84 protein-coding genes, 1 tRNA gene and 1 pseudogene are annotated in these 100893 nt (G+C 64.8%); 41 read left to right on the top strand and 45 right to left on the bottom strand.

Annotated elements, in window-relative coordinates; translation table 11 throughout:
- The coding region (locus tag ACMUOY_RS10120; protein ID WP_413892597.1) for an IS30 family transposase at positions 1-231 on the top strand (231 nt) is incomplete at its 5' end.
- Between the two features lie 76 nt (positions 232-307).
- Here the strand turns inward: ACMUOY_RS10120 and ACMUOY_RS10125 are convergent.
- A complete protein-coding gene (locus tag ACMUOY_RS10125) occupies positions 308-838 on the bottom strand; it encodes a sigma-70 family RNA polymerase sigma factor (protein ID WP_413892598.1) in 531 nt (176 codons plus the stop codon).
- Between the two features lie 97 nt (positions 839-935).
- On the opposite strand from ACMUOY_RS10125, the gene ACMUOY_RS10130 reads away from it, so the two are divergent.
- Positions 936-1592, top strand: a complete 657-nt coding sequence (locus ACMUOY_RS10130) for a c-type cytochrome (protein ID WP_413892599.1) — start codon at positions 936-938, stop codon at positions 1590-1592.
- Positions 1593-1631: 39 nt separating this feature from the next.
- On the opposite strand, the gene ACMUOY_RS10135 is transcribed toward ACMUOY_RS10130, so the two are convergent.
- The 3 genes from ACMUOY_RS10135 to ACMUOY_RS10145 all read right to left on the bottom strand — a co-directional run bounded on the left by ACMUOY_RS10135 (position 1632) and on the right by ACMUOY_RS10145 (position 5738).
- Positions 1632-2267 carry a molecular chaperone gene (locus tag ACMUOY_RS10135; protein ID WP_413892600.1) on the bottom strand — a complete coding sequence of 212 codons (636 nt, stop codon included), beginning with the start codon at positions 2265-2267 and terminating at the stop codon, positions 1632-1634.
- Between the two features lie 64 nt (positions 2268-2331).
- Positions 2332-3147, bottom strand: a complete 816-nt coding sequence (locus ACMUOY_RS10140) for a 4Fe-4S dicluster domain-containing protein (protein ID WP_413892601.1) — start codon at positions 3145-3147, stop codon at positions 2332-2334.
- 32 nt (positions 3148-3179) lie between these two features.
- Positions 3180-5738, bottom strand: a complete 2559-nt coding sequence (locus tag ACMUOY_RS10145) for a molybdopterin-dependent oxidoreductase (protein ID WP_413892602.1) — start codon at positions 5736-5738, stop codon at positions 3180-3182.
- Between the two features lie 169 nt (positions 5739-5907).
- Here ACMUOY_RS10145 and mobB point away from each other — a divergent pair, with 169 nt between their 5' ends.
- Both mobB and ACMUOY_RS10155 read left to right on the top strand, forming a co-directional pair.
- Entirely contained in the window at positions 5908-6432 is a 525-nt protein-coding gene (gene mobB, locus ACMUOY_RS10150) for a molybdopterin-guanine dinucleotide biosynthesis protein B (protein ID WP_413892603.1), read from the top strand.
- 76 nt (positions 6433-6508) lie between these two features.
- Positions 6509-6787, top strand: a pseudogene (locus ACMUOY_RS10155) (DUF2784 domain-containing protein); the annotation flags it as partial.
- A 296-nt stretch (positions 6788-7083) separates the two neighbouring features.
- Here ACMUOY_RS10155 and ACMUOY_RS10160 read toward each other — a convergent pair.
- The 3 genes from ACMUOY_RS10160 to ACMUOY_RS10170 all read right to left on the bottom strand — a co-directional run bounded on the left by ACMUOY_RS10160 (position 7084) and on the right by ACMUOY_RS10170 (position 10671).
- Entirely contained in the window at positions 7084-9015 is a 1932-nt protein-coding gene (locus ACMUOY_RS10160) for a propionate--CoA ligase (RefSeq protein ID WP_413892675.1), read from the bottom strand.
- Between the two features lie 196 nt (positions 9016-9211).
- Positions 9212-9808 carry an isochorismatase family protein gene (locus ACMUOY_RS10165; protein WP_413892604.1) on the bottom strand — a complete coding sequence of 199 codons (597 nt, stop codon included), beginning with the start codon at positions 9806-9808 and terminating at the stop codon, positions 9212-9214.
- Positions 9809-9912: 104 nt separating this feature from the next.
- On the bottom strand, positions 9913-10671 hold the full coding sequence (locus tag ACMUOY_RS10170) for a TetR/AcrR family transcriptional regulator (RefSeq protein ID WP_413892605.1): 759 nt from the start codon (positions 10669-10671) through the stop codon (positions 9913-9915).
- A gap of 164 nt (positions 10672-10835) precedes the next feature.
- Between ACMUOY_RS10170 and ACMUOY_RS10175 the strand changes: the two genes are divergently transcribed.
- Complete coding sequence (locus ACMUOY_RS10175) at positions 10836-12476, top strand: 4-hydroxyphenylacetate 3-hydroxylase family protein (RefSeq protein ID WP_413892606.1); 1641 nt, start codon at positions 10836-10838, stop codon at positions 12474-12476.
- A 154-nt stretch (positions 12477-12630) separates the two neighbouring features.
- On the opposite strand, the gene ACMUOY_RS10180 is transcribed toward ACMUOY_RS10175, so the two are convergent.
- Positions 12631-13530, bottom strand: coding sequence for a cation transporter (locus ACMUOY_RS10180; protein WP_413892607.1), 900 nt, complete (start codon positions 13528-13530; stop codon positions 12631-12633).
- 193 nt (positions 13531-13723) lie between these two features.
- Between ACMUOY_RS10180 and ACMUOY_RS10185 the strand changes: the two genes are divergently transcribed.
- Positions 13724-14542, top strand: coding sequence for a hypothetical protein (locus ACMUOY_RS10185; RefSeq protein ID WP_413892608.1), 819 nt, complete (start codon positions 13724-13726; stop codon positions 14540-14542).
- Positions 14543-14554: 12 nt separating this feature from the next.
- On the opposite strand, the gene ACMUOY_RS10190 is transcribed toward ACMUOY_RS10185, so the two are convergent.
- Together ACMUOY_RS10190 and ACMUOY_RS10195 are read right to left on the bottom strand one after the other, a co-directional pair.
- Positions 14555-15091 (bottom strand): MerR family transcriptional regulator, encoded by a 537-nt coding sequence (locus tag ACMUOY_RS10190; protein ID WP_413892609.1) that lies wholly within the window; start codon positions 15089-15091, stop codon positions 14555-14557.
- Between the two features lie 22 nt (positions 15092-15113).
- On the bottom strand, positions 15114-15410 hold the full coding sequence (locus tag ACMUOY_RS10195; protein WP_413892610.1) for an SCP2 sterol-binding domain-containing protein: 297 nt from the start codon (positions 15408-15410) through the stop codon (positions 15114-15116).
- Positions 15411-15576: 166 nt separating this feature from the next.
- Here ACMUOY_RS10195 and ACMUOY_RS10200 point away from each other — a divergent pair, with 166 nt between their 5' ends.
- The 7 genes from ACMUOY_RS10200 to ACMUOY_RS10230 all read left to right on the top strand — a co-directional run bounded on the left by ACMUOY_RS10200 (position 15577) and on the right by ACMUOY_RS10230 (position 24316).
- Complete coding sequence (locus tag ACMUOY_RS10200; protein ID WP_413892611.1) at positions 15577-17187, top strand: acyl-CoA carboxylase subunit beta; 1611 nt, start codon at positions 15577-15579, stop codon at positions 17185-17187.
- Between the two features lie 59 nt (positions 17188-17246).
- Positions 17247-18401 carry an acyl-CoA dehydrogenase family protein gene (locus ACMUOY_RS10205; RefSeq protein ID WP_413892612.1) on the top strand — a complete coding sequence of 385 codons (1155 nt, stop codon included), beginning with the start codon at positions 17247-17249 and terminating at the stop codon, positions 18399-18401.
- A 16-nt stretch (positions 18402-18417) separates the two neighbouring features.
- Positions 18418-19236, top strand: coding sequence for an enoyl-CoA hydratase/isomerase family protein (locus ACMUOY_RS10210; protein ID WP_413892613.1), 819 nt, complete (start codon positions 18418-18420; stop codon positions 19234-19236).
- A gap of 138 nt (positions 19237-19374) precedes the next feature.
- Positions 19375-21336, top strand: a complete 1962-nt coding sequence (locus ACMUOY_RS10215) for an acetyl/propionyl/methylcrotonyl-CoA carboxylase subunit alpha (protein ID WP_413892614.1) — start codon at positions 19375-19377, stop codon at positions 21334-21336.
- Entirely contained in the window at positions 21333-22211 is an 879-nt protein-coding gene (locus tag ACMUOY_RS10220) for a 3-keto-5-aminohexanoate cleavage protein (protein ID WP_413892615.1), read from the top strand. The genes ACMUOY_RS10215 and ACMUOY_RS10220 overlap by 4 nt, the downstream gene beginning before the upstream one ends.
- Positions 22208-23140 carry an SDR family oxidoreductase gene (locus tag ACMUOY_RS10225; protein WP_413892616.1) on the top strand — a complete coding sequence of 311 codons (933 nt, stop codon included), beginning with the start codon at positions 22208-22210 and terminating at the stop codon, positions 23138-23140. Before ACMUOY_RS10220 ends, ACMUOY_RS10225 begins: the two co-directional genes overlap by 4 nt.
- Before the next feature lie 9 nt (positions 23141-23149).
- Entirely contained in the window at positions 23150-24316 is a 1167-nt protein-coding gene (locus tag ACMUOY_RS10230; RefSeq protein WP_413892617.1) for an acyl-CoA dehydrogenase family protein, read from the top strand.
- 99 nt (positions 24317-24415) lie between these two features.
- Here ACMUOY_RS10230 and ACMUOY_RS10235 read toward each other — a convergent pair whose 3' ends face one another.
- Positions 24416-26098 carry an AMP-binding protein gene (locus ACMUOY_RS10235; RefSeq protein ID WP_413892618.1) on the bottom strand — a complete coding sequence of 561 codons (1683 nt, stop codon included), beginning with the start codon at positions 26096-26098 and terminating at the stop codon, positions 24416-24418.
- Between the two features lie 217 nt (positions 26099-26315).
- Positions 26316-27167: a GNAT family N-acetyltransferase gene (locus tag ACMUOY_RS10240; RefSeq protein ID WP_413892619.1), complete on the bottom strand. Its 852-nt coding sequence runs from the start codon at positions 27165-27167 to the stop codon at positions 26316-26318.
- 180 nt (positions 27168-27347) lie between these two features.
- On the opposite strand from ACMUOY_RS10240, the gene ACMUOY_RS10245 reads away from it, so the two are divergent.
- The 3 genes from ACMUOY_RS10245 (at position 27348) to ACMUOY_RS10255 (ending at position 30240) form a co-directional block, all read left to right on the top strand.
- A complete protein-coding gene (locus ACMUOY_RS10245; protein WP_413892620.1) occupies positions 27348-27566 on the top strand; it encodes a YdcH family protein in 219 nt (72 codons plus the stop codon).
- A gap of 86 nt (positions 27567-27652) precedes the next feature.
- Complete coding sequence (locus ACMUOY_RS10250) at positions 27653-28843, top strand: alpha/beta hydrolase (RefSeq protein WP_413892621.1); 1191 nt, start codon at positions 27653-27655, stop codon at positions 28841-28843.
- Between the two features lie 419 nt (positions 28844-29262).
- Positions 29263-30240 carry an alpha/beta hydrolase family protein gene (locus ACMUOY_RS10255; protein WP_413892622.1) on the top strand — a complete coding sequence of 326 codons (978 nt, stop codon included), beginning with the start codon at positions 29263-29265 and terminating at the stop codon, positions 30238-30240.
- Positions 30241-30371: 131 nt separating this feature from the next.
- Here ACMUOY_RS10255 and ACMUOY_RS10260 read toward each other — a convergent pair whose 3' ends face one another.
- The 18 genes from ACMUOY_RS10260 to ACMUOY_RS10345 all read right to left on the bottom strand — a co-directional run bounded on the left by ACMUOY_RS10260 (position 30372) and on the right by ACMUOY_RS10345 (position 49758).
- The gene (locus ACMUOY_RS10260) at positions 30372-31484 is read right to left on the bottom strand and encodes a PQQ-dependent sugar dehydrogenase (RefSeq protein ID WP_413892623.1); all 1113 of its coding nucleotides are present in this window, start codon (positions 31482-31484) and stop codon (positions 30372-30374) included.
- Between the two features lie 116 nt (positions 31485-31600).
- Positions 31601-31903: a hypothetical protein gene (locus ACMUOY_RS10265; RefSeq protein ID WP_413892624.1), complete on the bottom strand. Its 303-nt coding sequence runs from the start codon at positions 31901-31903 to the stop codon at positions 31601-31603.
- A 69-nt stretch (positions 31904-31972) separates the two neighbouring features.
- Positions 31973-32884, bottom strand: a complete 912-nt coding sequence (locus ACMUOY_RS10270; protein WP_413892625.1) for an SDR family oxidoreductase — start codon at positions 32882-32884, stop codon at positions 31973-31975.
- Positions 32881-33837: a glutathione S-transferase family protein gene (locus ACMUOY_RS10275; RefSeq protein WP_413892626.1), complete on the bottom strand. Its 957-nt coding sequence runs from the start codon at positions 33835-33837 to the stop codon at positions 32881-32883. The genes ACMUOY_RS10270 and ACMUOY_RS10275 overlap by 4 nt, the downstream gene beginning before the upstream one ends.
- Positions 33838-33862: 25 nt before the next feature.
- On the bottom strand, positions 33863-34879 hold the full coding sequence (locus tag ACMUOY_RS10280; RefSeq protein ID WP_413892627.1) for an NADP-dependent oxidoreductase: 1017 nt from the start codon (positions 34877-34879) through the stop codon (positions 33863-33865).
- A gap of 87 nt (positions 34880-34966) precedes the next feature.
- A complete protein-coding gene (locus ACMUOY_RS10285; RefSeq protein ID WP_413892628.1) occupies positions 34967-35416 on the bottom strand; it encodes a PaaI family thioesterase in 450 nt (149 codons plus the stop codon).
- Positions 35413-36207 (bottom strand): SDR family oxidoreductase, encoded by a 795-nt coding sequence (locus ACMUOY_RS10290; protein WP_413892629.1) that lies wholly within the window; start codon positions 36205-36207, stop codon positions 35413-35415. The genes ACMUOY_RS10285 and ACMUOY_RS10290 overlap by 4 nt, the downstream gene beginning before the upstream one ends.
- A 42-nt stretch (positions 36208-36249) precedes the next feature.
- Entirely contained in the window at positions 36250-36552 is a 303-nt protein-coding gene (locus ACMUOY_RS10295; protein ID WP_413892630.1) for a Dabb family protein, read from the bottom strand.
- Entirely contained in the window at positions 36552-38384 is a 1833-nt protein-coding gene (locus tag ACMUOY_RS10300; protein WP_413892631.1) for an acyl-CoA dehydrogenase, read from the bottom strand. The genes ACMUOY_RS10295 and ACMUOY_RS10300 overlap by 1 nt, the downstream gene beginning before the upstream one ends.
- Positions 38385-38477: 93 nt before the next feature.
- Positions 38478-39395 carry a hypothetical protein gene (locus tag ACMUOY_RS10305; RefSeq protein WP_413892632.1) on the bottom strand — a complete coding sequence of 306 codons (918 nt, stop codon included), beginning with the start codon at positions 39393-39395 and terminating at the stop codon, positions 38478-38480.
- Positions 39396-39432: 37 nt separating this feature from the next.
- The gene (locus ACMUOY_RS10310) at positions 39433-40608 is read right to left on the bottom strand and encodes an acetyl-CoA C-acyltransferase (protein ID WP_413892633.1); all 1176 of its coding nucleotides are present in this window, start codon (positions 40606-40608) and stop codon (positions 39433-39435) included.
- 41 nt (positions 40609-40649) lie between these two features.
- Positions 40650-42761, bottom strand: coding sequence for a 3-hydroxyacyl-CoA dehydrogenase NAD-binding domain-containing protein (locus ACMUOY_RS10315; protein WP_413892634.1), 2112 nt, complete (start codon positions 42759-42761; stop codon positions 40650-40652).
- Positions 42762-42885: 124 nt separating this feature from the next.
- Positions 42886-43581 carry an ABC transporter ATP-binding protein gene (locus ACMUOY_RS10320; protein WP_413892635.1) on the bottom strand — a complete coding sequence of 232 codons (696 nt, stop codon included), beginning with the start codon at positions 43579-43581 and terminating at the stop codon, positions 42886-42888.
- Position 43582: 1 nt separating this feature from the next.
- Positions 43583-44362, bottom strand: a complete 780-nt coding sequence (locus tag ACMUOY_RS10325; protein WP_413892636.1) for an ABC transporter ATP-binding protein — start codon at positions 44360-44362, stop codon at positions 43583-43585.
- A complete protein-coding gene (locus tag ACMUOY_RS10330) occupies positions 44362-45651 on the bottom strand; it encodes a branched-chain amino acid ABC transporter permease (RefSeq protein ID WP_413892637.1) in 1290 nt (429 codons plus the stop codon). Before ACMUOY_RS10330 ends, ACMUOY_RS10325 begins: the two co-directional genes overlap by 1 nt.
- 3 nt (positions 45652-45654) lie before the next feature.
- Positions 45655-46689: a branched-chain amino acid ABC transporter permease gene (locus ACMUOY_RS10335; protein ID WP_413892638.1), complete on the bottom strand. Its 1035-nt coding sequence runs from the start codon at positions 46687-46689 to the stop codon at positions 45655-45657.
- A gap of 83 nt (positions 46690-46772) precedes the next feature.
- The gene (locus ACMUOY_RS10340) at positions 46773-48008 is read right to left on the bottom strand and encodes a branched-chain amino acid ABC transporter substrate-binding protein (RefSeq protein WP_413892639.1); all 1236 of its coding nucleotides are present in this window, start codon (positions 48006-48008) and stop codon (positions 46773-46775) included.
- 121 nt (positions 48009-48129) lie between these two features.
- Positions 48130-49758, bottom strand: a complete 1629-nt coding sequence (locus tag ACMUOY_RS10345) for a fatty-acid--CoA ligase (protein WP_413892640.1) — start codon at positions 49756-49758, stop codon at positions 48130-48132.
- 241 nt (positions 49759-49999) lie between these two features.
- Between ACMUOY_RS10345 and ACMUOY_RS10350 the strand changes: the two genes are divergently transcribed.
- The 6 genes from ACMUOY_RS10350 (at position 50000) to ACMUOY_RS10375 (ending at position 54352) form a co-directional block, all read left to right on the top strand.
- Positions 50000-50680 (top strand): Crp/Fnr family transcriptional regulator, encoded by a 681-nt coding sequence (locus ACMUOY_RS10350; protein WP_413892641.1) that lies wholly within the window; start codon positions 50000-50002, stop codon positions 50678-50680.
- Positions 50681-50742: 62 nt separating this feature from the next.
- The gene (locus ACMUOY_RS10355) at positions 50743-52239 is read left to right on the top strand and encodes a protein adenylyltransferase SelO (RefSeq protein ID WP_290733065.1); all 1497 of its coding nucleotides are present in this window, start codon (positions 50743-50745) and stop codon (positions 52237-52239) included.
- On the top strand, positions 52236-52646 hold the full coding sequence (gene msrB, locus ACMUOY_RS10360) for a peptide-methionine (R)-S-oxide reductase MsrB (protein WP_290733067.1): 411 nt from the start codon (positions 52236-52238) through the stop codon (positions 52644-52646). Before ACMUOY_RS10355 ends, msrB begins: the two co-directional genes overlap by 4 nt.
- 12 nt (positions 52647-52658) lie before the next feature.
- A complete protein-coding gene (locus tag ACMUOY_RS10365; protein WP_290733069.1) occupies positions 52659-53210 on the top strand; it encodes a septation protein A in 552 nt (183 codons plus the stop codon).
- Between the two features lie 23 nt (positions 53211-53233).
- Entirely contained in the window at positions 53234-53497 is a 264-nt protein-coding gene (locus ACMUOY_RS10370) for a BolA family protein (RefSeq protein WP_413892642.1), read from the top strand.
- Between the two features lie 72 nt (positions 53498-53569).
- The gene (locus ACMUOY_RS10375) at positions 53570-54352 is read left to right on the top strand and encodes a peptidylprolyl isomerase (RefSeq protein WP_413892643.1); all 783 of its coding nucleotides are present in this window, start codon (positions 53570-53572) and stop codon (positions 54350-54352) included.
- A 75-nt stretch (positions 54353-54427) separates the two neighbouring features.
- On the opposite strand, the gene ACMUOY_RS10380 is transcribed toward ACMUOY_RS10375, so the two are convergent.
- The gene (locus tag ACMUOY_RS10380) at positions 54428-54958 is read right to left on the bottom strand and encodes a GNAT family N-acetyltransferase (protein WP_413892644.1); all 531 of its coding nucleotides are present in this window, start codon (positions 54956-54958) and stop codon (positions 54428-54430) included.
- 129 nt (positions 54959-55087) lie between these two features.
- On the opposite strand from ACMUOY_RS10380, the gene ACMUOY_RS10385 reads away from it, so the two are divergent.
- The 4 genes from ACMUOY_RS10385 (at position 55088) to ACMUOY_RS10400 (ending at position 60847) form a co-directional block, all read left to right on the top strand.
- A complete protein-coding gene (locus ACMUOY_RS10385; RefSeq protein ID WP_413892645.1) occupies positions 55088-57055 on the top strand; it encodes a peptidase U32 family protein in 1968 nt (655 codons plus the stop codon).
- Positions 57056-57085: 30 nt separating this feature from the next.
- A complete protein-coding gene (locus ACMUOY_RS10390) occupies positions 57086-57547 on the top strand; it encodes a universal stress protein (protein WP_413892646.1) in 462 nt (153 codons plus the stop codon).
- A complete protein-coding gene (locus ACMUOY_RS10395; protein ID WP_413892647.1) occupies positions 57544-60186 on the top strand; it encodes a cation-translocating P-type ATPase in 2643 nt (880 codons plus the stop codon). The genes ACMUOY_RS10390 and ACMUOY_RS10395 overlap by 4 nt, the downstream gene beginning before the upstream one ends.
- Before the next feature lie 97 nt (positions 60187-60283).
- The gene (locus ACMUOY_RS10400; RefSeq protein ID WP_413892648.1) at positions 60284-60847 is read left to right on the top strand and encodes a phasin family protein; all 564 of its coding nucleotides are present in this window, start codon (positions 60284-60286) and stop codon (positions 60845-60847) included.
- A 47-nt stretch (positions 60848-60894) separates the two neighbouring features.
- On the opposite strand, the gene ACMUOY_RS10405 is transcribed toward ACMUOY_RS10400, so the two are convergent.
- Both ACMUOY_RS10405 and purL read right to left on the bottom strand, forming a co-directional pair.
- Positions 60895-61884, bottom strand: coding sequence for a DUF808 domain-containing protein (locus ACMUOY_RS10405; protein WP_413892649.1), 990 nt, complete (start codon positions 61882-61884; stop codon positions 60895-60897).
- 49 nt (positions 61885-61933) lie between these two features.
- A complete protein-coding gene (gene purL, locus ACMUOY_RS10410) occupies positions 61934-66043 on the bottom strand; it encodes a phosphoribosylformylglycinamidine synthase (RefSeq protein ID WP_413892650.1) in 4110 nt (1369 codons plus the stop codon).
- 144 nt (positions 66044-66187) lie between these two features.
- On the opposite strand from purL, the gene map reads away from it, so the two are divergent.
- Together map and ACMUOY_RS10420 are read left to right on the top strand one after the other, a co-directional pair.
- Complete coding sequence (map, locus tag ACMUOY_RS10415; RefSeq protein WP_413892651.1) at positions 66188-66991, top strand: type I methionyl aminopeptidase; 804 nt, start codon at positions 66188-66190, stop codon at positions 66989-66991.
- 38 nt (positions 66992-67029) lie between these two features.
- Positions 67030-69645 carry a [protein-PII] uridylyltransferase gene (locus ACMUOY_RS10420; RefSeq protein ID WP_413892652.1) on the top strand — a complete coding sequence of 872 codons (2616 nt, stop codon included), beginning with the start codon at positions 67030-67032 and terminating at the stop codon, positions 69643-69645.
- Positions 69646-69651: 6 nt separating this feature from the next.
- On the opposite strand, the gene ACMUOY_RS10425 is transcribed toward ACMUOY_RS10420, so the two are convergent.
- The 5 genes from ACMUOY_RS10425 to smc are packed head-to-tail and all read right to left on the bottom strand — an operon-like array spanning position 69652 to position 77649.
- Positions 69652-70362, bottom strand: coding sequence for a class I SAM-dependent methyltransferase (locus ACMUOY_RS10425; RefSeq protein WP_413892653.1), 711 nt, complete (start codon positions 70360-70362; stop codon positions 69652-69654).
- Positions 70359-70898 carry a peptide deformylase gene (gene def, locus ACMUOY_RS10430; protein WP_413892654.1) on the bottom strand — a complete coding sequence of 180 codons (540 nt, stop codon included), beginning with the start codon at positions 70896-70898 and terminating at the stop codon, positions 70359-70361. Before def ends, ACMUOY_RS10425 begins: the two co-directional genes overlap by 4 nt.
- Complete coding sequence (ligA, locus tag ACMUOY_RS10435) at positions 70885-73026, bottom strand: NAD-dependent DNA ligase LigA (RefSeq protein WP_413892655.1); 2142 nt, start codon at positions 73024-73026, stop codon at positions 70885-70887. Before ligA ends, def begins: the two co-directional genes overlap by 14 nt.
- A 42-nt stretch (positions 73027-73068) precedes the next feature.
- Entirely contained in the window at positions 73069-74106 is a 1038-nt protein-coding gene (locus tag ACMUOY_RS10440) for a cell division protein FtsZ (RefSeq protein ID WP_413892656.1), read from the bottom strand.
- Positions 74107-74133: 27 nt separating this feature from the next.
- Positions 74134-77649 (bottom strand): chromosome segregation protein SMC, encoded by a 3516-nt coding sequence (smc, locus tag ACMUOY_RS10445; protein WP_413892657.1) that lies wholly within the window; start codon positions 77647-77649, stop codon positions 74134-74136.
- A 253-nt stretch (positions 77650-77902) separates the two neighbouring features.
- Between smc and dapC the strand changes: the two genes are divergently transcribed.
- The 12 genes from dapC (at position 77903) to ACMUOY_RS10505 (ending at position 92753) form a co-directional block, all read left to right on the top strand.
- The gene (dapC, locus tag ACMUOY_RS10450; protein ID WP_413892658.1) at positions 77903-79108 is read left to right on the top strand and encodes a succinyldiaminopimelate transaminase; all 1206 of its coding nucleotides are present in this window, start codon (positions 77903-77905) and stop codon (positions 79106-79108) included.
- Between the two features lie 18 nt (positions 79109-79126).
- On the top strand, positions 79127-79951 hold the full coding sequence (gene dapD / locus ACMUOY_RS10455; RefSeq protein ID WP_413892659.1) for a 2,3,4,5-tetrahydropyridine-2,6-dicarboxylate N-succinyltransferase: 825 nt from the start codon (positions 79127-79129) through the stop codon (positions 79949-79951).
- A 126-nt stretch (positions 79952-80077) separates the two neighbouring features.
- Positions 80078-81247 (top strand): PilT/PilU family type 4a pilus ATPase, encoded by a 1170-nt coding sequence (locus ACMUOY_RS10460; protein WP_413892660.1) that lies wholly within the window; start codon positions 80078-80080, stop codon positions 81245-81247.
- Positions 81248-81280: 33 nt separating this feature from the next.
- Positions 81281-82456 carry a succinyl-diaminopimelate desuccinylase gene (gene dapE, locus ACMUOY_RS10465; RefSeq protein WP_413892661.1) on the top strand — a complete coding sequence of 392 codons (1176 nt, stop codon included), beginning with the start codon at positions 81281-81283 and terminating at the stop codon, positions 82454-82456.
- The gene (gene prmB, locus ACMUOY_RS10470) at positions 82453-83391 is read left to right on the top strand and encodes a 50S ribosomal protein L3 N(5)-glutamine methyltransferase (protein ID WP_413892662.1); all 939 of its coding nucleotides are present in this window, start codon (positions 82453-82455) and stop codon (positions 83389-83391) included. The genes dapE and prmB overlap by 4 nt, the downstream gene beginning before the upstream one ends.
- Positions 83388-85415, top strand: coding sequence for an ABC-F family ATP-binding cassette domain-containing protein (locus tag ACMUOY_RS10475; protein ID WP_413892663.1), 2028 nt, complete (start codon positions 83388-83390; stop codon positions 85413-85415). The genes prmB and ACMUOY_RS10475 overlap by 4 nt, the downstream gene beginning before the upstream one ends.
- Before the next feature lie 82 nt (positions 85416-85497).
- Positions 85498-85752 (top strand): GlsB/YeaQ/YmgE family stress response membrane protein, encoded by a 255-nt coding sequence (locus ACMUOY_RS10480; protein ID WP_413892664.1) that lies wholly within the window; start codon positions 85498-85500, stop codon positions 85750-85752.
- Positions 85753-85764: 12 nt separating this feature from the next.
- Positions 85765-86265 (top strand): hypothetical protein, encoded by a 501-nt coding sequence (locus tag ACMUOY_RS10485; protein ID WP_413892665.1) that lies wholly within the window; start codon positions 85765-85767, stop codon positions 86263-86265.
- A 332-nt stretch (positions 86266-86597) separates the two neighbouring features.
- Positions 86598-87926 (top strand): tyrosine-type recombinase/integrase, encoded by a 1329-nt coding sequence (locus ACMUOY_RS10490; RefSeq protein WP_413892666.1) that lies wholly within the window; start codon positions 86598-86600, stop codon positions 87924-87926.
- 411 nt (positions 87927-88337) lie between these two features.
- A complete protein-coding gene (locus ACMUOY_RS10495; RefSeq protein ID WP_413892667.1) occupies positions 88338-90857 on the top strand; it encodes a DUF3987 domain-containing protein in 2520 nt (839 codons plus the stop codon).
- A gap of 132 nt (positions 90858-90989) precedes the next feature.
- The gene (locus tag ACMUOY_RS10500; protein ID WP_413892668.1) at positions 90990-91502 is read left to right on the top strand and encodes a hypothetical protein; all 513 of its coding nucleotides are present in this window, start codon (positions 90990-90992) and stop codon (positions 91500-91502) included.
- Between the two features lie 255 nt (positions 91503-91757).
- Entirely contained in the window at positions 91758-92753 is a 996-nt protein-coding gene (locus ACMUOY_RS10505) for a hypothetical protein (protein ID WP_413892669.1), read from the top strand.
- A 439-nt stretch (positions 92754-93192) separates the two neighbouring features.
- Here the strand turns inward: ACMUOY_RS10505 and ACMUOY_RS10510 are convergent.
- The 6 genes from ACMUOY_RS10510 to tolB form a co-directional block, all read right to left on the bottom strand.
- A tRNA-Lys gene (locus ACMUOY_RS10510) sits at positions 93193-93268 on the bottom strand.
- A 58-nt stretch (positions 93269-93326) separates the two neighbouring features.
- Complete coding sequence (locus tag ACMUOY_RS10515; RefSeq protein WP_413892670.1) at positions 93327-94109, bottom strand: ThiF family adenylyltransferase; 783 nt, start codon at positions 94107-94109, stop codon at positions 93327-93329.
- Complete coding sequence (locus ACMUOY_RS10520; RefSeq protein WP_413892671.1) at positions 94106-95221, bottom strand: YeeE/YedE family protein; 1116 nt, start codon at positions 95219-95221, stop codon at positions 94106-94108. Before ACMUOY_RS10520 ends, ACMUOY_RS10515 begins: the two co-directional genes overlap by 4 nt.
- Before the next feature lie 54 nt (positions 95222-95275).
- Positions 95276-96061 (bottom strand): tol-pal system protein YbgF, encoded by a 786-nt coding sequence (gene ybgF / locus ACMUOY_RS10525; protein WP_413892676.1) that lies wholly within the window; start codon positions 96059-96061, stop codon positions 95276-95278.
- The gene (gene pal, locus ACMUOY_RS10530; RefSeq protein ID WP_413892672.1) at positions 96052-96582 is read right to left on the bottom strand and encodes a peptidoglycan-associated lipoprotein Pal; all 531 of its coding nucleotides are present in this window, start codon (positions 96580-96582) and stop codon (positions 96052-96054) included. The genes ybgF and pal overlap by 10 nt, the downstream gene beginning before the upstream one ends.
- Before the next feature lie 21 nt (positions 96583-96603).
- Positions 96604-97827, bottom strand: coding sequence for a Tol-Pal system beta propeller repeat protein TolB (tolB, locus tag ACMUOY_RS10535; protein WP_413892677.1), 1224 nt, complete (start codon positions 97825-97827; stop codon positions 96604-96606).
- A gap of 198 nt (positions 97828-98025) precedes the next feature.
- Here tolB and msbA point away from each other — a divergent pair, with 198 nt between their 5' ends.
- Complete coding sequence (gene msbA / locus ACMUOY_RS10540) at positions 98026-99825, top strand: lipid A export permease/ATP-binding protein MsbA (RefSeq protein ID WP_413892673.1); 1800 nt, start codon at positions 98026-98028, stop codon at positions 99823-99825.
- On the opposite strand, the gene ACMUOY_RS10545 is transcribed toward msbA, so the two are convergent.
- Positions 99804-100893: Rne/Rng family ribonuclease (locus ACMUOY_RS10545; protein WP_413892674.1), on the bottom strand; the 1090-nt coding region annotated here is incomplete at its 5' end. The genes msbA and ACMUOY_RS10545 overlap by 22 nt on opposite strands.

The raw sequence follows: 100893 nt of genomic DNA on the forward strand, positions 1-100893 counted from the left end.
TGCGATCCGCACAGTCCCTGGCAACGTGGCACCAACGAGAACACCAACGGACTGGTGCGTCAGTACCTGCCCAAGGGCACCGACCTGTCTGGCTACAGTCAGGAGCAACTCGATGCCATCGCCGACGAGATCAACAACAGGCCTCGTAAAACCCTCGGATGGGCCTCGCCCATTGAGGTCTATCGCGCTTATCTGGGAAAACTGGCCAATGACTCACCGGCTATCCAGTAAGCTCCCACTGTTGCACTTGGATTTGAGACCGCCCAGCGTGGAATGGTCACAGTTTGCTATCAAACAAGAAGTTCCTTCAGACTGCCTCTCGCGGCACAAAGTCGCTCACATGGCCAGCATCGTCAAAGCGCACCTGGCAGGCCAGCGTCATGCGTTGGCGCAGGCGCAACCGGGCACGCTGCACGCGCGACTTGGCTGCGCTCAAGCTCAGGCCCGCGTGGCGGGCGTACTCGGCCTGCGACACGCCTTGCAGGTCGCATTGGGTAATGGCCTCACGATCCTCAGGGCTCAGTTCGGAGAGCACACGCGGAAGGCAGGCTGTCAGCGTTTCAACCGTGTCGGCCTCGTCAACGGGGGCGCACAGGTCGGCGGGCAGTTCCACCGTGTCGCGCGCCACGCGCAGGCGGTCGGCCAGGGTGTTGCGCGCCACCGCAAACAGCCAGGCGCGGGCGTTGTGCACCGAGCAGAAGCGCTCCCCTTGGCGCAGCGCCTTGAGAAACAGGTCCTGCAGCAGGTCATCGACCTCGGCGGCATTGGCCAACCGGTGGCGCGCCCAACCGCGAAGCTCGGGCTCGTGCTGGCTCCAGGCGGTGGTCAGGCAATTCATCGAAAGTCCATTCAGATCCAGGCAGCTTGAAGACTCAGATACATTCTCCGCTCAAATCCGCAACGCCTGACCCCTGAGGAGATCTCGATTGACGACCATGCCCGCACTCCTGATCACAGTCACGCTGACGGGGCTGTTGATGTCAATGGCAAGCGCGCAGACCTCGACAAACCCTGAACCCGACGCACAGTTGCGCGCGCTGCTGGCAACGCCCGGCGACCCGGCGCGTGGCAAGAAGGCATTTGCGACTTGCGAGGGTTGTCACCGGAAGAATGCGTCGGGCCGCAGCGATGGCACCATTCCGCGCCTGACGGGCCAACACGCCAGCGTCGTCGTCAAGCAGGTGCTCGACATCCGCGCGGGCCGGCGCAGCAACCCCTCGATGCAGCCCTTTGTCGTGGACCCGGCGTTCACCATGACCCACCTGGTCGACATTGCGGCCTACCTGCAGGCGCTGCCGTTCGAAGGAAGTATCGGCAAGGGCCCAGGCACCGACCTGGCCCGAGGCAAGGAACTTTATGAGCGGGACTGCGCCGCATGCCATGGGGCCAGCGGCCAAGGCGATGCGGCCAAGTTCTATCCCATGGTCTCGGCGCAGCACTACCGCTACCTGTTGCGCGAGGTGATCGCGATCCGCGACGGCAGCCGGGGCAACTCCAACGCCGAGATGGTCAAGGTGGTCAAGCCCTACACCCCGGCGGAGATTGAGGCCGTGTCGGACTACATGTCCCAGATGGCGCCGCCCAAGCCCTGACAAACGGTCGCCGGAACGACCGCCGGCCGTGATGACGGATCAGTGGGTCGTCAGCGCGCCCGTCTGCAGGCGCACAAAGCGCTCGGTCAGCGTGGCCAGTACCCGGTAGAACGGGGTCTCGGCACCGGCCTGCAGTGCGGCGGCAAAGGGTCCGATCCAGGCACCCAGGTGCTCATCCAGGAAGCGCTGCTGCAGTTGTTCGAAGGTGGCGAGCGTTTCGCTGTCGCCGGCCTGGCGCGCCTGGTTCTGCGTGAACGCCAACAGGTAAAGGAACTCCAGCTCCACTGCGATGTGATCCGGCAGTTCCTGAAACTCGTCATCGATGTCAAAACCACCCTCGCCGTAGATCGCCAGCACCGCCGGGGGCGGGTTGTCCTCAGCCGGCGCTTGGGCGGGTAACCAGCAGGACCCGTAGGGCTTGGCGAGCGCATCGATCGGGCCGAGAAACAGCCGGGTGTAGTCCACCAGCAGAGTCTGCAGATCCTGCGCCTCGAAGGCCCCGCGCAGCCGCCGCGCCGTCGCGGCCAGCTCGGGGTGAAGGCGCGTGGCAGCCGTCACGATGGAGTCAAAGAGCTTTTCCTCGGCAAATTCCGGCGCGGGCTCGTAATAGCAGGCCGACAGGAAGCGGCACAGGTCCTGCCGCGCAGTGGCCTCGTCGGGGTCGTAATCGGACATAGTCATTCCTTAAATGGAAAAGGGGCCGGCTGACCGGCCCCCGAAGTGCCATTCACCGTGTCGTTCAGGCGCGCGGGCTGTATTTGCCAATGTAATGCACGTTGGGCTTGGTGCCCTTGTCTTCCTGTAGCCGGAAAGACTTTTCGTTCTTCAGGAGCATCGAGACCTGGCTGGCCGGGTCTTCCTGGTCACCGAAGATGCGGGCCTGGGCCGGGCAGGCGTCCACGCAGGCGGGTTGCAGGCCGTTCATCACGCGGTGGTAGCAGAAGGTGCATTTTTCAACCACGTCGTCCGATCGCACGGGCTGCAGATCGCCACCTTTCCAGGCGTTGAGCATGGGCGGCATGGCGCCGGCCAGGGCCGCGATTTCGGCGCCCGAGGCGGTGCAGCCGGGGATGGCGGAAGTCTTGTCGGCCCAGCGCGGCTGCGGGTTCTCGTCCGCAGGGTTCAGGCTGATCACGCTGTAAGAGCCGCCGTCCAGGCTGCTCGGGCCGAGCTTCTCCTGGCTGTAGGGGCAGGCCTTCTGGCAGTCGCCGCAACCGACGCACAGCGCCGGGTCGTGCAGGGTGATGCCTTCGGGCGTCTTGTACATCGCCTTCCAGGGCTTTCCATTCGGATCCTTGGTGGGGTTGCCAGCCTTCTCCGGGTTGCCCGGGCAGATCTTGACGCAGGGCGCATCCGAGCAGTGGTTGCACAGCACCGGGATCACACTATGCGTGGTTTTCGGGAAGATGCCCTCGGTCTTCATCAGGAAGTCAGCCCAGTTGAAACTCTGCTCGTGACCGCGGTCACGGGTGTTGTTCTCAGCCTTGCAGGCGAAGGCGCAGGCGCCGCAACCATTGCATTTTGCGAGGTCAATGACCATACCAAGTCTTGTCATGATGTCTTTCTCCTTGAGTGGGTGATGGGCGTTCAGGCCTTCTGGATCCGAACACCGGTGAAGCCGCCGTTGCGGGCGGTCGCACCACTCAGCCGGTCGTAGTCATCGACCAGGATTTCGTTGTTGTTGCCACCCCGGGGAATGGCTTTCGCAAAGTCTTTGGCCGCCACGCGGCCATAGGCCCAATGGCCCTGGCCGTAGCACTTGGCCACGGTGCCGGGGCGCACGCCCTCCCACAGCTTGAGCTCGCACGAAATCGTGCCGCTCACCGAAGTGATCTTGACCGTGTCGCCACTCTTGAGGCCCAGCTTGGCGCCATCGACCGGGTTCATCTTGACCACGTCGGTCCAGGACACATCGCCGGGATCAACCTTCTTGAACTCCTGGTACCAGGGCGTGTTCTGCGAACGGCCCTCACGGTTCAGGCGGGACTTGTAGTCGATGAAGGCGAATGGATAGTCCCCGACGCTGCCGTGGCGCTTGACCGTCTCGTAATGCGGCACAAAGGCCACCTCGCCGCGCGCCACGTAGCCGCTGACCGCCAGGATGTCGTCGGGCGTGGTCTCGTATTTCTTGGCGTGTTCAAGCAGGCCTTTCTTGAGCGTCTCGCTGTAGAACTCGAATCTCTTGGTGACTGTGGCGAACTTGCCGCCCCAGCCCTTTTTCAGCGTGTACTTCGGGCCGCTGAACATGCCCTTCTTCCTGAAGTCAGCCCAGCCATTGATCGGCGCATCGCCCTTGAGCGGTTCCTTCGCCTTCCAGATCGGCGCGCTCGTCATCTTGGCGGCAATCTCGCTGAACTCCAGTGCGGTGGTGGGCGCCTTGCCGGTCTCGGGGTCCTTGAACTCTTTCGAGTAATAGTCGAACAGGTTGGCAAAACCTTTGGCCTTGAGTTTTTCGGCCAGCAGCCACATCACTTCGGTCTCTTCCTGCTTGACGTCCCACAGGCGTTTCACCGCACCTTGCTGGATCGACGCGTAGGCGTAGCCGTTGCCCATGTTGGTGACGATGGACCAGCCTTCGGCCGAGTTGAAAGTCGAGGGCAGCACGATGTCGGCAAACATCGTCATCTCCGAGGCGTTCGGCACCATGTGCACAAAGAACGGCACCTTGGCCAGGGCCTTCTCCCAGCGGTCCGCGCCGGTGCACGAGAAGGCGAAGTTGGACCAGGACGAGATGAACACCTTGCAGGCTCCGGGGTCTTTCAACATGCCGTTTGCCACGTTGTTGGTGACCACGCCGCTGCCAGGACGGGCATTCATCATGGCGGGCATGTCCTTGGCACCGCGACCGTCGAGCTTCTTGCCGGTACTGCCCTTTTTCGCGATGTCGTCCACATAGGCGTCGGCCTTGGGGAAAGCTGCCAAAGGCGGGCCGCTGGGGCTTTGCCACACGCCGCCTTCCACGTCGATCGAGCCGAGCAGACCGTTGAGGGCGTACACCGCCATGGCGGCGTAGGTGCCGCGCGGGGTCATGGCCACGCCGGGGCCCATGTACACCACGGTCTTCGGCGCGGCTTTGCCCATGGCACGGGCCACCCGCACGATCTGCGCGGCGGGGATCAGGGATTCCTTTTCGCCCCAAGCGGGTGTCTGGTCCTTCAGTTCCAGGTTCCACCACTTCACCAAGCCGAAGGTTTCCTTCTCCGCAAAGGCCGCCTCGTCCACGGCCTTGCCGGCCACGAACTGGTTCTTGCCATCCTTGAAATCACCGACAAACTCCTTGTTCCACAGGCCCTCGGTCAGCAGCACATGGGCGATGGCACCCGCCAGCGCGCCATCGGTGCCGGGGCTGATCGGCAGCCATTCGTGCGCCTTGGCGGCCACGTTGGACAGCCGCGGATCGACAGCAATCACAGTGCCGCGCTTCACGATGGCCGGGAACTGGTTCATCACGTTGGGTACCATGCGGTTGGACGCCAGCGGGTCCGTGCCCCAGCACACCAGGCAATCGGCCTTGCTCAGGTCGTAGTCGCGGTAGCCGAAGAAGCCCTGCGTCAGGCCCGGGCCCATTTTTTCGGCCTCGGCGCAGATCGCGCTGTGCGAGAAATACTGACCGGTGCCGAAGATCTTTGGCAATGTGCCGTACAGCAGATCCGTCGAGGTTGGTGAATACCGGCCCCGCATGTAGACGAGTTTTTCGGGTTCACCGGCCTTGCGTAGTTCCATCATCTTGTCGGCCACGATGTTGAGCGCTTCGTCCCAGGTGATGGGCACGAACTTCGGATCGATGCCGCGACCCTTGGCCGGATTGGTCCGCTTCATCGGCACCTTGATGCGGTCCGGGTCGTACATCTGCTGCGGAATCAGGTGACCGCGCGGGCAGCAATAGCCGTGGTTCGTCTTGGACAAGGGGTTGCCGCGCACCCGGGTGGCCCGACCGTTCTGGACGTAGATCTGAACCGCGCACCACTGGGTACAGCCCTGGCAGGTGCTGGCCACCCAATCCCCTGTGGCAGGGCTGCTGGGTTTGGCCTTGCGCGGGATCAACGCGCTGTGCAGCGGCGCCTGCGCCATGCCCGCGCAACCGGTCATCAGCGCCCCGGCGGAAATGCCCGACGCCATGATGAAAGTTCGTCTTGTCAGTCTCATGCCATGCTCCTGGTGGGAATTTGGATTCGTCGCGTTTGCGATGGGCTGAACTTTCCCCCTCTGACAAAATGCGTCATTGATACAAATCAACGGCTTTTTGGTTTTTACCCCCCCCTGTACCGACTCGCTCCCGCATGCATCGTGAGCGGCTTTTCCCTCTCTACGAACCGTGAAAATCTTCGGTATCGCCGGGCATTCCGGCATGGGCAAGACCACGCTGCTGGAGCGGCTGGTGCCCGAAATCACCGGGCACGGCCTGGTGGTGTCGCTGATCAAGCACAGCCACAAGAAGCAGGTCGACATCGACCGGCCGGGCAAGGACTCGTTTCGCCTGCGCGAGGCCGGCTGCATGGAGGTGCTGCTGCTGGGCAACGACCGCTGGGCGCTGATGCATGAATTGCGCGGCGCCGAGGAGCCGCCGCTGGACTACCTGCTGGACCGCCTGCAGGCGTGCGACCTGGTGCTGATCGAAGGTTTCAAGAACGGCGACTTTCCGAAGCTGGAAGTCTGGCGCGCGTCACTTGGCAAGCCCCCGCTGTGGCCCGAGTGGCCGGGCATTGTGGCGGTGGCCAGCGACACACCCTTGCCTGTTGCGCAGCCGATCGCAGCCACGGCGCCGGGCCTGGCGCGTTTCGACCTGTCAGCGACTGCACCGATCGCTGACTTCGTGCTCGCACAGGCCGCCCCGCGCTGAACCGCACGGCCGTTGAAGCAAGAGAATCCAGTTTCTTTGTGTTTCCGGATGCCGATGAGGGTTCGTCCACGCCCGTATGACCACCACACTGCCCTCGCCACCATTGGCTGCACTGCTGGCCGATGCGGTGCTGCTGGCGCACCTGGCCATCGTGTTGTTCAACGTGGGCGGGTTGCTGCTCATTCTGGCCGGCAACCGGCTGGGCTGGCGGTGGGTCAACCGGTGGTGGTTTCGGGCCGCGCACCTGGCCGCCATCGCGGTGGTCGTGGGGCAGGCCTGGCTCGGCATTACCTGCCCGCTGACGACGCTGGAATCGTGGCTGCGCGCGCTGGCAGGCTCGGCGCCCTACCACGATGGATTCATCGCGCACTGGGTGCAGCGCATCCTGTTCTACAGGCTCCCGCGTGGGTCTTTGTCACGGCTTACTCGCTGTTCGGCCTGCTGGTGGCGGGGGTCTGGTGGCGATACCCGCCGGAACGCAGAAAGCCGGGGCCGTGAGGGCTGCGGCGGGTATTTCACCGGATTTTTGAGTTTTTTTGGCCACTTCCCAGCGTCAAATGGTCATAGTTTGCTATCACTATTGACGCAAGAAAAAAGCCCCGCGACCGATAGGTGGCGGGGCTTTTTCATTCAATGGACCGTTGGCGGCGATCAGCCCGTCACAAGGTCCCTGATCTGCTGCAGCGCGGCCGGATCGTCCATGGTGGTCAGGTCGCCGGTGTCGCGGCTTTCGCAGACGGCCTGGATGGCGCGGCGCAGCACCTTGCCGCTGCGCGTCTTGGGCAGCACGGTGACGAAACGCACGCGGGCCGGACGCGCCACGGCGCCGAGGTCGCGGTCCACCAGCTTCATGATCTCGCCTTCGAGCTTCAGCGCGGCGGCCTCATCGGTCAGCTGGCTGGCGTCCTTGACCACGGCAAAGGCCATGGCCACCTGGCCCTTGAGCTGGTCGGCCACGCCCACCACGGCCACTTCGGCAATGTTCGGGTGGCCGGCGATGCTCTCCTCGATCTCGCGGGTGCCCAGGCGGTGGCCGGCGACGTTGATCACGTCGTCGGTGCGGCCCAGGATGAAGTAATAGCCGTCCTTGTCGCGCACGCCCCAGTCGAAGGTGGAGTAGACCCACTTGCCGGACAACTGTTTCCAGTAGGTGCTGACAAAGCGGGCGTCGTCGCGCCAGACGGTCTGCATGCAGCCCGGGGGCAGCGGGCCTTCGACGCAGACCACGCCCTTGACGTCGCCGCCGGCGAGTTCCTCACCGGTCTGGTCGTCGAGCAGCTTGACGTCGTAGCCGTACACCGGCTTGCCCGGCGAGCCGAACTTGCTGGCCGCATCGTCCACACCCTTGCAGATGCTCAGGATGGGCCAACCGGTCTCGGTCTGCCAGTAGTTGTCGATGATGGGCTTGCCCAGGCCGGCGCTGATCCACTGCGCCGTGGGCTCGTCCAGCGGCTCGCCGGCCAGGAACAGCGCGCGCAGCGTGGACAGGTCGTATTTGGAGAGCAGCGCCGGGTCTTGCTTCTTGAGCACGCGGATGGCCGTGGGCGCGCTGAACATCACGGTGACCTTGTACTTCTCGACCAGGCTCCACCAGATGCCGCCGTCCGGTCGGATCGGCAGGCCTTCGTACATGATGGTCGCCATGCCGGCGATCAGCGGGCCGTAGATGATGTAGCTGTGGCCCACCACCCAGCCGATATCGGAGGTGGAGAAGTAGGTTTCGCCCGGGTTGCCGCAGTAGATGTGCTTCATCGACGCGGCCAGCGCCACGGCGTAGCCACCGGTGTCGCGCTGCACGCCCTTGGGCTTGCCCGTCGTGCCCGAGGTGTAGAGCGTGTAGCTGGGGTGCGTGGCATCGACCCACTCACACGGCACAGAGGTGTTCAGGTGTTTCTCGCGCAGCGGCCCCCACAGGCGGTCTCGACCTTCAACCAGGGGCATGGGCGCGACTTGGCGATCGACCAGCAGCACGGATTCCGGCTTGTGCGCCGAGAGGCGGATGGCTTCATCCAGCAGCGGCTTGTATTCCACCGCCTTGCCACCGCGCAGGCCGCCATCGGCGCTGACGATGACGCGGGGCGCCGAATCCTCGATGCGCGAAGCCAGCGCGCCGGAGGCAAAGCCGCCGAACACCACCGAATGGATGGCGCCCAACCGGGTGCAGGCCAGCATCGCAAAGGCGGCTTCGGGGATCATCGGCATGTAGATCAGGACGCGGTCGCCCTTCTGCACGCCCAGATCCTTCAACACGGCAGCCATGCGCTGCACCTCGGTGTGCAGTTCGCGGAAGGTGTAGACCTTTTCCTGGTTGGTTTCGGTGGAGACGAAGATCAGCGCGGCCTGGTCGGCGCGGTCTTTCAGGTGGCGGTCCACCGCGTTGTGGCACAGGTTGGTGGTGCCGCCAACGAACCATTTGGCAAACGGCGGGTTGCTGTAGTCGCAAACCTGCTGCGGCGGCGTCTGCCAGTCCACCAGTTTGGCCTGTTCGGACCAGAAGCCTTCACGGTCTTCAATGGAACGGCGGTGAAAGTCTGCGTAGTTCGTCATGCGTGTCTCCTCGTTACCCGACCAATAAAAGCGGATGGGCCGACCCTACAACGGCACCCCGCCTCGCTTCTGAATTCATAATTATTCATGATGGGCTTGCTGGATTCTGACGCAAAGCACCCTGCCTCCCGCACCGCATCACCGCTCCGATGCGCGCTTGCGCTTGTTGAGAAACTCAGATCCCGCGTTGCGCGTTCGAAGAACCGCGCCAGCCTCGCCGCCGCATCACGCCTTACTTGATCAGCGCCTGCGCCGCCTTGAAGTCGGGGTGCTCGGCCGTGCGAAGCCACTCGAAAGCCACCATCTCGGTGGTCACCAGTTCAGCGCCGGCGCCGGCCAGACGGTCGAACGCGGCATCGCGGTTGCGCTCGGTGCGGGATGTGCAGGCATCGGTCACCACCCACACGTCGAACTCGTCCTCCAGCAGGTCCAGCGCGGTCTGCAGCAGGCACACATGGGCCTCGCAACCGCCGATGACGATCATGGCGCGCTCGGGCTCGGCCGGCTTCTGCAGGTGCTTGGGCAGGCTGCGCGCATTGCCCTGCGGCGCCTTGGCCGGCGGGCGCAACCACTCGCCCAGGCCCTCCTCCACCGCGCTGAAGTGCATCTTGGCCAGCGTGCGATCGCACAAAGCGCGCAGCACCGGCGCGTTTTCGCCCAGCTTGGAGGGATTCTGCTCGGTGCCCCAGACCGGCACGCGCATCAGGCGGGCCAGCTGCGCCAGGCGCAGGGCATTGGCGAGCACCGCTTCGCTTTCGAACAGGGCCGGCATCAGGCGGGCCTGGTAGTCCACCAGCACAAGTTGGGATTCAGCGGCTTCGAGCAACATGGCAATTTCCTCAATAGATCAGCCTGTGAAGGCAACGGCCGCATTGTCGCAGTCTGGACCAGGCACGAGCACTGCCCAGGCGCGCCTTTGCGACCCATCGCCGGTCAGGGGCCGAACAGATCCGGCTGGCTGTCGGGCGCCACCGGCTCGAACGGCCCTTCGACCCGGGCCGCCGCACCCTGCGGATCCAGCCGCAGCAGCAGATGCTGCAGATAGCGCTGGAAAAGGGGTTCGGCATCCTGAGCGAACAGACGGATGCGACCGGTATGCTGCAGCAAGAGCAGACCGATGCCGTGGGCAAACAGTGCGGTGTTCTCAACCTGGGCCATTGCCTCGTCCAGACCCAACGCCAGCAGGGCGTCCTTGCAGGGCTGCAGGGCCGCCAGGAGCCGCTGATTGAGTTCGCGATCGAGCTCGCTGCTCAGGCCGCGCGGCGCCAGCCCCTGGACCAGATAGAAGCCCAGATCGAGGTCGCGCGGATTGCGGGCGTAGAAGTGAAACCAGGCACTGGCCCGGGCCGCAAGCGACCGGTCGGGCCTGGCCCGGCTGACGCGCGCCGCGTCCACCGCCTGCTGGAGCCGCTCCAGCGACTCCCGCAGCAAGGCGGCATAGATCGCCTCCTTGCTGTCGAAATAGGAATAGATGGCCCCAGCCGTGTAGCCGGCGCGCTTGGCAATCACACGAATGCTGGCGCCCTCAAGGCCATGCTCGGCAAACACGGCACGTGCCGCGTCGAGCACGAGCGCCCGGCGCGCATCGGTCAGGGTCTGCTGTCGCTGCTGGCGTTGCTGCAACTGCAAGGCCGCCTCAGCGCGATCAGCGTCGCTGGGCAGCGGAACGATGTCATGCAGGAGGACACTCATGTTGGCCATGATAGCCAACCTCTGGCCGGCATTAATCACATTGAACGTTGCAATGTATTTTGAACACTGTTCAAATCATTGATTCAAAGACATTTCGTTGTCTCGCTTTCAGTCGATTCAGCAAAGGCGAATTTGTGAAACACCCAGTTACAACCCACCCCTTGATGTCCGGCGCGGACTACCGCGAATCGCTGCGCCGCTACAGGCCGCGGGTCTTTGTCGACGGCTGGCGCGTGGACAGCGTGGCCGATGAGCGCGCCTTCCAGCCCGGCCTCAACGCCATCGCCCTGACCTACGACTACGCGCTCAAGCCGGAATACGCCCGGCTGATGACGGCCGTGCAGCACACCAGCGGCAAGGTGGTGAACCGGCTGTCGCACATCAACATGAGCAGCGGCGACCTGCTCAACAAGCTCGAAGCCGTGCGCCTGGTGTGCCAGGAAACCGGCTGCGCCCAGCGCTACCTGACGCACGACGCGCTGAACGCCATCGGCCAGGTCAGCGCCCGCATCGACGACGCGCGCGGCACCACGGAGCACACCGCACGCTTCCTGAACTACCTGCACCGCGTGCAGGACCAGGACCTGACGCTGGGCGTGGCCATGACCGACGCCAAGGGCGACCGCAGCCGCCGCCCCTTCGAGCAAAACAACCCGGACAGCTACGTGCACATCGTCGAGCGCAACGCGATGCACAACGGCCGGCGCGGCATCGTGATCAGCGGCACCAAGGCCATCGTCACCGGTGCGCCCTACATGCATGAGTTGCTGGTCATGCCCTGCCGCAATATGGGCCGTGAAGACGCCGACTTCGCCGTCTGCTGCGCCGTGCCGATTGACGCACCCGGCCTGACCATCGTCGCCCGCCCCGCCGGGCGCCCCGGCGAGACGCTGGAGCACGGCGACGCCCTGTTCAGCCGCAAATACGGCCAGAGCACCGGCGTGTGCCTCTTCGAGCGCGTCTTCGTGCCCATGGACGACGTGTTCTATGCCGGCGAATGGGAGCATTCGGGCCACCTGACCTACAGCTACGCCACGCACCACCGCCACACCTGCATTGGCGCACGCGCCGGTTTTGGCGACCTGCTGATCGGGGCCGGCGCGCTGATGTGCGAGGCCAACGGCTTTGATCCGGGAAAAGAAACCCACCTGCGCGAGCAGATGGTCGAGCTCATCACCATCACCGAGAGCTTCTTTGCCTGCGGCGTGGCCGCCAGCGTCTACGCCAAGCCCGACGAGCACAGCCACAGCTTCATGCCCGACCCGGTGTTCTCCAACATCGGCAAGCTGCTGCTGGCCACCAAGATCTACGACATGCACCGCATCGCGCACTACGTGAGCGGCGGCCTGATCGTCACCCTGCCCGGGCCGGACGAAGACCATAACCCCGAGACGGCTGCGAAGCTCTCGGACGTGTTGCGCGCCAGCCCGGACGTGCCCTACGAGCAGCGCATTCAGACCGCCCGCTTCATCGAAGACCTCACCGCCGGCTACCAGGGCGGCTGGTACAGCGTGATCAGCCTGCACGGCGGCGGCTCACCCGCCGCCATGAAGCAGGAGATTTACCGCAATTACCCCATCGGCTCGAAGGTGGAACTGGTGGAGCGCCTGCTGCAGCGTGGCGTCGCCGCCGACGGCACGCCGGCCGCCGCCCCACACGACCCGGCGCGTGCCATCACACGCAACCGCCAGCCCGGCAAATGCTGCGACACGGGTTGCACCGTGCCCGGCGCGCCCGTCATGGTGGACTTGCCCACTCTGGAGCAAACACTTCCCTCGCGCAGCGAGCCCGGTTCAACCCTTTGATTCGGGGGCCGCACGAGCCGGAGTCACGCACCGCGTGTGCCCGATGGACTTCACCCGCACGTTCGATCTGCTTCCGGCTGATTCACTCAGCGGTGAAGTCCAAGCGTCTTGATGTCTTCACGGTCGATCCTTTCAACTGAATTGGCCTTCAGATTCAGCGCAATCTCAAGATGCGGATGGACCCGATGAGAACCATCGTCCCGATCAGGCCTCCGATGATCCAGTCGGGAAGAGGACTCCCGCTCCAAGTGACCAGCACACCGGCCAGAATCACACCCAGGTTGGCCAACACATCGTTTGCAGAAAAGATGTAACTGGCGCGCATATGGACGCCCTTGTCCCGATGACCGGAAATCAGGGACAGGCACCAGACATTGGCTGCCAGCGCAAGTACGGAGATTCCAATCATCGCCAATTCGTCCGGGGAACTTCCGGTAAGCACCCTTCGCCCCGTTTCAGACAATGCGCCGACAGCAAGAACAAGCTGCAATAACCCGGAGATTCGTGCGGACCGCAGCTTATGCCTGGGGTCCCGCCCCACGGCATACAGCGCAACGCCATACACCGCAGCGTCGGCAAGCATGTCCGCCGCATCGGCGATCAGTGCCGCGGAGTCCGCCCAGAAGCCCGCAACCATTTCGACAAGAAACATCAGCGCATTGATCCCCAGCAACAGCCGAAGCACCCTGGCTTCCGCTGCGGCATCCGTTGGCGGGATCACCGTGTCCGCTGAGAGTGGCTGGGACTCCATCAATGCCGCGCCATAGCCCAGCGGAACCAGTCGCTCGATCACCTGCTTGACGTCACCGGCGTGGCCGACAACCAGGGTTCGGCCCGGAATGTCGAAAACCATGAAACGGACAGGCACGTCGGCCAGGCGCAGACGGATCATCTGCTCTTCTGAAGGGCAGTCCATTCCCGGAATGCGAAAACGGGAACGGAACCACTGTTGCTCGTTGCTCAGCGGGCGTTCTGAGGCCGCTACCGGGTCAAGTCCCTCGACGGGGTTGGCCCCACAACCACGGCTGCAGGAACATTCGTTCTTGTCACTCATTTCGAAATGCCGTCAAAGGAACCCAATCGACATTCATTTTCCCATCCTCTGCAACTGGCCATCTTGACAGGACCCAACGGGTCGATCGCGACCTTCTGCGCGGGACCCCATTCAATGTGACACCGGCGGGACTTGGTGAGAACGGCTCTCGTTATAGTGGACCGACCATCCGTCAATCATCGCCAAGCCCGTGTTGCCAATACCGTCCGCCTCTGTTCCACGGCCACGAAACGTCCTGGCCCACACCTTCGTTCTGGCTGCGGCCCTGTTCGCAACCCAGGCGGTAGCCCTTCAGCCGCTGATTACCGACGACACCAGCACGCAAGGCAGCGGAGGCAACCAGCTGGAGGTGTCGCTGAACCAGTCGCGCATCACGACCCGCGGCGTCAGTGACCGGTCTGGCAGCCTGGCGGCGGTCTATACGCGAGGTGTTGCCGAAACCGTCGATCTCTATGCCGGCGGTGTCTACGTGCATCTGCACACAGGCGGCGGCCAGCATGAGGCTCGTGGCGCGGGCAATCCGACACTCGGCGGTAAATGGCGGTTTCTGGACGCCACCGCCGAAGGAACCAGCGCTGCGGCAAAGCTCGAATTCCTGATGCCGGTCAGCAACAGCGCGGAAACAGCGGGTCTGGGCAGCGCCAGCATGGGGGGAAACCTGACCTTCATCCTGAGCCAGGACCTGCCATTCGGCGCGATCCATGTCAATGCAAGCGCGGGGCGCCTGCGTTATCGCGCTTCCGGCAACAGCCCCGACTCGACCCCGATGCGCCTCTCCGCTGCACCCGTGTGGCAGTTGACCCCCCAGTGGAGGCTGGCGCTGGACCTGGGCGCGCAATGGGTGCGGTCCAGCGAACAGCGCGTGCGCACGGGCTTTGTGGAACTGGGCGCGATCTGGTCGCCCAACGATGATCTGGATCTGGCCTTGGGCGTGATTCAGACCGCGGACAACCAGAACCCGCGAACCCGCGCACTCGCGGCAACCGCCGGCCTGACCTGGCGCTTCCGCTAAGGGCAGACCGCGTCAGTTGACGCCGTCTTCCAGGCGCTTGCCTGCCGTTGCGCGACGCGCTTCCAGATGCCCGCGACAGGTGGCGTTGATCACCCGCAGTTCTGCCAGCGTCTTTTCGATCTCGGCGCGCTTTTGCTCCAGTTCGGCAATGGCGGCATCGGTGCGCGCAATGACGTAGTCGAGCTGCTGCGAGCGGCCTTCGCCCTGATCCCCGTACAGATCGAGGTAGCGCTTGATGTCCGCCAGCGAAGAGCCGATGTTCTTGGCGCGGATGATCAGGGCCAGCCGCGCCCGATCCCGCCGTGTGTAGACGCGCGCGCCATTGACCCGGCGCGGTGCCAGCAGCCCTTTGTCTTCGTAGAAACGCAGGGCTCGCAACGTAATGCCGAATTCCTTGCACAGCTCGGTGATGCCGAACAGCTCCGTCGTGCCCATCTCGCGATGGGAATCGACAAAAGCCTGCGCATCGGTGGCCAGCGCTGCGTTCGCCGCGCGCACGCGGCGGCCGCCGCCGGTGGCCGCAGGGGTGTCTGGCGCTGGCGCGTTCATTCGGTGGGATCGGCGAAGGCGATCAGATGACGCGCTGCAGACGCATGGCCACGCTCATGTCACCACTGACTTTGAGCTTGCCCATCATGAATCCCGTGGCGGGCTCGAGGTCACCCGTCAGCAGGGCGTTCAGGTCTTCCAGCTTGATGCCCACGGTGCAGTCGGCGTCGCGATTCTCATTGCTTACCGAGTTCGGGGTGGACTGGCCGTCGATATAGACGAAACCGTCATCCCCGCAGTCGAACTTCAGGGTGGCGGCCAGGCCGCTGTCGGCTCCGACTTTGGTGCGAATGGCTTCGGTGCAGGCTTCAAGGTTCATGGTTTTCCTCGTGGGTCGTACAGATGGACAGTGCCCGTAACAGGCAGCGCCCGCATGCTACCAGCGCGACCTAACCAACCGCATAGGGAAAATACCTATACGACATTAAGTTGACGTTAACGTCACATCACGGTCTAATGCGGAGCCATTCAGAGGATCCGTTTCCATGCCCGTCATTCGTTCCAAGATCAAGGCCCAGACCGCATCGTTCGCCGCCAACGCACGGCGCATGGAAGAGTTGCTCGGGGAAGTCCAGCGACTTGAGCAGATGGTGATCGCCGAGTCCGCGTCAAAGCGCGACAAATTCGAAAAGCGCGGCCAGTTGCTGCCGCGCGAACGCGTCGCCCGCCTGCTGGACCGGGGCTCGCCCTTCCTGGAACTCAGCCGCTTGGCCGGTCTCAACATGCACGACGACGATGGAAAGAAGTCGGTCATGGGCGGCGGCTCCATCGTCGGCATCGGCGTGGTGGCGGGACGGCGTTGCCTGATATCCGCAAGCGACAGCGCGGTCAAAGGCGGCACCGTGGCGCCCATGGGTTTGCGCAAGGCCCTGCGCGCCCAGGAGATCGCCCGCGAGAACAAGCTGCCGGTGATCTATCTGGTGGAAAGCGGTGGCGCCAACCTGATGTACCAGAGCGAAATCTTTGTAGACGGCGGACGCAGTTTCGCCAACCAGGCCCGCCTGTCGGCGCAAGGCATCCCGCAGATTGCCGTGGTGCACGGCTCGTCCACCGCCGGTGGCGCCTACCTGCCCGGCCTTTCCGACTACGTCATCCTGGTGCGGGGCCGTTCCAGCATCTACCTGGCGGGCCCGCCGCTCGTCAAGGCCGCGATTGGCGAGGAATGCACCGACGAGGAACTCGGCGGCGCGGAAACCCATGCCCAGGTCACCGGGCTGGGCGAGTACCTTTGTGAAGACGACGCCCACGCGATCGCGATGGCGCGTGAAGTGCTGGACAAGCTGCAATGGGACACGGTGCCCGCACCGGGCGCCTGGTCCGAGCCCCTGTACGACGAACAGGAACTGCTGGGCATCGTGCCCGCCGACGAGCGCGAGCCCTACGATGTGCGCGAGGTGATTGCACGCCTGGTGGACGGCTCCGACTTCCTGGAGTTCAAGGCCGAGTACGCCGCTGAGATGATGTGCGGACACGCCCGCCTGCAGGGCCGGCTGGTCGGCATCCTGGGCAACAACGGACCGATCCAGCCCAGCGGCTCCACCAAGGCGGCGCAGTTCATCCAGTTGTGCGACCAGAGTGCCACACCGCTGATCTTTCTGCAGAACACCACGGGCTACATGGTGGGCTCCGTGGCCGAGCGCAGCGGCGCCATCAAGCACGGATCCAAGATGATCCAGGCCGTGGCCAATGCCCGCGTGCCCAAGTTCACCATCGTGCTCGGCGGCTCCTATGGGGCGGGCAACTACGGCATGTGCGGACGCGGCTTCGATCCGCGCTTCATATTCAGCTGGCCCACCGCCCGCACCGCCGTGATGGGCGGCGCCCAGGCCGCCAAGGTGATGGACATCGTCAACCGCGCCAAGATCGAGCGCACCGGCATGACCGCCAACGAAGAAGCCCTGAAGGCCATGTCGGATGGCCTGCGCCTGCGCCTGGACAAGGAGTCCGCCGCGCTGTTCGGCACGGCGCGCCTGTGGGACGACGGGATCATCGATCCGCGCGACACGCGCCGCCTGCTCGGCATGTGCCTGGCCATTGCAGCCGAGGCGCAGGCGCGCCCGCTTCAATCCAATGCCTTTGGCGTGGCCCGCATGTGACGCGTTGGCCAGCCGCCCCCCCTTTTTCCACCTTCTTTCCCGTCGAACGAAAGCCTTTCATGAAATTCACGTCCGAGCACAACCAGATCTCCGATACCGTCCGCAAATTTGTGGCCAACGAGATCAACCCCTTCACCAAGGAATGGGAAAAGGCCGGGCAGTTCCCCGCCCATGAGCTGTTCAAGAAGCTGGGCGACCTGGGCCTGCTGGGCATCAAGTACCCCACCGAATTCGGCGGGATGGGCCTGGACTTCAGCTACTCGATGGTGATGGCCGAGGCGCTGGGCGACTGCAATGTCGGCGGCGTTCCCATGGCCATCGGCGTGCAGACCGACATGTGCACACCGGCGCTGGCGCGCTTTGGATCGGACGCGCTGCGCCAGGAGTTCCTGGCGCCTGCGATCGCCGGCAACATGGTGGGCTGCATCGGGGTCAGCGAAGCCGGGGGCGGATCCGACGTCGCAGCCCTCAAGACCCGTGCCGAGAAGGACGGCGACGACTACATCATCAATGGCTCGAAGATGTGGATCACCAACGGCATGCAGGCCGACTGGTGCTGCCTGCTGGCCAACACCTCGGACGGCGCTGCGCACAAGAACAAGTCGCTCATCATGGTGCCGATGAACAGCCCGGGCATCACGCGCCAGAAGATTGAAAAGATCGGCATGGATTCCAGCGACACCGCCCAGCTGTTCTTCGACAACGTGCGGGTTCCCCGGCGCAACGTCATCGGCCAGGAAGGCATGGGCTTCATGCTGCAGATGCTGCAATTCCAGGAAGAGCGGCTCTACGGTGCGGCCGGTTGCCTGCGCTCGCTGGACAATCTGATCGACCAGACCATCGACTACACCCGCCAGCGCCACACCTTCGGGCGCCCGATCCTGGACAACCAGGTGGTGCATTTCCGCCTGGCGGAGTTGCGCACCGAGGTCGAAGCGCTGCGCGCCCTCACCTACCGCGCCGTCGAGTCCTACGTCTCCGGCAAGGACGTCACCCGTCTAGCCTCCATGGCCAAGCTCAAGGCCGGACGCCTGAGCCGCGAAGTGGCCGACAGCTGCCTGCAGTACTGGGGCGGCATGGGTTTCACTGCCGACAACCCGATCTCGCAGTCCTACCGCGACGGGCGCCTGATTTCGATCGGCGGCGGTGCCGACGAAATCATGCTGGGCATCATCTGCAAGCTCGAAGGCACCCTGCCCGGCAAGCAGGGCTGAGGCGGAGCAGATGGACATGACTTTCGAAACCATCATCGCCCGGCGCCAGGGGCCTGCGCTCGAACTCACGCTGAATCGCCCGGAGTCCCGCAATGCCATGTCTCTGGCCATGGTGGCAGAGTTGCAGCAGGCGCTGGCGCAGGCAGAACAGACCGTCGGGTCGGATGACGCCGTGCGCGTCGTGGTGCTGCGCGGCGCCGCCGGGCACTTCTGCTCCGGCGGCGACCTCAAGGACATGGCAGCTGCGCGCATGCGCGCCATGCAGGGTGGCGCCGACGGCACCGACCCGATCGCCGAGGTCAATGCGCGCTTCGGCCACCTGTGCGCCGCGTTTGCGAACTCCCCGCTGGCCATCGTTGCGTTGCTTGAAGGCACGGTGATGGGCGGCGGTTTCGGCCTGGCCTGTGTGGCTGACGTGGCCATTGCCACGGAGACCGCGAGCTTCCGCCTGCCCGAGACATCCCTTGGTGTCGTGCCCGCCCAGATCGCCCCGTTCCTGGTGGAACGGCTGGGCTATTCGCAGGCCAAACGGTTGGCCGTCACCGGCGGGCGCCTGGACGCTGCCGCCGCCCTGAGGATCGGCCTGGTGCACCAGCAGGTTGACTCCGGACAGCTGCAGGCGGCGCTGGAGGCGGTGCTCGCCGACATCCTGGCCTGCGGCCCCGGCGCACTGGCGGCCACCAAAGCCCTGATGGCCAAGGCCCGACTGCAGGCCCCCGCCTCTCTGATCGACGAAGCCGCCGCCGTCTTTTCCCGCGCCGCCCAGGGTCCGGAGGCCATGGAAGGCATGGGCGCTTTCCTGCAAAAGCGCAAACCGAACTGGGTGCCGGGATGAAAACATCCAACGATCGGATGAACGCCTGGCGGAGTTTGGGTGGCAGGGCGTTTTGCGCAGGTCAAGGAGGAGGCCGCGCAGTGGCCGGGGGACACGGAGCAAAACGCCCTGCCACCCAAACGTATTCAGAGGTACTCGATGTTTGAAAAAATCCTGATCGCCAACCGCGGCGAGATCGCCTGCCGCGTGATCCGCACGGCGCGCAACCTCGGCTACCGGACCGTGGCCGTCTTCAGCGACGCCGACCGCGCCGCACCCCATGTCGCGCTGGCCGACGAATCCGTGTGGATCGGCGCCTCCGCCGCCGCGGACTCCTACCTGCGCATCGACACCCTGCTGGAGGCCGCCCGCAAGACCGGCGCCGACGCCATTCACCCCGGCTACGGCTTCCTGAGTGAAAACGCGGCCTTTGCCCAGGCCTGCGTGGACGCGGGCCTGGTCTTCGTCGGCCCACCGCCTTCGGCCATCGAAGCGATGGGTGACAAGGCCCTGGCCAAGCGCCGCATGATCGCGGCAGGCGTGCCCTGCGCGCCGGGCTATCTGGGCGAGGACCAGGACGACGCACGCCTGACGGCCGAGGCCCTGAAGCTGGGCTTCCCGCTGCTGGTCAAAGCCGTGGCCGGCGGTGGCGGACGCGGCATGCGCCTGGTGCGCGAGCCCGGCGAGATTGCCCAGGCCATTGCCGGTGCGCGCCGCGAGGCCCAAAGCGCCTTTGGCGATGGTACCCTGATGCTGGAGCGGCTGATCGACAACGGCCGCCATATCGAGATCCAGGTCTTTGCCGACGCCCACGGCCACGCGGTCCATCTGGGCGAACGTGACTGCACGGCCCAGCGCCGCCGGCAGAAGGTCATCGAGGAATCCCCTTCGCCCGTCGTCAACCCGGCGATGCGCGAGGCCATGGGCCGCGATGCCGTGGCCGCGGCGCTGGCCGTGGGTTACCGCGGCGCGGGCACGGTCGAATTCATCGTCGATGCCGATCTCAGGCACTATTTCCTGGAAATGAACACACGTCTGCAGGTTGAGCATCCGGTGACCGAAATGGTGACCGGCCTCGACCTGGTGGAATGGCAGTTGCGCGTGGCCGCCGGGCAGACTTTGCCGCTGGCGCAGGCCGAGGTCCGGCTCAGCGGCCATGCGATCGAGGCCCGGCTGTATGCCGAGGATCCGTATGCCGGCTTTGCGCCCCAGACCGGCACAGTGCGGCGATGGCGTCCGCAGCATGCGCGACACGCCGGTGTGCGCATCGACGCCGGCATCGAGGAAGGCAGCGAGGTGTCGCCCTGGTACGACCCCATGGTGGCCAAGGTGATCGCCCACGGCCGTGACCGCGACGACGCCATCCGGCGCCTGCGCGCAGCCCTGCAGAACACGCCCCTGCTGGGTCTGCGCAACAACGGCCGTTTCCTGGCCGATCTCGTGGACCACCCGGCCTTTCGCAACGCGGCGATGACCACCACACTCATCGATCAGTGGCAGGAAGCCGGCGAGCCTCTGTTGCAACGGCCGGTGCCCGGTGACGATCTCTGGTGCCTGGCGGCAGCGACTTTTGCGCTGCAGGACGGCCCAGGCTGGCGCGCCAACAGCGTGGCCGCCTACGGCATACCGTTGCAGTGTGAAGACAGCAGCCACACCTTGCGCGTCCAGCCCGACCGTACCGGCCTGGTGAGGGTCGAGCTGGGCACTCAGCGCCACGAGGTCCGCATCTTCGGATTCGATGACGGAGCGCTGCGCTATGAGATGGACGGCGTGCGGCGTCAGGCGCTGGCCTGCATTCACGAGTCGGAGTTGCACCTCGCGGTGGCGGGTAGCGTGCACGTGTTCCGCGAAGTCTCCGCATTCCCGAACCGCGATGCGGCCCAGGACGCCACCCGCGCAAGGGCACCCGTCGCGGGAAAGGTGACCCAGGTCCAGGTGGCCGTGGGCGACGCGGTGGCACTGGGCCAGGCGCTGGTCTGCGTGGAGGCCATGAAGATGGAGATGTGGCTGTCGGCGCAGGCCGCCGGACGGGTCACCGTCGTGCATGCCCAGGCCGGCGACCAGGTCGAATCAGGCGCCCTGCTGGTCGAGATCGAACTTGAAAACAACCCGGAGACATGATGGAAAAAGCAATCCTGACCTGCGCGCTCACGGGCGTGCTGACCAACCCCAAGCAGCACCCGGTGCCGGTGACGCCCGCCCAGATGGCGGCCGAGGCGCGCGACGCGTTCAACGCGGGCGCGTCGATCATGCATGTGCACCTGCGCATGCAGGAGGAAGGCTTCGGCCACATGCCCTCCTGGGACCCGGACGTGGCCGAGACCATCGTGAACGCGATCCGAGAGGCTTGCCCCGGCGTGATCATCAACCTGACCACCGGTGTAGTGGGCAAAGACATCTCGGGCCCGCTGGCCTGCATCCGCCGTGTCAAGCCCGAAATCGCCGCCTGCAATGCCGGCAGCCTGAACTATCTGAAGATCAAGGAAGACGGCAACTGGGCCTGGCCGCCCATGGTGTTCGACAACCCGGTGTCCAAGGTCCAGCAGTTCCTGGATGTGATGGGCGAATGCGGCACCCATCCCGAGTTCGAGTGCTTCGATGTCGGCATCGTGCGCTGCGTGACGATGTACCTCAAGAACGGCATGCTAAAGCCCGAGATGGGCACGCCCGAATACAACCTGGTCATGGGCGTGGCCTCTGGCATGCCCTGCGACGCGGAACTGCTGCAGTTGCTGCCGCAATGGATGGCACCCGGCAGCGTCTGGCAGACCACGCTCATCGGCCGCGCGGAGATCTGGCCGGTGCACCAGAAGACCGCCGAGCTCGGCGGCATGCTGCGCACGGGCCTGGAAGACACCTTCTACCTGCCTGACGGGTCGCGGGCATCCGGCAACGGGGTGCTGATCGATTCGCTCGCCACTTGCGCCCGCCACGCGGGGCGCACCATTGCCAGCCCCGACGAAGCCCGCGCCCTGCTGGGGCTCGCCAAGCCATGAGCAGCGCCGACGAGGCCAGCCCGACGCAGGGCCGCATGCGCTACCGATCGGTCTTCGCTCCCGGACTGTTCGAAGGCCAGGTGGTCTTGGTCACGGGCGGCGGCTCAGGCATCGGCCGCTGCACAGCCCACGAACTGGCGTCGCTGGGTGCGCACGTCGTGCTGGTGGGACGCAAGCTCGACAAACTTCAGGCTGTGGCGGCGGAAATCGCCGAGGACGGCGGCAACGCCAGCACGCACGTCTGCGACATCCGGCAGGAAGACGCCGTGCGCGCCATGGTGGCGGCTGTCCTGGCTGCGCAGGGTCACATCGACGCGCTGGTCAACAACGCTGGCGGTCAGTTCATGACGCCGCTGGAAGCCATCAGCGCCAAGGGCTGGGAGGCCGTGGTCAACACCAACCTCACCGGCGGCTTCCTCGTGGCGCGGGAGTGCTTCACCCAATGCATGGCCCGCCGCGGCGGCGCCATCGTCAACATCGTGGCCGACATGTGGGGCTCAATGCCGGGCATGGGTCACAGTGGCGCGGCCCGCGCGGGCATGGTCAGCTTCACCGAGACGGCGGCGGTGGAATGGGGGCCGCGGGGCGTGCGCGTCAACGCGGTGGCGCCGGGCTATGTGGCCTCCAGCGGGATGGACAACTACCCCGAGGCCATGGCCCCGATGATTCGCGAGATGGCCAAAACCCTTCCGATCGGCCGCTTCTCGACCGAGGCCGAGGTTTCCGCCGGCATCGTCTACCTGCTGAGCCCGGCGGCCAGCTTTGTCAACGGCACCACGCTGCGCATCGATGCCGGGCGCCCGCAGGTGCGCCTGGGCTGGCCGATGCGCCCGGCCGACGACAAGATCCGCGAACGCGCCGCCATCCGGCCCTTCGAGGGCTTTCACCGCGCTACGGCGCCCAAGCTGTTTGGCGAACCCAAGAACTGAGAAGAACCGATGTCCGACGCCACGATCACCCGCGAAGACCTCCAGATGCTGGCCGAAACGGCCGAGCGCTTTGCAAAGACCGAGATCGCCCCTCACCTCGAAGCCTGGGAAAAGGCCGGCGAACTGCCCAGGGACCTGCACCGCCGCGCCGCCGAACTGGGCCTTCTGGGCCTGGGCTACCCGGAGGCACTGGGCGGCACCCCCGCCCCATGGTCGCTGCGCAATGTGCTGGCGGCCACGCTGGCGCGCCATGGTGCCAGTGGCGGGCTGATGGCCAGCCTGTTCAGCCACAACATCGGCCTGCCGCCGATCCAGCGCCACGGCAGCGCCGAATTGCAGGCCGAGGTCATCCCCGGCGTGTTGCGCGGCGAGAAGATCGCCGCGCTGGCCATCACCGAGCCCGGCGGCGGCACCGATGTCTCGTCCCTGCGCACCACCGCCGTGCGCGACGGCGACGAGTACGTCGTCAACGGCGAGAAGATCTTCATCACCTCGGGCATGCGCGCCGACTGGATCACCGCCGCCGTGCGCACCGACCCGAAGATGAAGGGCCCGATGGGTGTTTCGATGCTGGTGATTCCGGGCCACGCTGCCGGGGTGTCGCGCAGCCGCCTGGACAAGATGGGCTGGCACTGCTCCGACACCGCGCACCTGCGCTTCGACAACGTTCGGGTGCCGGCCCGCTACCTCGTTGGCGAAGAGGGTCAAGGCTTCAAGATGATCATGACCAACTTCAACGGCGAGCGCCTGTCGATGGCCGCCATGTCGCTGGGTTTTTCGGAACGCTGCTACGACGACGCGCTGGACTGGGCGCGCCAGCGCAAGACCTTCGGCATGGCCATCATCGATCACCAGGTGATCCGCCACAAGTTGATGGACATGAAGATGCGCATCGAGTCCACCCGCGCCTGGCTCGATGCGGTGACCGCGCGCGGCGACAGCGGCGACAAGTCGGCCAAGGGCGCCGAATGGGTCGCGCAGGTCTGCCTGCTCAAAAACCATGCCACCCAGACCATGCAGTTCTGCGCCGACGCCGCGGTGCAGATTCTCGGGGGCATGGGCTTCATGCAGGGCACGGCGGCCGAGCGCATCTACCGCGAGGTCAAGGTGATGATGATCGGTGGCGGCACCGAGGAGATCATGAAAGAGCTGGCGTCGCGCCAACTGGGTCTTTGAAGCATCCCGCTCTGGCGCGCCTGAACCGCTCCGGCCGCCGGAGCGACCGCATCGGGCGGTCGCCCGGCTCATCACCAGGGCGCCGGCGCGGCCAGCCCCTCAGATCCAGACCACCTTCTTGCGCGCCGTGGCCCAGCGCTCGTAGTTCTGTGCGAACAGGTCTTCGATCTTGTTGCGCTTGACCTTCATGGTCGGCGTCAGGATGTCGTTTTCGACCGACCAAGGGTCGGCGGTCACCACCAGGCATTCCATCTGCTCGTGCGGGTCGAGCTGCGCGTTCACTGCTTTCAGGTGCTCGGCGAGCGAGGCTTCCAGCGCGCTGCGCCCCGCGGCGTCGCGCGCCTTGGCCGCCGCCTCCGGGTTGAGCATCAGCAGCGCGAGCGGCTGGCCGAGGTTGGCGCCGGTCACGCAGCAGGCCTCGATCGCGGGATGCGTGGCCAGCTTGTTTTCGATCGGCGCCGGGGCGACGTACTTGCCCTTGCCGGTCTTGAACAGATCCTTGACCCGACCGGTGATCCTCAGGTCGCCCGCGGAGTCGATCGCGCCCTTGTCGCCGGTCTTCAGCCAGCCGTCATCGGTGAAGGTGGCCGCGGTGACCTCGGGGTTCTTGTAGTAGCCGAGCATCACGCACTCGCCCTTGACCTGGATCTCGCCGTTGCCGGGATCGATGCGGCACTGCACGCCCTCGTAGGTGGTGCCCACGGTTCCCGGCCGCGGCTTGCCCAGCACCGTGGAATGCGAGAGACCGCAGTTCTCGGTCATGCCGTAGACCTCGACGATGTCCAGGCCCAGGCTGCGGTACCAGTCGAGCACCGAGGGTGGCATCGGCGCCGCGCCGCCCGCCGCCCAGAAAACCTGGTCGAGGCCCAGGCCGGCGAGCACCTTTTTCTTGACGATGCCGCGCAGGATCGGGATCTTCAGCAGCATCGCCATTTTCTCGGGCGGCATCTTGGCCTGCACCCCCTGCTGGAATTTCACCCACAGCCGCGGCACCGCGAAAAACACTGTCGGGCGGGCGCGCTGGATGTCGGACACAAAGGTCTCCAGGCTCTCGGCGAAGAACACATGCATGCCGGTGGCCAGCAGGCCATGCTCGACGACCATGCGCTCGGCCACATGCGCCAGCGGCAGGAAGCTGAGAACACGCCCGTTCTGGTCCAGCGGCACGCGCTTGAGGCCCGAGGTGATCGACCAGGCAAAGGTGCCGAAGGTCTGCATCACCCCCTTGGGCATGCCAGTGGTGCCCGAGGTGTAGATCAATGTGCACAACTCGTCGGCCGGCCTGACCGGGCTGTCGGCCAGCGGCGCGGTGCCGGCGATGAGCGCGTCCCAGCTCTTCGCGGCGTCCACCTTGGGCGCCAGCGGCAAAGTGATCATGGGCAGTCCCTCGGGGACGCCGGCCTTCATGTCGTTCCACACGTCGAGCTTGCCGACGAACAGCAGTTTCGACTCGCTGTGGTCCAGGATCTGGCGCACGGTGTTGGCGGCCAGCGTCGGGTACAGCGGCACCGAGACATGGCCGGCCATCCAGATCGCCCAGTCGGCCATCATCCAGTGCGCGCTGTTCTTCGCCAGCAGCGCAATGCGCGTGCCTGGCTCCAGGTTCAAGCCCTTCAGGTAAGCGGCCATGCGCCGCACCTCTTCCACCGCCTGCTTCCAGGTCCATTCGCGCACCACGCCGCCGCCCATCGGCTGCGTGAAGACGGTCTTGTCGGGCGTTGTCTGTTCCCATTGGTACAGGCGCTGGAGCGCAAGCGTTTCGGGACGGGCGGAAGAGGCCATGGCAGCGGTTCCTGGTTGGGTTTGAAAGGCGGGATCGGGCAAGGTGCCGACTCTAGCGAGGCTTAGCGCCGGCGAACAGCCGTGGTTACCCCGCCCCTGTCGACCATGCGCGGGCCGACACCGGCGGCGTCGCACCATCATGGGACTCTATTTTTGATAGCGGCCCATGACCGTTCGACGCTGGGAAAGCGCCGAAAATCATCCGAAACGGGTTTCTCTAGCCGAGTTCGAAGCTGGTCACGCCGTACAAACGCTCCAGCGGCAGCTGCGGAGCGATGCCGGTGTACATCCGCGCCGTCTCGAAGCCCTTGGTCATGCGGTGGCGCTGCACCAGATCCAGTGCGGCCGCATGGGGCACGGGAATGTCCAGGAACAGCGGCGCACCCTCGGGGGCCTGGGCCTTCAGGGCGACGAACAGGCGCTCCGCCAGCGCCGGGCTGTCGGCAAACAGCGGCCCGATCTTGAAGCCGCTTCGGCACGGGCGCAGCATGCCGTAGCCGGCCAGGCGCCCGTCCTGAAACAGGCCCAGCGCCGAGGCCCCGGGCTGGTCGATCCAGGCCCGCAGGAAGGTGCGCCGGTCATCCGGAAAGAAGGGCCGGTCATACGCCACCACGGCATCAAAAGGCAGGGTGGGCAGCGGCACGATGGCGTCGTCCGGCGGGCGCGGCCCGCCACCGACTCCCTCGAAGCGCGCGTTGTTCCAGGCCAGCACGAAGCCCGACTTGCGGTAGTTGTCCTGCTGCGCCACCACGCCGTCGAGGCCGACCGTGCGGCCCGCCAGGCGCGCCATCGCGGCGTTCCAGATCTGCAGGCCGTAGCCCTGCCCGCGGCTTTCCGGTCGCACGATGTAGAAGCCGATGAAGCCGAAGCCCTGGCCGTAGCGCACTGCCGAGATCATGGCCACCGGCTGGCCGCCGAGCAGGCCGATCAGGAAGCCCTCTGGATCCGCTGCATGGAAGGCTGCCGCATCGTGCAGGCCGGGATTCCAGCCCTCGGCCGCCGCCCAGTCCAGGGCGAGGTCGAATTCGGGGCGGGTCATGGAACGGATGACATACCGGTCTTGCTGCATGGCGGGCCTCGTGGCGGTTGTTCACATCAGGATGGGAAGGTTCGTGGGGCCAGAGCCCGCGCAGGTGCATGGTAACTGCACCATGCCGCATCAGGCCTCGGGAAAACACCCCGCGCCAGCGGTTAAAGTAGGGCCATCAGGGCGTGACACCTGCAGCCCTGGATCAACCCGAGGAGTCCCATGTTTCCTGAATACCGCGACCTGATCACCCAACTGAAAACCACCGACGCGCACTTCGCCCGCCTGTTCGACAAGCACAACGCCCTCGACCAGAAGATCCGCAACATGGAAACCCACGTCGAACACGGCACCCACGAAGAGATCGAGACCCTCAAGAAGGAAAAGCTCCTGCTGAAGGACCAGTGCTATGTCGCACTGAAGAAGGCCTCCGCAGCCTGAACACCCGGCCGCAACAGGCCATGCCCGCCTCCTGAGTGGGTGCGATGGCGCACGGATCGCCGGTTCGCGCCAGTTCAGAATGGGGCATGACCCCGTACCGCACCCTCCCCCTCTGGCCGGCCACCTTGCTGGCGGTCATCGTTCTGACCCTCTCGGCCTGCGGCGGCGGCGACAGCCCGTCGACGCCGGTGCCCATTGTCCCCGGTGTGGCAAATGCCGGCCAGCTGAAAGACGCCACGCCGGTCAACACCGTCACACTGGCCGACCTCACTGCGGCCGTCGGCGCCGCGGGCTCCAAGCTGCCGGGCGCGGTGCCCCGCTACGCCGTCACCTCCTGGCGCCTGACCTACGTGACCTCGGACGGCTTCGGCCGCGAGGTCATCGCCTCCGGCTTGGTCAGCGTGCCGGTCAAGCCCGATGGCGCGCGCAGCCCGGTGCTCAGCTACCAGCACGCCACGATCTACAAGGATGCGCAAGCGCCGTCGAACCAGGTCGCCGCCACCGAGCCGCCCGTCGTGCTGGCCTCGTTGGGCTATATCGTGGTGGCCGCCGACTACGTGGGCTATGGCGCCTCCCGTGGGTCGCAGCACCCCTACCTGCTGGCCACGCCGTCGGCCGCCGCCGTGATGGACCTGCTGACCGCAGCGCGCACGTGGCGCCAGACCCGCAGCCTCATTGACAACGGCCAGCTGTTCCTGCTGGGCTACTCCGAAGGCGGCTACACCACGGTGGCTGCCCACCGCGCCCTGCAGACCTCGGCCAGCCCGCACCTGGCGCAGCTGGTCGCCTCGATTCCCGGTGCCGGGCCGTACCACGTGGGTGTCACGCTGGACGCCCAGCTGCAACGGGTGCGCGACGAAAACGCGGCCCTCGCGGCCCTCGTCAGCCCGGGCCGGCTCAGCGGGCAAAGCACACAGGTGCGCAACGAAGTGCGCCGCCTGATCCTGCGGCTGGTGATTCCGGATGATGCGGACGTCACCTTCCAGTCCACCTTCCTGGACAACTTCCTGGCCGACGATGCCGCCGCCATCGATCGCGACAGCAACGTGCACGACTGGAAACCGGCAGCGCCGATCCGCCTGTTCCATGGCCGCGACGACCAGACCGTGCCTTACCTCGCCTCCTCCCGCACGCTGCAGGCGATGCAGGCGCGCGGCGCCGGCGGCACGGTGACGCTGACGGACTGCAGCGCCACGCCCGCCAGCCACACGGGCTGCGTGGTGCCGTATTTCAACCACGTTCTGGGCCAGCTGGCGCCGCTGGTACGCGATCTGTAGGGCTTCTTTGCCATGTGGCACGGGGCGGAGACTCTCGGGTTTTCGCCAATGCCGGATGTCGGGCCAATGCACGACTGTCCCTGAATACCGCCCCGGAATTGGCACAATAGGGCATGCGATCATGGTTCGATCCCTTCCGTTGGCGCGCGGCGACCCTGGCCGTGTCGGTCGTCCTTCTCCTGCAGGGTTGCGGTGCGGGTGATTCGTCCCCAGCAGAACCGAGCCCTCTCCAGGCGGCGATCGCGCCATCATCAAACACCACGACCACCTCCACCGCCGATTCAACGTCCCGGCGCTTGCTGGAAAAACCCCTTGCCGCTGACAGGGTCATCAGCGGACCGGGCGAACTCGTTTCGGCCACCCTGATCAACACCGTTGCCGCAGCCGACATCACCGCGGCGGTTCAAGGGCATGACAAGATGCCATCCGCCCTCCCGGTCTATGCCGTCACCTCGTACCGCCTGACCTACGTGACCCAGGACGGCTACGGCAACGACATCGTCGCGTCGGGGCTGGTCAGCGTTCCGGTCAAGGAACCGGGCTCCCCAAGTCCGGTGCTCAGCTACCAGCACGCGACCATCTTCAAGGATGCGCAGGCGCCCAGCAACAACGTGGTAGCGGCCGAACCCACGGTGATTCTCGCGTCGCTCGGCTTCATCGTTCTGGCGGCCGACTATGTCGGCTTCGGCGCCTCGAAGGCGGGACAGCACCCGTACCTCCTGTCGGCGCCGACCGCTGCGGCCGTGACCGACCTCCTGACAGCCGCCAGGACCTGGCGCCACAACGCCAGTGTCATCGATAACGGACAGCTCTTCCTGGTCGGCTATTCAGAAGGCGGGTACGCGACGATGGCAGCGCATCGCGCGCTTCAGGCCACCAACAGTTCGCACTTGCGGCAATTGGTCAGTTCGATCCCCGGGGCCGGGCCTTACCACGTGGGCGTGACCCTGGACATGCAACTCCAGCGCGTGCGCGATGAAAACGTGCTGATTGCAGGACTGATCAGCCCGGGGTTCTTGCGCTACCTGGGCTCCACGATTCGAAACGAAGTGCGGCGGCTGATCATGCGACTGGTGATCCCCGACGATGCCGACGTGACTTTCCAGTCCACCTTCCTGGACAACTTCTTGGCCGACAACGACGCCGCCATCGAGCGCGACAGCAATGTGCACGACTGGAAACCCGAGGCGCCGGTGCGGATGTTCCATGGCCGCGACGACCAGACCGTGCCCTACGTCGCCTCCACCCGCACCCTGCAGGCGATGCAGGCGCGCGGCGCTGGCAACACCGTGACGCTGACCGACTGCGTCGCCACCCCTGCCAGCCACCTCGGCTGCGTGGCGCCCTATTTCAGCCATGCGCTGGCGCAGATGGCGCCATGGGTGCGGGATCTGTGAGCGCCGGAACGGTCCTGAATGGATAGCGGCTTGCGGCCGTCCGGCGCTCAGATCGCGGCGGTTTGACGCCGAAAATCGGCCTTGATCGGCCCTGAGCCCTCTGTGCGCCACCCGGGTGGCGCACAGAGGGCTCAGGGCGGCGCCAGCCGCAGCAGCCGGCCCTTGGCGTTGTCGGTGAGCACGTAGAGCCAGCCATCCGGTCCCTGTCGCACGTCCCGGATGCGCTCGCCCAGGCCCGTCAGCAGGCGCTCCTCGCCTACCACCTGGCCGCCGGCCAGTTCGACCCGGTTCAGGAACTGGAACTTCAGCGAGCCGACGAACAGGCTGCCCCTCCAGGCCGGCCCGTAGCGGTCACTGGTCAGAAAGGCCATGCCCGAGGGCGCGATCGACGGGGTCCAGTGGTGCAGCGGCGGCTCCATGCCCGCTTTGGCCGTGATGCCTGCACCGATCGGGCCGCCGCCGTACTGCTCGCCAAAGGTGATGACCGGCCAGCCGTAGTTGCGCCCGGGCTGCGGCAGGTTGATCTCGTCGCCGCCCTGCGGGCCGTGTTCGTGCATCCAAAGCCGCCCGTCCGGGCCCAGCGTGGCGCCCTGGGGATTACGGTGGCCGTAGCTCCAGATCTCGGGCAGCGCGCCGGGCCGGCCGACAAAGGGGTTGTCCTTCGGCACACTGCCGTCCTTGCCGATACGCACGATCTTGCCGTGGTGGTTGTCCAGCGTCTGCGCGTCCTGCATGCGCTGAAAACGCTCGCCCAGCGTCAGGAACAGCGTGCCGTCGGGGCGGCCGTCCTTCATGCCCTCGACGATGCGGCAGCCGAAATGCAGGCTGCTGGCCACCTTGGGGCGCTGGCTGAAGATCACCCGCACATCCTCCAGCCGGGTGCGGTCCTCGGACAGGCGCGCACGGGCCAGTGCGGTGCTGTTGCCCGCCGCACCGACCGGCGCGGGCTCGGAAAAACAAAAGTACAGCGTCCGGTTGCTGGCAAAGCCGCGATCCAGCACCACATCCAGCAGGCCACCCTGCCCGCCCGCGGCCAACGCCGGCAGGCCGGCCACCGGCGGGTTCAGGCGGCCGTTAGCCTCAACCACCCGCAAGCGACCGGGCCGCTCCGTCACCAGGAAGCGGCCCTCCGGCAGGAAGGCCACCGCCCACGGGTTCTCCAGCCCCTGCGCCACCGGGATGGCCCGCACCGGGCCCGCAGCCGGTTGCGCCCAAACGGCCGGTGCAGCGGTTTGCAACAGCACAGACGCTATCAATAAGATTGCTGAAACGGACCATTTGACGCTGGGATGTGGCACTTATTTCTCCAAATCCAGTGATTGCGGCGCCCCTCGGCCTCGCAGCAGGGCTCAACCCGCCGCTAGAGCCTGATTTCGAACCAGGCCTCGTCCAGGTAGCGGTGCGGGCCGAAGGCGGCGGTGATGGCGGCGGATTCGGCCGCCTGCCACAGCTCCAGCACGTCGCGCTCGGGGTCGGTCAGCGCGCTGACGTCCGGGCTGTCGCCGTGGCGCGCGACGATGCCCAGCCAGGCGCGGTAGGTCGGCAGCACCAGGCTGGCGTCGCCCAGGGCGTCATCCAGCACGCGGCGGTAGCGTTGCTCGGCCGCGCGCCGGTCGGCCTCGCTGGCGTCCTCGGCGCCGACCAGGGTCAGGGTGTAGCTCATGGCGCCATTGTGGCCCGGGACACGAAACGGCGCGAGCGCCACTGGGCGGGCTGCCACGGCTCAGGCCGTTCAGGCCGCGCCGGCGCGCAGCGCGGCCCTGAGGCCGATGCCGATCTCCGGGCGCTCGGCAAACGGGTCGGGCGGGTTGTGCTGCCCGACGATCGCGTTCATGCGGTCGCTCACATTGCCCAGCGCCTTGGGATGGCTGTAGATGTAGAACTGGTCGGCGGCGATGGCGTCGAACACCTTTTGCGCGACCTGCGCCGCCGTGACCTTGCCGGAGCCCACCGCCTTGTCACTCATGGCCTGGCCGATGAGCTGGCTTTGCGTGGGTGTCTGATCCGCCAGGTCGGCCGGGCGGTTGCGGTGGCTCTGGCTGATGCCGGTGGGCACGAAGTAGGGGCACAGCACGCTGGCGCTGACCTGGTCGCTGACCAGTTTCAGGTCCTGGTACAGCGTCTCGGTCAGGCTGACGACCGCATGCTTGCTGACGTTGTAGATGCCCATGTTGGGTGGCGTCAGCAGGCCGGCCATGCTGGCGGTGTTGACGATGTGGCCCTCGTAGTTGGGGTCAGCCCCTGCGGCTTCGAGCATCATCGGTGTGAACAGGCGCACGCCATGGATCACGCCCCACAGGTTGACGCCCAGCACCCATTCCCAGTCGCGGATCGAGTTCTCCCACACCAGACCGCCCGCGCCGACGCCGGCGTTGTTGAAGACGAAATGGGGTGCACCGAATTGCGAACGCGTCGCCACGGCCAAGGCCTCCATCTGCTCGGCGCTGGATACATCGACCTTGCGGGCCAACACCTGCGCGCCGGCAGCGCGCATTTCGGCCGCGGCCGCGTCGAGCGCGTCCTGCTGCACGTCGACGAGCACCAGGTTCATGCCCAGCCGGGCGCCAACGCGCGCGCACTCCAGGCCGAAGCCCGAACCAGCGCCGGTGAGAACGGCCGTCTTGCCTTTGAAATCGGAAATCATGGATTTGCTTTCTTGAGGATGTAGCCCACGCGGGGAAAGTGAACGTGCACGGTGCCGGCGCGTTCGTCGGTCCGCCGCAAGGTGTAGTGCATGCGCGTGGCAGCGATCAACTCGCCCTCCGTGGGTTCGGGGCCGAAGCTCTCGGAGGTGATGCTGACCGGGGTGCCCAGCGCAAGGCCGTGCTCGTCCATGAACGGTTCTATTTCGGCGATGGTCGGCGTGGAACGGGCGCAGAGTGCGATGGATTCGGCAGCGCTGAACTTCTCCATCGTGCCGTGCCCGATCGCGGCCATGCGGTCCATCCAGGCCAGCACCGCCGGCGCGGCGTCCAGGATGCCGGCCATCGCGCTGGTCTGTGTGCGGGTGAACCACAGCGGGTGGTACGCGGAAAAGTCGGCAACGCTGGGCGCGGCCCCCAGCAGGAAGGACTGTCCTTCCAGCATGTCGGACAGGCGCCGCAGGTAGCTGCGGTAGGCTGTAGCCGCATCGGGCGCAGGCAGGCGCGCCATGCCCACGCGCATCTTGGCTCGGTCGTCTCCAAACACCTTGGCCTTCAGCCCCCACTGCTCCACCGGGGCGTCCGGTGAGCCCCCGAACATCTGCGCCGCCCCTTTGGGGGAAAAGTTCCAGGCCATCGCGGCCCAGAACAGCTTCTCGTCGGCCCACTGCGCCATGATGCGTGCGAGGCCCTTCTGGTCTTTCGGATAGAGCGTGGGCGTGGGCTGTCGGTGTTCCAGCACATCGCAGATCAGCGCGCTGTCGCAATAGATGTCGGCGCCGATCTGCAGGAACGGCGTCTTGCGGTAACCGCCGGTGAGCGCCACCACATCGGGCTTGGGCATGATCTGCGGAATGATCACCGACTTCCACGCGAGCTGTTTGTAGCCCAGGATCAGCCGAATCTTTTCGGAGAACGGCGACGAGGGGTAGTGATGCAGGATGAGATCGCTCATGGGCATTCTCCAGGCGTCAGGTCAATCAGTTGACCTTGACCAATTGCTTGCCGAAATTCTTGCCCTTGAGCAGGCCGATAAAGGCCTCGGGAGCCGATTCGAGGCCCTGGGCGACGGACTCGCGCGGACGCAGCTTGCCACTGCCCACCAGCATGCCCAGCTCGGCCAGCGCCTCAGGCCAGACCTCCATGTGCTCGCTGACGATGAAGCCTTCGATCTTCAGGCGGTTGACCAGGATCAGCGCCGGGTAGGTCAGCGGCAGAGGCGCGCCGTCGTAGCCCGCGATCATGCCGCACAGCGCGATGCGGCCGAACGCGTTCATGCGCAGCAGCACGGCGTCGAGCACCATGCCGCCGACGTTCTCGAAGTAGCCGTCGATGCCATTGGGGCAGGCGTCCTTGAGCGCCTTGCTCAGCGAGGCGGCATCGGCGTGGACCTTGTAGTCGATGCAGGCGTCGTAGCCCAGCTCATCGACTGCGTAGCGGCACTTGTCGGGGCCGCCCGCAATGCCGACCACCCGGCAGCCGCGCGCCTTGGCCAGCGCCGCGAACGCGCTGCCCACCGCGCCGGTGGCCGCGCTGATGACCACGGTGTCGCCGGCCTTGGGCGCGATGATCTTGACCAGGCCATACCAGGCGGTGACGCCGGGCATGCCCACCGCGCCCAGGTAGTGGCTCAGCGGCACGTGGGTGGTGTCCACCTTGCGCAGCGCGCCGGGCTGGTCGGCGTTCACCACGCTGTACAACTGCCAGCCCCCGAAGCCGACCACCTGGTCACCCGGCTGGTAGCGGGGGTTCTTCGACTCGACCACCTCGCCCACGGTGCCACCCTGCATCACCTCGCCCAGCGGTTGCGGCTGGGCGTAGCTCTTGCCGGCGTTCATGCGCCCGCGCATGTAGGGGTCCAGACTCAGGAAATGGTGGCGCACCAGCACCTGGCCGTCCTGCAGGGGCGGTGTGTCGGTGGTGGCGAGCCGGAAATTGGCGGCGGTGGCCTCGCCTTCGGGGCGGTTGTCGAGCAGGATTTGTTTGTTCTGGGGCATGGAGATTCCTTGGTTGATACGTTTTTGATAGCTGATGATGACCATTCGACGCTGGGATCGTGCCGATTTGATCTCTATTTCCGGGTTTCAGTCGGTTGAAATCTGCGGGTGAACGATTCCGGCCGCGGTGGCCCTGTCGGGCGCGCGGTTCACGTACTTGAAGGTTCCGGTGGCATGCGCGCAGGCCAGGCCGGCTTCGTCATAGATCGTGCCTTCGGTGAAGGCCATCGATTTCGTGCGGTGCATCAGCCGGCCTTTTGCCGTCAGACGACCGCCTGGCGTGACCTTGGCCGGGCGCATGAAACTGGTCTTCATCTCGATCGTGACCACGCCCATGTCCTGATTCACGCTGCGCGCGGCCGTCGCCATGACCACGTCGAGCAGGGTCATGCAGGCGCCGCCGTGGGTCACGTCGAACGAGTTCATGTGCTCGGGTTTGGGCGCGTAGTGGATCTCGGAATGCCCGTCCGCGAACACCTCCAGCGTGAACCTCAGCAGGTTCACGAACGGGATATGGGCACCGAACTTGAAGCTCATCCCCCGGTCACCACGCTCACGCCACCGTCCACGGCCAGCCACTGGCCGGTGATGTGTTTGCCCGCGTCGGAGGCGTACAGCAGGGTCAGGCCCTTGAGGTCTTCGTCGTCGCCCAGGCGGCGCAGCGGTGCGTGGGCCGCGAGCTTTTCCTCGCCCAGTGCCTTGAGCGTGCCGGCGGTCATCTTGCTCGGGAAGAAGCCGGGGCAGATGGCATTGACGGTGATGTTGTAGCGACCCCATTCGGCGGCCAGCGCGCGGGTGAAGTTGATCACCGCACCCTTGGATGTGTTGTACGCGATCGTCTGCATCTCGGGCGGGTTGCCGCCCAGGCCGGCAATGGAGGCGATGTTGATGATGCGGCCCGACTTGCGCGCGATCATGCTGTGCTTGGCGATGTGCTGGCTCAGGATGAAATAGCCGCGCACGTTGAGGTTCATGACCTTGTCCCAGGCCTCCACCGGATAGTCTTCGGCGGGCGCGCCCCAGGCGGCGCCGGCGTTGTTGACCACGATGTCCACCGGACCCATGCGCTCCAGGGTTTCACTCGCCAGGCGGCGGATGTCGGCCTCCACCGCGCAGTCGGCGGCGATCCAGCGGGCGTCGATGCCGGCCGCCTGCAGGTCGGCCACGGCCTCTTCCAGATCGGCGGCCTTGCGCGAACTCAGCATGATGCGCGCGCCTGCCTCGCCCAGCGCGTGCGCCATCTGCAGGCCCAGGCCGCGCGAGCCGCCGGTGACGAGGGCGGTCTTGCCCGTGAGATCGAACAGTTGCTGAACAGTGCGTGCGGTCATGGTGTCTCCGAAGGGTAGGGTTCAGGGCAGGGAAAAAAGGGCTCAGACCAGGTAGTCCATGCATTGGCGCTCGGCGCGCACCGCGGCGATGAACGGCTTGATCGCCACGTGCCGCGGGTGGTGCTGGTAGGCGTCCAGCGCCTCCTGGTCTTCGAATTCACTGTACAGCACGAGGTCGTAGGTGCATTCGAGTCCGGATTGTGCGATGGCGACCTCAAACCTCACTGTCCCCGGGGCGATATCGGCGCAGCCGTCGAGCATCACCTTGGCGCGGCGCAGGTTAGTCGCCTTGTCGGCGCCCTCCGCGTGCTCCTTGAACGTCCACATCACGATGTGCTTGAGCATCAGAAGGCCTCCTCGGGGCAGTCGGCGCAGGTCAGGTCGCGGTTTTCCACGACCTTGAGCCAGGCGCCGATCTTGGGTAGCTCGTAGTGGAAGAAGTAGCGTGCGGCGGCCAGACGGCCGGTGTGCGCCGCGCTGCCGGGGCCCGCCGCATGCGCGCGCGAGACCAGCGCCACGTCCAGCCAGATCCAGGCCAGCACGGTATGCCCGAACGCTTGCATGTAGGGCACGGCATTGGCCAGCGCATCGGTCGGGTTGCCGGTTGCCCACGCCGACCGTGTCGCCGCGCCCACGTGGCGCAGCGCATCGCCCAACGCGCTGGCGTGCGGCGCCAGTTCGGCAATCAGCCCGGCCTGCTCAATGGTGGCCTGCATGCGCGTGGCCAGCAACTGCAGGCCACGGCCCTCCTCCATCAGCACCTTGCGCCCCAGCAGGTCCATGCCCTGGATGCCATGGGTGCCTTCGTGGATCATGTTCAGGCGGTTGTCGCGCCAGTACTGCTCGACCGGAAAGTCGCGCGTGTAGCCGTAGCCACCGTGGATCTGGATCGCCAGGCTGTTGGCCTCCAGGCACCATTCGCTGGGCCAGCTCTTGGCGATCGGCGTGAGCACCTCCAGCAGCAGCCGCGCGTCGTCCGCGGCCCCGGCATCACCGGTGTGTTGCTCGTCCACCAGGCGGGCGCAGTAGAGCTCCAGCGCCAGAGCGCCCTCGCAATAGGCCTTCTGGGCCAGCAGCATGCGCTTGACGTCGGCGTGTTCGATGATGCGGATCTGCGGCTGCGCGGCATCCTTGCCGGCAGGCCCCATGGGCCGGCCCTGGGGCCGGTTCTTCGCGTAGTCCAGGCTGGCCTGGTAGCCGGCCATGCCGAGCATGGTGGCGGCCAGGCCGACGCCGATGCGGGCCTCGTTCATCATGTGAAACATGCAGTGCAAGCCCTTGCCGGGCTGTCCGACGAGGTAGCCCACGGCGCCGGCCTCCCCACGGACCGGATACTTGCCCTCGCCAAAGTTCAGCAGCGTGTTGGTGGTGCCGCGCCAGCCGCACTTGTGGTTCAGCCCGGCCAGCGCCACGTCGTTGCGCTCGCCGGTGAGCTGCCCGTCGGTGTCGACCAGCTTCTTGGGCACGATGAACAGCGAAATGCCGCGCGTGCCCGGCACCAGCTTGCCGTCCGGGCCCGGAATCTTGGCCAGCACCAGGTGGATGATGTTTTCGGTCAGCTCGTGCTCGCCAGCGGAGATCCACATCTTGTTGCCCTTCAGGCGGTATCGGGGCCCGAGCGGATCCGACGCGAAGCCCTCGCCATCCGGCACGGCGCGCGTGGCCACGTCGCTCAGGCTCGACCCGGCCTGGGGTTCGCTCAGGCACATGGTGCCGGAGAAGCGGCCGGAGAACTCATTGAGCGCAAACACCTGTTTCTGCAGCTCGGTGCCGTGCACCATGAGCAGGTTGGCGTTGCCGGTGGTCAGCATGCCGGAGCCGATGCTGACCGAGGCCATCGCAAAGAAACTGTTGGCCGCGGCCTCCACGGTGTAGGGCAGCTGCATGCCGCCGATGTCGTAGTCCTGTGCGGCGCTCAACATGCCCGAGGCCGCGTAGGCCTTTTGCGCTTCATGAGTGGCCTGGGGCAGGATGACCTTCTCGCCGTCGAACTGCGGCTCCTGGGTGTCCACCAGCCGGTTGAACGGTGCGTACTTTTCGCGGGCGATGCGCTCGCAGGTGTCCAGCACGGCGTCGAAGGTCTCGCGCGAGTGGTCGGCAAAGCGGGGCCGCTCGCCCAGCGAGTGCACCTGAATCCAGTCGTACAGCAGAAAGTCCAGGGTGTTGCGCGCGTTCATGGGATGGGTCCGGTCAAAGGGGTGAAAAACAAAGGGATTGCATGGCGAGCCGCGCTGCCAAGGGCCTGGTGCCGCGCCGGGACGGCTTACGCCTTACCACGGCAGCGGCAGCGGTTTCCAGCCGCCGCCCAAGTAGCGTCGCAGCTTGCGCCGCCACTTGGGCAGCGCGTTGAACTCGCGTTTGGGCACGATGCGCAGGCTCGGGTCGATGTCGGCCCAGCCCTGCAGCAGGCGCTCGGTGCCAGCGCCCTGGTAGTGCTCGAAGAAGCGCGCCAGGTCGCCGCGGAATTCCTTGAAGGTGTGGTAGTGCAGCACCTCGGCATCACAGGTGCGCACGGACAGCTGGCGGTCCTGCAGGATCAGCGACAACGCCACCTGCTCGATGGTGTGGATCGGGCAGATCGGAAACAGCGTGTCGATCAGGTCCACTGTGTCGGCGAGGATGTCGCGCTGGCTGGCGCGCAGACCGATCACGCCCGAGTTCCACATCGCCGAATCGCCTGGCACCTGCTTCGCACGGCCCCGGATCATCAGCGCCTGCCGGCGGCAGGTGTCGTCCAGGCGCCGTTGCGACCGCGAATGCGTGCGGTTGCCATGGACCGTGCCCTCCTGTGCATGAAGCACGATGTTGCCCTGCTCCACCGCGTCGAGCCAGCCCTGCGGCGGGCGAGTGAACGCGGTGTCCGAGTCGACAAAAGCCCAGACGCGGTCACCACCGGAGTCGAGCGTGTCGATCGCCCAGGCAAATGCGCAGGGCTTCATGCGGTGGATGTACCCCTGCGGCCCCTGCCAGTGGCGCCGCTGCTCGCTGGAATACACCAGGTACTGCAGCTGCGGGGGGGTGCCGATCAGGGCCTGCAGAGGGGCCGGGTCATCGGTCACGACCACGATCTCGATCGAGGCGGTGTCCGGATGCCGCCAGAGGGAGAGCAGCGAGTAGGCGGCCTCCTGGTAGTAGCTGGCGGCGCCGTGCACCAGATAGAGCAGGCGCCTTGCCGGCGATCGGTCCACGGCCCCGTCCACTCAAGACTGCCCGGCCAGTGGTGCGTCAGAGCACTTCGAAGATGCCGGCCGCGCCCATGCCGCCACCAATGCACATGGTGACGCAGACGCGCTTGGCGCCGCGGCGCTTGCCTTCGATCAGCGCGTGGCCGGTCAGCCGCTGCCCGCTGACGCCGTAGGGATGGCCCACCGCGATGGCGCCGCCATTGACGTTCAGGCGGTCGCCCGGGATGCCGAGCTTGTCGCGGCAATAGATCACCTGAACGGCGAAGGCCTCGTTGAGCTCCCAGAGGTCAATGTCGTCCATCTTCAGGCCCAGGCGCGCGAGCACCTTGGGGATCGCAAAGACGGGACCGATGCCCATCTCATCCGGTTCGCAGCCGGCCACGGCAAAGCCCAGGAAACGGCCCAGCGGTTGCAGCCCTTTTCTGGAAGCCAGGGATTCGCTCATCAGCACGCACGCGCCGGCCCCGTCGGAGAACTGGCTGGCGTTGCCAGCGGACACCAGGCCGCCGGGCAGCGCAGAACGCAGACCGCTGATGCCTTCCTTCGTGGTGCCGGCACGGATGCCTTCGTCGTTCTCGATCGTGACCTGTTTGGTCATCAGGCCCATGACCTTGTCCGCCACGCCGGCCGTCACCGTGATCGGCGCGATCTCCGCCTTGAACAGGCCGGCCTCCAGCGCGGCGGTGGCCTTCTGCTGGCTGGCGGCGCCGTATTCGTCCATCGCGTCGCGGCCGATGTTGTAGCGCTTGGCCACGTTCTCGGCCGTCTGCAGCATGTTCCAGTAGATCTCGGGCTTGTTCTTGACCAGCCACGGATCGGCGAGCATGTGTTTGTTCATCTCCTGCTGCACGCAGGAGATGCTCTCCACGCCGCCGGCCACGAAGACGTCGGCCTCGCCGGCAATGATGCGTTGGGCGGCCAGGGCGATGGTCTGCAGGCCCGAAGAGCAGAAGCGGTTGACGGTCGTGCCCGATGTGGTCACCGGGCAGCCCGCACGCAGTGCGATCTGGCGTGCGATGTTGGCACCGGTCGCGCCCTCGGGTGAGGCGCAACCCATGATCACGTCGTCGACCTCGCCGGCATCGATCCCGGCGCGGGCGATGGCGTGCTGCACGGCGTGGCCGCCCAGGGTGGCGCCATGGGTCATGTTGAAGGCGCCCTTCCAGCTCTTGGCCAGCGGCGTACGGGCGGTAGAAACAATAACTGCGGATGTCATGATGATTCCTTATTCGTGTGTGCTTGAACGTCCGGCGCGCCTCAATTGAAGGTCTTGCCTTCGGCGGCCAAACGGGCCAGCAAGGGTGCCGGCTGCCAGAACCTGGCGTCGTCCAGAGGGTTCTTCGCAAAGCGGTTCATGGCCTGGACCACGTTGAACAGGCCCACCTGGTCGGCATAGTTCATGGGCCCCCCACGGTGCGCAGGGAAGCCATAACCGAAGATGTAGACGATGTCGATGTCGCTGGCCTTGTTGGCAATGCCTTCTTCAAGGATGTGCGCGGCTTCATTGACCAGCGCAAACACCAGACGCTGCACGATCTCCTCGTCCGAGATCTTGCGTGGCGTGATACCCAGCGACTTGCGGTGGTCCTCGATCATCTTGACCACTTCGGCATTGGGAATGGCGTCACGCTTGCCCGCAACGTAGTCGTACCAGCCCGCGCCAGTCTTTTGCCCGAAGCGTCCCTTTTCGCAAAGCAGGTCTGCGGTCTTGCTGTACTTCATGTCGGCGCGTTCCGTGGCGCGGCGCTTGCGGATGGCCCAGCCGATGTCGTTGCCGGCCAGGTCGCCCATGCGGAACGGGCCCATCGCCATGCCGAATTTCTCCATGGCCCTGTCCACCTGCTCGGGCGTGCAGCCCTCGTCCAGCAGGAAGCCGCCCTGGCGGCCGTACTGCTCGATCATGCGGTTGCCGATGAAGCCGTCGCACACGCCAGAGACGACCGCTGTCTTCTTGATCTTCTTCGCGACGGCCATCACGGTGGCCATCACATCCTTGGCAGTCTTCTCGCCGCGCACCACTTCCAGCAGTTTCATCACGTTGGCCGGGCTGAAGAAGTGCAGGCCGACCACGTCCTGGGGTCGCTTCGTGAAGCTGGCGATCTTGTTGACATCGAGCGTGGAGGTGTTGGACGCCAGGATGGCGCCGGGCTTCATGACACGGTCGAGCTCCTTGAACACCGCCTCCTTGACGGCGATGTCCTCGAACACGGCTTCGATCACCAGATCGGCGGCACCCAGGTCGTCATAGCTCAGCGTGGTGGACAACAGGGCCATGCGTTGGTCGTACTTGTCCTGCTTGAGCTTGCCCTTCTTGACCTGGGCTTCGTAGTTCTTGCGAATGGTGGCGATACCCCGGTCCAGCGCCTCCTGCTTCATCTCGAGCATCTTCACGGGGATGCCGGCATTCAGGAAGTTCATGGCGATGCCACCGCCCATGGTGCCCGCACCAATGACCGCGACTGCCCCGATTTCGCGCTTTGGCGTGTCTTCCGGCACATCGGGGATCTTGCTGGCTGCACGTTCGGCGGTGAACAGATGGCGCAGCGAGCGGCATTCGGGCGTCCACATGAGGTTGATGAAGATCTCGCGTTCGAACGCCATGCCATCGGCAAACTTCTTGGTCGTGGCGGCCTCCACGGCATCGACGCACTTGGCCGGCGCCGGGAAATTCTTCGACATCCCTTTCACCATGTTGCGGGCGAACTGGAAATAGGCGTCTCCCAGCGGATGCTTGCAAGGCAGGTTGCGCACCTGCGGCAACGCGCTGCCATCCGCATGTTTCGCGGCCATCTCCTTGGCCAACCCAAGTGCTTCTGCCGGCAAGGCTTCAGCCGACGCGGCCATCTTGTCAAACAGTTTCTGCCCCGGCAACATGGCCAGCATTTCACTCTTGATGGGCTCACCGCTGACGATCATGTTGAGCGCCGGTTCCACACCGAGCACGCGCGGCAGGCGCTGCGTCCCACCCGCGCCGGGGATCAGTCCGAGCTTGACTTCGGGCAGCGCCACGTTGCAGCCGGGCGCCGCAATGCGGTAGTGGCAGCCCAGGGCCAGTTCGAGTCCACCGCCCATGCAGACCGTGTGGATGGCGGCCACAACGGGCTTGCCGGAATTCTCCAGCGCCTCGATCACGCTCAGCAGGTTGGGCTCCTGGGTCGCTTTGGGGCTGCCGAACTCCCGGATGTCGGCGCCACCGGAGAAGGCCTTGCCGGCACCCGTGAGAACAATGGCTTTCACTGCGGCGTCCGCGTTGGCCTGGGCCAGCGCGTCGGTGATACCGATCCGCGTCGAGTACCCGAGGCCGTTGACCGGCGGGTTATTGAGAGTGATCACCGCCACGTCGCCGTGGACTTTGTATTCAGCCGTCATGCTGGAGTTCCTCGTGAAAAGAGATGAAACGAAAAACGAACGATCGTTCTATTTTGAATTCTAGGGGCTTTTTGTTGCGGTGCACGAAGGCCTTGTCACGACCGGGACTGAGCCCGACGCGCCATCAGACCTCCAGCCACTCCTTGCGGGTGTAGGCGTCAGCACGCAGGCTCTCTGGCGTGCCTTCGAACACGATGCATCCATGGCCCATGACCAGCGCGCGGTCAGAAATGGCCATGGCGATGGTCAGCTTCTGCTCGATCAGCAACACCGAGATGCCACGCGCCTTGAGCTTTTGCAGGTACTCACCCACCAGTTCCACGATCTTCGGCGCCAGACCTTCGGTCGGCTCGTCGATGATGATCAGGTCCGGATCGCCCATCAGGGTGCGGCACAGCGTGAGCATCTGCTGCTCGCCACCCGACAACACGCCGGCCTCGGTGTGCTGGCGCTCCTTGAGCCGAGGAAACATGTCGTACATGTCATCGAACGACCAGCGGCTGCCTTTGCCGGAGCCCTTCTGGCCGAGCATCAGGTTCTGGTGCACCGTCAACGCGGGAAAGATATCCCGGCTCTCGGGCACATAGCCAAGGCCCAGGTGGGCGATCTCGTAGGCTTTGCGGCCCAGGATCTCCTGGCCTTTCCAGACGACGCTGCCCTCGCACTGCACCAGGCCCATGATGGCCTTGGCCGCGGTTGAACGCCCCGATCCGTTGCGCCCGAGCAGAGCGACGATCTCGCCTGGCTCGACGCCGAAGCCCACACCATGCAACACATGGCTCTTGCCGTAGAAGGCATGCAGGTTGTTGATTTTCAACATGTCAATGACCTCCCCCTGCCTGCGCGTCCGCCACGGAAGATCCCAGGTACGCCTCCTGCACCTTGGCATTGGCGCGCACCGCGTCCGGCGTATCAAAGGCAATCACTTCACCATAGACCACCACGGCGATCTTGTCGGCCAGACCGAAGACAACCCCCATATCGTGCTCCACGGTGAGAAGCGTCTTGCCGACAGTGACCTCCTTGATCAGCCCGATGAAGCGCGCGGTTTCACTGCGGCTCATCCCGGCCGTGGGCTCGTCGAGCAGGATGACCCCCGCGCCGCCCGCAATCGTGATGCCGATTTCCAAAGCCCTCTGTTCAGCGTAGGTCAGGTTCATGCCGAGCACATCGCGCTTTTTGTCGAGTTTGATCATCTCCATGAGTTGCTCGGCGCGCTCGTTGGCATCATCCAGGTCGGCCAGGAACTTCAGGAAGGTGTACTTGTAGCCCAGACTCCAGAGTACGCCACAGCGCAGGTTCTCGAACACGCTGAGCTTGGGGAAGATGTTCGTGATCTGGAAGCTGCGCGAAAGGCCCAGCCGGTTGATCTCGTAGGGCTTCATGCCGTTGATCCGCTGGCCACCGAGAAGCACATCGCCGCTGGTCGGTTCAAACCGGCCACTGATCAGATTGAACAACGTCGACTTGCCGGCGCCATTCGGCCCGATGATGGCCACACGCTCCCCTGCCGTCACCGCCAGGTTGGCCCCTCGAATGATCTCGGTCTTGCCGAAACTCTTGCGGAGATCACGGAGTTCCAATGCATACGCGCTGCTCATCAGGCGGTCTCCCTGCGTTTGATTTCTTTCTCGATCTCGGTCTGAATCTCGCCCCACTGGCGCTTGAACTGCCGTCGGGTGACCTCGAACAGGCCGAAGCCCGTCAACAGGACAAACAGCGAGCCAAACCAGCTGTTCAAACCGCGTGCATGCAGGGTCACACCAAGGAACCTGACCGCATCGCCCGACCCCGAATCCAGCTGCAGGTGGTAGATCATCTCGATCATCGCGCCCGCACCCAGCAGCACGATCAGGAACGTGACGCCGAGTGCCAGGTAGCTCACCCACAGCGTGCGCAGCTTGCCAAAAGCGGCCACGCGCAGGTTCATCATGATCAGGCTGGCGATGCCCCCTGGCGCGTACATCACCATGAACATGAAGATCAGCCCCAGGTACAGCAACCAGGCCTTGGTGAACTCGGACAGCAGAACAAAGGCGATCACCATCAGGATGCCGCCCAGAATAGGCCCAAAGAAGAACGTGGCGCCACCCAGGAAGGTGAACAGCAGGTAGGCCCCCGAGCGGGCTGCACCGACCACCTCGGCCGTGACGATCTCGAACAGCAGGCTGCCCAGCCCCCCAGCGATGCCGGCAAAGAATCCGGAAATGACGAAGGCGTGGTAGCGCACGCGCTGGGTGTTGTAGCCGACGAATTCCACGCGCTCGGGGTTGTCACGCACTGCATTGAGCATGCGCCCCAGCGGGGTGCGCGTGAAGGCATACATCGCTGCCACTGCCAGAAAGGTGTAGACCGCGATGAGGTAGTAGACCTGCAGGGGCGGACCGAAAGTGATGCCAAAAAACGGCTTGCCAATCACGCGGTTGCTGGATACGCCGCCTTCTCCGCCGAAGAACTCCGGAATCATGAGCGACATGGCGAACACCAGTTCGCCCAGCCCCAGTGTGATCATGGCAAAGGTGGTTCCCGACTTGCGCGTGGTCACCCATCCGAAGAGCACAGCGAAGCCAAGTCCGGCAATACCGCCCACCAGCGGGATCAGGGACACCGGCAGCGGCAGGGACCCATTCGAGATGCTGTTCAGCGCATGGATCGCCACGAAGGAGCCCAGTCCGGTGTACACGGCATGTCCGAAGCTCAGCATGCCACCCTGGCCCAGCAGCATGTTGTAGGACAGGCAGGCAATGATGGCAATGCCCATTTGCGACAGGATCGTCACCGACAAGCTGCTGGTGAACAGCAGCGGCATCACGGCGAGAATCAGAGCAAACAGGCTCCAGACAATCCAGCGCCCAAGGTTCAGCGGTTTGAATTCGTAATACTTGGTCATCGATCAGCCCTCCCGGGTGCCCAGGAGGCCCTTGGGCCGGAAAATCAGGATCAGTACCAGGAACAGGTACGGAAGGATGGGAGCCACCTGCGAAATGGTCAGCTTCACCAGGGTGTTGCCCTGGGCGCCCGGACTGAGCTGCACCCCCATCTGGGCCGCCAGCGAGCCAACCGAGTAGTCGAAGGCGACCGCGAAGGTCTGGATCACGCCGATCAGCACCGACGCAAGAAAAGCCCCCGACAACGATCCCATGCCACCCACGACCACCACCACGAAAATGACAGATCCGACCGTCGCCGCCATGCTGGGCTCGGTCAGGAAGGTGCTGCCACCGATCACACCGGCCAGCCCGGCCAGCGCAGCTCCCGCGCCGAACACCATCATGAACACGGCCGGCACGTTATGACCCAAGGACTCCACCGCCTCGGGATGGGTCAGTGCCGCCTGGATGACCAGACCGATGCGGGTGCGTGTGAGCAGCAGCCACACTGACACCAGCATGACCAGCGCCACCAGCATCATGAAGCCGCGGGTGGCCGGGAACGGCGAACAGACCAGGCGCACCGCCGCATCGGCGGCGCTGCACATCTCTGCAGGCGCAGCGCCCCAGACCATGCTGAGACCTTTGGCCGAATGGTTGATCAGCGTGAAGACCGGGCCCTGCAGCAGCTCCGGCGGCCGAAACTCGACTGCGATGCGGCCCCAGATGAGCTGCACCAGTTCCAGAATGACATAGGAAAGACCGAAGGTGATCAGCAGCTCCGGCACATGGCCGAACTTGTGCACCCGGCGAAGACACAGGCGCTCGAACACGGCGCCCAGGGCGCCGACCACCAGCGGCGCGATCACCAGCGCAGGCCAGAAGCCGACCAGACGCGACACGGTATAGCCGACGTAGGCGCCCACCATGTAGAAGCTGGCGTGCGCAAAGTTCAGGACGCCCATCATGCTGAAGATGAGCGTGAGCCCGGAACTCAGCATGAACAGCAACAGGCCATAGCTCAGCCCGTTGAGCATCGAGATGATGAAAAACTCCATTCGAAAAGTCCTTCCTGAGCGGCAAAAAAAGAAAGAGCCCGATACGGTGCACCCGCTCGGGCTCCAGCGTCAACCCGCCTGGATCAGGAGGGGCGCTTCATCTGGCAGCTGGTGGGCGTGCTCGACACGTAGTTCGGGTACTCCTTGAGCGGCACCAGGGTCATGCCGGTGTTCTCGGGGCTGTAGGGGTACTTCGCGCTGGCTTTGTCCCAGACCGTCATGTACAGCGGCTGCTGCAACTGGTGGTCGGTCTTGCGCATCTCGACTTCGCCGTTGATGCTCTGGACACGGATGCCCTCCAGCGCAGCCGCAACCTTGACCGGATCGGTGGACTTCGCCTTGGCCATCGCCGCACCCAGGGTCTCGAAAATCCGGATCGTGGAGCCCGTGTAGAAGTCGTCGTTGTATTTCTTCTTGAACTCGTCCTGCCACTTCTGCATCTGCCCACCCATGTTGTAGTGGTTGTAGGCAATCTGGTAGACCCGGCCCGCGCCATTGGTCCCCAGCGCGGTCGGCGTGCCCGTGACGCCGGCGTAGTAGGTGAAGAACTTGCCGTTGTAGCCGCCTTCGTTGGCCGCCTTGATCAGCAACGAAAGGTCGGAACCCCAGTTGCCGGTGATCACGGTGTCGGCACCGGAAGCCTTGATCTTGGCGATGTAGGGCGCGAAGTCGCGGGTCTGTGCCAGCGGATGCAGGTCTTCACCGACGATCTGGATGTCCGGCCGCTTGCGCGCCAGGGTTTCCTTCGCGTACTTGGCCACCTGCACGCCATGCGAGTAGTTTTGGTTCAGCAGATAGACCTTCTTGACGTCCTTCTGCTCCGAGATGAAGCTGGACATGGCCTCCATCTTCATGGTCGTATCCGCGTCGAAACGGAAGTGCCAGTAGTTGCACTTGCTGTTGGTCAGATCGGGATCAACTGCGGAATCGTTGAGATACAGCACTTCCTTGCCGGGATTGCGCTCGTTGTGCTTGGCCACCGCATCCGACAGCGCCAGTGCCACCGACGAACCGTTGCCCTGGATGATGTACCGCGCGCCGCCGTCAATGGCCGCCTTCAACGCATTCAGGCTCTCCGCCGGACTGAGCTTGTTGTCAATGGGGGTCACTTCGAACTTCACGCCCGCCGGGTTGCCGGCGCCGCTGAACTTCTCGGCGAAGAACTGGTAACCCTTGGCCTGGCTCACGCCAACCGGGCCGAGCAGACCCGTCAGCGGGTCAATGCGAACCATCTTCACGACCTCGCCCTTCTGGGCGAACGCCACAGACACGCCTGCCAGCATGACGCCAACGGCCACAGCCTTCATCGCAAATTTCATCGAGTATCTCCTTGGTTTTGGACAACAGATTGAGGGTACAAGCTTTGCGGCGGCGCCCCGTCAGGGAATGCCCGTAGGAACTATCACCCTCGCGACTGCGCGGCCACGCCGAGCCGCTGAGTCACAGGCCCGGCAGCTTGTAATCCTTCAGCATCTCGCGCAGCTTGGCTTTCATCATCTTGCCGGTGCCCCCCAGCGGAATCGCATCGACGAACACCACGTCGTCGGGGATCTGCCACTTGGCCGTCTTGCCTTCATAGAAGGCCAGAAGCTCCTCCCGGGTCAGCTCGGTGCCCGGCTTGCGGACAACGGCAACAATGGGACGCTCGTCCCACTTCGGATGCTTCATGCCGATGCAGGCCGCCATGGCCACGGCTGGATGCGCCATGGCCACGTTCTCCACGTCGATGGAACTGATCCACTCGCCGCCGGACTTGATCACGTCCTTGCTGCGGTCGGTGATCTGCATGTAACCATCGGCGTCGATGGTGGCCACGTCGCCCGTGGGAAACCAGCCGTCCACCAAGGGCGAGCCGCCTTCGCCTTTGAAATACGCCTTGATGATCCAGGGTCCCTTGACCAGCAGGTCGCCATAGGCCTTGCCATCCCAGGGAAGATCGTGGCCCTCGGCATCGACGATCTTCATGTCGACCCCGAAGATGCCGCGGCCCTGCTTGAGGCGCACCTTCATCTTGTCCTCGACGGACATCGGCAAGTGCTTGTTCTTGAGCGTGCAGACCGTGCCCAGCGGCGACATTTCGGTCATGCCCCAGGCGTGCAGCACCTCCACTCCGTATTCATCGTTGAACGCCGTGATCATCGCGGGCGGGCAAGCGGAACCGCCGATCACGGTGCGCTTGAGCGTGGAGAAACGCAGCTTGCCGGCCGACATGTGGCCCAGCATCATCTGCCAGACCGTGGGCACTCCAGCCGCGAAGCTGACCTTCTCGCCTTCGATCAACTCGTAGATCGACTTTCCGTCCATCGCAGGGCCGGGGAACACCAGCTTGGCACCCGTCATGGCGGCGGAATACGGCAGACCCCAGGCGTTGACATGGAACATGGGCACCACGGGCAACACGCTGTCGCGCGCGCTCATGCTCAGCGCATCCGGCAAGGCGCCTGCCAGCGCATGCAGCAGGGTCGAACGGTGGCTGTACAGGGCCGCCTTCGGGTTGCCGGTGGTACCGCTGGTGTAGCACATGCTGGAGGCCGAGTTCTCGTCGAACACCGGCCATTGGTACTCGCTGGACTGGGCGGCGATCCAGGATTCGTAGCTTTGCAGGCCGGGAATACCCGAATCGGCCGGCAGTTTGTCGGCGTCGCACAATGCCACGAAATGCTTCACCGTCGGACAATGGGCGTGGATGGCCTTGATGATGGGCAGAAAGCTCATGTCAAAGCACAGCACCGAATCTTCGGCGTGATTGACGATCCAGGCGATCTGCTCCGGATGCAGGCGAGGATTGAGCGTGTGCAGAACCCGGCCCGAACCGCTGACGCCGAAATACAGCTCAAGGTGGCGGTAGCCATTCCAGGCCAAGGTGGCCACGCGGTCGCTGAAGCCCAGCTTCAGCGCATCCAGCGCGTTGGCGACCTGGCGCGCGCGACGAGCAACGTCCTTGTAGGTGTAGCGGTGCAGATCGCCTTCGACGCGGCGGGAAACCACCTCGCCCTCGCCGTGGTGGCGTTCGGCAAACTCGATGAGCGACGAAATGAGCAACGGATGGTCTTGCATCAAACCCAGCATGGCAACAACTCCTTGAATGAATGTCTGTAATCGGTACAGCGAGGGCAATAGCCGCGGCAGCAGGCGCGGTGTGCGGCCAAACCCGGCCAACCGATAACTGTGACCCATCCTGCCATCGTCCGCAACACCTGTCTTTGAAAGGACAATTGATTCGGGTAAACCCCAGCCACGCGATGCCGCCTCGCGCCCGTGGCGCACAATTCCCCTGCCACTGCCCATTTCTGCACGCCGTCCTTGCCTCATGCTGACCCCCGCCGCAACTGTCGCGCAGACGTTCATCCGCAACCAACCCTGGCACGCTTCGTTGACGCCTGGGCAGCAAGCTCGGCTGATGGAGCAATTGACCTTCGTCAAAGGGGAAAAGGGCGACTGCCTGCTGCCCGCCGGTGCAACCGTCAAAGGGTGGTACGCGGTGCTTGATGGCCTGGTCAAGTTGCAAAGCACCTCAGCCGAGGGCCGCGTGTCGGCGTTCCTCGGTGTACCCGCAGGCGAGTGGTTCGGGGAAGGCTCGGCCCTCAAGGCCGAGCCGCGCCGTTACGACGTGGTGGCGCTGCGCGACACCACCCTGCTGTGCCTGGCGCGGGCCGATTTCCAGGCCCTCCAGGAACAGAACCTGCCCTTCAACCGCTACCTCGTGGCGCACCTCAACCGGCGCCTCGGCCAGGCCATGGCATTGATCGAGGCCGGGCGCCTGCGCTCTCCCGAGGAGCGCGTCGCGCTGTACCTGAGCCGGGTTTTCTGGCCGGGCGTGCGCAAACTCAGCCTCTCGCAGGAGGAACTGGGGCATCTGGTCGGCCTGTCCCGCCAGACCGTGAATCGCGTCTTGCGCCAGATGGAGCGCCTGGGCCTGGTGTCGCTGGCGTTCGGCCGGGTGGACATCCTGAACGAGCCCGCCCTCTTGAACTACCCTGCCCGTGCCTGAGCACAGGCGGTACAAAGTCCCCAGCGACCTCAAGCCTGCTCGGGTGTCGCGACAATGCAGACATGAACACCTTGGTGGACGGCTCGATGGCCGTGGATGCAGGTCTGCGCTGGAACAACCGGTTCGCAGCGCTCGGACCCTCGTTCCATACGCGCCTGGCGCCGCACCCGTTGCCCGATCCGTACTGGGTTGGGAAGAGTCGTGCGGTCGCCGGGCAACTTGGCCTTTCCGACGCATGGATGGACTCGCCCGTCGCCCTGGAGGTATTTGCCGGCAACCTGCCCCTGTCGGGTAGCGCGCCACTGGCCAGCGTTTACAGCGGCCACCAGTTCGGGCAGTGGGCAGGGCAACTGGGCGACGGCCGTGCCATCCTGCTTGGCGAAGTCGCCACCGGCGACGGCGCAGGACTCGAAGTGCAGCTCAAGGGCAGCGGGCTGACCCCCTACTCTCGCATGGGTGACGGGCGTGCCGTGCTGCGATCCAGCATTCGCGAGTTTCTTTGCAGCGAAGCCATGCACGCGCTGGGCATCCCCACCAGCAGGGCCCTGTGCGTCGTCGGCTCCGACGCGCCGGTGTACCGCGAAGAAATCGAGACCGCAGCCGTGGTCACCCGTGTGGCACCGAGCTTCATCCGCTTCGGCCACTTCGAGCATTTTTCAGCGCGCGGGCAACTCGGCGAGCTCAAGACCCTGGCTGATTTCGTGATCGACCGGTTTTATCCGGCGTGCCGCGAAACGGGCGCCTTCGACGGCAACCCCTACGCCGCCCTGCTGGAAGCGGTCAGCGGGCGCACCGCCGCCATGGTGGCGCAGTGGCAGGCCGTCGGCTTCTGCCACGGGGTGATGAACACCGACAACATGAGCATCCTCGGCCTGACCCTGGACTATGGGCCGTTCCAGTTCCTGGACGCCTACGACCCCGGCCACATCTGCAACCACTCCGATCCGCAAGGCCGCTACGCCTACAACCGCCAGCCCAACATCGCCTACTGGAACCTGTTCTGCCTGGGCCAGGCGCTGCTGCCGCTGATCGGCGAACCCGACCAGGCCATGGCTGCGCTGGAACCCTTCAAGACCGTCTTCCCCCGGGAACTGGATGCGCGCATGCGGGCCAAGCTGGGGCTGACGGACGCCCCGCGGGAGCCGGACCGCGATCTGATCGACGCATTGTTGATGCTGATGGCACAGGATCGGGTGGACTACAGCATCTTCTGGCGCCGCCTGAGCCGATGGATGGCCGGTGAAGGCGGTGAACCCGTGCAAGACCTGTTCATTGACCGTGGGGGTCTCGACGCCTGGATGCTACGGTATCAGGAGCGTATAAAGACCATTCCACGCTGGGATGGCGCCCATCAGATGCTGAAAACAAATCCCAGGTACATCTTGCGCAACCATTTGGGCGAAGAAGCCATCCGCGCGGCCAAAGTGCGTGACTATTCTTGGGTCGAACGTCTGCTGACGCTGCTGGAGCGCCCGTTCGAAGAACACCCCGGCAACGAAGCGCTGGCCGGATTTCCGCCCGACTGGGCCTCCACCCTCTCCATCAGCTGTTCATCATGACCAAGCAGACGACCCGGACCGACGCCGAATGGAAAGCCTTGCTGGCGGAAAAAGGCGCCGAGCCACTGGCCTTCGAAGTGACCCGCCACGCCGCCACCGAGCGCCCCTTCACCGGCAAATACGAGGACCACTGGACCCCCGGGCAATACGCCTGCATCTGCTGCGGCGCCAAGCTGTTCGAGTCGGACACCAAGTTTGACGCCGGCTGCGGGTGGCCCAGCTTCTGGCAGGCGGCCATTCCCGGCGCGATCGAGGAACGGGTGGACCGCAGCCACGGCTGGGTGCGCACCGAAACCTTGTGCGCGCAGTGCGGTGCCCACCTCGGCCATGTGTTCGAAGACGGCCCGGCGCCCACCGGCCTGCGCTACTGCATGAATTCGGCCTCGTTAGACTTCAAGCCTGAGTGACCGGCCGACTTCATGAAAATCCTGCTTGATTTCTTCCCCATCCTGCTGTTCTTCGGTGCCTACAAGTTCTATGGCATCTACGTGGGCACAGCCGTGCTGATGGCCGCCACGGTGGTGCAGATGGCAACGATCTACGCGATCGACCGCAAGCTTCAAACCATGCACAAGGTGACCCTGGCCTTGGTGCTGGTGTTCGGTGCCCTCACCCTGACCTTGCAGGACGACCGTTTCATCAAGTGGAAGCCCACCGTCCTGTACGCGGCGATGGGGCTGGCGCTGGCCTTTGCCTTGTGGGTGCTGCGCAAGAATTACCTGAAGGCCCTGCTGGGCAGCCAACTCTCGCTGCCCTCGACGGTCTGGCATCGCCTGAACGTCGCGTGGGTCTGGTACTGCGCGTTCATGGCGGCCATCAACGGCTACGTGGCGGCCTACTACAGCACCGAGGACTGGGTCAACTTCAAGCTCTGGGGCTATGCGTTTCCGCTCGCCTTCATCCTGGCGCAGGGCTTCTATATCTCGCGCCATCTCAAGCCTGACGATCAGCCCGGCACACCGGGGAACTGACGGCGACCACGAGGACCACCGACATGACGAGCCCCCTGGCCCGACAGATGGCACAGCGCCTGGAGGAAATCCTGCAGCCCGTCCAGCTTGAAGTGATTGACGAAAGCGGGCAGCACGCCGGCCATGCGGGGGCCAATGGCACCGGCTTTGGCACCCATTTCCGGGTGCGGATCGCATCGCCCTTGTTTGCGGGGCAAAGCCGCGTGGCACGCCATCGCCTTGTGTATGATGCGCTGCAAGATTTCATCGACCAGGGTGTCCATGCCCTGGCCATTGAAGTTCTTTGAAGCGGCTCCGGGGCGCTATTTTTACAATAGCTGTCCGCGACCTGCCGACGCAGACTTACCAGGAAATTTTCCATGAAAAAGCAACTTCTGACCGCCACCCTGGCGGCTGCCCTGCTGGGTGCCATGGCTCCCGCATTTGCCCAGAATCTGGCCATCGTCAACGGCAAGCCCATTCCCAAATCCCGCGTCGACGCACTGGCCCAGCAAATGGCCCGCGCGGGTCGCCCAGTTCCGCCTGAGCAGCAGAACCAGCTGAAGGACGAGGTCGTTGCCCGTGAAATCTTCATGCAGGAAGCCCGCAAGCGCGGCCTGGACACCACCGAGGACTACAAGAACCAGCTCGAACTGGCCCGTCAGTCCATCCTGATCCGGGAGCTGTTCACCGACTTCCAGAAGAAAAACCCGGTGAGCGACGCCGAAGCCAAGGCCGAGTACGACAAATTCGTCGCGGCCAACGGCGGCAAGGAATACCGCGCACGCCACATCCTGGTCGAGAACGAAGACGAGGCCAAGGCCATCATCGTCAGCCTGAAGAAGGGCGGCAAGTTCGATGAGATCGCCAAGAAATCGTCCAAGGATCCGGGCTCGGGCGCCAATGGTGGCGATCTCGACTGGGCCAGTGCCGGCAGCTACGTGCCCGAGTTCTCGGCCGCCATGGTCAAGCTCGAAAAAGGGCAACTGACCGAGGTGCCGGTCAAGACCCAGTTCGGTTGGCATGTGATCCGCCTGGACGACATGCGCGAGGCCAAGCTGCCCCCGTTCGAACAGGTCAAGCCACAGATCGCCCAGCAAATCCAGCAACAGAAGCTGGCCCAGTTCCAGGACGAACTGCGCGCCAAGGCCAAGGTCGAGTAACCGCCACTGCGCCGGGCAACAGCAACGCGGCTTCGGCCGCGTTTTTTCTGGTTTCGGCCGGTACTGCGCCTGAGGTCAGGCCCCGTGCGCCGTGTCGAGTTCCATGTAGGCCACCGCCCGCCCGTAGGTGGCCAGCGCGGCCTGGCGCGGCGCCGCAAGGGCCGCCATCCGGAATCCGTAGCGTTCCCAGTACGGCACCGAATCCTGGACCGCCACCAGGGCCGCCCGGGCCAGTCCCAGCACGGCCATGCGGGCGCGAAATGCCTCCACCAGCGCCCGTCCCGTTCCCCCTTGGCGCGCGATCGGCGCCACCGAGAGGTCATGCAGATACAGGCAGTCCGGCTCGCTGGGCAGCTCGCAGGTTCGGGCATCCAGCGCCGGCGGCTGCCCGGCTGTCCAGGGCAGCGCGAACAGATAGCCGATGACCGTGCCATCGCGCGCGGCGACCAGGCAGGTGGACGGCGACGCGGCGCGCTTGGCCTCCAGCGAGGCCTGCGACTCCGGCACCAGCTCGGTGTAGCAAGCAGCCTGAATGGCCATCACGGCCGGCAGATCGGCGGTGGTCATGCTGCGGATGTCGAGCCTCGACGTTGGTGGGGCTTTCATGGTTTGGGACGATTCCATCGGTTCGATTCACTGCGGACCCGGCTCAGGGGCGGTGCGCAGGTGCCAGTATCGCCGAGCCTCATCGCCCCGCCACCGGCGCGAGAAAGGCCCTGGCGGGATAATCCGTGCATGTCTCTCCTGCCCCACCAGCTTGAACTGCTGGCCCCTGCGCGCGACACCGAGATCGGTATCGAGGCGATCCATCACGGTGCCGACGCCGTCTACATCGGCGGGCCGTCCTTCGGCGCCCGCACCAGCGCAGACAACCGCGTGCAAGACATCGCCCGGCTGGTCAAACACGCGCACCGGTTCCAGAGCCGCATCTTTGTCACGCTGAACACCATCCTGCGCGACGACGAGCTGGAGCCCGCGCGCAAGCTGGCCTGGCAACTCTATGACGCCGGTGTGGACGCGCTCATCATCCAGGACATGGGCCTGCTGGAAATCGACCTGCCGCCGATCCAGCTGCATGCCAGCACCCAGACCGACATTCGCACCCCGGAAAAAGCCCGTTTCCTGCAGGACGTGGGTCTGAACCAGATCGTGCTGGCGCGCGAACTGACCCTGGAGCAGATCGCCGCCATCCGCGCGGCCACCGACCCGGCACGCTGCACGCTGGAGTTCTTCATCCACGGCGCGCTGTGCGTGGCCTACAGCGGCCAGTGTTACATCAGCGAGGCGCACACCGGGCGCAGCGCCAACCGCGGCGACTGCTCGCAGGCCTGCCGCCTGCCCTACCAGGTGACCGACGCCCAGGGCCGCTTCGTCGCCCACGACAAACATGTGCTGTCGATGAAGGACAACAACCAGAGCGCCAACCTGCGTGCCCTGATCGATGCCGGCGCACGCAGCTTCAAGATTGAGGGCCGCTACAAGGACATGGGCTATGTGAAGAACATCACCGCCCACTACCGAACGCTGTTCGACGCCATCCTGGACGAGCGCCCCGAACTGGCGCGCGGCTCTTCGGGCCGCTGCGCCTTCGGCTTCACGCCCGACCCGGACCAGAACTTCAACCGTGAGTTCACCGACTACTTCGTCAACGGCCGCCAGATGGACATCGGCGCCTTCGATTCGCCCAAAAACCCGGGCCGCGCCATCGGCTGGGTCACGAAGACAGGGCCCAACTGGTTCGAGTTCGAGGCCGACGATCTGGCCCTCGTGCTGCACAACGGCGACGGCCTGTGTTATCACGACCTGCAGAAGGAACTGGTGGGCGTGCAGATCAACCGCGCCGAGCCCGCCGGCGCACCGGGCCACTGGCGCGCCTTCCCAAAGGATCCGATGGCCGGCTTCAAGGACCTTCGCAAGGGCACCCGCATCAACCGCAACCGCGACATGGACTGGGTGCGGGGCCTGGAAAAGAAATCCGCCGAGCGGCGCATCGGCGCCTGGCTGCGCCTGACCGAGACCGATGACGGCCTGGCACTGGCCCTCACCGACGAAGACGGTCATGAAGGCCTGGCCTCGCTCGCCCTGCCCTATCAGGCGGCAAAGGTCCCCGAACAGGCGCTGGACAAGCTGCGCGACCAGCTTTCGCGCCTGGGGGACACGATCTTCGAACCGATCGATGTGGCGGTGAACCTGGAGCGCCCCTGGTTCGTGCCCGCCTCGATGCTCAACGCACTGCGCCGCGACGCCGTCGCCGCGCTGGAAGCCGCCCGTGCCGCAACCTGGCAACGACTGCCCCGCGCCATGCCGGTCGAACCACCCGCCACCTACCCGGAAGACACCCTGACCTACCTGGCCAACGTGTTCAACCACAAGGCGCGCGACTTCTACGCAAAGCATGGCGTCAAGCTGATTGCCGCCGCCTACGAGGCGCATGAGGAAGATGGCGAGGTCAGCCTCATGATCACCAAGCACTGCGTGCGCTGGTCGATGAGCCTGTGCCCCAAGCAGGCCAAGGGTGTGACGGGGGTGCAGGGAACGATCCGAGCTGAACCCTTGACCCTGATCAACGGCAACGAACGACTGGGCTTGCGCTTCGACTGCAAGCCCTGTGAAATGCATGTGGTGGGCAGGATGCGGCGCCATGTGCTGGACCAGGCCCGCGCCGCCCCGTTGACTTTCTACCGGACCCGCCCGGCCCGGTGAGTCCCGAAGCCCCCTGAACCAGGAGTCCCCATGAAAATCCTTCTGCCGATTGACGGCACCGAACTCGCCCTGCACGAGGTCCGGTTTGCCCTTCGCCTGGCCACGGAAGGGTTGAAAGCCAGCTTTTTGCTGGCCAATGTCCAGGAACCGGCCAGCTTCTACGAAGTCGTCACCGCGCACGACGCCGCGGTGCTGGAGACCATCAGCCACAGCGCAGGCCAACATGCCCTGCAACCGGCGCTCGACCTGCTGCACCAGGCGGGGATGGAGGCGGAAACCGTGGTCGTGACCGGCGATGCGGCCCATGCGGTGGTGGACCTCATCGAGGAACACAGCTGTGACCTCGTCATCATCGGAACCCGCGCGATGGGCCTGCTTCGAAAGGCCCTGTCGGGCTCCGTTGCGCAAGACCTGGTCAATGCCTCGCCGGTACCGGTGCTGCTGGTCAAGCCACCCGCCGAGCCGGAGCCCACGCTCGACGACGCTGAATGACGGGATCGCCTGGCTGGCACCACCGCGACGCCGTCGAGCTCGCCGGCGAACACGGGGTCGACCCGACACGGGGGCTGGATGCGTCTGACGTCGCGCATCGGATCGCGCGACATGGGGCCAACGAACTGACCGGCAAGGAGGCCAGCAGCTGGCTGACCCTGCTAGCGGACCAGTTCAAGGACTTCATGGTGCTGGTGCTCATCGCTGCCGCAGTGGTCTCCGGCGTGATCGGCGAACTGGTCGACACTCTGGCGATTGTGGTGATCGTGGTTCTCAATGCGGTCATCGGTTTTGTTCAGGCCTGGCGCGCAGACAAGGCGATGGCCGCGCTGCAGCAACTCGCCGCCGCGCACGCCACGGTGCTGCGTGACGGCGAGGTGAGACAGATCCCGGCGGCCGGCCTGGTACCCGGCGACATCGTGTTGCTCGAAGCCGGCAACCAGGTGCCAGCGGACCTGCGGCTGATCGACCTGGCCCAGTTCCGCGTGGACGAGTCCGCACTGACTGGCGAATCCGTCACGGTCGAGAAGCACACCGCGCCAATGACCGGCGTCGTTCACGCGCTGGGCGACAGGCTCAACATGGCCTTCAAGGGGACCACCGCCACGCACGGGCGGGCGCGCGGCCTGGTCGTGGCCATCGGCATGAGCACCGAACTGGGCAAGGTGGCGCGCCTGCTGGACCGCGACACTGACCGCAGCACGCCGCTGCAACGTCGGCTGGCGGCTTTCGGCAAGCGCCTCTCGCTGGTCGTGATCGCCATCTGTGTCGTGATCTTCACCGTGGGGGTTCTGCGCGGCGAGTCCCCATTGCTGATGGCCTTGACCGCCATCAGTCTGGCCGTGGCGGCCATTCCCGAGGCACTTCCGGCGGTGGTCACCGTCTTGCTGGCACTGGGTGCGCGCAAGATGGTGTCGTTCAATGCACTGATCCGGCGTCTGCCCTCCGTGGAGACCCTGGGTTCGGTCAGCTTCATCTGCTCCGACAAAACCGGCACGCTGACGCAAAACCGGATGCACGCCGAGGTGTTGCTTGCTGATGGAGAAAGCTGGCAGCCGGGTGAGCCATCGCCCAAGCCAGTGCACCAGGAACTGCTGCGCGCGGCGGCGCTGTGCAATGACGCGACTCACACGCTCAAGGGCGGCTGGGCGGGCGACCCGACGGAAACCGCACTGACGCAGGTCGCGGGCGATGCCGGCCTGCACAAGCCCACACTCGAGCAGGACGCGCAACGTGTTCTGGAGTTCCCGTTTGATGCCGAACGCAAGCGCATGACCACCTTTCACCGCACGCCGGATGGCCTGGTCGCCTACACAAAAGGCGCGCCCGAGGCGGTGCTGGCGCAGTGCACGTCGCAATGGCAGCCGGGCGGAGAAAGCCCACTGCGGCGCGCTGAGGTGCTGGGTGCCGCCGAAAAGCTGGCAACCCAGGGGCTGCGAGTGCTGGCACTGGCCCGGCGCAGTTACGAGCAGTTGCCCGGCACCGGCGAACTCGAAGTGGTGGAAAGCGGTCTGTGCCTGATCGGCCTGATTGGTCTGATCGACCCCCCGCGGCCCGAGGCGGCTGTGGCGGTGCGCGACTGCGTCAGCGCAGGCATCACGCCGGTCATGATCACCGGGGATCACCCAGCCACGGCACGCGCCATCGCGCAGCGCCTGGGTATCCTGAGCGGCGCCGAAAGCGACGTGCTCACCGGGGCCGACCTGGCCGCCTTGAACGACGCCGCCCTGCGCGAACGGGTCCGGACGGTTCGCGTCTATGCGCGCGTCGATCCACTGCAGAAGATCCGCATCGTCGAAGCCCTGCAGGCGCAGGGTGAATTCGTCGCCATGACCGGCGATGGGGTCAACGACGCACCGGCACTCAAACAGGCCGACATCGGCGTGGCCATGGGTCGGGGCGGCACCGACGTGGCGCGTGAGGCCTCCAGCCTGGTGCTGCTGGACGATAACTTCGCGACCATCGTAGCGGCCGTGCGCGAAGGCCGGCGCATCTACGACAACATCCGCAAATTCGTGCGTTACGCCATGACGGGCAACTCGGGCGAGATCTGGACCATCTTCCTCGCACCGCTCATGGGCCTGCCCATCCCCTTGCTGCCGATCCATATCCTGTGGGTCAATCTGGTCACCGACGGCCTGCCCGGCCTGGCATTGGCGGCCGAGCCGGCGGAGCGCGGTGTCATGCAAAGGCCCCCTCGTCCGCCCAGCGAGAGCCTGTTTTCGCATGGCATGTGGCAGCACATCCTGGCCATCGGCCTGTTGCTCGGTGGACTGTGTCTGGCGGTACAGGCCTGGGCTCTTTCCACCGGCCACTCGCACGGGCAGACCATGGTCTTTACCGTGCTCACGCTGGGGCAGATGGCCCACGTCATGGCCATCCGTTCGGAGTTCGACTCCCTCTGGCGCCAGGGCTTGCTTTCAAACAAGCCGCTGCTCGGCGCTGTGCTGGCGACGTTCGCACTCCAGATGGCCGTGATCTATGTTCCGGTGTTCAACACGGTCTTCAAGACCGCACCCTTGAACGCCATGGAACTCGGCATCTGCCTGGCGGCTGCGATGGTGGTTTTCATTGCCGTGGAAGCTGAAAAAACCTGGCGACGTTTCAGAGCGGCCACTCTAAATCAGGTCGCGAGTTAAGTTGTCTTCTCTAGACACTCCGCGAGACACTTCATCCTGCACAGCGGCCATGCATTGATCCATTGGCCGAATACAACACTCAGGAAAGAAGTCCGACATGGCAACCAGCAATGCAACCCCCACCAACACCCCTGTCGACACTGTCAAGGCGGCTGTCGCCAAAGTCGCGGCCAAGACCCGCGCGGTGAAGAAGCCCGCAGTCAAGGCCCGGCCCGTCAAGGCTGCCGCCGTGAAGGCGCCGGCAAAGACCGCCGCAAAGACCATGAAGAAGGTTGCTGCGAAGGCGCCCACCCTGAAGCAGGTCGCGCACAAGGGAACCCGCAAGGTCACCTCCGTGGTGCACATGACGCGCGACGCCTCGTTCAAGCTCATCGACTCCCAGCGCTCGATCTGGCTGGCAGGTTTGGGCGCGTTGGCCAAGGTCACCACGTCCACGGGCGTCAAGGGCGAGAAAGCCTTTGAGTCGCTGGTCAAGGCCGGTGAGAAGTTTGAGGCCCAGGCCCGCGGCGCGATCGACTCGAATGCCAACATGCTCAAGGGCCGCATAAGCGACGCCACCAATGTGGTGGATCAGGGCATCGGCACGGTCGGCGACGCGTTTGACACGCGCATCAAGCAGGCCCTGACCCGCCTGGGTTATGGCAAGAAGACCGTCAGGTAACTGAATTTCCCATGGCGCGGGTCCCTGCGCCGTGGGACACCGTTCATTCAGGCGGTCGTTGAGCGGCCCCGCAGGCGCTTGACCGCCGTCACGCCGGCCAGCACAAGCCCACCCGCCACGATGCCCGCGCAGGCATTGAGCAGCGCCGGGACCAGGACACCCCACAAGCCACCCATGGGCCAGCGGCTCACAGAGGCCAACGCCGATTCAATCCCGTGGTGCAACGCCGGCACCCCGTGGGTCAAAATGCCGCCCCCCACCAGAAACATGGCTGCTGTTCCAGCAACGGACAAGCCCCGCATGAGCCACGGCGCCGAACGAACGATGGCGCCGCCGAACGCGCGCGCGCCAGCAGTGGTCCTGCGACTGAGCCACAAGCCCAGGTCATCGAGTTTCACGATTCCAGCCACAAATCCATAGACACCAACTGTCATGATCAGGGCGATCCCGGTCAGGACAGCCACTTGCTGCAGGAACGGGGCTGCCGCCACCGTGCCCAGCGTGATGGCGATGATCTCGGCGGACAACACGAAGTCGGTGCGCACCGCCCCCTTGATCTTGCTCTTCTCGAACACGACGAGGTCGACGGTCACATCGGTCACCACCCGGACCCGTTCGGCACGGCGGGCGTCTTCTTCCGCCGGGCTGTGCAGGTATTTGTGGGCCACTTTCTCGAAGCCTTCAACGCAGAGGTAGGCACCGCCGACCATCAGCAAGGGGGTGACGGCCCACGGCGCGAGCGCACTGATGGCCAGCGCCGCCGGCACCAGAATCGCCTTGTTGACCATGGAGCCTTTTGCGACCGCCCAGACCACAGGCAATTCGCGATCCGCCGTCACGCCGGCCACCTGCTGGGCGTTGAGTGCCAGGTCATCCCCCAACACACCCGCCGTCTTCTGCGCGGCGACCTTGGTCATGACCGACACGTCATCGGCCATGGCCACGCTCTTGCTGGCGGCCACCTTGGTCATTGCCGCGACGTCATCCAGCAGGGTGGCAATATCGTCGATCAGCAACAGAAGACTGGAACCGGCCATGGGTAATCCTGGGTGGATTCAGTGGTTGCCGATATCAACGGGCGGCGCCTCAGCCGACCCACTGGCGCGCATTGCGCCAGATGCGCATCCAGGGGCTCAAGGCGTCGGCGGCGCCATCCGTCCAGCTCATCTGGATGTTGCGGAACACGCGCTCGGGGTGCGGCATCATGGCCGTGAAGCGGCCGTCTGCCGTGGTCACGCCGGTCAGGCCGCCGGGACTGCCGTTGGGATTGAACGGATAAGCCTCGGTGGGCGCGCCGGTGTGGTCCACAAAACGCATCGCCGCAATCGCCTGGTCGGCATTGCCCCGGTACCTGAAGTTGGCATAGCCCTCGCCATGCGACACCGCAATCGGCAGACGGCTGCCGGCCATGCCCTGCAGGAACAGGCTGGGCGAGTCCAGCACCTCGACCAGCGACAGCCGGGCCTCGAAGCGCTCGCTCTGGTTGGTCGTGAAGCGCGGCCAGTCCTGTGCGCCGGGGATGATGTCGGCCAGTTCGGCAAACATCTGGCATCCGTTGCACACGCCCAGGCCAAAGGTATCCGAGCGGCCAAAGAAGCCCTGGAATTGCTCGGCCAGCGCCGGGTTGAAGGTGATGGAACGTGCCCAGCCGATGCCGGCACCCAGCGTGTCGCCGTAGCTGAAGCCGCCGCAGGCCACCACGCCCTTGAAGTCCGCCAGCTGGGCACGCCCGGTCTGCAGATCGGTCATGTGAACGTCAAAGGCCTCGAAACCCGCTTCGGTAAAGGCATAGGCCATCTCCACATGCGAGTTGACGCCCTGCTCGCGCAGGATGGCGACCTTCGGCCGGGACAGGTTCAGGAACGGCGCGGCAACATCCTCTGACGGGTTGAACGTCAGCGACACATGCAGTCCGGGGTCACTGGGAACGCCAGCCGCCGCATGCTCGGCATCGGCGCAGGACGGGTTATCGCGCTGCTGGCAGATCTTCCAGCTCACGCTGTCCCAGACCTGGTGAAGGTCGGCCAGCGGTGCATGAAACACCTCTTTCGTGTCGCGCCAGACACTGAGCTCGCCTTTGCCGCGTGCCAGGCCGGAAGACTCGGGCCGCGTCTTGCCGATGAAGTGGCTGTGCTTTGACAGGCCGTGCTCGCGCAGGGTCTGCATCACGGCGTTGCGCTCAGCGGTGGCCACCTGCAGCACCACGCCCAGTTCTTCGGTGAACAGGGCCTTGAGCGTCAGTTCCTCGCGCCGGGCGCTCACCTGGCCGGCCCAGTTCTTGGCGTCGCCGTATTCGGCACGGCTGTCCGTGATGCCGTCGCCTTCGGTGACCAGCATGTCGATGTTCAGTGCCACGCCCACATGGCCGGCAAAGGCCATTTCCGCCACGGTAGCCAGCAGGCCGCCGTCGCTGCGGTCGTGGTAGGCCATGATCTGACCCCGCGCGCGCAGCGCATTGATGGCGTTCACCAGGTTCACCAGGTCTTGGGGATCGTCCAGATCCGGCACGCCATCCTTGTCCGGGCAACCCGGCTGGCCCAGTACCTGCCCCAGGATGCTGCCACCCATGCGGTTGCGGCCATGGCCCAGGTCGATCAGCACCAGCGTGGTGTCGTCATGGTTCGAATCGAGTTGCGGCGTGAGCGTGCCGCGCACGTCGGCCAACGTCACGAACGCGGTGACGATCAGACTGACGGGCGACGTGACTTTTTTCTTTTCCGCACCGCCGCCCGGGGCGTCGTCCGTCACGGTCCACTGGGTGCGCATCGATAGCGAATCTTTGCCCACGGGGATGGAAATGCCCAGCGCCGGGCACATTTCCATCCCCACCGCCTTGACGGTCGCGTAGAGGTCCGCGTCTTCGCCGGGTTCGCCGCAGGCGGCCATCCAGTTGGCGGAGAGCTTCACGCGCGCCAGCTCGATGGGTGCGGCCAGCAGGTTGGTGATGGCTTCGGCCACGGCCATGCGGCCCGAGGCGGCGGCGTCCAGGGCGGCCAGCGGCGTGCGCTCGCCCAGGCTCATGGCCTCGCCGGCAAAGCCCTTGAAGTCGGCCAGCGTCACCGCGCAGTCGGCCACCGGCACCTGCCATGGGCCCACCATCTGGTCGCGGTGGCTCAAGCCCCCCACGGTGCGATCGCCAATGGTGATCAGGAAGCGTTTGGAGGCCACGGTCGGGTGGCTCAGCACGTCGATCACCGTCTTTTCCAGGTCCACGCCGGTCAGGTCCATTGGCTGGAATTCACGCTTGACGGTCGTCACGTCGCGTTGCATCTTGGGCGGTTTGCCCAACAGCACGTTCATGGGCATATCGACTGGTGCCCCCACGCTCTCCACTTCGTGTGATTCACTGCCCCCCGAAGGGTCTCTCGCGGCTTGGGACGGCCCGGCGCCGCTCACGCCATCTCCCTCGTACACCAACAGGTCAGGCTCTTCGGTGGCCACGCCGACCACCGCAAACGGGCAGCGCTCACGCTCGCAGAAGGCCTTGAACATCTCCAGCGAATCGGGCGCAATCGCCAGCACGTAGCGCTCCTGGCTTTCGTTGCTCCAGATCTCCTTGGGCGCGAGGCCAGACTCCTCCAGCGGCACGGCGCGCAGGTCGAAGCGCGCGCCACGCCCGGCGTCGTTTGTCAGCTCGGGGAAGGCATTGGACAGGCCGCCCGCACCCACGTCGTGAATCGCCAGGATCGGGTTGCGCTCACCTTCGGCCCAGCAGTGGTTGATGACCTCCTGCGCCCGGCGTTCGATCTCGGGATTGCCGCGCTGCACCGAGTCGAAGTCCAGCTCGGCCGCGTTCGCACCGGTGGCCATGGAACTGGCCGCGCTGCCGCCCATGCCGATCTTCATGCCGGGCCCACCCAGCTGGATCAGCAGGGAGCCGGCCGGGAACTCGATCTTCTTCGTCTGGCCGGCGTCGATGGTTCCCAGGCCGCCCGCAATCATGATGGGCTTGTGGTAGCCACGCTGTACACCGCCCACCGACTGCTCGTACTCACGGAAGTAGCCCAGCAGGTTGGGCCGGCCGAATTCATTGTTGAAGGCTGCGCCACCCAGCGGGCCCTCGGTCATGATCTGCAGCGGGCTGGCAATGTGTTCCGGCTTGCCGCCGCGCTGGTCGGACAGGCCGCCCCAGAGTTTCGACACCGTGAAACCGGTCAGCCCCGCCTTGGGTTTCGACCCACGGCCGGTTGCGCCTTCGTCGCGGATCTCGCCGCCCGCGCCGGTGGATGCGCCGGGGAACGGCGATATCGCCGTGGGGTGGTTATGGGTTTCCACCTTCATCAGGACGTGGTTCAAAGAACTACTTTTCTGATAGCTGTCAACGACCAATCCACGCTGGGAAGAGGCTGTTTTGGCTATGAAACTCTCGACTTCGACCCCCTCCATGACCGAAGCGTTGTCCGAATACGCCACCACGGTGTGCTGGGGCGCAAGCTGGTGCGTGTTGCGAATCATGCCGAACAGGCTCCTGCCCTGCGCCACGCCGTCGATGGTGAACTCGGCGTTGAAGATCTTGTGCCGGCAATGCTCGCTGTTGGCTTGGGCAAACATCATCAATTCGACGTCGGTCGGGTTGCGGCCCAGCGTGGTGAAGGCGTTCACGAGGTAATCGATCTCGTCATCGGCCAGCGCGAGGCCAAACCGGGTGTTGGCGGCCACCAGCTCGGCCCGGCCGCCCTGGAGCACATCCACATGCTCCATCGGCGCCGGGTGCAGCTCGGTGAACAGGCCCAGGGCGGTTGCGCGCTCGAACATCACGCTCTCGGTCATGCGGTCGTGCAGCAGCGCGGCCACGGCCTGCAGCTGTTCCGGCGACAGGGTCGGCTTGCCGAGCAGGCCGGATTTGAGCGTGACGCGGTATTCGGTGATGCGCTCGACCCGCTTGATGGGCAGGCCGCAGTTGTGGGCAATGTCGGTGGCCTTGGACGCCCAGGGTGACACGGTGCCGAAGCGGGGCGAGACGACGATCAGCGCGCCGTCGGCGCCTCCGGCGTACGGGTCACCATAGGTCAGCAGCGCGGCCAGGCGGTCGCGGTCGGCGATGGATGGCTCGGCTTCCGAGGCCACCAGATGCACGAAACGGGCAGAAATGCCATGGATCCGGTCATGTATGGCCGCCAGGCGGGGCAACAGTTGCTGAACACGAAAGGCGCTGAGGGCGTTGCCGCCCTCGAACTGGGCAATGTGCAGGGTCACGGTGGTGGCCTTGAAGGGATGAACCGGGTTGGCTGGAAGCTCGCGCGGCCGCCGCCGACTGGGGCGGCTGGTGAAAACCCTGAATTTTAACGGGCGCTGGCCCCCTTCAGCGGCTCGGGAACCCCGGTGGGATAATCGCGACCCATGACCATTACCTACAAAGACGCCGACGGCATTGCCGGTATGCGCGTGGCGGGACGGCTCGCTTCCGAAGTGCTCGACTACCTCACGCCCCACGTCAAGCCGGGCGTCACCACCAACGAACTCGACCGTCTGGCACACGACTACATCACCCAGGTGCAGGGCGCCATCCCCGCACCGCTGAATTACCAGCCAGCGGGCTACATCCCCTACCCCAAGTCGATCTGCACCTCGCTCAACCACCAGGTCTGCCACGGCATTCCGAACGATAAGCCGCTGAAAAAAGGCGATTCGATGAACATCGACATCACGGTAATCAAGGATGGCTGGCATGGGGACACCAGTCGCATGTTCCTCGTCGGCGAATGCTCGATCGCGGCCAAGCGTCTGTCCGCCCTCACCTTTGAGGCCATGTGGCACGGCATCGTGCAGGTCAAGCCCGGTGCGCGGCTGGGCGACATTGGCTGGGCGATCCAGAAGTTCGCTGAAGGCCACGGTTTCTCGGTGGTGCGCGAGTTCTGCGGCCACGGCATCGGGCGGGTGTTCCACGAAGAGCCGCAGGTGCTGCATTACGGCAAACCGGGCACGTTGGACGAGCTGGTGCCGGGCATGACCTTCACCATCGAGCCGATGATCAATGCCGGACGCCGCGACATCAAGGAATTGGGCGACGGCTGGACCATCGTCACCAAGGACCACTCCCTGTCCGCACAGTGGGAACACACCGTGCTGGTGACGGGCGACGGCTACGAAGTGCTGACGCTTTCGGCCGGAAGTCCCCCGCCGCCGCCTTTCGTCAAGGCCTGACCCTCAAGGCGCGGGCCAGCTGCCCCTTACGACACAACATGACCGACCTGCCCGCGCTTCGCAGCAAATACCGCCACGACAAGCAAGAGATCCTGCGCTCGGCAGCGACGAGTGGCTCGTCGTCGCGGGGCGTGCGCGCGACCTTGCGCACACTTTCCGCGTTGACCGACGAGTTGTTGCGTGGCCTGTGGCGGTACGCCGGGTTCGACGCACCCTTTGTTTTGGTGGCGGTGGGCGGTTTCGGCCGCGGCGAGCTGTTTCCCTACTCCGATGTCGACGTGCTGCTGCTCCTGCCAGACGATCAGTCGCCCGATACCGACGAAGGGTTGAAAGGGCAGATCGAAGCCTTCATCGGCAGCTGCTGGGATGCCGGCCTTGAGATCGGCTCCAGTGTGCGCACGCTGGCCGACTGCCTGGCCGAAGCGGCCAAGGATGTGACCGTCCAGACCTCCCTGCTGGAGGCTCGGCTGATTGACGGCGATGCCGCCTTGTTCAACGCCTTCCGCAAGCGTTTCGACGCCGTGATGGACCCTGCAGCCTTCTTCGTGGCCAAGACGCTGGAGATGCGGCAGCGCCACACCAAGTTCGAGGACACCCCCTACGCACTGGAGCCGAACTGCAAGGAATCACCCGGTGGCCTGCGCGACCTGCAGATCATTCTGTGGGTGGCTCGCGCTGCCGGACTGGGCAGGAGCTGGGATGAACTGGCCCGAAAGGGTCTCGCTACGCCCTTCGAGGTGCGCCAGATCAAGCACAACGAGGCCCTCTTGAGCCTGATCCGCACGCGCCTGCACCTGATTGCCCGCCGCCGTGAGGACCGGCTGGTATTCGACCTCCAGACTGCGGTGGCCGAATCGTTTGGGTACTTGTCTGCCGTCCCATCCGACGGCAAACCGGGCCATCGCCCCAGCGAAGTCCTGATGAAGCGCTATTACTGGGCGGCCAAGGCAGTCGCCCAGCTCAACCAGATCCTGCTGCTCAACATCGAAGAGCGCCTGCAATCGGATCGGGGCGCCTCGACCCATGCGCTGCGCCCCATCAATGAGCGCTTCTTCGAGAAGGCCGGCATGATCGAGGTGGCCAGCGACGACCTGTACCAGAAGCATCCCCACGCGATCCTGGAGACCTTCCTGCTCTACCAGACGCACCTCGGGCTCAAGGGTCTGTCAGCGCGAACCCTGCGCGCGCTGTACAACGTGCGCACCATCATGGATGCCTCCTTCCGGCACGATCCGATCAACCGCGGCACCTTCCTGCGCATCCTGCAGCAGCCCGCCGGCATCACGCACGCCATGCGGCTGATGAACCAGACCTCGGTGCTGGGGCGCTACCTGTGGGTGTTCCGGCGCATCGTGGGCCAGATGCAGCACGATCTGTTTCACGTCTACACGGTGGACCAGCACATCCTGATGGTGTTGCGCAACATGCGCCGCTTCTTCATAGCCGAGCATGCGCACGAATATCCCTTCTGCTCGCAGCTGGCCGCGGGCTGGGACAAGCCGTGGGTGCTGTACGTCGCCGCCCTGTTCCACGACATTGCGAAGGGGCGCGGCGGCGACCATTCCGAGTTGGGTGCCGTCGAGGTGCGCCGTTTCTGCCGCGAGCATGGCATCGGAAAGGATGACACCCGGCTCATCGAATTCCTGGTGCATGAGCACCTCACGATGAGCCGCATCGCGCAGAAGGAAGACCTGAGCGACCCTGATGTCATCCGCGCCTTCGTCGAGCGCGTCGGCAACGAGCGCTACCTGACGGCCCTGTATCTACTGACCGTGGCCGACATCCGCGGCACCAGCCCGAAGGTCTGGAATGCCTGGAAGGGCAAGCTGCTGGAGGACCTGTACCGCTACACGCTGCGCATGCTGGGAGGTCGCGCGCCCGACGCCAGCGCCGACATCGAGGCCCGCAAGCGCGAGGCGCTGGTGCTGCTGGCCCTGCATGCCGAGCCGTTCGAAGGGAACAAGGCGCTCTGGGACACGCTGGACGTGGGCTACTTCATGCGCCACGACGCCGCCGACATCGCCTGGCACACACGCCAGCTCTCCCGGCATGTGCCCAAGTCCGGCGCACCCGGTCGAACCATCGTGCGGGCACGGCAGTCCACCGTCGGCGAAGGCCTGCAGGTGGTGGTCTACACGCCCGATCAACCCGACCTCTTTGCGCGCATCTGCGGATACTTCGACCAGGCAGGCTTCAGCATCCTGGATGCCAAGATCCACACCACCCACAACGGCTTCGCGCTGGACACTTTTCAGGTCGTGACCGCCATGCTGCCCGAGCACTACCAGGAGCTGGTGAACATGGTCGAGTCAGAGCTCGCCCATACGCTGGAGCACCCCGGCCCGTTGCCCCCGCCAGGGCGTGGACGGGTCTCGCGCCGCGTGAAGAGCTTTCCCTTTGCACCGCGGGTGGACCTCCAGCCTGACGAAAAAGCCCAGCGCTGGCTGCTGAGCATTTCCGCCAGCGACCGCACCGGCCTGCTGTACAGCGTGGCGCGCGTGCTGGCCCGCCACCACATCAACCTGCAACTGGCCAAGATCACCACCTTGGGCGAACGGGTGGAAGACACGTTCCTCATCGATGGGCCTGAGCTGCAGCAGAACCGCCGCCAGATCGAGATCGAGACCGAGCTGCTGGAGGCGCTGACCGCCTGAAGCGTCTCAGGCAGCCGGCACAGGCGAGCGACCGTAGCTGTGCACCCGTCCCTTGTAGGCCGTCGCGCCGTCGGGCAGGAAGGACACGCGGTTCTGGCTGTGCGTGTAACCCAGACCCTGCATGCGCCGGTTGAAACCGGTGATGTTGCCCCGGTCAGGATCGACGATCACCACCTCGACCGTCGAGCAGGAGTGCTCGTCGATGAAGGCCGACAGCGCCTGCGGCTGGTTGCGGTCATAAAGCACGTCGCTGCCGATGATCAGATCGAACCGTCCCATGTCGCTCACCGCCCGCCCCCAGTTGCCGGTCCTGTACTTCATGGGCGGCAGATGGTTCAGGCGCAGGTTCTCCTTCAGGAAGGTCTCGGTCAGCGGGTGGCAGTCACTGGCGGTGACGTCGCCCCCGCGACGATGGATGACAAGGCTGGCCAGCGCCAGGCCACAACCGAGCTCCAGGATGCGCTTGCCGTCCAGTTCAAAGGTCTGCATGGCCTGCGCAAGGACCTGGCCTGAAGGCCAGAGCAAGCCGAACAGCGGCCACAGCGCCGACGAAATGCCAGCCTGCTCCGCCTCCCCTGCGGGATCGTGAAACTGCTGCCGGTCCAGCAGGGAGCGCATCCGAAGGTCCGCGCCGTTGCCGCGCACCGTTTCGAACTTCACCTCGTAACCGAGAGGCATCGGGCCGTCACCGGCAATGATGCGATTCAAATGGTTCAATCGTCCTGGGCGGCATCCAGCCCGGGAAACAACACCTCGGTGAACCCGAATCGGGTGAAATCGCGCATGCGCATCGGGTAGAGCGTGCCCGCCAGATGGTCGCACTCGTGTTGCACCACCCGGGCATGAAAGCCATCCACGGTGCGGTCGATCGGGTCGCCATACGGGTCAAAGCCGGTGTAGCGGACGCGCGACCACCGCGGCACCACGCCACGCAGGCCGGGCACCGACAGACAGCCCTCCCAGCCTTCCTCCTCGTCGTCGCCCACTGGCGTGACGACCGGATTGCACAACACCGTGCGCGGCACCAGCGGGGCGTCGGGGTAGCGCGGGTTGGGCGCATCGGTGCCGAAAACCACCAGCTGCAGGTCCACGCCGATCTGCGGCGCCGCCAGGCCGGCGCCATTGACCGCCGCCATGGTCTCCAGCAGGTCTCGCACCAGCTGGTGCAGTTCGTCCGAGTCGAATGCGGTGACCGGCTGGGCGACACGCAGCAGGCGCGCATCCCCCATCCTCAGAATTTCACGCACGGTCATCGGTCTTCTCCGGGTTCGGCGGGTCATCAACTCCCGCGCCGTCAAGCAGCGCGAACAGGCCAGCCTCGTCCAGCACCTTAACACCGAACTCTCGGGCTTTGTCCAGTTTGCTGCCGGCGTCGGCGCCGGCCACCACGTAGTGGGTCTTCTTGCTGACGGACCCTGCCACCTTGGCACCAGCGGCCTCCAGCCGGTCCTTGGCCTGATCACGGCTCAGTGTCGGCAGGGTCCCCGTCAGCACGACGGTCTTGCCCGCCAGCGGCTTCGGCGCCTGGGCGGTGCGCTCACCTTCGTCCCAGGTCATGCCGCAGGCGCGCAGTTGCTCCACCACCTCGCGGTTGTGCGGTTGGTCAAAGAACGTGCGAATGCTTTGCGCCACGATCGGGCCGACGTCAGGCACTTCAAGCAGTTGATCCAGCGTGGCCGCCATGACGGCGTCGAGTCCACCGAAGTGACGAGCCAGCGCCTTGGCCGTCGCATCACCCACATGGCGGATACCCAGGCCGAACAGGAAGCGTGGCAGGGTCGTCTGCTTCGACTTCTCCAGCGCCTGCAGGATGTTTTGTCCCGACTTCTCGGCCATGCGATCCAGGCTGGCCAGTGCAGTCAGGCCCAGGCGATACAGGTCGGGCAGGGTGTTGATGACGCCGGTGTCCACCAACTGGTCGACCAGCTTGTCACCGAGCCCTTCCACCTCCACCGCGCGACGCTGGGCGAAATGCAGCATGGCCTGCTTGCGTTGCGCGCTGCAAAACAGGCCGCCCGTGCAGCGGGTGTCAGCCTCACCCGGTTCGCGCACCGCCGCGCTGCCACAAACCGGACAGCGGTCGGGCATCGTGAACATCTGCGCACCAGCCGGACGCTTGTTTGCCAGCACCCCCACCACCTCGGGGATCACGTCGCCGGCCCGGCGCACGATCACCGTGTCGCCTACCCGCACGTCCTTGCGCCGCGCCTCGTCTTCGTTGTGCAGCGTCGCATTCGTCACGGTGACGCCGCCGACAAAAACCGGCGCCAGCTTGGCCACCGGCGTCAGCTTGCCGGTGCGCCCCACCTGCACGTCGATATCGAGCACCGTGGTCAGTTGCTCCTGCGCCGGGTACTTGTGCGCAATGGCCCAACGCGGCTCGCGGGTCACAAAACCCATCTGGCGCTGCAAAGCCAGGCTGTCCACTTTGTAGACCACCCCATCGATGTCGAATGGCAGGCTGTCGCGCAGCGCCCCGATGCGCTCGTGATATGCTATCAATTCGGTAGCACCTTGCGCCCTTTCGACGCTGGATACAACCGGAAAACCCCATGATTTCAGGGTTTGCAGCAGCTGGAAGTGGGTGTCGAACGCCGGTCCACCCAGCTCGGGCGGTGTGACCTCGCCCAGGCCATAGGCATAAAAGCTCAGAGGCCGCTGGGCGGCGATGGCCGGGTCGAGCTGGCGCACCGCACCCGCGGCCGCATTGCGCGGGTTGACGAAGGTTTTCTCGCCTTTCTCGCGTTGGCGCGCATTCAATGCCTCGAAATCGTCGCGGCGCATGTAGACCTCGCCTCGCACTTCCAGCACGGGTGGCACCGGAGGAACTGTCGCATCGCCAGGGGTCTCGATCCGCAGGGGGATCTGCCCGATGGTGCGCACATTCTGCGTGACATCCTCCCCCACCTCGCCGTCGCCGCGCGTGGCCGCCTGCACCAGCACACCCTGCTCGTAGCGCAGGTTCATTGCCAGTCCGTCAAACTTCAGCTCCGCGACGTACCCGACCGGGGGATCGGCATCGCCCAGTCCCAATTCCTTTCGAACCCGCGCGTCAAAGGCCTGCGCACCACTGGCGCCGGTGTCCGTCTCGGTCCGGATGCTGAGCATGGGCACGGCGTGGCGCACGCTGGCAAAGGCGTCCAGCACACGCCCACCGACGCGCAGGGTGGGTGAATCGGCCGTCTGCAGATGCGGGTGCGTGGCCTCCAGCGCCTGGAGCTCCTGAAAGAGCCGGTCGTACTCGGCATCGGGTATCTCCGGATCGTCCAGCGTGTAATAGCGATAGGCATGGTGGTGCAACTGCGCGCGCAAGGCCGCGGCCCGCGCGGCGGCAGCGTCCGGCCCGGGCTCGGCCGCCTCGAACAGATCAACGGTCACCATGAGCAAGCAGGTGTCGCCTGGAACGGGCAGACCAGGGTGCCATCACGAAAACAGCCGGCGCGCCTGCGGGGATCCGGCCGAGAGATCGCGTCCGTCCAGCGTGTCGTACAGCAGCTCCAGATCGGCGCCGATGGCGTCCAGCGATTCGGAACGGATGAGGTGGCCGTTGTCGTCGGTGATCACCCCATCCATGCCCGTGGCCAGTGCGCTGGCGGCCTCGCGCAGGCGCGCGAAGGGATGCTCGGCCCGCTGGACCTGCGGCACATCCAGGCTCAGGTGGATTTCGCGGATTGCCGACTGGTCGGGATCGTCGGAAAACGTGGCCTGCGGGTCGAAGGCCAGCCCCAGAATCGGCGGCAGACCCGGTTCGCTCGCCGGCAACACCATCCGTCCGGGAATGGCGCCCGCCACGAAACCCAGTCGTCCGGCCGCCTGGTGCAGATAGCCCGGGCTCCACGCCGCATTGCGGGCGCGCAGCGTGAACGCCAGATGCGCATCGTGCTCGCTGGCGAACTGGTCGAGCTCACGGGCCCGCGCGACCTCCTCGATCATGTCTGGGAACTCGGGCGCCCCATTGACGGCATCGGCGAAATCCTGCGCCTTCATGACGAACTCCGAATATTCGATCTCGTTGAGGTACCCGGTCCGGTTCGCCAGCTGCACGCCCGCCTGGAACGCCCGGTAGCGCTGGCCAGCCAGCGGCGTTTCCCAGACTCCGGTTCCGTCGTTCAGGCCTTCGATGGCAAACGGCTTGCTCCCGGCCCGCCGCGTGGGAGGCATGGCGGCCAGGGCCGCGTCGCCGGAAACCAGCCCTTCCAGTGCGATGGGCGAAATGACATCGATCAGGGCATCCAGACCCGGTTTGCGCTCGGGCTGCGGCAGCGGCAAACTGCCCAGGGGCCCGTCGAATCCAGGCTCCCTGCGCTCCTCCTCGACCGGAGCACCCGCCACTTCAGGCGCGCGTGTGCCGGGCTGCGGCTGCTTCGGCGCATTGCGGCGAGAAGTCCAGGCGCTGTGGGCCACCAGGGCGGCCAGCACCACGCCGCCAGCAACGGCCAGACTGATCTGGAGTGAGCTCATGGCTGTTTCACCGTTTCCTCAAAGGACTCATTCCAAGGCGGCCAGACCGACAGCCGACTCCATGTCCACGGCCACGATGCGCGAAACGCCCTGCTCCTGCATCGTCACGCCAATCAGCTGCTCGGCCATTTCCATGGCGATCTTGTTGTGGCTGATGAACAGGAACTGGGTTTCCCGGCTCATGCTGGTCACCAGCCGGGCGTAACGCTCGGTGTTGGCATCGTCCAGCGGCGCGTCGACCTCATCGAGCAGGCAGAACGGTGCCGGATTGAGCTGGAAGATCGCAAACACGAGCGCGATCGCGGTCAGGGCCTTTTCGCCGCCCGAGAGCAGGTGGATGGTCTGGTTCTTCTTGCCCGGCGGTTGCGCCAGCACCTGCACGCCGGAATCGAGGATCTCGTCGCCGGTCATCACGAGGCGCGCATTGCCCCCGCCGAACAGCTCGGGGAACATCCGGCCGAAGTGCTCGTTGACGACCTTGAAAGTACCGGCCAGCAACTCGCGCGTCTCGCCGTCGATCTTGCGGATCGCGTCCTCCAGCGTGTTCATGGCCTCGGTCAGGTCGGCGCTCTGCGCGTCCAGGAAGGACTTGCGCTCGCGCGCCGTGGTCAGCTCCTCCAGGGCAGCCAGGTTGACTGCGCCCAGCGCTGCGACCTCACGGTGCAGCCGGTCGATCTCGCCCTGCAGGCCCGCCAGCCGCACAGCGCCTTCGGCCACCGACCGTGCCACAGCCTCCAGGTCAGCCCCGGCGTCGGCGAGCAACTGGTTGTACTGCTCCAGCCCCAGACGGGCGGCCTGCTCCTTGAGCTGCAGGTCGGTGATGCGCTGGCGCATCGGATCGAGCTCGCGCTCCAGCTTCAGGCGGCGTTCGTCGCTGGCGCGCAACCGGGCGGTCAGGTCGTCGTAGGCGCTGCGTTGGGCGCCCAGCTGGGCCTCGCGCTCCAGCTTCAGCGCCAGTGCATCCTGCAAGCCCGCCTGCGCCGCCGCGTCGGTGAGGCGCGCGAGTTCCTCTTTCGCGCGCTGCTCGTCACTTTCCAGGCTGCCCGCCTGCTGCGCGGCGGTGTCAATGGCGCGGGCCAGTTCGGCCTGGCGCGCGGCCAGGCTGCGCTCGGCATAGGCCGCCTCCTGCGCTTGTCGTTCCAGGCTGCGCTGCTGTTCCCGGCAGGCCGCCAGCTTGCGTTCGGCCGCAATCACCTGTTCATCGAGCTGGGCGTGGCGCTCCTGGGTGTCCGCCAGCTGCATGTCGAGTTCTTCGAAGCGAGCCTCCGCGGTGACACGGCGCTCCTGCAGGGCTTCGAGCTGGGCCTCGACTTCAGCCAGGTCGGCGGCGATCTGCTCGCCGCGCGCGCGCGTCTGTTCCGCCAGCTGCGACAAGCGCAGCGTCTCCACCTGGAGCTCGTGGGCGCGCGAGCGGGCCTCGGAGGACTCGCGCCGGGCCGAAACCAGGCGCTGCGAGGCATCGGCATACGCCGCCTCGGCGCGCACCAGCGCGGCGCGGGACTCGTCCGTGATCAGGGCTTGCGCCCGTAGCTCACGCTCAAGATTTTCGATCTCCTGCGCCCTCGCCAGCAGGCCGGCCTGCTCACTGTCTGGCGCATAAAAGCTCACGCTGTGTCGCGTCACCGCATGGCCGCTGCGCACGAAGATGACCTCGCCGGGCTGCAGCCGCTCGCGCTCGGCCAGGGCTTCCTCCAGGCTCTGCGCTGCATGGCAGCCGTGCAACCAGTCCGACAGCAGCGCCTTCTGTCCCGCATCGTTGAGGCGCAGCAGGTCGGACAACCGCGCCAGGGCGGCCGGTTGCTCCGGTGCACCCGCCAGTGGCGGGCTGTAGAACGCCAGCTTGGCCGGCGGTCCATCGGCCGCAAAGGCGCGCACCATGTCCAGGCGCGAGACTTCGAGTGCGCCCAGGCGTTCGCGCAGCGCGGCTTCCAGGGCATTCTCCCAGCCGGGCTCGACGTGGATGCGGCTCCAAAGGCCTTGCAACGCGTCCAGCCCGTGTCTGGCCAGCCAGGGCTTGAGCTTGCCGTCGGTGCGCACTTTCTCCTGCAGCGCCTTGAGTGCCTCCAGGCGCGCCGACAGCGCGGCCTGCCGGCTGCTCTCGGCGTTGACCGCCTGCTGCCGTCCGCGCCGCTCGTCGTCAAGTTTGGGCACCTGGTCCTGCAGCTCATGCAGCCGCGCGTCCGCGGTCTCGGCGGCATCGTTCGCGGCGGCCAGCTGGCCTTGCAGGTTGAGCAGACGCTGCTCGTCCGGCGCGGCCAGTGCATTGCGATCCGCGCCGAGGCGCTCGCTGCGGGTGGTGAACTGGCGCCATTGCTCCTCAATGTTGCGCTGGTCGGCCGCCAGGACCTGGATCTGCTGCTGCACCTGGCTCACGCTGGAGCGCTGTTCGTTGGCGCGGCTCTGCGCCAGACGCAAGGATTCCTCCAGGTCCGGCAACACCTGCGCCTGATCCTCGACCTGTGCCGCCAGCATCACGGCCTTTTCCTGCGCCTGTGCCGCCTGCCCGGCCAGCGTTGTGGTTTCGACCTCGGCGTCCTGGCGGCGCGCGGCCCACTGCGCGGCCTGTTCCCTGAGCTGGGCCAGGCGGTGCTCGACGCGCTGGCGGCCTTCGACCACAAAGCGGATCTCGGCTTCCAGCCGCCCGACCTCGGCACTGGCCTCGTACAGCCTGCCCTGGGCCTGGTTCACCTGGTCGCCGGCCGCGTAGTGCGCCTGCCGAATGGTCTCCAGATCGGCCTCGATGTGCCGCAGGTCCGCCACACGTCCCTCAAGTTCATTGACCGCCTTGTCGGCCTCGGCCCGCACGCGCAATTGGTCCGCCTCGCTCTCGGCGCGGCGCAGGAACCACAACTGGTTCTGTTTCAGCGTGACGTCGGCCTGCAAGGCGTTGAAACGCTGAGCCACCGCGGCCTGCTTTTCGAGCTTGTCCAGATTGGCGTTGAGCTCGCGCAGGATGTCCTCGACCCGGGTCAGGTTCTCCCGCGTGTCCGACAGGCGGTTCTCGGTCTCGCGGCGGCGTTCCTTGTATTTGGAGACACCGGCGGCCTCTTCCAGGAACAGGCGCAACTCCTCCGGGCGCGACTCGATGATGCGGCTGATCGTGCCCTGGCCGATGATGGCGTAGGCGCGCGGACCGAGACCGGTGCCGAGGAACACGTCCTGCACGTCACGGCGGCGGACCGGCTGGTTGTTGATGTAGTAGCTGCTGGTGCCGTCGCGGGTCAATACGCGCTTGACGGCGATCTCGCCGAACTGGCCCCATTGGCCACCGGCCCGGTGGTCGCTGTTGTCGAACACCAGTTCGACGCTGGAGCGGCTGGCCGGCTTGCGGCTGGTCGTGCCATTGAAAATCACGTCCTGCATGGACTCGCCACGCAACTCCGACGCCTTGGATTCGCCCAGCACCCAGCGCACCGCATCCATGATGTTGGACTTGCCGCAGCCATTGGGCCCCACCACCCCGACCAGCTGGCCGGGCAGCAGGAAATTGGTGGGCTCGGCAAACGACTTGAACCCGGATAACTTGATCGAATTGAGACGCACCGTGACTTGCCCACCGTTCAGCAGCTATTGGCCAAGCTGTTGAATTCAAAAGAAATACGGCTGCAAAGACGGCAGCCGGACATGGCCAATGATACCGTGCGCAAGCCAAAACCGGCGCCCGCCCCGGATTGCTACCGTATTGATAGCATATGATGACCGTTCCACGATGGGATAGACCTTGAAACATCATGAAACCAGGCCCAAGGGCACCCATGCGGCGCGCGCGGGCGCAAGGACCGATAATCGACGCCTCATGAACCCTCTCCTGTCGCGCCTGCAGCCCTACCCCTTCGAGCGGTTGCGCCAGCTTTTCGCCACGGTCACGCCAAGCCCCGACTACCCGGCGATCAGCCTGGGGATTGGAGAGCCCCGGCACGCCACGCCCGAATTCATCAAGAGCGCCCTCACCGCGGCCTTGGGCACGGGACTGGCGTCCTACCCCGCCACGGCCGGCGAGCCGACCCTTCGCGAAGCCTGCGCGGCCTGGATGCAGCGGCGCTACGGTCTGGAGCTGAACCCGGCGACTCAGGTTCTGCCGGTCAACGGCTCGCGCGAGGCGCTGTTCGCGCTGGCCCAGACGGTGATTGACCCTGCCCGAGCCGGCGCCACCGTGGTGCACCCCAATCCGTTCTACCAGATCTACGAAGGCGCGGCCTTCCTTGCGGGCGCGCAACCGTACTACGCGCCCAGTGACCCATCGCGCAATTTCGCAGTGGACTGGGAGAGCGTGCCCGACGACGTCTGGGCCCGCACGCAATTGCTGTACGTGTGCTCTCCGGGCAACCCGACAGGCGCTGTCATGCCGCTGGCCGAATGGCAGAAGCTCTTCGAACTCAGCGATCGCCATGGGTTCGTGATCGCCTCCGACGAGTGCTACAGCGAGATCTATTTCCGCGACGAGCCCCCGCTGGGCGGCCTCGAAGCGGCCATGAAGCTAGGCCGCACCGACTTCCGCAACCTGATCGCCCTCACCAGCCTGTCCAAGCGCAGCAATGTGCCCGGCCTGCGCAGTGGCTTCGTGGCCGGCGATGCGGCGCTCATCAAGCCCTTTCTGCTCTACCGCACCTACCACGGCAGCGCCATGAGCCCCGTGGTGCAGGCCGCCAGCATTGCGGCCTGGAACGACGAGGCCCACGTGGTGGAAAACCGCCGCATGTACCGCGAAAAGTTCGCCGCCGTCACGCCCCTGCTGTCGGCCGTCATGGACGTGGCCCTGCCCGATGCGAGCTTTTACCTCTGGGCCGGCGTGCCTGCCGCCTGGCAGGGCAACGACACCGCCTTCGCGCGGGAATTGCTGGCTCAATACAATGTCACCGTGCTGCCGGGCAGCTACCTCGCGCGCGAAGCCGCCGGCCACAATCCTGGCCAGGGCCGCATCCGCATGGCACTGGTCGCAGAGACCGCGGAGTGCCTGGAGGCCGCCCGGCGCATCGTTCAGTTCATCCAATCCCGAGGCTGAGAGGCCCGATTTTTCGTCATGACCCAACAACTCCAGTCCCTCATCGATGACGCGTGGGAGAACCGCGCCAACCTGTCGCCGAAATCCGCGCCGACTGACGTGACGCAGGCCGTCGACGAGGTCCTTGCCGGCCTCAACAGCGGCGCCCTGCGCGTCGCCACCCGCCACGGCGTCGGCCAGTGGACCGTGCACCAGTGGATCAAGAAGGCGGTGCTGCTGTCGTTCCGCCTGAAGGACAACGAAGTGGTGCGCGCCGGTGACCTGGGCTTCTATGACAAGGTGCCCACCCGCTTCGCCCAGATGACGGCCGACGAGATGGCCGCCTCAGGCGTGCGCGTGGTGCCCCCGGCCGTGGCCCGGCGTGGCAGCTTTATCGCCAAGGGCGCGATTCTGATGCCCTCCTACGTGAACATCGGCGCCTACGTCGACGAAGGCACGATGGTGGACACCTGGGCAGCCGTCGGCTCCTGCGCCCAGATCGGCAAGAACGTGCACCTGTCCGGTGGCGTGGGCATCGGCGGCGTGCTGGAGCCGATGCAGGCCAACCCGACCATCATCGAAGACAACTGTTTCATCGGCGCCCGCTCGGAAATCGTCGAAGGCGTCATCGTCGAAGAGAACTCGGTGATCTCGATGGGTGTCTACATCGGTCAGAGCACCCGCATCTACGACCGCGCCACCGGCGAGGTCAGCTACGGCCGCATCCCGGCCGGCTCGGTGGTGGTGGCTGGCAACCTGCCCAGCGCGGACGGCAAATACAGTCTGTACTGCGCGGTCATCGTCAAGCGCGTGGACGCCCAGACCCGTGCCAAAACCAGCCTGAACGACCTGCTGCGGGATTGACATGGCCCCCACGCTTGTCGCTTCGCGTACAGCGCTGCCCCCCGAGGGGGCTCGCCTTGCTTGGGGCGGCCCGGCGCGGCGGCGGGCCGCTGCCTGCTTTCAGGCCGTTAAATCAAGGAGCTGATCATGAGCATGATGGACCGGATACTGCGGCTCATGGCCGAGCGCAAGGCGTCGGACGTCTACCTGTCGGCCCACGCGCCCGCGATCATCAAGATCAACGGCCAGTACATCCCGATGAACAGCCAGATCCTGCCGGTCGAGGCCACGGTCAACCTGCTGGCCGAAGTGGTACCCCCGAACCGGATCGAAGAACTCAAGGAGACCGGCGAACTCAACATGGCCATCCCGCTGGCCGACGTGGGCAATTTCCGGCTGAGCGCGATGCGCCAGCGCGGCACCTACGCGGCGGTGATCCGCTACATCTCATCGGAAATCCCGTCGCTGCCCACGCTGAATCTGCCCAACGTCCTGGCCGACCTGGTCATGGAAAAGCGCGGGCTGATCCTGATGGTCGGCGCCACCGGCGCGGGCAAGTCCACCACACTGGCCTCGATGCTGGACCACCGCAACGAGAACGTGATGGGCCACATCCTGACCATTGAGGATCCGGTGGAATTCGTGTTTCGCAACCGCAAGTCGGTGGTCAACCAGCGCGAGGTGGGCAGCGACACCGAGACACTGGCGATCGGCCTGAAGAATGCGCTGCGCCAGGCGCCGGACGTGATCATGATTGGCGAAATCCGCGACCGGGAGACCATGTCCGCCGCGATTGCCTACGCGCAGTCGGGGCACCTGTGCCTGTCAACCCTGCACGCCAACAACAGTTACCAGGCGCTGAACCGGATTCTCAGCTTCTACCCGGCCGAGGTGCGCCCGACCCTGCTCGGCGACCTGGGCTCGGCGCTCAAGGCCATCGTGTCCCAACGCCTGCTGCGCACCGTCCACAACACGCGGGTACCCGCCGTCGAGGTGATGCTGAACACCCGGTTGACGGCTGAGCTGATCGAACAGGGCAATTTCTCCGGGGTCAAGGAGGCCATGAACAACTCCCTGGCGGAAGGCTCCCAGACCTTCGAACAGGACATCGCCCGCCTCATCGTGGAAGGCCAGATCGATCGCAAGGAAGGCCTCGCCTACGCCGACTCGCCGACCAACCTGATGTGGCGGTTGCAGAACGACTTTGCCCGCCAGACCGCCCCTGAACAGCAGGCCGAGAGTCCGTCGAACGAGGCCTCCTTCACCGAGATCACGCTCGACGTCCATCACACCGCGTCCGACAAGGCGCCGGCCTGAGCCCGCCCCAACCTGCCTGCAACGTCTGCCGACATGTCCGCCACCCTGCGCCTCGCCGAACAACTGATCTCGCTGCCGTCCGTCACTCCGCTTGATGCGGGTTGCATCGAACTCATCGTGGCCCGCCTGCAGCCGCTCGGATTCGCCTGCGAGGTGTTCGAAAGCGGTCCAAAGGACTTTCGCGTCCGGAATTTGTGGGCCAAACGGCATCAGCCCAGCGTCAGACCGTCATCCCTCGCTACCAGGACCATAGCGTTTGCCGGTCATACCGATGTCGTCCCGACCGGACCGCTCACCCAGTGGCACAGTGACCCGTTCACCCCCACGCACCGCGATGGGCGGCTTTTCGGGCGCGGCGCCAGCGACATGAAGACCTCGCTGGCCGCGATGGTGGTGGCCACCGAGGAATTCCTCGCCGCGCAACCCGAGACCCCGCTGAACATCGCCTTCCTGCTCACCAGCGATGAAGAAGGACCCGCGGTGGATGGCACCGTGGTGGTCTGCGAAGCCTTGCGCCAGCGCGGCGAGGTGCCCGATTTCTGCATCGTCGGCGAGCCCACGTCCGTGCAGCGCACCGGCGACATGATCAAGAACGGGCGCCGCGGCACCATGAGCGGCAAGCTCACGGTCAAGGGTGTTCAGGGCCACATCGCCTACCCGCACCTCGCCCGCAACCCGATCCATCTGCTTGCCCCGGCACTGGCGGAGCTGGTTGCCGTCGAATGGGACGGCGGCAACACCTTCTTTCCGCCGACCACCTGGCAGGTCAGCAACATCCATGGCGGCACCGGTGCGAGCAACATCATTCCGGGCCATGTGGTCGTCGACTTCAATTTCCGCTTCTCCACCGAGTCCACGCCGCAGAGCCTGCAGCAGCGCCTGACCGAGGTGCTGCGACGCCACGGGCTCGACTTTGAACTGGCCTGGACGGTGGGAGGCCTGCCCTTTCTCACCACGCCGGGGACGCTGGTCGCCGCGGTGCAGACGGCCATTCGGGCCGAAACCGGAATCGAGACGCAGCTCTCCACCACCGGGGGCACCAGCGACGGACGCTTCATTGCGCAAATCTGCCCGCAGGTCATTGAGCTGGGCCCGCCCAACGCCACCATCCACATGATCGACGAACATGTGGTGGTCAGCGACATCGAGCCGCTGAAGAACATCTATCGCCGCGTGCTGGAGAACCTCCACGCCGGACTGCCGGCATGAGCGCGGAGGCCACCCGCCTCATCGAGCTGATCGACGACGCCGCCCGCCAGTTGACCGAGGCCGGCGTCTCTTACGGCCACGGCACGACCAACGCCTTCGACGAGGCGGCCTGGCTGGTGCTCTGGCGGCTGGGACTTCCCCTGGACACCCCGCTGGACGGGCCGGAGTCGGCCGCCGACCTCCCGGTGCAAGGCACCCAGCGCGAACAGGTGGCCGCCTTGGTGCGCGAGCGCATCGACACCCGCAAGCCCGCCGCCTACCTGACGCATGAGGCCTGGCTGCAGGGCGTGCCCTTCTACGTGGACGAGCGTGCCATCGTGCCGCGCAGCCTGATCGGCGAATTGCTGGCGCACCCCGAGCTCGGTGGCGGCATCGACCCCTGGCTGGGCGCCCACACGGCGCGCGTGCTCGATCTATGCACCGGCAACGGGAGCCTGGCGGTACTGGCCGCGATGGTCTACCCCGACGTCACCGTCGACGCCGCCGACATCTCGGCCGACGCCTTGGCCGTGGCCCGCATCAACGTGGACCGCCATGCGCTTCAGGACCGCATCCGGCTGATCGAGTCCGATAGCCTGGCGTCGGTTCCGGACCGCTACGACCTGATCCTTTGCAACCCGCCTTATGTCACTGCTGGCAGCATGGCCGCCCTGCCCGCCGAATACCAGGCCGAGCCCTCTTTGGCGCTTGCGGGGGGCGCAGACGGCATGGACTTCGTCCGCCAGCTGCTGCGCGAGGTCCCTGCACACCTCCAACCGGAGGGCGTGCTGGTCCTGGAAATCGGCAATGAACGCACCCATTTTGAATCCGCATTCCCGGCGCTGGAAGCCGTCTGGCTGGATACCAGCGCGGGCGACGACCAGGTCTTGCTGTTGACGCGCGACGCCCTGCATGCATGGCAGAACGCGCAACCGGCACAAATAGAAACCCCATGATCACTTTGAAGAACGTCGTCCTGCGCCGCGGTGCGAAGGTGCTGCTCGACGGCGCGTCCGTCACCATCAACCCGGGCGAGAAGGTCGGCCTCGTGGGACGCAACGGGGCCGGAAAGTCCTCGCTGTTCGCCCTTTTCAACGGCTCCCTGCATGAAGATGGCGGCGAATACTTCATTCCGGCCCAGTGGCGCATGGGTCAGGTGGCGCAGGACATGCCCGAAACCGAGCAATCTGCCACCGATTTTGTGGTCGAGGGCGATACCGCCCTGCTCGCCGCCCAGCAGGAAGTCACCGACGCGGAGGCAACCGACGACTACGACCGCATGGCGCACGCCTATACCGCGCTGCACGATGCCGGCGCCCACGACGCCGCCGCACGCGCGCAGGCGCTGATCCTGGGGCTGGGCTTCAAGACCAGCGAACTGGACAAGCCGGTGAACAGCTTCTCGGGCGGCTGGCGCATGCGCCTGCAACTGGCGCGCGCGCTGATGTGCCCGTCGGATCTGCTGCTGCTGGACGAGCCCACCAACCACCTCGACCTGGACGCCCTGGTCTGGCTGGAAGCCTGGCTCAAGCGCTACCCGGGCACGATGCTCGTCATCAGCCATGACCGGGAGTTCCTTGACGCGGTGACCGAGGTCACCGTGCATATCGAGGGCGCACGCCTGACCCGCTACGGCGGGAACTACAGCAAGTTCGAGGACCTGCGCGCCGAGCAGATGGCGCTGCAGCAGACCGCCTTTGCCAAGCAGCAGGAAAAGATCGCCCACCTGCAGAAGTTCATCGCCCGCTTCAAGGCCAAGGCCAGCAAGGCCAAGCAAGCGCAGAGCCGGGTCAAGGCGCTCGATCGGATGGAGAAGATCGGCCCCTTGCTGGCCGAAGCGGAGTTCACTTTCGAGTTCAAAGAGCCCGCCAACCTGCCCAACCCGATGCTGTCGATGCATGACGTGAACTTCGGTTACCCCCCGCCGGATGGGGCGCCCGAGGGTACGCCGCCGACGGTCATCGTGCGCAATGTCAACCGGTCCGTGCTGGCCGGCCAACGCATCGGCATTCTGGGCGCCAACGGCCAGGGCAAATCCACCCTGGTCAAGACCGTGGCACGCGCGCTCGCACCCCTTGGCGGCGAGATGATTGAAGGCAAGGGGTTGAACATCGGCTATTTCGCCCAGCAGGAGCTCGACGTGCTGCGGCCGGCCGACAACCCGCTTGAGCACATGATCCGTCTCGTCAAGGACCTGACCGCCACAGGCAAGATCAGCGGCCAGGCCACGCGCGAGCAGGACCTGCGCAGTTTTCTGGGCATGTTCAATTTCAGCGGCGACACGGTCAAGCAGGCCGTCGGCAGCATGAGCGGCGGCGAGAAGGCTCGCCTGGTGTTGTGCATGATCGTCTGGCAGCGCCCCAACCTGCTGCTGCTGGACGAACCGACCAACCACCTGGACCTGGCCACGCGCGAGGCGCTGTCCATGGCACTGAACGAGTTCGAAGGCACCGTGATGCTGGTCAGCCACGATCGTGCCCTGCTGCGCGCGGTCTGCGACGAGTTCTGGATGGTGTCGCGCGGAGGGGTTGAGCCCTTCGACGGCGACCTCGACGACTACCAACGCTATCTGCTGGACGAAGCCCGGCGCCAGAGGGAGGAGGCCCGCGAGTCCGCGCGTGAGGAGGCCGAGGCACGCAAGTCCCCGGCAAGGCCGGCCCCTGCCGCCATCGCACTCACAGCGCCGACCACTGGCTCCGGCCTGTCAGCCCAGGAACAGCGCAAGCGAGATGCCGCGCAACGAACCCAGCTTGCCGAAAAGGCAAGGCCCCTCAAGCGTGCGCTGGAACAGACCGAAGCCCGTATTGCCGAGCTCACGCTGGCAAAGGCCGATCTGGAACAGCGCCTGTGCGGTCCGTTGCCTGCCGCCGATTTGGCCGACGCCGGCCGTCAGCTGAAAGCTGCCAGTGCCGAACTGGACACGCTGGAAGGGGAATGGCTGGCCTTGAGCGAACAGCTGGAGCACACCCTGTCGGCCTGATGCGCATGGAAATCCCCGCGCAACGTCTGGCATTGCATCAGGGTACAGTGATGCTCTGACTCACTTTGAGAAGCAAAGCCACATGATGTCTCTTCTTGGAACCTTGTTCATCGGGCTGATCGTAGGCTTCATTGCCCGCGCGGTGAAGCCAGGCGACGACAAGCTGGGCTGGATCATGACAGCGCTGCTTGGCATTGCGGGCTCTTTCGTGGCGAACTACGTCGGAGCCGCATTGGGGCTGTACAAAGGCGGCGACGCCGCCGGGTTCATTGCCTCTGTGATCGGAGCAGTGGTATTGCTGTTTGTTTACGGCCTGATCAAAGACAAGTCAACCTGATTCCCGCCACCTATGCCTTCTGCGATTGACTTGGCGCGCGGGCATCCCGCATTGACAGAAGCCGTACAACGCGGACGCAAGATCCTCCATCGCCGGGCTTTGGTGGCCGCAGCGGCCGGCGCCGTGCCCGTACCCGGGCTTGACTGGGCCGTGGACGCGGCGCTGTTGTCCCGGATGATCCCGAAGATCAATGCTGAATTTGGCTTGATGCCCGACCAGTTGGACCGATTGACACCGCACGAACGAGAGCGGGTGCAAAAGGCTGTTGCGCTCGTAGGAACGGTGCTGATTGGGAAGTTCATCACACGCGATCTGGTGCTCAAGGCGGCGAAGACCGTCGGCCTGCGCCTCACTGCCGGACAGGCCGCGCGCTATGTGCCGCTGGCCGGTCAGGCGGTGTCCGCCCTGGTCGGTTACACCGCCATCCGCTATCTCGGGGAAGAACACCTGAAGGATTGCGTGCGAGTCGCCTTGAAGGCCGACCTGCGGTTGCCGAACCAGCCAAGTACCTGAAGGGTGTGCCCGGTGCGGATCACGCGAACTCCCGCATTGTTTTCGCCATGCTTGAAACAAAAAACCCCGCTATCGATTAGATAGCGGGGTTTTCATACTGTACTTGGTGGGACGTGCGGGGGTCGAACCCACGACAAACGGATTAAAAGTCCGATCCAGATGACCCTCCAAGCCGTTGATCCTTTTGAATAAATCCTTGTAAAACAATGTGTTACGGCGATTCAGTGAGTTCTCATGGTTGCATAGTGTTGCTTAGAATATACTAAAAGCTCTTAAATTGTCTTACATCCGCCCTTACATCTGGCAGGATGTAAGACCAACAAGGGGCTTACGTGGCAAAAGTTGCATTCACCGCAGGCCGGGTATCCGGGTTCAAGTGCCCTCCTGACAAGGCTCAGGCGTTTCTATGGGACGTGACCACGCGGGGGCTGGGGCTGCGGGCCACGCCTGCCGGGAAGCCGTCCTACGTGTTCCAGAGTGAGTTCCAAGGCAAGACGATCCGCCTGGTGATCGGTGCGCCGGACGCCTGGCGCATTCCGCAAGCGCAGGAAAAGGCCCGCCATCTCCAACGCATGATCGACCAAGGCACAGACCCGCGCACCCTCAAGCGCGACGCCTTGGCCGCTGCCGCTGAACAAGCGAAAGCTGCTGCCGAACGGATCGAGGCTGAGAAGGTCGCCGCCCTGACCGTGGGCGACGCGTGGGCAGTCTATCTGACCGAGCGCCGCCCAAAGTGGGGGGCGCGCCACTTTCAGGATCACATCGACAAGGCCGCACCGGGTGGCGTACCGTCAACCCGCAGGGGCTATGAGAAGCACCTGACCCAGCCGGGGCCGCTGGCCGCATTGATGCCCCTGCCCTTGCGTGACCTTGACGCGCCCACCATCGAGGCATGGGCCGCGAAGGAAGCCAAGACCCGCCCCACATCCGCCCGGCTGGCATGGCGGTTGCTGAAAGTGTTTCTGCGTTGGTGTGAGGATCAATCCCAGTATGCAGGCCTGCTGCCTGCGAAGAATCCAGCCAAGACCCAGAAGAGCCGCGAAGCCTTGGGCAAGGCCGCCGTGAAGAAGGACGTGCTCCAGCGTGGGCAACTGGCCGCATGGTTTGAAGCTGTGCGCCAGATACAGAACCCGGTGATTGCTGCTGCATTGCAAATCATGTTGCTGACGGGTGCCCGACCGGGTGAAGTGCTGGGACTGCGCTGGGACGATGTGAACACCCGCTGGAAAGGAATCAGCATCCGTGACAAGGTGGAGGGAACCCGAGAGATACCGGCAACGCCGTACGTGCTGCACCTGCTGGCAGGACTGCCCCGGCGCAACGAATGGGTATTCTCAAGCCCCACAAGCGCCGATGGTCGCCTGACCGTGGTGAACAACCCTCATACACGCGCCTGTCAAATCGCAGGGCTGGACGACCTCACGCCGCACGGCCTGCGCCGTTCGTTCAAGTCGCTGACCGAGTGGTTGGAAATACCCGCTGGCGTGGTGGCACAAATCATGGGTCACAAGCCCAGTGCGACCGCTGAAAAGCATTACACCGTCAGGCCGCTGGAACTGCTGGCGCTTCACCATGAAAAGATAGAGGCCTGGATTCTGGAACAGGCCGGGGTGCAATTCATCCCACGGGCTGAACCGGGCAGGCTGGCGCTCGCCACTTAAGCGAAATTATCAACGCATAGCGTTGAATCAGATACACTGTCAGTCGAAGGCGGGACGGCCACCCATTCATGAAAAATGGCCTCGTAAAACCAAAAGCTCTTGTCTAGAGCCGTTGAACTTCGCAACGAAACAGATTGCAGCAGCCGAAAGGCTGCTCCTGTTTTCGTTTTCTGGAGTTTCAACGATGGCACAAATCGCCGCACACGTCCCCCTTGAAGAAGAAGCCCGCCCGACTGTGAATACAGTGGCTGCGGCACATTACCTGCACCTGAGCCCGCAATACCTGCGACGGTGGGCATCTACTGAGTCGGGACCGATCCGCCCTATTCGCTTGCCAGGGTGTCGTGCCCTGCATTGGCGGGTTGCAGACATTCGCAATCTGCTGGGGGTGCCAGTATGAGTACCGCACAAATGGAAATGGTCGCCCCGACAGCGACCATTCCGAACCCAACTACACACGCGAATTTTACCGTTATCGAAAGTGGAGTGGAACAACCCGCATGGCTTCTGGCAGCCGTCACGAATGACGACTTCCTGACCGCCATCTTTGGAGACGAGTTCAGCGCGGCGTACCCAGTTGTTTGCAGAATCGAGGGTGACCCCACGGACTCCGAAATATGGCCGCCACAGAGGTGGCCCTGCGATACATCCGGCACGGGGCTGAACTGGTACACCGCGCCGGCCACGTTCCGCAGACACCCGCGTGGCGACTTCCGCGCTAAGAAGCAGCAGGCCGACATGGTGTATTGCGTGATGCTCGACGACGCGGGCAGCAGGTTCCCCCTGGAGCGCCTGGCCACCTGTCCACCGTCATGGATGATCGAAACCTCGCCGGGCAACTTTCAGGTGGGCTACATCTTCGATCAGCCAGTGAGCGCAAGTAGCGAAGTGGCTGACAGGTTGAACAAGGCCCTGATCGCCGCTGGCGTGTGCGACGCGGGCGCGACTGGTGGGGCAACCCGGTGGATTCGTCTGCCGGTGGCCGTCAACGGCAAGGCCAAGTATGGGTATCCGTCGCCACGGTGTAGGCTTGCACAGTGGAACCCCGAGCGGCGCTACAGCATCGGGCAGATGGTGGATCGCTTGGGGCTGACACTGCCCGTCGATGATCGCCCCCGGGTTGACACCACTCAGGCGCAACAGACGGGTGGTCCGGTGGACTGGGACCAAGTGCGCTCGGCACTGGATCACCTGGGCGCTGACTTTGACTACCCAGAGTGGGTCAATGTGCTGATGGCGCTGCAATCCACGGGGCACCCCGAGGCGTATCCGCTTGCGGTGGAGTGGAGCGCACGGGGCGCGAAATTCAAGGGCGAGTGGGATGTACGCAAGCACTGGGACAGCTTCAACGCTGGCAAGGCGGGCGGCATAACCATCGCAACCTTGTTCAAGATGGCATTGGATGCCGGGTGGATGCCACCGGCGCCAGATGTGAGCGGGATGTTCAAGCCGGTAGGAGAAACTCCCTGGCCCGCCCCCCTGCCGCTGCCCAAGCTGCCCCCTGTGCCAACATTCGACCTGGCACTACTGCCCGAGGCGATACGCCCCTGGATCGCTGACGTTGCCGAGCGCCTGCAAGTGCCGCCAGATATGCCCGCTGTGGCCGCTGTGGTGGCTCTATCTGCCACCATAGGCCTCGGGGTACAGATCAGGCCCAAGGCGCTGGACCCGTGGACTGTGGTGCCGAACCTTTGGGGCATGGTTGTCGCGCCACCGGGGTGGAAGAAGTCGCCTGCAATCGCTGAAGCAATGGCACCGCTGCACAAGTTGGAACGTGACGCCAACCATGAACATTCCACGGCGATGGCCGCGTGGCAGATGGAGGTTGACCAGACGGCACTGATGAACAGCGCGATCAAGTCAAAGGGGTTGCAGGCGCTCAAGAAAGACCCCGAGGCCAAGGCACCCGACCTGATACCCGAGCCGGTCGAGCCGGTCGCCAAACGTTATGTGGTGAACAACTTCACGCTTGAGGCGCTGGGCGAGGTGATGATCTCGAACCCGAACGGTGTGCTTGCCTTCGCTGACGAGTTGTATGGACTTCTCAAGATGGCAGACAAGCCGGGCAACGAGGAACTGCACAGCTTTCTGCTGACTGCATGGAACGGCAATGGTGGATTCACGTTCGACCGGATCGGTAGGGGTCAACGGTTCGTCGAGTTCTGCTGCATTGCTGTGCTGGGTGGCATTCAGCCGGGGCGCCTTGATGAGTACCTGACCAGCGGGGGTGCTGGTGGTGCTGTGGACAGTGGCTTTCTGAATCGTTTCCAGTTGATGACCTGGCCCGATCTGGACGCCGACTACCGCTACACCGACCGGACGCCCAACTACACCGCGAAGGCGGCTTACCAGGGGGTGTTCGACCGGTTGGCGGGTGCAACCCTGTTCCCTGACCTGTCCGGCACCACCAGCGCCAGCAGTGGGCAGGATGTGCGCCATTTCGATGGTGAGGCACAAGCGGTCTACCGCGAGTGGCTCGAAGCTCTGGAACGGCTTTGCCGCAGTGACACGCTGCCCCCGGTGATGACCTCGCACCTGTCCAAGTACGCAAGCCTTGTTCCATCGCTGGCGTTGATCTTCGCGGTGGCTGACCACGTGGGGGGGGCCATCCCTGTGCAGTATCTGCACCAGGCGATTGCATGGGCTGCCTACCTTCGCGGTCACGCTGAACGGGTCTTTGCCAGCAGCACGAACCCAGGGGCAACTCATGCCCGTGCCCTGCTGGCAAAGATCAGGACTGGTGCAATTGCCGATGGGTTCTCAGCACGGGATGTGTATCGAAACCAGTGGTCATTACTGGATCGGGAAGGCGTTGAGGCGGCAGTGGAAATGCTCTGCGATCTTGACCACTTGCGGCGGGTCGAAATAGTGCCCGCAGCCGGAGGCAGACCGTCGGCCGTGTTCAACATCAACCCGAAGTCAAAGGCGTGAATATTTGAAAACGTGGGGGGGTACCCCACTGACAAAACTGACAAAACTCAGCTTTCTGACGTTTCAGGGAGTTCTGGCAGTTATGGCAGTGCCTACCCCCCCCTCATTTCCAGAAATCAAAGGCGATCAACCATGAATGAACTCGAAGGCAACATGCCGGCCTTTCCCAAGGGGCAAAGCGTTTTCTACACCGGCAACGGTCCCTGGTTCCATGGTGCCGGCCACGTAGTCAGTTCTCAACCCGACCGCTGCGATGTTGTATCCGTCCGATGGGCAATCCGTCGCGATCAGGACTCCCCCAAGAGGGGGAAGGCGAGCATCTACTCGCTCTGCCCAGCGCCGCCCGTTTTCGTCGAGTGGCTCAAGACCATTCCCAAAGGGCTTCACGAATTGAATTGGAGCGCGCTCCAAGATGCCTTGGACGATGTATCGCTCGCAATGGAGGAAGGGTCGATCTGGACAGGTAACGGCTGCATCTTTGAAACACTGCGCGCGTTCAGTGCCTCGCCGTACCGGAGACCATCAAAGACCGTCGAGCGTTGGCTCGCTGCCCAGCCGGACCGGGAGCCCGACTACCCCGAGTGGCTGCTTCCCAAGGGATGGAAGCCACCGCCGCAAGTTACGTCCTCGTTGGATCACCAATAGTTATCCACATGTTATTCACAAAATTCCCTACGTGCACGCGCGCGAGGCTTTCCCAGTTCGTCGCTTGAACGCCCACTGGAAATGCCCCAGGGTACCCCACTGCCAAAACTGCCAAAACCCCGGGGAGCGGCAAGACAGTGGGCGCTGTCTCGGCGTTGAGGAAGGAACGCGACGGGGGATAGGTTGATCTGGGTCAGTGGCGAGGGTGGCACCCGGCGCACAATCAAAAAATTCTTTACAGCAGGGGTGGCAATCATGGCGAGCAAACAGAACGGGATCATCGGTCACCTGACACACCCGCAGACTTTGCCCAAACTGTGCGCTGCCTCCGCGATAACAAAGGCGCTTGCTATCGCATCCACAACCCTATTTTTTGGCATGCTGTCAGCTTGCGGCACGAACGAGGTGGTTCAGAAAGGATCATCGGTTTGGTCCGTGTCGGCGCAGTATGGCTCTGTGAATGGCAGCTTCGACAGAGCGCAAAAGGAAGCTCTCGAAAAGGGCAAGGCTTTTTGCGCTGCCAAGGGTGACGAATTCATTTTCATGGACGAGCAGAGGTCTGGCGTCCCTGGCTATTCCATGCAGGTGTCGACCATCACGTTTAGCTGTGGGCCTGATATTCGAACCCTACAGACGGCTGCGTCTTCCCAATGCAGAGACGAACTGAAATCACCCGAGCTGGACGCGATTCGAGGTAAGGTTGAGCTCGAACGTACCAATCCAGACGCGGCGCCACCGTTTCAGATTGCTGTTAACGACACATTCCCGACGAATGAAGAACGCGCCGTAATTGCCAAATGGGCAACCATACGTGACGAATGCGCGAAGAAGGCTAATGCGGTCCCATTTATCCCGCCAGGATCCAGTCCGATGCGGGTCACATTCCTGCAACAGGACAAGGCTTTTGCGACTTCCGCCCAAGGCAGGATAGGTGATTTGATCGTTTTCCTATATCAACAGAAATTGACCTATGGGGAGTTCGCAAAGAAGCGGTATGAAATATCCAGGGATGCCTATCAAGCGCAGTTGCAATTCCGTCAGTCGGTGCAGATTGCCGATCAGCAAAGACAGTTGCAGGCCCAGCAAATTGCAGAACAACAGTTCCAGAACAATCTCGCCGCTTTTTCGAACTACATGCAGATCGTAAACGCGCGGCAACCTTTGACCGTTCGACTTGACGGCAGCGTCAGGCTTCAATCTAACTGTGTAACCACAGGGAGTGGCAACTCCATAAGTACCACCTGCAAATAATTTGATCCCACGCCGCTGGCCGGAGTCAAACTCCGGTACGAATCGTGTAATGCCCCCTGAGCATCTGGAATTTTCAAAAAATTGTTTCCGACACCATCCAAAGCCAAACAACGATTGGCTTTGACCGGTACCCCCCGGTAGGGGGTGGGGGTCGGGTTTTTCTTTCCAGCATGACCGGCACACACTGGACAGCATCGACAAGCCACGGTAACAGGCCGTGAAGGCCCTTGGGGCGCTGGCTGTTGATGATGGGGCTTGGGGTGCCATCACACCCCTGGATCGCTCCAGAGTGGTCAGGCTGCTGGATGGGGGCCGAGTGCGCCCCCTGGATCGGCGTGAACGCGCCAGATGGCAGAAATCGTCTTACATCCGCCCTTACATCGCGCCGCAAACAAAAAAGCCTGCTACATATCTTGTAGCAGGCTTTCCTTACTGTACTTGGTGGGACGTGCGGGGGTCGAACCCACGACAAACGGATTAAAAGTCCGCTGCTCTACCAACTGAGCTAACGTCCCTGTGAGCCTCCTAGCGGAATTTCCACCTTCGGTTCAGCCTTAAATTATAGCGTCTTATTCATTGCTGTGACGGAGTCCTGGCAAGAAAATCGAGAATCCATCCGGCTGCGCACAGACCAAAAGTGGCAGTGACACTGACGACCGATCCGTAACCGTGGCAATTGAGTGAACCGTCGCCCTCGACGGCGCAGGATGCATCCGGCGGGACGACCGGCTCCCGGCTGAACACGCAAGGGATACCGATGGTCCTGCCTTCGCGGGGAGCCCCGTGATGCTTGCGCAACCGATAGCGCAGCTGGGCCAGCAAGGGATCGTGGGTCACTCGCGCCAGGTCGTCGATTTCAACCTTGTGGGCAAGCCGCTTGCCGCCTGCGGCCCCGGCACTGATAAAGCCCTTCTGGCCCTGTCGTGCCCAGCTTGCCATCGCCACCTTGGCTGCCACCTGATCACAAGCATCGATCATGGCATCGACCGGGCCATCCAGAAGCTGCGGCCAGTTCGCGGGCTCCACGAACGCTTCAATGCCGGTGACCTGACACTGCGGGTGAATCAATCCGATGCGCTCCTGCATGGCGCGCACCTTGGCCTGGCCGATCGTGGTTGAAAGCGCTTGCGCCTGACGGTTGATGTTGGATTCGGCAACATGGTCCAGGTCAACGAGCACGAGCTGTCCGACGCCGCTGCGTGCCAACGCCTCAGCAGCCCAGGAGCCCACCCCGCCGATGCCGACGACGGCGACGCGAGCCCGCCGGATGCGTGCCGCACCATCCACGCCAAAGAGCCGCTCCAGACCGCCAAAGCGGCGTTCAAGATCATGTGTCTCCGAGGAGGAATCGCTCAAACCGTTCGCTCCAATCGCCAGTTCTGGTATCTGAGCGCCATGACCGCGCCAAACATGATTGCCGCGACGGCGAGAAAACTGGATGCGCTAAGGGTTGACATACCGCTCAAACCCTGCCCCACGGTGCACCCCATCGCGGTGACACCTCCGATGCCCATCAGCATCGCACCGATCAAGTGGTTTGCCAGATCCTCTGTGCCACCGAATCCTTCCCACCGGAAATCTCCGGAAACAACGGCCTGGACGGCCGAACCCGCAATGACCCCGAGGACCGACACCACGGCAAGCGTCAGGACCTTGCTTCTGTCGCTGAACAGAATGATCCAGTCCAGCGCATAGGCCATGGGCGCCGTGAAAGAAAGCGCCTCCATGCGCCCGCTGTTCGTCGCAAGATAAGCTTCCTGCAGCGTCTCGGGATGCTCGACCACATGACCCAGGTTGCCACTCACCCACCACATGGCGATCACCGCTCCGCCAATGCCCACACCAGCGATGTAGTTCTCTGGATGACGGAAGCTGCGCTCGCGCGAAGCCCAGAAGATCAAGCCCCCGCCGATCACCATGGAAAGCGCGATTCCGGCGGCAGTCGCGGGGACGCCCAATGCACTGGCAGCCCAATCGGTCAGCGTGCTTCCCTGGCTCAGTTCAATCCCGACCCGCTCCACCGTCGCAACCCTGAGCACGGCAGTGATCCCCTTCAATGTGGCAAACGCCGCGACCCCCATGACCAGAAAGACCACGAAGGCCTTGAGGTTACCGCTACCGATACGCACCAGGGTCTTGCTGCCGCAACCTGAGCCGAGCACCATGCCCAACCCGAAGAGAAACCCACCGACCAGAGCCGAAAGCCAGAGCCAGCGGGTTGATGCGTAGATGCTCTTGGAGGGGTTGATCCAACCGCCATAGGCCAGGATCGAAAACCCGATCATGGCGACACCGACCGCCATGCCCCACTGGCGCATGCGCGTCCAGTCCCCGTAGCTGACAACGTCGCTGATCGCGCCCATGGTGCAAAACCGCGTGCGCTGCGTGATCGCGCCGAAGACCATCGACACCAGAAATCCGGCCCAAAGTACCTGAACAGTCAGCGCGGAGAGCGCAGTGGAGTGCATGAGCCGATTCTAGAGGGGCCTAAGCGCCTCGCGCCCCCCCAAAGTCCCGAAGGGTCAACGAAGCTTTGCCAACCGCTCCTTCGCGGCCTGTGCAGCCTCGGATTGAGGATGCAGTCGGATGAGATCCTCCAAGGTCCTGCGTGCCGCCTTGGTGTCCTTCAGTTCAATCTGGCAGTTTGCGATCGCCAGGATCGCCTCGGGCACGCGCGCATGTTCAGGCGCCAGCGTCAGCATGGCGCGAAAATTGGTGATGGCCTCTTTGTAATCACGCGTCGCGTATTGCGCGTTGCCCAGCCAGAACATCGCAGACGGGTAATAGCCGCTCTTGGGAAAGCGCTTGGCAAAGTCCAGGAAGGCAGCTTGTGCGGCCGGGAAATCACCCGTTCGAAACACCCCCATTGCGGCATCGAAATCTCGCTTTTCAGCAGGACTTGCGACGAACTCCCTCCCGTCCACGATCACCTTTTGCGGCTCCATCGACCGCAGGCGCTCGTCAAGGGACTGGCTTTGCGTGGTCTGTCTGCGCTGGGTTTCAGCGATCTCTCTGGACATCTGCTCGCCCTGCCCTCGCATCCGGGCCTGTTCGGTGCGCAAGGCTTCGATCTGGTTTTGAAGATCCAGCAGACTCCTGCGCAACTGATTGTTTTCGTCGGTCAGTTTCCTTTCAATCGCTTCGGCCGTCGCCTTCTGCGCCTCGACACGTTGGCGCAGATCGATGATGGCTTTTCGCGCCTCATCGTCACTGAACAATGCAGCCTGAACCCCAAGGGGGGCCAAGAGGCTCCCAGCGAAAAAGAGGCCCCGCAGCCCCCTGATCAACCACGTTTCAATCACCGGTATTTCACCTCAACCCGTCGGTTCTTGGCCAACGACGCTTCGTCCGAGCCCTGTGCGGCAGGCTTTTCCTTGCCGAAACTCACGGCTTCCAGTTGCCCACCGGACACGCCCAGGAGCGTCATCGCCCGAGCGACGGCTTCGGCACGGCGCTGCCCCAATGCAAGGTTGTATTCGCGTCCTCCGCGTTCATCGGTATGGCCTTCCAGCATCGCCTTGCGCTTGAGGTCTGCTCTCAGATAACGGGCTTGGTTTTCTACAACAGACTGGTACTCGGGCTTCACAACAAAACTGTCGTAGTCGAAATAGACCACGTTCGGACCAGCCGGACCCGCGCCATCCTGGCCGCCCTTGCCCAGATCCACTGCCGTCACCGCGCTCGCAGCGGCCCCACCAGCACCGGCACTGGAGCCGGTCGTAACCGCCGCACCGGCCTTGTCTTCAACCGGGACTGCGTCCAGTTTGACGTCGGACGCGCAACCCGCGAGGCATGCCGCCACCGCAATTGCCAGTAAAACTCTACTCATGCTTGTGCTCCTGCTGATAAATCATTTCTGGAACGGCCCCCAGCTCGGCTCGCGGATATCCCCATCCTGCCCCGCCAGTCTGGCCTTGATCTTTCCATCCAGTGTCGTCGTCATCAAGGCTTCACGCCCCTGATTCTGTGTGGCGTAAACGATGAGGCGGCTGTTCGGCGCGAAACTGGGGCTCTCGTCGGCCGCCGTGTCGGTAACTGCATTTACCGTTCCACTGGCCAGCTCCATGACCTGCAGTTTGAACGCCCCATTGACGCGGGACACATAGGCGAGCCAGCGCCCATCCGGACTGATCGCCGGCGAGATGTTGTAGGTGCCCGCAAACGTCACCCGCTCAGCCGCACCGCCACTGGCCGGCATACGGTAAATCTGCGGTGCCCCGCCGCGATCACTGACGAAGTAAATGCTGCGACCATCTGGAGAAAAGACCGGCTCGGTGTCAATGCCGGGGCTCTGCGTCAGTCGCCGCGGTTCACCCCCGCTGGCGTCCATCACATACAGCTGAGAGCCCCCGTCTCGGCTCAGGGTGAGCGCCACGGTGCGGCCATCCGGCGACCATGCGGGCGCGCTGTTGGAGCCACGGAAATTCGCCAGAAGGCGGCGTCGCCCCGTGGCCACGTCGTGGACATACACCACGGGCTTTCGGGCTTCGAACGACACATAGGCCAGCGAATCGCCGCCCGGCGACCATGCCGGCGAAATGATCGGCTCGGGGCTCGCCAAGGCCACCTGAGCGTTCTCCCCGTCGGCGTCAGCGACCCAGAGCGTGTGCTGCCGGCCACTCTTGGTGACATAGGCGATCCGCGTCGAAAAAACGCCTTTGTCTCCTGTCAGCTTCTCATGAATGTAGTCGGCAATCTTGTGCGAAACCAGGCGCAGGTCGCCGGCAGGCACCGTGTAGACCTGCCCGCCGAGATCCTGGCCGCGAACCACATCCCACAGCCGGAAACGCACGTCGTAGCGCCCGTCGGGCAGGCGGGTGACGCTGCCGGCCGCCAAGGAGTCGGCGCCACGCTGGCGCCACAACGGCAGGTCTGCGCGCGACCCTTCGTCCAGCGCCTGACCAGCCGCATCCATCAGCTTGAAATGCCCGCTGCGCTCCAGATCGGCCTGAATCACGCCGCTGATCTTGACCGGCGATTGGCCTTCCCCCCGAAAACCTGCGATCGCAATCGGCATCTGGGTCAGGCCCACGCCGGAGATCTCGACGCGGAACTGGGCCAAAGCCGACATCATCGATCCCCCTAGCAACACCCCCAGCAACAAGCGGCGCGGGATGGGAAAACGGTCGGTACAAATCATCTTCATCGGGTCGTGCAGGCAAATACATCCGTGAGCAAGGCCTCCATGGTACACACTGGTGATCGGCCCTCGTTACAAACTGCGTCGTTCGCAAGGGACAAAGGCACCTCAACCGTAGAATGCGCCCCATCCATGAACTCGAGTCCACCAGAAACCTCGACTGAGCAACGTTCGTTGGCCGCGCGCGTCATACGGTTGACCGCCTACTTTGGCCAGCAGCGCCACATCTGGGGCGTCGCCTTGCTGGCCTCGCTGGTGGCCGCGGCGACTGAGCCCATGATTCCGGCCTTGTTGAAATACCTCCTGGACCAGGGGTTCAACAGCGGGAAGATGCCGCTGTGGATGGTGCCCATCGGCCTGATGGGCTTGTTCGGGCTGCGCGGTGTGGCCAATTTTGTCGGGCAGTACGCCCTGGCCCGGGTCACCAATGACGGCATGATGGTGCTGCGACGCGCCATGTTCGCGCGCCTGCTCAATGCCGACATGAGCCTGTTTGCCCGCCAGTCGGCCAGCGCCTTGTCCAACACGGTGGTCTATGAAGTCCAGACCGGCGCCAACCTGCTGGTGACGGCGCTCATCGGCATGACCCGCGACGGCTTCACGCTGGTGGCCCTGCTGGGCTATCTGGTGTACCTGAACTGGAAGCTCACGCTCATCGTCGCGATGATGGGGCCCGGAGTCGCCTGGATCATGAAGGCACTCTCGAAGCGTCTCTATCAACTCACCAAGTCGAGCCAGAACGCCACCGATGAGCTGGCCTACGTGGTCGAAGAAAACGTGCTGGCCCATCGCATGGTGCGCCTGCACAGCGCCCAGGAAAGCCAGGCCTCCCGTTTCGACTCATTGAGCAGCCGCCTGCGCCGCCTGGCGCTCAAGTCCACGGTGGCCTCGGCGGCCATGACCCCGCTCACCCAGATGATCGCGGCCGCGGCGCTGTCGGCAGTCATCGGTGTCGCGCTCTGGCAGAGCCGGTCCGGTGGCGGCAACAGTGTCACCGTGGGCGACTTCGTGGCCTTCATCACGGCCATGCTCATGCTGATCACGCCGATCCGTCGCCTGGCCGAAATTGCGAATCCGATTACCCGGGCGGTCGCTGCACTGGAACGCGGCCTCGCGATGATGGATGACGTCCAGGCCGAAAAGGGCGGCACCCTGGACCCGGGGGCCGCCAAGGGCAACATTGAGCTGCGCGATGTCAGCGTAGCCTACCGCGAAGATCACTCACCCGCCCTCGACCACCTGAGCCTGAACGTTGCTCCCGGTGAAATCGTGGCGCTCGTCGGTCCTTCCGGGTCGGGCAAGACCACGCTGGTCAACCTGCTGATGCGCTTTGTGATGCCCCGTTCGGGCGACGTCCGGCTCGACGGGCACGACCTGACCCAATGGGACCTGGCCGCCCTGCGCTCCCAGTTCGCCATGGTCAGCCAGGACGTGGTGATGTTCAACGACACCGTCGCCGCCAACGTGGCGCTGGGCCAGGCGATCGACCGGGACCGGGTGAATGCGTGCCTGGACGCCGCCAACCTGTCGGAACACATCGCCGCGCTGCCCGAGGGGATGGACACGATCGTTGGGCACAACGCCACGCAACTCTCCGGTGGCCAGCGCCAGCGGCTGGCGATCGCACGCGCACTCTACAAGGACGCACCGATCCTGATCCTGGACGAAGCCACGTCCGCACTGGACACCGAGTCCGAGCGCCTGGTCCAGCAGGCTCTCCAACGCCTGATGGCGGGGCGCACCACCCTGATCATTGCCCACCGGCTGTCCACCATCGAGCATGCGGACCGCGTCGTGGTCATGGAACAGGGTCGCATCGCCGAACAGGGCAGCCACGAGGAACTCATGGCCATGGACGGCCTGTATGCCCGGCTGCAGCGCCACGGCTCCCTGACCGGCACCGAGACGGATCAGAGCAGCACGATGTCGTAGTGCTCCTGGCCCATCGCGGTCTCGCTCTGCAGCGAAACCGGCTTGCCGATGAAGTCACTCAGGCCCGCCAGATGCTGGCTTTCCTCGTCGAGCAGAAGTTCGATCACTCGGGGCGAAGCCACCACCCGAAACTCGCGCGGATTGAACTGCCGCGCTTCGCGCAGGATCTCACGCAGGATGTCGTAGGCCACGCTGCGCGCGGTCTTCACATGCCCCCGGCCCTGGCAGGCCTCGCAGGGCTCGGTCAGGATGTGGGCCAGCGATTCGCGCGTGCGCTTGCGCGTCATCTCCACCAGGCCAAGCTGCGAGAAGCTGCCCACCATGGTCTTCACGCGGTCGCGGGCGAGCTGCTTGCGGAACTCGGCCAACACGGCTTCGCGATGGTCTTCGCGCACCATGTCGATGAAATCAGCAATGATGATCCCGCCCAGATTGCGCAGGCGCAATTGCCGCGCGATGGCATGCGCAGCTTCGAGATTGGTCTTGAAGATGGTCTCGTCAAAACTCCGCGCACCGACAAAGCCGCCGGTATTGACGTCGACGGTGGTCAGCGCCTCGGTCTGCTCCACGATCAGATAGCCGCCCGACTTGAGTTCCACTCGGCGGCCCAGCGCGCGGGCGATCTCTTCATCGATGGAGAACAGGTCGAAAATGGGTCGCTCGCCCTTGTAATGCTGCAGCTTGGCCGCTGCCGCCGGCATGAATTCGCGGCCGAAAACCATCAGGGCATCAAACTGTTCACGCGAGTCCAGTCGAATGACCTGGGTGATATCACCCACCATGTCCCGCAGTACCCGCTGCAGCAGGTTGAGATCCTGGTGCAGCAAGGACAAGGGTGGCTGACGGACCGACGCATCCTTGATCCGCGCCCAGGCCTTGCGCAAGTAGGCCACGTCCTCGGCCAGTTCAGCGTCGCTGGCATCCTCGCCGTTGGTGCGCAGGATGAAGCCGCCGCCCGTCTCACCGGCCAGCGTCTGCAGGCGCGCACGCAACGACTCCCGCTGCGCGGTCGGGATCTTTTGCGAGACGCCGATGTGGTTGTCCTGCGGCAGGAACACCAGCAGGCGC

The organism is Candidatus Skiveiella danica (genome assembly GCF_022705245.1).
In the GTDB taxonomy this organism is placed as follows: Bacteria; Pseudomonadota; Gammaproteobacteria; order Burkholderiales; family Burkholderiaceae_C; genus Skiveiella; species Skiveiella danica.

Bases quoted from the DNA above. Each gene is read 5' to 3' on its own strand.
- ACMUOY_RS10210 (WP_413892613.1), top strand. From the start codon at position 18,418: ATGACTTTCGAAACCATCATCGCCCGGCGCCAGGGGCCTGCGCTCGAA.
- ACMUOY_RS10230 (WP_413892617.1), top strand. From the start codon at position 23,150: ATGTCCGACGCCACGATCACCCGCGAAGACCTCCAGATGCTGGCCGAA.
- ACMUOY_RS10195 (WP_413892610.1), bottom strand. From the start codon at position 15,410: ATGAACCTTGAAGCCTGCACCGAAGCCATTCGCACCAAAGTCGGAGCC.
- ACMUOY_RS10310 (WP_413892633.1), bottom strand. From the start codon at position 40,608: ATGACATCCGCAGTTATTGTTTCTACCGCCCGTACGCCGCTGGCCAAG.
- ACMUOY_RS10320 (WP_413892635.1), bottom strand. From the start codon at position 43,581: ATGTTGAAAATCAACAACCTGCATGCCTTCTACGGCAAGAGCCATGTG.
- ACMUOY_RS10180 (WP_413892607.1), bottom strand. From the start codon at position 13,530: ATGAGTGACAAGAACGAATGTTCCTGCAGCCGTGGTTGTGGGGCCAAC.
- ACMUOY_RS10400 (WP_413892648.1), top strand. From the start codon at position 60,284: ATGGCAACCAGCAATGCAACCCCCACCAACACCCCTGTCGACACTGTC.
- ACMUOY_RS10245 (WP_413892620.1), top strand. From the start codon at position 27,348: ATGTTTCCTGAATACCGCGACCTGATCACCCAACTGAAAACCACCGAC.
- ACMUOY_RS10495 (WP_413892667.1), top strand. From the start codon at position 88,338: ATGGAAATGGTCGCCCCGACAGCGACCATTCCGAACCCAACTACACAC.
- ACMUOY_RS10250 (WP_413892621.1), top strand. From the start codon at position 27,653: ATGACCCCGTACCGCACCCTCCCCCTCTGGCCGGCCACCTTGCTGGCG.
- ACMUOY_RS10505 (WP_413892669.1), top strand. From the start codon at position 91,758: ATGGCGAGCAAACAGAACGGGATCATCGGTCACCTGACACACCCGCAG.
- msrB (WP_290733067.1), top strand. From the start codon at position 52,236: ATGACCAAGCAGACGACCCGGACCGACGCCGAATGGAAAGCCTTGCTG.
- ACMUOY_RS10275 (WP_413892626.1), bottom strand. From the start codon at position 33,837: ATGAGCGATCTCATCCTGCATCACTACCCCTCGTCGCCGTTCTCCGAA.
- def (WP_413892654.1), bottom strand. From the start codon at position 70,898: ATGACCGTGCGTGAAATTCTGAGGATGGGGGATGCGCGCCTGCTGCGT.
- ligA (WP_413892655.1), bottom strand. From the start codon at position 73,026: ATGGTGACCGTTGATCTGTTCGAGGCGGCCGAGCCCGGGCCGGACGCT.
- ACMUOY_RS10200 (WP_413892611.1), top strand. From the start codon at position 15,577: ATGCCCGTCATTCGTTCCAAGATCAAGGCCCAGACCGCATCGTTCGCC.
- dapE (WP_413892661.1), top strand. From the start codon at position 81,281: ATGTCCGCCACCCTGCGCCTCGCCGAACAACTGATCTCGCTGCCGTCC.
- ACMUOY_RS10385 (WP_413892645.1), top strand. From the start codon at position 55,088: ATGTCTCTCCTGCCCCACCAGCTTGAACTGCTGGCCCCTGCGCGCGAC.
- ACMUOY_RS10420 (WP_413892652.1), top strand. From the start codon at position 67,030: ATGACCGACCTGCCCGCGCTTCGCAGCAAATACCGCCACGACAAGCAA.
- ACMUOY_RS10235 (WP_413892618.1), bottom strand. From the start codon at position 26,098: ATGGCCTCTTCCGCCCGTCCCGAAACGCTTGCGCTCCAGCGCCTGTAC.
- ACMUOY_RS10220 (WP_413892615.1), top strand. From the start codon at position 21,333: ATGATGGAAAAAGCAATCCTGACCTGCGCGCTCACGGGCGTGCTGACC.
- ACMUOY_RS10340 (WP_413892639.1), bottom strand. From the start codon at position 48,008: ATGAAATTTGCGATGAAGGCTGTGGCCGTTGGCGTCATGCTGGCAGGC.
- ACMUOY_RS10255 (WP_413892622.1), top strand. From the start codon at position 29,263: ATGCCATCCGCCCTCCCGGTCTATGCCGTCACCTCGTACCGCCTGACC.
- ACMUOY_RS10125 (WP_413892598.1), bottom strand. From the start codon at position 838: ATGAATTGCCTGACCACCGCCTGGAGCCAGCACGAGCCCGAGCTTCGC.
- ACMUOY_RS10140 (WP_413892601.1), bottom strand. From the start codon at position 3,147: ATGACAAGACTTGGTATGGTCATTGACCTCGCAAAATGCAATGGTTGC.
- ACMUOY_RS10370 (WP_413892642.1), top strand. From the start codon at position 53,234: ATGACGAGCCCCCTGGCCCGACAGATGGCACAGCGCCTGGAGGAAATC.
- ACMUOY_RS10330 (WP_413892637.1), bottom strand. From the start codon at position 45,651: ATGACCAAGTATTACGAATTCAAACCGCTGAACCTTGGGCGCTGGATT.
- ACMUOY_RS10315 (WP_413892634.1), bottom strand. From the start codon at position 42,761: ATGACGGCTGAATACAAAGTCCACGGCGACGTGGCGGTGATCACTCTC.
- ACMUOY_RS10460 (WP_413892660.1), top strand. From the start codon at position 80,078: ATGAGCATGATGGACCGGATACTGCGGCTCATGGCCGAGCGCAAGGCG.
- ACMUOY_RS10380 (WP_413892644.1), bottom strand. From the start codon at position 54,958: ATGAAAGCCCCACCAACGTCGAGGCTCGACATCCGCAGCATGACCACC.
- ACMUOY_RS10240 (WP_413892619.1), bottom strand. From the start codon at position 27,167: ATGCAGCAAGACCGGTATGTCATCCGTTCCATGACCCGCCCCGAATTC.
- ACMUOY_RS10405 (WP_413892649.1), bottom strand. From the start codon at position 61,884: ATGGCCGGTTCCAGTCTTCTGTTGCTGATCGACGATATTGCCACCCTG.
- ACMUOY_RS10520 (WP_413892671.1), bottom strand. From the start codon at position 95,221: ATGCACTCCACTGCGCTCTCCGCGCTGACTGTTCAGGTACTTTGGGCC.
- ACMUOY_RS10285 (WP_413892628.1), bottom strand. From the start codon at position 35,416: ATGAGCTTCAAGTTCGGTGCCCATATCCCGTTCGTGAACCTGCTGAGG.
- ACMUOY_RS10270 (WP_413892625.1), bottom strand. From the start codon at position 32,884: ATGATTTCCGATTTCAAAGGCAAGACGGCCGTTCTCACCGGCGCTGGT.
- ACMUOY_RS10165 (WP_413892604.1), bottom strand. From the start codon at position 9,808: ATGTTGCTCGAAGCCGCTGAATCCCAACTTGTGCTGGTGGACTACCAG.
- map (WP_413892651.1), top strand. From the start codon at position 66,188: ATGACCATTACCTACAAAGACGCCGACGGCATTGCCGGTATGCGCGTG.
- ACMUOY_RS10475 (WP_413892663.1), top strand. From the start codon at position 83,388: ATGATCACTTTGAAGAACGTCGTCCTGCGCCGCGGTGCGAAGGTGCTG.
- ACMUOY_RS10350 (WP_413892641.1), top strand. From the start codon at position 50,000: ATGCTGACCCCCGCCGCAACTGTCGCGCAGACGTTCATCCGCAACCAA.
- ACMUOY_RS10500 (WP_413892668.1), top strand. From the start codon at position 90,990: ATGAATGAACTCGAAGGCAACATGCCGGCCTTTCCCAAGGGGCAAAGC.
- msbA (WP_413892673.1), top strand. From the start codon at position 98,026: ATGAACTCGAGTCCACCAGAAACCTCGACTGAGCAACGTTCGTTGGCC.
- ACMUOY_RS10135 (WP_413892600.1), bottom strand. From the start codon at position 2,267: ATGTCCGATTACGACCCCGACGAGGCCACTGCGCGGCAGGACCTGTGC.
- tolB (WP_413892677.1), bottom strand. From the start codon at position 97,827: ATGATGTCGGCTTTGGCCCAGTTCCGCGTCGAGATCTCCGGCGTGGGC.
- ACMUOY_RS10190 (WP_413892609.1), bottom strand. From the start codon at position 15,091: ATGAACGCGCCAGCGCCAGACACCCCTGCGGCCACCGGCGGCGGCCGC.
- ACMUOY_RS10375 (WP_413892643.1), top strand. From the start codon at position 53,570: ATGAAAAAGCAACTTCTGACCGCCACCCTGGCGGCTGCCCTGCTGGGT.
- ACMUOY_RS10325 (WP_413892636.1), bottom strand. From the start codon at position 44,362: ATGAGCAGCGCGTATGCATTGGAACTCCGTGATCTCCGCAAGAGTTTC.
- ACMUOY_RS10485 (WP_413892665.1), top strand. From the start codon at position 85,765: ATGCCTTCTGCGATTGACTTGGCGCGCGGGCATCCCGCATTGACAGAA.
- ACMUOY_RS10345 (WP_413892640.1), bottom strand. From the start codon at position 49,758: ATGCTGGGTTTGATGCAAGACCATCCGTTGCTCATTTCGTCGCTCATC.
- ACMUOY_RS10130 (WP_413892599.1), top strand. From the start codon at position 936: ATGCCCGCACTCCTGATCACAGTCACGCTGACGGGGCTGTTGATGTCA.
- prmB (WP_413892662.1), top strand. From the start codon at position 82,453: ATGAGCGCGGAGGCCACCCGCCTCATCGAGCTGATCGACGACGCCGCC.
- ACMUOY_RS10295 (WP_413892630.1), bottom strand. From the start codon at position 36,552: ATGCTCAAGCACATCGTGATGTGGACGTTCAAGGAGCACGCGGAGGGC.
- ACMUOY_RS10355 (WP_290733065.1), top strand. From the start codon at position 50,743: ATGAACACCTTGGTGGACGGCTCGATGGCCGTGGATGCAGGTCTGCGC.
- ACMUOY_RS10215 (WP_413892614.1), top strand. From the start codon at position 19,375: ATGTTTGAAAAAATCCTGATCGCCAACCGCGGCGAGATCGCCTGCCGC.
- ACMUOY_RS10390 (WP_413892646.1), top strand. From the start codon at position 57,086: ATGAAAATCCTTCTGCCGATTGACGGCACCGAACTCGCCCTGCACGAG.
- dapD (WP_413892659.1), top strand. From the start codon at position 79,127: ATGACCCAACAACTCCAGTCCCTCATCGATGACGCGTGGGAGAACCGC.
- ACMUOY_RS10265 (WP_413892624.1), bottom strand. From the start codon at position 31,903: ATGAGCTACACCCTGACCCTGGTCGGCGCCGAGGACGCCAGCGAGGCC.
- ACMUOY_RS10175 (WP_413892606.1), top strand. From the start codon at position 10,836: ATGTCCGGCGCGGACTACCGCGAATCGCTGCGCCGCTACAGGCCGCGG.
- ACMUOY_RS10205 (WP_413892612.1), top strand. From the start codon at position 17,247: ATGAAATTCACGTCCGAGCACAACCAGATCTCCGATACCGTCCGCAAA.
- ACMUOY_RS10440 (WP_413892656.1), bottom strand. From the start codon at position 74,106: ATGAGCTCACTCCAGATCAGTCTGGCCGTTGCTGGCGGCGTGGTGCTG.
- ACMUOY_RS10290 (WP_413892629.1), bottom strand. From the start codon at position 36,207: ATGACCGCACGCACTGTTCAGCAACTGTTCGATCTCACGGGCAAGACC.
- ACMUOY_RS10395 (WP_413892647.1), top strand. From the start codon at position 57,544: ATGACGGGATCGCCTGGCTGGCACCACCGCGACGCCGTCGAGCTCGCC.
- ACMUOY_RS10225 (WP_413892616.1), top strand. From the start codon at position 22,208: ATGAGCAGCGCCGACGAGGCCAGCCCGACGCAGGGCCGCATGCGCTAC.
- ACMUOY_RS10365 (WP_290733069.1), top strand. From the start codon at position 52,659: ATGAAAATCCTGCTTGATTTCTTCCCCATCCTGCTGTTCTTCGGTGCC.
- ACMUOY_RS10300 (WP_413892631.1), bottom strand. From the start codon at position 38,384: ATGAACGCGCGCAACACCCTGGACTTTCTGCTGTACGACTGGATTCAG.
- pal (WP_413892672.1), bottom strand. From the start codon at position 96,582: ATGAGTAGAGTTTTACTGGCAATTGCGGTGGCGGCATGCCTCGCGGGT.
- ACMUOY_RS10480 (WP_413892664.1), top strand. From the start codon at position 85,498: ATGATGTCTCTTCTTGGAACCTTGTTCATCGGGCTGATCGTAGGCTTC.
- ACMUOY_RS10280 (WP_413892627.1), bottom strand. From the start codon at position 34,879: ATGCCCCAGAACAAACAAATCCTGCTCGACAACCGCCCCGAAGGCGAG.
- ACMUOY_RS10335 (WP_413892638.1), bottom strand. From the start codon at position 46,689: ATGGAGTTTTTCATCATCTCGATGCTCAACGGGCTGAGCTATGGCCTG.
- ACMUOY_RS10170 (WP_413892605.1), bottom strand. From the start codon at position 10,671: ATGAGTGTCCTCCTGCATGACATCGTTCCGCTGCCCAGCGACGCTGAT.
- ACMUOY_RS10145 (WP_413892602.1), bottom strand. From the start codon at position 5,738: ATGAGACTGACAAGACGAACTTTCATCATGGCGTCGGGCATTTCCGCC.
- dapC (WP_413892658.1), top strand. From the start codon at position 77,903: ATGAACCCTCTCCTGTCGCGCCTGCAGCCCTACCCCTTCGAGCGGTTG.